We start from the raw sequence: 113523 nt of genomic DNA, 5'->3' as shown, positions 1-113523 counted from the left end.
CCCGGCCGCACTCGACGTCGACCACTATCTGATCGAACCCGCCGAAATCGAAGGCGAGATCGAACGCTTTCGCTCAGCCCAACTCGTCGTTACGGACGAACTCAAGGCATTGCGCGCCGACCTGGCCGCCGATGCGCCGACCGAGATGGGCGCGTTCATCGACGTCCATTCGATGATCCTGAACGACGCGATGCTGGTGCAGGAAACCTTCGATCTGATCCGCACGCGCCGCTACAACGTCGAATGGGCGCTGACCGAGCAGCTCGAGCGCCTGTCGCGTCACTTCGACGAAGTCGACGACGAATACCTGCGCGAGCGCAAGGCCGATATCGAGCAGGTCGTCGAACGCGTGCTGAAGGCGCTCGCGGGCGCATCGGTGAACCTTGCGCACGGTGCGCATGGTGCGTGCGACGAGATGATCGTCGTCGCGCACGACATTGCGCCCGCCGACATGATGCAGTTCAAGACGCAGACGTTCCAGGGCTTCGTGACCGACCTCGGCGGCCGCACCTCGCATACGGCGATCGTCGCGCGCAGCCTCGGCATTCCGGCGGCGGTCGGCGTGCAGCAGGCGAGCGCGCTGATTCGCCAGGACGATCTGATCATCGTCGATGGCGATCACGGCATCGTGATCGTCGATCCCGCGCCGATCGTCCTCGAAGAATATTCGTACCGTCAAAGCGAGAAGGCGCTCGAGCAGCGCAAGCTGCAGCGGCTCAAGTTCTCGCCGACGAAAACGCTGTGCGGCACGAACATCGAGCTGTGCGCCAACATCGAGTTGCCGGACGACGCGCGGGCGGCGATCGATGCGGGCGCGACCGGCGTGGGCCTGTTCCGCACCGAGTTCCTGTTCATGAACCAGAAGGACGGCCGGCTGCCCGAAGAGGAAGAGCAGTTCGATGCGTATCGCCGTGCGGTCGAACTGATGAACGGCATGCCGGTAACGATCCGCACGATCGACGTCGGCGCCGACAAGCCGCTCGAAGCGATGGGCAGCACCGGCGACGGCTACGAGACCGCGCCGAACCCCGCGCTCGGCCTGCGCGCGATTCGCTGGAGCCTGTCCGAGCCGCAGATGTTCCTCACGCAGTTGCGCGCCATTCTGCGTGCGTCGGCATTCGGCAGCGTGAAGATTCTGATTCCGATGCTCGCGCACGCGCAGGAGATCGATCAGACGCTCGACCTGATTCGTGAAGCAAAGCATCAGCTCGACGACGCGGGGCTGGCGTACGACCCGAATGTGCGCGTCGGCGCGATGATCGAGATTCCGGCGGCGGCGATCGCGCTGCCGTTGTTTCTGAAGCGGCTCGATTTCCTGTCGATCGGCACGAACGACCTGATCCAGTACACGCTCGCGATCGACCGCGCCGACAATGCGGTAGCGCATCTGTACGACCCGCTGCACCCGGCCGTGCTGCATCTGATCGCGTTCACGCTGCGCGAGGCGAGGCGGGCGGGTGTGCCGGTGTCGGTGTGCGGTGAGATGGCCGGCGACCCGGCGCTGACGCGGCTTTTCCTCGGGATGGGGCTTACCGAGTTCTCGATGCATCCGAGCCAGTTGCTGCTCGTGAAGCAGGAGATTCTGCGTTCGAGCGTGAAGGCGCTGGAGAAGCCGGTCGCCGATGTGCTGGCGGCGTTCGAGCCGGCCGAGCTCGAGGCGGCATTGAAGCGGTTGGCGCAGGCTTGATGATCGAGCTGTTCGCTTCAGCGCAGTATCGGCAAAGGTAAGTCACGCGCGGCGATCGGGACGGCAGGCCTCGCGATGCGCGGCACCTGCCGCCGCCATGCTTGTGGCTACGACGCCGCGCCGCGCGATGCCTCGTCGGCGTCGCTCACAACCCCTCCGGCCTCGTGCCGTTCGCCGCACACCGCGCAATCGGGTTGCCGCGCGATCCGCATCGTCGTCCATTCCATGCGCAGCGAGTCCAGCATCATCAGGCGGCCGACGAGCGGCGTGCCGATGCCCGCGATCACGCGCAGCGCTTCGGCCGCCTGCATCGCGCCGATAATGCCGACCGTCGGCGAGAACACGCCCATCGTCGAGCAGGCGACTTCCTCGAACGGCTGGTCTTCCGGAAACACGCATGCGTAACACGGCGATGCGTCGTCGCGCAGATCGAATGTGCTGATCTGGCCATCGAAGCGTAACGCCGCGCCCGACACAAGCGGTACGCGGTGTGCGACGCAGGCACGATTGATCGCATGGCGCGTCGCGAAGTTGTCGGTGCAGTCGAGCACGACCGTCGCCGACGGCACGGCGCGATCGAGCCACGCATCGTCGACACGCTCGGTGATCGCGTTCACTTTCACGTCCGGATTCAGGCGCGCGATGGCGTCGCGCCCCGATTCCACCTTCCTGCGTCCGACCGACGCCGTTACATGCAGAATCTGCCGCTGCAGGTTGGTCAGGTCGACCGTATCGGCATCGACGAGCGTGAGCTGCCCGACGCCCGCCGCCGCCAGATACATCGCGGCCGGCGAGCCCAGCCCACCCGCGCCGACGACGATGGCGTGCGCATCGAGAAAGCGCTGCTGCGCCTCGATGCCGAGCTCGTCGACGAGGATATGGCGGGAATAGCGGAGCAGTTGTTCGTCGTTCATGGCGGGGCGCGTCGCGTTACAAGGCCGCTGCGACGGCAGGTAGGAACGCCGGGCGGACAGCGGCAATGATCTTATTCTAGCCGCGCGTGAAATCAGGACTTCGAGTAGGGACTTGCCAATTCGGGAATCAGGGTTTCAAACGAATTCGGGTCTTCGCGGCATGCATCCAGCCGCGAAGACCCGCGATTTACCCTTACTTGCTGCTGCTTGACGTCGCACCCGACGACGCCGGCGCGGGAGCCGCCGCACCCGGGCCCGACGCGCCCGGCGTAACCGGCAGCGCCGGCTTCACCGCGACCGGCGCGGAAGCCGATTGTGCCGGCTTGTTCTGCGCGAGACGGCGCTCCATGAGCGACTTCGATTCCACGACGGTCTTGCCTTCGAGCTTGTTGAGGCCCTGCTGCAGCATGAAGTCGTCGTTCGAGCCGAATTCGACCGGCTTGCGATCACGATCCTTCTGACGCTGTTCCGGCGTCTTCTTATCGTTCTGCTCTTCGAGCAGACGCAACTGGTCCATACGCTCCTGTTCGCGCTCCTCCTGCTCCTTCTTCTCGTTCGGATCCTGCGTGTTCGCGAGGTGATTCGAATAATCGACTTCACGCGTGACGAGTGCGTCGTCCGGATCGCCGTCCGCGTACTGATCGACCGCGATATCCGGGCGGATGCCCTTGTTCTGGATCGAGCGGCCGCTCGGCGTGTAGTAGTACGCCGTGGTCAGACGCAGCGCGGTATCCGCGGTCATCGGACGCACCGTCTGCACCGAGCCCTTGCCGAACGTCGTCTTGCCGACGATCAGCGCGCGATGCTGATCCTGCAGCGCGCCGGCGACGATTTCCGACGCCGAAGCCGAGTACGCGTTGGTCAGCACGATCATCGGCACCGTCTTGAAGATCGGCGGCAGACCCTTCAGCGGATCGCCGTCGAACGACGACAGGCGGTAGTTATCGTAGGTGTCGCGATAGACCTGCTTCGAATCCGGAATCTGGCCGTTCGTCGACACGACCACCGAATCCGGCGGCAGGAACGCGCCTGCGACGCCGACCGCGCTTTGCAGCAGGCCGCCGCCGTTGTTGCGCAGATCGAGGATCAGGCCCTTCAGGTTCGGCTGCTGGCGCGCGATATCTTGCAGCGCGGCGGCGAGATCCGGCACGGTCCGTTCCTGGAAGCTCGTAATACGGACGTAGGCGTAACCGGGCGCGAGGATCTTCGACTTCACGCTCTTCACCTTGATGATCGCGCGCGTCACCGTGAGCGGGAACGTGCGGTCGTCGGTCTTGCGGAAGATCGTGAGCGTGACCTTGGTGCCCGGGTCGCCGCGCATCTGCTTGACAGCCTTGTCGAGCGTCATGCCGCGCACGGGCTTGTCGTTGATGCGCGTGATCAGGTCGCCGGGACGGATGCCGGCGCGGAACGCGGGCGTATCCTCGATCGGCGAGATCACCTTGATCAGGCCGTCTTCCTGCGAGATCTCGATGCCGAGACCCGCGAAACGGCCCTTGGTCTGTTCCTGCAGTTCTTCGTAATCGGTCTTGTCGAGATACGACGAGTGCGGATCGAGGCTTGACACCATGCCCTTGATCGCGGCGGTCAGCAGCTTTTTATCGTCGACCGGTTCCACATATTCATGCTTGATCTGACCGAAGACTTCGGCAAAGAGCCGCAACTGGTCGAGCGGCAGGGGACTGGACGCGGGAACGGGAGTTTGCTGGGCCGAGGCAGAGAGTTGCAGAGTTGCAAAAACGCCGGTAGCAAGGCCCGCGGCGATCAGGCCGATAGTTTTCAGGTTCTTTCGCATAGAGTCTGTTGCGGTCGGAAGCGCGTGGCAGCGTGAAGGGTAAGGACGGACAAGTATAACTTCTCGACGCCGGGACGGCCGTTTGGGCGGTTGACCGGTTCTTCGACAAGCTCAGGACAGCGAGGTTCTTCGGATCGTCGCGGGCGGCAGCGCATAGTGTATGTGCGGTAGCCGACGCGCGGTGGTGCGTTGATACCTCGTGCCGGCTGCCGCATCGATACGCATACGCGCCTAGAGCTTATACGCAAGCGCGCTTAAAGCCGTCTTAAAGCGGCAGCGAAGTCGCGAACCCGAAGCGCGCGCCACACAGCGGGCATTTTTGCCGCGCCCGAGCCCGCGCTTTGCGGTCGATCAGCCCGCCTTGCCCTGTTTGGCGACGGCCGCCTGCGCCTTCGCGATCGCTTCCGGGTCTCCCAGATAGTAGTGTTTGATCGGCTTCAGCGCTTCGTCGAGTTCGTAGACAAGCGGCACACCATTCGGAATGTTCAATCCGACGATGTCCTTGTCTGAGATTTCATCCAGATATTTGACGAGCGCGCGGATCGAGTTGCCGTGTGCGGCAATCAGCACGTTGCGGCCCGATTTAATTGCCGGCGCGATCGATTCGTTCCAGATCGGCATCACACGCGCCACCGTATCCTTCAGGCATTCGGTGAGCGGCAACTGTTCGCGCGGGACTTTCGCGTAGCGCGGGTCGTTGAACGACGCGCGCGAATCGCCCGGTTCGAGCGCCGGCGGCGGCGTGTCGTAGCTGCGGCGCCAGATCAGCACCTGTTCGTCGCCGTACTTCTGGGCCGTTTCGGCCTTGTTCAGACCCGCGAGCGCGCCGTAATGGCGTTCGTTCAGGCGCCACGAGTGGACCACGGGCAGGTACATCAGGTCCATCTGGTCCTGCACGTGCCACAGCGTGCGGATCGCGCGCTTCAACACCGATGTGTACGCGATGTCGAACGTGTAGCCGGCCGCCTTCAGCAGGTCGCCCGCCTGTTTTGCCTCGCGGATGCCCTGCTCGGTCAGGTCGACGTCGACCCAGCCCGTGAAGCGGTTTTCCTTGTTCCACGTCGATTCGCCGTGGCGGATGAGAACGAGTTTGTACATGGTCTGGCCGGTCGGTAGTAAGGAAGCGGTAATGCGAGGCGCGGGCCGCGGCACATTCTATGCGGTCGCCATCGGGACAGGCGGTTATTTTATAATGGCCGGATTGCCCTTTTTAATTTCTCATCCTTTCTTACTTTTTCCGGCAAATATTCCGTGACGTTTTTCACCGACTACTCGAACCTTGTCCTGATCGCGGCCGCCCTCATCTCCGGGGCGTTGCTCCTGTGGCCGATGATCGCTCGCCGTGGCCGCGGCGGCCTGTCCGCCGCGCAAGCGACGCAGCTCATCAACCGGCGCAATGCTGTGGTGGTTGACCTGCGCCCCGCAGCGGAGTTCGCCAATGGCCATCTGCCGGCGGCGCGCCACGTGGAGTTTGCGGAATTGCAGGCAAAGGTCGGGCAGCTCGTGAAGAACAAGAGCAACCCGGTGCTGCTGGTGTGCCAGACCGGTCAGCATTCGAACAAGGCCGCACGTATCGTGCGTGACGCAGGCTATGCCGAGGTGCATGTGCTCGAAGGCGGCGTGAACGCCTGGCAGCAAGCGGGCATGCCGGTCGTCAAACAAGGAGCAGCGAAGTGAACAAAGTGATCATGTACAGCACCCAGGTTTGCCCGTATTGCCAGATGGCCGAGCGCCTGCTGAAGTCGCGCGGCGTCGACCAGATCGAGAAAGTGCTGATCGACAAGGACCCGGCGCGCCGCCAGGAAATGATGACCCGCACGGGGCGCCGCACGGTGCCGCAGGTTTTCATCGGCGAAACACATGTCGGCGGTTACGATGACCTGTCCGCGCTCGATCGCGCGGGCGGTCTGACGCCATTGCTCGAAGAAGTGGTCTGAACGTTTTCAGGCGTTAATCCGCGCCGCCCGTCGCGCTTCGCGCGCGGCCGCGGCGCAGGTCGGCGAACCCGCGGGTTCCGCCGTTTCCACGCCCGTTCGAACGTCTGAGCCGGCGTCACTCCGACGTCACACGAATGTGGCCCGGACGCGAGCCGCACCCGCTCCGTCCCGAGCACACCGCGCGCACACCACGAACTTATAATCCGGCGGCCCGCCAACGGCCGCCGCAACGTACCACGAGGGAGTACCGAATCATGTCCGACGAGAATAACCAGCCGTTCTTCAACATCCAGCGCATCTATCTGAAGGACATGTCGCTCGAGCAGCCGAATTCGCCGGCCATCTTTCTCGAGCAGGAAATGCCGTCGGTCGAAGTCGAAGTGGACGTGAAGGCCGAGCGTCTCGCCGATACCGTGTTCGAGATTCTCGTCACCGGCACCGTCACCGCGAAGGTCACCGACAAGGTCGCGTTCCTGATCGAAGCGAAGCAAGCGGGCATTTTCGACATTCGGAACATCCCGGCCGAGCAGATCGATCCGCTGGTCGGCATCGCGTGTCCGACCATTCTGTTCCCGTACCTGCGCTCGAATATCGCCGACGCGATCACGCGCGCCGGCTTCCCGCCGATCCACCTCGCCGAAATCAACTTCCAGGCGCTCTATGAGCAGCGTCTCGCGCAAATCGCCTCGCAAAACGGCGGCGCGCAAAGCGGCGCCACGCACTGACGCGCCCCGCACGGAGCCGGCCATGAAGGTCGCTGTACTGGGCGCCGGCGCATGGGGAACCGCGCTCGCCGGCCATCTGGCGACGCGGCACGATACGGTGCTATGGGCGCGCGACGCCGCGCTCGTTGCCGAGCTTGCCTCGAAGCATGAAAACGCCCGCTATCTGGCGGGCGTTGCTTTGCCGGCCGCGCTGCGCTACGAAGCCGGCCTGTCCGCCACACTCGACCATGCACTCGCCGACGATGCGCTGTGCGTCGTGGCGACGCCGGTCGCGGGCTTGCGCACGCTGTTTCGCGCGATGCACGACGCCCAGCGCGTGCCCGCGAACGTCATCTGGCTGTGCAAGGGCTTCGAATCCGACACGCAACTGATGCCGCATCAGGTCGTCGCGCAGGAACTGGCCGGTCATCCGAGCAACGGCGTGTTGTCGGGACCGAGTTTTGCGCGCGAAGTCGGCCAGAACCTGCCGGTCGCATTGACGGTTGCGAGCGCGTCGGCCACGTGCCGCGAACGCACGCTTGCCGCGTTTCACCACGGTGCGATGCGCATCTATACCGGCGACGATGTCGTCGGCGTCGAAGTGGGCGGCGCGGTGAAAAACGTGCTCGCAATCGCGACCGGTATCGCCGACGGGCTGGGCCTCGGGCTCAACGCGCGCGCCGCGTTGATCACGCGTGGGCTTGCTGAAATGACGCGCCTTGGCGTGACGCTCGGCGGCCGCGCGGAGACGTTCACGGGCCTCGCGGGTCTCGGCGATCTGATTCTGACGGCGACCGGCGATTTGTCGCGCAATCGGACGGTCGGCGTGCAACTCGCGTCGGGCCGTTCGCTGGCCGATATTCTCGGCGCGCTCGGCCACGTGGCCGAGGGCGTACGCTGTGCGCAGGCGGTGCTGTCGATCGCACGCGCGCACGCGATCGAAGTGCCGATCACGCAGGCGGTATGCGCGGTGCTGTTCGACGGTGTGGCGCCGCGCGACGCGGTCAGCGCGTTGTTGCGCCGCGACGCGAAAGCGGAATAGCTGCGGCGCGAGCGGTTGCGTCGCGCAAGCACGCACGGAGGCACCCATGCTCACCATCGGTCGTTGCACACTCGAAGCAGACGTTGTCGACATCACAACACTCGACATCGATGCCATCGTCAACGCGGCGAATACGTCGTTGCTGGGCGGGGGCGGCGTCGACGGTGCGATTCATCGCGCGGCGGGACGCGAGCTGCTCCGCGAGTGCGAAACGCTCAACGGCTGTGCGACCGGCGACGCGAAAATCACGCGCGGCTACAGGCTACCGGCCAGACACGTGATTCATGCGGTCGGCCCCGTGTGGCACGGCGGCGGCCGGGGCGAGGCGGAACTGCTCGCGTCCTGCTACCGCCGCTCGCTCGAGCTCGCGCAGCACGCGCGCCTCGCAAACATTGCGTTTCCGGCAATCAGCTGCGGCGTCTATCGCTACCCTCCCGATGACGCCGTCGATATCGCGGTCTCGACGGTTATCGACACGCTGCCGCATGCGCGCGGCATCGAGCGCGTGATCTTCGCGTGCTTCGACGATGCGATGTTTCGCCGCTATGTGGCCAAACTCGAAGCCGAACTCGCGACGCGGCGCGATCAGGCGCCGCCTTCGAAGCCGGCCTGACGCCACGCCTCGAACACGACCACGGCCACCGTATTCGACAGATTCAGACTGCGATTGCCGGGCCGCATCGGCAGGCGCACGCGCTGCGCGGCGTCGAAGCGGCTCAGTACCGCATCGGGCAACCCGCGCGTTTCCGCGCCGAACACGAACCAGTCGCCGGGCACGAACGCGTGTGAGTGAAACGGGCTCGAACCGCGCGTCGTGAACGCGAACATGCGTGCCGGGTTCGGCGCTTCGGCGGCAATCAGCGCATCCCAGTCGCGATGCACGTGCATCTGCGCGTATTCGTGATAGTCGAGGCCCGCGCGACGCATCTTCGCGTCGTCGAGCGGAAAACCGAGCGGTTCGATCAGATGAAGCCGTGCGCCGGTGTTTGCGCACAGGCGGATCACATTGCCGGTATTCGGCGGGATTTCCGGTTCGACGAGTACGACGTTGAACATGGTCAGCGAATCTTCAGGGCTAGTGTTTCGGCGTACGCAGCACAACGAAATTCGTCACGCGGCGCGCGCCGGCCGCTTTCAGCATATGCGCGAGCGCCTCGAGCGTGGCGCCGGTTGTCATCACATCGTCGACGAGCGCAACGTGCAAACCGTCCACGGGCCTAGTCAGTGCAAACGCGCGCCCGACATTTTGCCGGCGCGCGTTCAGATCGAGCCGCGACTGCGGCGCCGTCTCGACGACACGGCGAATCAGCGTCGCATCGGCCGGTACGCGCAGCGCGCTCGCAAACGGCCGCGCGATTTCCCATGCCTGGTTGTAGCCGCGTTCGACAAGCCGCTTGCGCGCGAGCGGAACCGGCACGACGACGTCGGGCCGGTGCGCACCATCGGGCGCGTCATTGGCCAGCATTGCGAGGCGCGACGCGAACTCGCGCGCAAGCATCAGACGTGCGCGAAACTTGAGACCCAGCGCGAGCGCATCGAGCGGCGCACGGTAATCGGCAAGCGCGAATGTGGCATCGAATGGCGGCGGCTCGGCACGGCAAGCGGCGCACTGATAGCGCGCCGCGCCGGCGCGGCGCGATGAGCCCGTGGTCAGCGGAAACGCGCAGACTGTGCAGCGCAGACGCGCTTCGTTCCAGTACGCGGCGTCGCAACCCTCGCACAATAGCTTATGCGACATATTGCCGCACAACGCGCACAGGTTGGGCAGTGCGAACTGGATGACGCGAGCTGCGACCCGAAGTGCGGCCTCTTGCCAAACCCGTTTCAACCATCGTGCGCTAACCGGTAGCGGCGGCAAAAACGGCCGCGCACCCGTGATCGACCTTGCACAACGCAAAGTCCGACGAATCATGGCTGACAATTGCCGAAGAAGAGGGCTCAACTGCATGCGTGACTGCGCGCTTCGATGGATGCCGGAGCGCCTTGGAGTGCCTGCGTAACCGCTTGCGAGGCGCTGGCGCTGAACGGATGGAAGCGAGCGAGTATACTTCGCACTCTTCGTCAGTACGACTCCCATGCCCCCCTCTTCGAGCCAAACTGGCCGTCCGGCCTATGATTCGCGACGCCTGAGGCGCATTTTCGATCGCCGTGCCGCGACCTTCGGCGAGGTCGCGTTCCTGCCGCGCGAAATCGCGCAGCGCATGCGCGAACGGCTCGATTACATCAAGGTGACGCCCGCACACGTGCTCGATGCGGGCTGCGGCGCGGGCGACGATCTGCCGGTGCTGCGTCAGCGCTTTCCGGAAGCGCCGGTCTTCGGCACCGATCTGTCGTGGCAGATGCTGTCGCATGCGGTGCATCATGATGTCGGTGACACGAGCTGGCGGCGCTTCCTGCCTGCCGCGCTCGGCAAGGCGCTCGGCACGCGCGGTCCGCGCTTCGCGCAGGCGGACTTTGCCGCGCTGCCGTTCGCGGCGGGCGCATTTGAACTGATCTGGTCGAACCTCGCGCTGCATTGGCATTCGCGTCCCGATCTCGTCTTTCCCGAATGGCAGCGCGTGTTGAAAGTCGGCGGCCTGCTGATGTTCAGCACGCTCGGCCCAGACACGCTAAAAGAATTGCGCGGCGCATTTGCCGAAGTCGAAGCGGCGCACGGTAACGCGTCGCGCGCGCATGTGATCGACTTCGTCGACATGCACGATCTCGGCGACATGCTCGTCGAGAGCGGCTTCGAGATTCCGGTAATGGACCAGGAGACGCTGACGATTACCTATAAATCGCCGCAGTCGTTGCTGACGGACGTGCGCCGCTGGGGCGCTTACCCGTTTGAACGCGCGGCGGCGCCCGGCGCGACCGTGGCTTCGAGCATGACGGCCCGGCGCCTGCACGACGCGCTGCTGGCCGCGCTCGAAGCGCGCCGCCGAGCGGACGGCACGATTCCGCTGACATTCGAAGTGATATACGGCCATGCCTGGAAGGCGGTGCCGCGCACGACCGCGGAAGGGCACGGCATCGTGCGGATCGAGGACATTGGGCGCGGTCCGTCGAAGAACCGTTGATGAAAATGACGCTAAAGGCGGCAACGCACCGATCCGTTATGTCAGGAATCAGCCTCGCAAAAACACCTGTGCGAGGTGCGGCAAAACGGCGCAGAGGCTTGTCGCATATGGCTTGCGGGGCGATAGACGCTTGCTTGTGGATGCCATAGAACGCGCCTATAATGCGTCAGTTTGTCGCCCGGGGTCCCCACGTTTGGGCGTCAGGCGCAACGCGTTGGGCGCAGGGGTTGGCGCAATAGGGCAGGCGGTCAGCGGCGGGCGAGTGGCAGAGCGGCACCGCCACGGTCGAGCAGTCAGTCGAGCAGCTGGCGACGACCAGGCGGACGACCAGGCGGCGACCAAGCGGCGGCGGGCAGTACGCGGGAGGCAGCGATGGAAGCAACCGATCTGCTGACGGGTTCTGAACCGGTCGTAAAAGACTGGCTGATGAAGCGCAACTGCGCGGTATCGCCGCGGCAGTTCGTGTGGTTTTATATGTCGCTCGCGTCGTTCTCGCTGTTCATCGCGTTTCTGCTGGTGTTGTGCGGCGCATGGCTGGTGCTGCCGTTTACCGGTATCGAGTTGTTGGCGGTCGGCATTGCTTTCGCCGTGTATGCGCGGCATGCGGTCGATTACGAACGCGTCAGGCTTTATCCGAACCGGCTCGTCATCGAACAGGTCAGCGCCGAAGATGTCACGCAGTTCGAGTTCAATCCGCGCTGGGTGCGGGTCGAACCGGGAGCAACGCCGCGCGACCGGATCAAGCTGGTCTCGCGTGGCGAGACGATCATGATTGGGCAGCATCTTGCACAGTATCGGCGCGCCGAATTTGCGAACGAACTGCGCAGGTGGCTCAGACAGTGTTGACGTGACGGGTGTCGGCGAACGATCAGCCAGGGGCACGCGCCGCAGTATCAGTGAGCGTGTTTGCGGGCATCGGACGCAATCGGACGAACACTGACCGCGCCATCGAGGGGAGCGCGGAACACCTTCCTGTGGGGTCGAGGGTTTGAATGGAAATTTTGGGTAAGGAAGCTATGAAAACAATCAAGCGAGCCCTGATGGGCGTGCTGGCGTGTAGCGGACTGCTGTTCGCCGGTGCCGCCCTTGCAGTCGGCGACAGTCCCGGCGGTCCCCGCGTCAACGAGATCAATTTCCAGCCGCCGGTGACGAAGATCGCTGAAGAGCTCTACAGCCTCCACATGTCCATGCTGGTCCTCTGTACGGTGATCTTCGTCGGCGTGTTCGGTGTGATGTTCTACTCGGTGTTCATGCACCGCAAGTCGAGGGGCTACAAGGCCGCCAATTTCCACGAAAGCACCACCGTCGAAATCATCTGGACGGTCGTCCCGTTCATCATCGTCGTGCTGATGGCGCTGCCCGCCACGAAGACGGTGGTTGCGATGAAGGACACGAGCAACGCCGACCTGACGGTCAAGGTCACGGGCTACCAGTGGAAGTGGGGCTATGACTACGTAAAGGGCCCGGGCGAAGGCATCAGCTTCCTCTCCACGCTCTCCACCCCGCGCGCCGAGGTAGACGGGCGTGAGCCGATCACCGATACCTACCTGCAGGAAGTCGACAACCCGCTCGTCGTGCCTGTCAACAAGAAAATCCGCATCATCACCACCGCCAACGACGTCGTGCACTCGTGGTACGTGCCCGCGTTCGGCGTGAAGCAGGATGCGATTCCGGGCTTCGTGCGCGATACGTGGTTCAAGGCCGACAAGGTCGGCACGTTCCGCGGCTTCTGTACCGAGCTGTGCGGCAAGGAACACGCGTTCATGCCGGTCGTCGTGACCGTGCTGTCCGACGAAGACTACGCAAAGTGGGTCGACGCCGAGAAGAAGAAAATGGCGGCCGGCGCCGACGATCCGAACCGTACGTACACGCTCGCCGAACTGACCGAGCGCGGCGCGAAGGTCTACGCTTCGAACTGCGCGGTGTGTCACCAGCCGACCGGCAAGGGCGCGGGCGCATTCCCGGCGCTCGACGGCAGCAAGATCGTCAATGGTCCGATCGCGCAGCACGTGAGCATCGTGCTGAAGGGCAAGAACGCGATGCCGTCGTGGGCGCCGACGCTGAACGACGTCGAGATCGCATCGGTCATCACGTTCGAGCGTAACGCGTGGGGCAACCATACGGGCGACATCCTGGAGCCGAAGCAGGTTGCCGATGCGCGCAACGGCAAGCTGCCCGAAGGCGGCGATCACCTGGCCGGCGGCACGGCGGCGGGCGCGGCAGCAGGTGCGAGCGAGTCGGCCGCGAGCGGCGCGGCGGGTGCGAGCGACGCGGCCGCGGCAGGCAGCGAACCGGCTGGTGCGTCGGACGCTGCCGGCGCGTCGGCAGCGGCGCCGGCGTCGGGTGCACAATGAAGCGAAAAAACATGATGGGCGGCGCAAGCAGCACATGGAACAGGCGCAACAAGCGCAGCGACGCCCCGCGTATTGAATCAGCCCTGCGGCCTGACGTTTTGCTGTCGGCCAAGAAGTATTCGTTTTAGGAGATTGTCATGTCTAGCATCGGACACGATGTTGTCGCAGGGCACGAGCATGTGCACGGCGATCATGCGCACGGCACGCCGACCGGCTGGCGCCGCTGGCTGTTCGCGACGAACCACAAGGATATCGGCACGCTGTACCTGCTGTTCTCGTTCATCATGTTCCTGTCCGGCGGGGTGATGGCGCTCGGCATCCGCTCGGAACTGTTCGAGCCGGGCCTGCAGATCATGCGTCCCGAGTTCTTCAACCAGTTGACCACCATGCACGGCCTCATCATGGTGTTCGGCGCGATCATGCCGGCCTTCGTCGGCTTCGCGAACTGGATGATCCCGCTGCAGATCGGCGCGTCGGACATGGCCTTCGCGCGGATGAACAACTTCAGTTTCTGGCTGCTGCCGGTTGCCGCGTGTCTGCTGGTCGGTTCGTTCTTCGTGCCGGGTGGCGCGACGGCCGCGGGCTGGACGCTCTACGCGCCGCTCTCCACGCAGATGGGCCCGGGCATGGACTTCGCGATTTTCGCGGTCCACATCATGGGTGCGTCGTCGATCATGGGCGGTATCAATATCGTCGTGACGATACTGAACCTGCGCGCACCGGGCATGACGCTGATGAAAATGCCGATGTTCGTGTGGACGTGGCTCATCACCGCGTACCTGCTGATCGCCGTGATGCCGGTGCTCGCGGGCGCGATCACGATGATCCTGTTCGATCGCCACTTCGGCACGTCGTTCTTCAACGCGGCAGGCGGCGGCGATCCGGTGATGTACCAGCATATCTTCTGGTTCTTCGGTCACCCCGAGGTGTACATCATGATCTTGCCGGCGTTCGGGATCGTATCGCAGGTGATTCCGGCGTTCGCGCGCAAGCCGCTGTTCGGCTATAGCTCGATGGTGTACGCAACGGCGTCGATCGCGATCCTGTCGTTCATGGTCTGGGCGCACCACATGTTCGCCACCGGTATGCCGGTAACGGGCCAGCTGTTCTTCATGTACGCGACGATGCTGATCGCGGTGCCGACGGGCGTGAAGGTGTTCAACTGGGTCGCGACGATGTGGCGCGGTTCGCTCACGTTCGAAACGCCGATGCTGTTCGCGGTGGGCTTCCTCTTCGTGTTCACGTTCGGCGGTCTGACGGGCCTGATGCTCGCGATGGCGCCGCTCGACATCCAGTATCACGGCACCTACTTCGTCGTGGCGCACTTCCACTACGTGCTGGTGGCGGGGTCGCTGTTCGGGCTTTTCGCCGGCTGGTATTACTGGTCGCCAAAATGGACCGGCTGGATGTACAACGAGACGCGCGGCAAGATTCACTTCTGGTCGTCGCTGTTCTTCTTCAACCTCGCATTCCTGCCGATGCACTTTGTCGGTCTCGCCGGCATGCCGCGTCGTTACGCCGACTATCCGGCCCAGTTTACCGACTGGAACCAGGTGATCACGATCGGCGCGTTCGGCTTCGGTCTCGCGCAGGTGTACTTCCTGTTCGCGGTCGCGCTGCCTGCCTACCGTGGCGGCGGCGACCTGGAAAAAGCGGGCGACAAACCGTGGGAAGGCGCGACGGGTCTCGAATGGACGGTGCCGAGCCCGGCTCCGTTCCACACCTTCGAAAACCCGCCGACGGTCGAGTAATCCGCAAATGAGCGGCAAATAAGCGGCAAATAAGCAGCCAACCGGCGAACTCACTACAAGAGAAGGCGATCTTTCCGGGCTTCGGCCTGCAGGTGCTGAAAGATCGCCGCCTCGAGCAGGCAGCGATGGAAGTGACCCGAAATACCAGCATGACGCGGAAACCACCGAAGAGGCGTACTCCCGAGGAAATTCGTGCAGGCACCCGGCGACTTGGCTTGATCCTGTTTGCGGTTGCGGCCGCGTTTTTCGTGGCGGCCTTTGTCAAGCAGATCTGGTTTTCGTAGCCGCTTTTGCGTAGTCGCTTGACGCTTCATGAAGGAAGTTCGATGTCGATGCATTCGCCGAACGAGGTAACCCGCTCGTTTAACCGCTCGATGCTGTTCAAGCTCGTGGTGGTGGCGTTTCTGATGTTCGGTTTCGGTTTTGCGCTGGTGCCGATGTACCGTGCGATCTGCGAGGTGACCGGCATCAACAATCTCGTGCAGCGCGATACGAGCGCGCGCGAGGCGAAGAACACGCAGGTCGACATGACGCGCACGATTTCGATCGAGTTCGATGCGAACGCGCGCGGACCGTTGGGTTTCAAGCCGGAGCAGAACGCCATCGACGTGCATCCGGGCGAAGTGACGACGGTGATGTATCAGGTGACCAACGCGCAAGGGCGCACGATCGACGCGCAGGCGATTCCGAGCTACGCGCCGCGCGAGGCCACCGAGTATTTCAGGAAGATCGAGTGTTTCTGCTTTACGCAGCAGAAACTCGCTGCGCACGAGACGAAGCTGCTGCCGGTCGTGTTCGTGGTTGACCCGAAGTTGCCGAAGGATGTGAAGACGATCACGCTGTCGTACACGTTTTTCGAACTGAACGCGCCGGCCACGCCAGCGAAAGACAACACCGCCGGGCAGGGCTCGAACCCGGCCTGACGGAAGCAGGAAAAGCGCTTGAAAACACCAGCCAAAGAATGGCGGCTGCACGAGCTGCATCAGCGGGAACAGCGCGACGGGAGAGGCGGCGACGATGAGCGATAACGGCCATGGACGCAGCAAGAGCAGCTTCGGCCAGTCGATGAAGGCCGTGATGTGGTCGTTTTTCGGCGTGCGCAAGCGGCGCGACCTCGAAGCGGATGCGACGCAGCTGAATCCGCTGCACGTGATCGCCGCGGCGCTGATCTGCGCCGCCGTGTTCATCGGCATTCTGATTATCGTCGTGCACGCGGTCGTAGGTTGACGGTGGTGGGTTGCGCTGGTGGATTGCGCGGTGGGTTGCGCGGTGGGTTGCGCGGTGGGTTGATCAGGCAGGACGATTAAAGCGAAGCGGTGCGGTACCGACGCGCCGTCGACGATACAGCCGGGCAAGCCCGGAACAACTGGACTGAAGTGGAGAATCAAGAATGAGCGGCCAAAACGAGAGCCCGTACTATTTCATACCGCACCCGTCGCGGCACCCGATCAGCGCGGCGGTGGGGCTTTTGATCATGCTTTCGTCGTTCGCGTCATGGGTGAACGGCGAGCCGTGGGCGCCGTATACCTCGCTGGTCGGCCTGCTCTGGTTGCTCTTTACGCTGTGGCACTGGTTCGGCGACGCGATCTCCGAATCGGAAGGCGGCATGTACGGCAAGCGCGTCGACGTGTCGTACCGCTGGAGCATGAGCTGGTTCATCTTCTCCGAAGTGATGTTCTTCGGCGCGTTCTTCGGTGCGCTGTTCTACGCGCGTGAAATCGCGATGCATCAGCTGGGCAGCCTTGACTACAAGCTGATCTGGCCGGATTTCTCCGGGGTATGGCCGAACGTCGGGCCCGCGGCACTGGTATCGCATTTCAAGTCGATGACGCCGTGGCCGGTGCCGACCATCAACACCGCACTGCTGCTGTCATCGGGCGCGACGCTGACGGTCTCGCACCATGCGCTGCGCGACAATCATCGCAAGAAGGCGATTGTGTGGCTCGCCGCCACGATCCTGCTTGGCGTCACGTTCCTGTTCTTCCAGGGCTTCGAATACTTCCACGCCTATAACGAACTGAACCTGACCCTCGCATCGGGCGTGTATGGTTCGACGTTCTTCCTGCTGACGGGCTTCCACGGCTTCCACGTGTTCCTCGGCGGCACGATGCTGACCGTGGTGCTGATTCGCCTGATCCGCGGCCACTTCACGGCGGACCATCATTTCGCGTTCGAGGGCGCCGCCTGGTATTGGCACTTTGTTGACGTCGTGTGGCTGGGCTTGTACGTCGTCGTGTACTGGCTGTAACGCGGGTACAGGTGCGCGCAAATGTCGCGCCCCAGTCGGAAACAGCAGGACAGGCAAGACGGCAGTAACGAAGCTCAACAACGCCGCCCTCGACTGTGTCGGGGCGGCGTTTTGCTATCGGGCTATGGGGCTATCGGGTTGTCAGGCTGTGGGACGATGATGGGCTGCGTCGCCCCACGCCGCCGTCAGCGCGCTTTTTAGCGGCCGTACGGAATACCGGTGGACTGGATCCAGCCCATCCAGTGTGCGAACAGGATGAACAGGAACAGCGAAATCGACAGCCCCACGCGCGTCGCGAGCGACCAGACCATGCGTTTTGTGCGGCCGCGATCGTGCATCATGAAGTACAGCGCCGAGATCATGCTGGCGATGATCAGCGCAAAAGCGATGGGAACCAGAATGTGCATGAAAGCCACGGAAACTCTTCAGGAAAGCGAACGTAATAGCGCCATTATCGCACCGAGCGTGAGGGTCCGTCGGATGGCGGGGCCGGTACGATGAAGATTCGCTGGTTACCGGCGCTGCTCATTCTGATCGTCGTTGCGGTGACGGTGCGTCTCGGATTCTGGCAGCGCGACCGCGCGCATCAGAAGGAAGCACTCGAGGCGCGCATCACGCAGTTCGAGAACGCACCCGCCATGCCGGTTAGCGCGACGCCGGTTGCGCTGAAAGACATCGAGTTCCATCGCGTGCGGGCGATCGGTCAATTCGTGCCCGAGCAAGTGGTGTACCTCGACAATCGGCCGTATAACGACCAGGCAGGCTTTTACGTCGTGATGCCGCTTAAACTGCGCGACGGCGGCTATGTGCTGGTCAATCGCGGCTGGCTGCCGCGCAATGCCGACGTGCGCACGGCAATCGAACATTACGACACGCCCAAGGGCGATGTCGAAATCGAAGGCATCGCGCGCGCCGATGCGAGCAAGGCGTTCGAGCTTGGCGAAGGCGGTTCCGCGCCGCATCAGAAGATTCGGCAGAATCTCGACGTGCATGCGTATGCGGTCGAAACCGGCTTGCCGCTGCAGCCGTTCGTGATCCAGCAGTTGAGCGACGACGGCGACCGGCTCGTGCGCGATTGGCCCGCACCGACGACGGGCGTCGAGCGCAACTACGGCTACATGTTCCAGTGGTGGGGGATGGCCGTGGCGGCGCTTGGTTTCGGTTTGTATGCGGCGCGCCGCGCCGCGAAGAAGGATCAGCGGGTTCTGGACGCGCAACCTGCGCAGAACCCTGAGCACGAGCAGGAGCAGGAACGCGAAAGCACGCGCGGTGTTTGAACGCGCCGCAACCGGGCAAGGACTATGCGGCTTGTTGTCGCATGCAACGCATGGGTCAACCGCACGATCAAGCTCGCGGCCAACGCCGATTGTGCCCATGCAATCATTGAAAGAGGTCACAGCAGTGTCGATGCACAAGTCGCCTTCACCGTCGTCCGCCGGCAAACCGCAATCCGCGCGGCCCGGCACACCGCCCGCATCGGGCAAGCCGAGCGGGGGCTCGTGGCAGCGCGGCCGCTGGATGATGCTGCTGATCGCGCTGATCTGCGCGGCGCCCGTGATCGGGTCGTATCTCACGTACTACGTGATCAAGCCGTCCGGCGGCACGACGAGCTATGGCAAGCTGATCGAGCCGCAGCGGCCGATTCCCGATACGCTCGTCGTCACGGGTGAAGACGGCAAGCCGATAAAGCTCGCGTCGATGCGCGGCCGCTGGCTCATGATCTCGGTCGACGGCAGCGCGTGCGACAAGGCCTGCGCAACGAAGCTGTACTTCATGCGGCAGATACGCGCGACCCAGGCCGGCGAGCGCGAACGCATCGTCAACGTCTGGTTGCGCACCGACGCGGCGAAGGTGCCCGACGTGATCGAGACCGCCTATCCGGACACGGAAAAGCTTGTCGCATCCGCCGCCGACGTCGCTGCGTGGCTGCCGGTCGACGACGGCACGCAACTGACCGATCACATTTACATGGTCGATCCGAACGGCAACCTGATGATGCGTTTCCCGAAGGATCCGAACCCTAGCAAGATAAAGGGCGATGTGTCGAAGCTGCTGCGCAATTCGAGTATCGGCTGACGGCATTGAAGACGCTTTGAAGCCCGCGAGATAGAGATAGAGGTAGACACGGATGTTCGTACTGCAACTCGGCCTGATCGGACTGTGCATCGCACTGCTGCCGCTCTCGTACGTCTGGGTCAAGGCCGACGACGACAAATTCCGCAAGCTCGTCTGGGTCACGACGTTTCTGACGCTCGACCTCGTGATGTTCGGCGGCTTCACGCGGCTCACCGATTCCGGCCTCGGCTGCCCCGACTGGCCCGGCTGCTACGGCACGTCGTCGCCGTTTATCGCGCATGCGGCGATTTCGGCCGCCTTCCAGGCGATGCCGACCGGGCCGGTCAGCATGACCAAAGCGTGGATCGAGATGATCCATCGCTACTTCGCGATGGCAATCGGCGTGCTGATCATCGCGCAGGTGTTGATTGCGTGGACGGCGCGTATCCGCAAGCGTCCTTTGCATGTATCGCCGTGGTGGCCCACGTCGCTGCTCCTGCTGATTGTCGTGCAGGGCGTGTTCGGCGCGTGGACCGTGACGATGAAACTGCAGCCCGTGATCGTCACGACGCATCTGCTGCTCGGCCTGACGCTGCTCGGCGCGCTCGGCTGGCTCGCGGCGCGGCAAACGCCGTTGCCCGTGCTGGAGCCGGCCGCCGGCCGTTGGCGCACGGCCGCCCTGGCGGGCCTGATCCTGCTGATCGTGCAGATTGCGCTGGGCGGTTGGGTCAGCACGAACTATGCGGTGCTCGCGTGCACCGACTTCCCGACCTGCAACGGCCAGTGGCTGCCGCCGATGGACTTCGCGCACGGTTTCCACCTGTGGCGCGCGCTCGGCATGAACGGCGACGGCGACATGATCACGCAGGACGCGCTCGTCGCGATCCACTGGACACATCGCACGTTCGCCGTCGTCGTCGTTGCGTACCTCCTGTGGCTCGCGGTCAAGCTGCGCCGTTTCGAGTCGCTGCGGCGGCCCGCGAACGGCGTGCTGCTCGTGATCGTCATCCAGTTTTTTACGGGCCTGTCGAACATCGTGCTGCAATGGCCGTTGCCGATTGCGGTCGCCCATAACGGCGGCGCCGCAGTCCTGCTGCTGCTACTCGTTATGCTAAACTTTCGAATCGCTTCTAGCCGTCCCGGCCGCGCCATGTTGCCCGCGCGCGATGCCGCACCAGCGTGACCCCACATGGACAGCACAACTCTCCTCCATTCATCCGGTAACCGGATCTCCCAATACCTCGCGCTGACGAAGCCGCGCGTCACCCAGCTCGCCGTGTTCTGCGCGGTGATCGGCATGTTCCTCGCGACGCCGGGCATGGTGCCGTGGACCGTGCTGATCGGCGGCACGATCGGCATCTGGCTGCTCGCGGGCGCCGCGTTCGCGATCAACTGTCTTGTCGAGCAGAAGGTCGATGCGATGATGCGTCGCACCGCGTGGCGCCCGTCCGCGCGCGGCGAAATCACCACGACGCAGATCCTGCTGTTCTCGGCCGTGCTCGGCGGCCTCGGCATGTGGACGCTCTACACGTTCACGAATGCGCTGACGATGTGGCTCACCATCGCCACGTTCGTCGGCTATGCGGTTATCTACACGCTGCTGCTCAAGCCCTATACGCCGCAGAACATCGTGATCGGCGGCGCGTCGGGCGCGATGCCGCCGGCGCTCGGCTGGGCAGCGGTGACGGGCCACGTGCCCGGCGACGCATGGATTCTCGTGCTGATCATCTTCGTGTGGACGCCGCCGCACTTCTGGGCGCTCGCGCTGTATCGCCGCAAAGACTATGAAAACGCAGGCCTGCCGATGCTGCCGAACACGCACGGCGAGCAGTACACGCGTCTGCATATCTTCCTGTACACGGTTATTCTGTTCGCCGTGACGCTGATGCCGTTTGTCTCGGGGATGAGCGGTCTCGTGTATCTGAGCGCGGCGGTGCTGCTCGGCGCCGTGTTTCTCGGTTACGCGTGGAAGATCTACCGGGAATATTCCGACGCGCTTGCGCGTAAGACCTTTCGTTACTCGATCGTTTATCTGTCGTTGCTGTTCGCGGCCTTGCTGATCGATCACTATGCGCGCGCCTTGATCGGCGCATAAGCGACACTCAGACGACGCACAGACGACGCACAGGCGACGCACAAGCGACGCACAAGCGGGCGCGTAAGGCCGGCGCTGAACGCGGCGCTGGCCTTGGTCCTCCCACCGTAGCTGCTGCCACTCATGCCATGCTGAAAAAGAACCGGTTTGCTCTCGCGACGCGCGTCGCGCGCATCGCCGTTGCGGTTTGTGCGCTTGGCGGCGCCGCGCTCGTCGCCGGCTGCGGCCAGGATGCGCCCGCGTTCCAGAACGTCGATATCACGGGCAACAAGCAGTTCGCGACCGATTTTTCGCTGCCCGACACGAGCGGCAAGATGCGCACGCTGGCCGACTACAAGGGCAAGGTGGTCGTGCTGTTCTTCGGCTACACGCATTGCCCCGACGTGTGTCCGACGACCATGGCCGAGCTCTCACAGGCGATGCAGCAACTCGGGCCCGCGGACGCTAAACGCGTGCAGGTGCTGTTCGTCACGCTCGACCCTGAGCGCGATACGCCGGCGCTGCTCGGCGAGTACGTACCCGCGTTCAACCCGACTTTCGTCGGCCTGCGTCCCGCGGACAAGGCGCAGCTCGACAAGATCGCAAAAGACTTCCGCGTCTACTACGCGAAGGTGCCGGGCAAGACGCCCGACAGCTACACGATGGATCACACCGCGGCGAGCTATGTGTTCGACCCGGACGGCCGTCTGCGGCTTTTCGCACGCGATGGCCAGGGCTCGGGCCCGTGGGTTCACGATATCAAGCTGCTGCTCGGTTAGACGACCCATCCGCGACCCCGTCTGCTGCCCAACCCGCGGCCCAAACCCGCGGACAAACCCGCGCCACGGCGGCGCGTTCACCCGCATTTCGTCTTTAGCACGCCCGTTCAAGTCACCTTCCTTTCGTGCCGTTATCCTGTAAGCAATCGTTTGCGCTGCATCCGCGCGCACCCGCATTGCCGAAGAACCACACGAAAGAGACCAAAACAATGAGCGGGATGAGTCTGAATCGCAAGCTGTGGCTGTCGCTCGCGCTTGTCTGGCTGGGGTTGCTGGGCATCGGGCTGCTGAGCGCGGTCGAAACGCGTTCGACGATGCTGGCCGAGCGCAAGGCCGGCATGGTGAATCTCGTCGACGCGGCGCAGAACGTCGTGAACGGTTATTACGCACAATCGCAGGCCGGCAAGCTCAACGAAGCCGACGCGCAACGCGAAGCGCTGGCTCGCTTGGCGACGATGCGCTACGGCGATGCCGGCTACCTGTTCGTGATCGACTCGAAGCCGGTCGTGCTGATGCACCCGACGCTGCCGCAGATGGTCGGTAAGCCGGTCGGCGATTTCAAGGATCCGGACGGCAAGCTGCTCTATATGTCGGTGCTCGACAGCGCGAAGGCGACGGGCCGCGGCTTTACCGAATATCGCGGCCGCCTGCCGGGCACCGAAACGGCTTTGCCGAAGCTCAGCTACGTCGAGCGCTTCGCGCCGTGGGACTGGTACATCACGAGCGGCGTGTTCGTGCGCGATATCGATACGGCGTACTACCGGAATCTCGTCGAGCATCTCGTGGCCGTGCTGGTGATTGGCGCGCTGATTACGCTCGCGATGATTGTCGTGATGCGCAGCATCCGCAACGGGCTCGGCGGTGAACCGCAAGAGGCGGCGCAACTGGCCGCGCGCATTGCGACCGGCGATCTGACGCAGTTCGTCAACGTGCGCGCGAGCGACACGTCGAGCATGATGGCGGCGATGGGTGCGATGCAGGACCGCCTGCAACGCGCGATCGGCGAGATCCGGCATTCGGCCGAAGCAATCGCGTCGGCGACGCAGCAGATCGCGGCAGGCAACAACGACCTGTCGCAGCGCACCGAACAGCAGGCCGCATCGCTGCAGGAAACGGCCGCGAGCATGGAAGAACTGACCGCCACGGTGAAGCAGAACGCCGACAACGCGCGGCAGGCGAGCGGCCTCGCGAACAACGCATCCGATATCGCGACGAAGGGCAACGACGTGGTGAGCCGCGTGATCGGCACGATGGGCGAGATCAACGACAGCTCGCGGCAGATCGCGGACATCATCGGCGTGATCGAGGGCATTGCATTCCAGACAAATATCCTTGCGCTCAATGCGGCAGTCGAAGCAGCGCGCGCGGGCGAGCAGGGCCGCGGCTTCGCGGTGGTCGCGGGGGAAGTGCGCAGCCTCGCGCAGCGCAGTGCGACGGCGGCGAAAGAGATCAAGCAACTGATCGGCGCATCGGTCGAGCGTGTGAACAACGGCTCGGCGCTCGTTGAGCAGGCCGGCGCGACGATGGGCGAAATCCTGCAGGCGGTGCGGCGCGTGACCGACATCATGGGCGAGATCGCCGCGGCCTCCGAAGAGCAGAGCAGCGGCATTTCGCAGGTCGGACGCGCGGTCACGCAGATGGATGAAGTGACGCAGCAGAACGCGGCGCTCGTCGAAGAGGCGACGGCCGCTGCCGCGTCGTTGCAGGATCAGGCGGCGCGCTTGCGCGAGGCGGTCAACGCTTTTCGCGTGACCGATGCACAGGCATCGACTGCCGCGCAGCGCGTTGCGTTGCCCAGCGGCGTGAAGCCGGCTATCGAAAAACGCGGCGCAAAACCGACTGCGATGAAGGCCTTGGCCGGGTCGTCGGGGGTAGCGACTTTCGCCGCCTCTGCTGCATCTGCAGCGGCGACGCCGGCGGCCGCGCGTGCCGCGCAGAAGCAGGCCGCGACGGGAGCGTCCGCAGCGGATGCAACGGACGCACGTACTGCGGCGGCGGCGAAGGCCGACGCGCCAATAGCGCCGCCACGCGCTGCCAAGCCCGTCGACGACGGCGACTGGACGACATTCTGAGCGTGCGGTCGAGCTTCGAGCGATAACTGCAACAGCGCAAGCAAACCAGCGGCGCGCCCTCGGGCGCGCCGTTTGCGTTGATGCGCGCCCGCAGCCTATCGCAGCCTATGGCGACCCATCGCAGCCCACCGCAGCTCATCGCAGCCCATCGCAGCCCATCGCAGCCCATCGCAGCCCATCGCAACGAACGACACGCGCCGCCGCAAAGTCCGCTTACCGCGATCGCGCCGCCGCGCCGCATGCCCGCGCCATACCGTCGCATAACCCTATGCGATCACTGTATTTCCGTTTACAAAAACGCTGTGAGACCATTCACGCCCAGCGACGGGCGCCGGCACCGGATACGGGATACGGGATAGGCAGCGCACGTCGCTCGAATCAGCAATCGATAGAAAAGCCGTCAAGCGAGAATCACATGCAGCGTAGAAACATCCTCAAAGCCTTGTCCGCCGTCATCGCGGGCGCAGCGCTGACGACAGGCGCCGGCGTTCACGCCGCCGACAACGGTAGCAGCAACAGCGCCGACAAGGTCATCAAGGTCGGCACGATCAGCGGACCCGATGCGCAAATCTGGTCAGTGGTCCAGAAGGTTGCCAAACGCGAGGGCCTCAACGTGAAGGTCATCGAGTTCAACGACTACGTGCAGCCGAACGCGGCGCTCGACGCCGGCGATCTCGACGCAAACAGCTTCCAGCACCAGCCGTACCTCGACAGCCAGGTCAAGCAGCGCGGCTACAAGATCGTGAACGTCGGCCTTACCTATATCTCGCCGCTCGGCGTCTACTCGAAGAAACTGAAGTCGCTGAAGGATCTGCCGCAGGGCGCGAAGGTGGCGGTGCCGAACGATCCTTCGAACGAGAACCGCGCGTTGCTGCTGCTGCAGGCGCAAGGCGTGCTGAAGCTGAAGCCTGGCGCCGGCACGAACGGAAACAACGCGACGCCGCTCGACGTCGCCGACCTTCCGAAGAAGGTGAAGCTCGTCGAACTCGACGCCGCGCAATTGCCGCGTTCGCTTGCCGACGTGGACGCCGCCGCGATCAACACCAACTTCGCGCTGGCCGCGGGCCTGCAGCCGACCCGCGACGCGATCGCGCTCGAAGACGTGCATAGCCCGTACGCGAACCTGATCGCGGTTCGCGCACAGGACAAGGACAAGCCGTGGGTGAAGAAGCTCGTGGCCGCGTATCAGTCGGACGACGTGCGCCAGTTCATCAAGACCGAGTTCAAGGGCTCGGTCGTGCCGTCGTTCTGATGCATAGGGCTTTTTGAGGCAGCAAGCGGCCCGGCCTGACGGCCCGGCTATCTACGTTGCCATTCAAAGATTGCGTATCCAGCGCTCGAGCACGAGCCGGCGGCCGAAACGCTGCTCCGGCTCGGCGCTCATGCGCGTCAAGCCGGCGTGCTCGAACAGGCGCCGCGCGTCGAGCAAGGTGCTTTCCGTCGTCACCGACAGCTTGGCGTAGCCGGCGCGCCTCGCAAAGCTCACACACTCGTTCATCAGATGCGTGCCGATACCGAGACGCTGCACGTCCGGCTCGACATACAGCATCTGCACCGTCGCGGTATCCGCCGCTTGCCGCGTGATCAGCGCGGATCCGGCAACCGTTCCCTGCTGCTCCGCAATCATGCAGGTTTCGCGCTGCGGATCGTGATCCTCCGAAAACGCGGCCACCGTTCGCGCCAGCAAGCCTTCGAATCGCTGATCCCAGCCGTGCCCGTTCGCGAACAGCTGCGCCTGGCGTTGCACGAGAAAACCGTAGTCGCCGGCTCTCGGCCCGCGCAGCATGACGGCGCCGTGCCGCGGCCGTTCGTTGACGAGACGCTCGATCAGTTTCATCGCGGCGATCAGCTGTTCCTGCGAGTTGTCGGCGAGCTTGGCGAGCATCGCCGACACTTCACCGATCGCCGCCGCGTCGAGCGGCTGATACGCGGCGCGGCCCGCATCCGTCAGCGATAGCATCGATTGCCGCGCGTCGGCGACCGATGGACGTCGGTGGATCAGCTTGCGCCGCTCGAAGCCGGTCAGGAGCCGGCTCAGATAGCCGCTGTCGAGACCGAGACCGCGTGCAAGTCCGGCAGCGGTCTGCACGCGGCCGAGCGCGAGCTCACGCAGCACGCGGACTTCGGTGAGCGAGAACTCGCTATTGTGCAAATGCGCGTGGAGTTCGCCGATGTGCTTCGTGTAGAAGCGATTGAAATGGCGGACGGCTTCCGCGCGTCGCAATGCGGTGGAATCGGACACCGTGGTGGCTCCAGTAGTTTTTACCTGGCGGCAACTATATTCGGATCGATCGGGGCATAAAACCTACACAGGTTGGCAGTGTCCGCCTTGCGCGCATGCATGTTGCCCCGAGAATGTGCAATCGTCGGATCTGACCGGTCCGGCGTTCGCTGGTACTAGAGGAGACAGCGATTCGGGTATGTCCTGGTCCGAACTTGCATCGCAAAAATGCCCTGAATCGCATGAAATTCTTTTAAAAACAATAGTTTATACAACAATACCGATTAGATACCAGTTTATTTAATTGGTACTATCTTGGTTATATAATGGGCTCCGATTTCGATACCACGCCACGCCTTCGTTCACTCGATTCCGCTGGAGTTCCATGGAAACACGCTGGTCCGCCTTGATGCCCGACGCGCGCAATGTGACGCCGCTGTATCTGCAACTCGCGCGCAATCTTGCAACGGCGATTCATTGCGGCGTCTGGTCGGCGGGCGAGGCGTTGCCGTCCGAGCGCACGCTGTCGGATTCGATCGGTGTGTCGCGCATCACGGCACGCAAGGCGATCGCGCTGCTCGTCGAGCAGGGACTGATTCGCCGCGCGCCCGGTGCGCGCAGTTTCATTACGCCGCGCGTCGAAGATCCGCTGTCGCGGCTGATGGGCTTCACGAAGAAGATGGAGCAGCGCGGCTTCAGGCCGGACTCGATCTGGCTCGAGCGCGACGTGCGCGCGGCGAGCCGCGATGAGATCGTGCATCTCGGCCTGTCGCCGGGCGCGAGTGTGGCGAACCTGCGCCGTCTGCGCCGCGCGGACGGCATCGTGATGGCGGTCGAGCACACGGCGCTGCCGATGTCGATCGTGCCGGACCCGCTGCTGATCGACGGCTCGCTGTACACCTGGCTCGAGCAGCGCGGCATTGCCGTGGTACGCGCGCTGCAGCACTTTCGCGCGGTCAACGCGTCAAGCGAAATCGCCGCGCTGATGGACATCGAGCCGCGCACCGCGCTGCTCCTGATCACCCGCGTCGGCTATAGCGCGGACCAGCGCGCGATCGAACTCACGGATACGTACTGCCGGGACGACTACTACGACTTCGTCGCCGAGCTGCGCCTTTAAACATGCCGCCGCGGCGGAACACCGCCGCGCGGCTTCTGTCATGCATTGCATCACGCTCATCGCACCAGGCTTCCAGAGAGACCCATGCTGACCGGAAACATACTCACCACCGATGGTTGGATCCACGGCTCGCTCGAATTCGAGAACGGCCGCATCACGGCGCTGACAGGCCATGTGGCCGATCCGTCGACGAACGACGCGCCCTATATCCTGCCGGGCTTCATCGATCTGCATGTGCACGGCGGCGGCGGCGCCGACGTGATGGAGGCGGGCAACGCAATCGAGGCGATCACGCGCACGCATGCGCGTCATGGCACGACGAGCCTGCTCGCGACGACGATGACCGCGCCGCGCGAGGAACTGATGGACGTCGTCGCGGGCCTCGCCGACGCCGCGCGCAATCGCACGCCGGGCGGCTCGCGCGTGCTCGGCGTGCATCTCGAGGGTCCGTACATCAATCCGGGCAAGCTCGGCGCGCAGCCGGACGCCGCCGTGTCCGCGGTGCTCGACGAGGTGTTGAAGTACCTCTCGCTCGGGCCGATCCGCGTGGTGACGATCGCGCCGGAAATCGCCGGCCATATGGACATCATCTCGGAGATCGCCGCACGCGGCGTACGCGTGCAGCTCGGTCATTCGCTGGGCACGTACGACGATGCGGTCGCCGCGATGAAGCACGGCGCGCGCGGCTTCACGCACCTGTTCAACGCCATGTCGCCGCTGCATCACCGCAACCCGGGCATGGTCGGCGCGGCGCTTGCGCACGCCGAATACGCGGAGATCATTCCCGATCTGCTGCATGTGCATCCTGGTGCGATTCGCGCCGCGATGCGCGCGATTCCGCGCCTTTACGTCGTGACCGACAGCACGTCGGCGACCGGCATGCCCGACGGCGAATACCGCCTCGGCAGCCAGCATGTGACGAAGTGTCTTGGCGGCGTGCGTCTTGCAGACGGCACCCTCGCCGGCAGCACGCTGACGATGGATCAGGCGTTGCGCAACCTGTGTTCGCTCGGCCTGCCGATGGCCGATGTTTCAAACCGTCTGTCGCGTCATGCCGCCGACTACCTCGGCATCGAAGACCGAGGCCGTATCGCGCGTGGCGCGTGGGCCGATGTCGTCGTGTTCGATCGTGAACTGGCGCTGACCGCGACATACGTCGAAGGAGAATCGATTGTCGAATATGCTTAAAGAGGCGCTCGCGTCCGCTGAAGCGGTCGCGGCGCAACTCGCCGATACCTCGTATGTCGAGGCGCTCGCGGTGCGCCTGTCGGCGCGCCCGCGCGATGTCGCGCTGACTGTCGCGCGCGGCAGCTCGGACCACGCGGCGAGCTACTTCGCGAGCCTCGCGATGAGCCGGCTCGGCGTGCCCGTCGCGTCGCTGCCGATGTCGGTCGCGACGCTGCAGCAAGCGCCGCTGCGCGTGCGCGAACAGCTCGCGATTGCGTTCTCGCAATCGGGCAAAAGCCCCGACCTCGTCGGCACGATGGCCGCGCTGCGCGACGCGGGCGCGCTGACCGTCGCCGCGGTGAACGCGCCGCAATCGCCGCTTGCCGACGTCTGCGAATGGCAACTGCCGCTCGTCGCCGGTCCGGAAGTCAGCGTTGCCGCAACCAAAAGCTATATCGCGATGCTGTCCGTTTCCGCGCAGCTGGTCGCGCGCTGGCAACGCGATGCCGCGCTGCTCGACGCGCTGCGCACCTTGCCCGATGCGTTGCAGAAGGCCGGCGTGCTCGACTGGTCGCCCGCCGTCGACGAATTGCGCGGCGTCGAGCGCATGATCGTGATCGGCCGCGGCCTGGGTCTTGCGATTGCGCAGGAAGCGGCGCTCAAGCTCAAGGAAACCTCGGGCATCCAGGCCGAAGCGTTCTCGAGCGCCGAAGTGCGTCATGGCCCGATGGAGCTCATCGACCGCGACTATCCGCTGCTCGTGTTTGCGCTGCCCGGACCCGAACAGGCCGGCTTGCTGCAACTCGCGCGCGATATGCGCGCGCGCGGTGCGCGCGTGCTGCTCGCGGCGCCGGACGGCGTCGCGGAGCGCACGCTGCCGCTCGTATCGACAGCCAACGCGGCGCTCGATCCGATCGCCGCGATCCTTTCCTTCTATGTGATGGCGGCCGGCCTTGCGGCTGCCCGCGGACGTAACCCTGACGCGCCTCGCCATCTGAACAAGGTCACAGAAACTCACTGATCGGAAAAACAGATGCGACGTGTCGAGGAGACAGTTTTGACGAGCCATACGGCGAGCCCCACGACCAGCCAACCGGCTGGTGAAATCGCGGGCCATATCGTTCCGGGTCATATCGTTTTGATCGCGCCGTTGAGCGGGCCGGTCGTGCTGCTCGCGGATGTGCCCGACCCGGTCTTCTCGGGCGGCATGTTCGGCGACGGGATCGGCGTCGATCCGCTCGAGGGCAGACTGGTCGCGCCGTGCGACGGCGTGGTCACCCATATTGCACGCACGGGACACGCGGCGACGATCGTGACGCCGGAAGGCGCGGAGGTGTTGCTGCATATCGGCATCGACACCGTCGCGCTGAACGGCAAAGGCTTCGCGCCGATGGTCGAGCAAGGGGCGCAGGTGCGCGCCGGCGACGTGCTGATCGAGTTCGACCAGGACATCGTCGCGTGTTCCGCGCCGAGTCTCGTGTCGGTGGTCGCGATCGCCAATTCGGATGCGTTCGAGATCGTCGAGCGCAGCAGTGCCGGCGGCACGCTAAAGGCCGGCGAAACACCGCTGCTCGTGCTGCGTGCGCGCGACGGCGCCGCGGATGCCGTCGCGCGCGGTGCGAGCGCCATTACCGAAGAGGCGCGCCGGCAGGTCACGCTGACGCACGCCGGCGGCCTGCATGCGCGGCCCGCCGCGCGCGTGCGCGAAGCGGCGCGCGGTTTCGATGCGCGCGTCGAAGTGCGTTTCAACGGGCGCAAGGCGCCGGTGGAAAGCGTCGTCGGGTTGCTTGGCCTTGGGGCGGGCGAAGGGGCGACGGTGGAGATTCTCGGTATCGGCGGGCAGGCGGCCGCGGCCGTCGAAGCGGTCGCGAACGAGCTGACGCGCGAAGCGCACGGCGAGAACGAAGAGAAGCCCGCGCGGCAGGTATCGCCGGCGCCGCAAGCCGCGGGTGTCGCTGCGGCGAACGCGGCGAACGCGGCGAACGCGGCAGTCGCGAAGGGCGCTGCTTCGGCGTCTGCTTCGAATGCGCTTGCGCCGAACACGCTGGCCGGCGTGTGCGCGGCGCCGGGCGTCGCGGTCGGCAAGCTCGTGCGCTGGGACGATGCCGATATCGTGCCGCCCGAGCAGGCAGCCGGCACGCCGGCGTCGGAAAGCCGGCGTCTCGACAAAGCGATCGCCGCCGTCGACGCCGAGCTCAATTCGACGGTGCGCGATGCGTCGCAGCGCGGCGCCGTCGGCGCGGCCGGCATCTTCACCGTCCACCGTGTATTGCTCGAAGACCCGACACTCGTCGATGCGGCGCGCGATCTGATCAGCCTCGGCAAAAGCGCCGGCTTCGCATGGCGCGAAGCGATCCGCACGCAGATCGCGATACTCGCGAACGTTGACGACGCGCTGCTCGCGGAGCGCGCCGCGGATCTGCGCGATATCAGCAAACGCGTGCTGCGTGCACTGGGGCTGGCGAACACCGCGGTGCGCGTGCTGCCCGAAGAAGCGGTGCTGGCCGCCGACGAGTTCACGCCGTCCGATCTGTCGTCGCTCGATCGCACGCGCGTGACCGCGCTTGTGATGGCGCGCGGCGGCGCGACGTCGCATGCGGCGATCATCGCGCGCCAGCTCGGCCTTCCGGCGCTCGTCGCGATGGGCGACGCGCTGCACCTGATCGCGGAAGATACGCAAGTCGTTGTCGATGCAACGAACGGCCGGCTCGAATACGCCCCAAGCGCCCGCGACGTCGAGCGCGCGCGTAACGAATGCCGGCGCCTCGCCGGCGTGCGCGAAACGAACCGCCGCGCGTCGCATCAGGTCGCGGCAACGAGCGACGGCCGCGGCATCGAGGTCGCCTCGAACATCGCGACACTCGACGATGCGAAGACGGCGGTCGAAAACGGCGCCGACGCCGTCGGCCTGTTGCGCACCGAACTGCTGTTTATCCACCGTCAGGCCGCGCCCACTGTCGACGAACATCGTCAGAGCTACCAGGCGATCGTCGAGGCGCTCGCGGGACGCACCGCGATCATCCGCACGCTCGATGTCGGCGCGGACAAGGAAGTCGACTATCTGACGCTGCCGCCGGAGCCGAACCCGGCGCTCGGCTTGCGCGGTATCCGGCTCGCGCAGGTGCGTCCGGACCTGCTCGACGACCAGTTGCGCGGGCTGCTCGCCGTGCAGCCGGTCGGCGCCGTGCGCATCCTGTTGCCGATGGTGACCGATGCCGGCGAACTCGTCCGCCTGCGTCGCCGCATCGACGAGCTTGCGCGTGAAGCGGGCCGTGCCGAGCCTGTCGAAGTGGGCGTGATGATCGAAGTGCCGTCGGCGGCTCTGCTGGCCGATCAGCTAGCGCGGCACGCGGATTTCCTGTCGATCGGCACCAACGATCTCACGCAGTACACGCTCGCGATGGACCGCTGCCAGCCCGATCTCGCGGCACAGGCCGACGGCCTGCATCCGGCCGTGTTGCGCCTCGTCGATGCGACCGTGCGCGGCGCGCAGAAGCATGGCAAGTGGGTCGGCGTGTGCGGTGCGCTGGCCGGCGATCCGCTCGCGGTGCCGCTGCTGGTCGGCCTCGGCGTCACCGAGCTGTCGGTCGATCCGCCGTCGGTGCCGGCGATCAAGGCGCGCGTGCGCAAACTCGATTATCAGCAGTGCCGGCAGCGCGCGCAGGATGCGCTCGCGCTCGATTCGGCGCAAGCGGTAAGAACGGCGAGCCGGGCACACTGGCCGCTCGATTAGGCGAAAACCAGGCGAAGGCACGAAAGCGCGAACGCGCGGCTCATGGTTCATGCATGCCGCGCCGACGCGTGCCCGATGCATGTTATGGATGTCGAAACGACGTCCCAATCAAAAGAAAGGTGGAGTGGAGTAGGCCATGGATGCAAATCCTTTTCTGAAAGTGCAGCGCCTCGGTCGCGCGCTGATGCTGCCGATTGCGGTGCTGCCGGTTGCGGGCCTGCTGTTGCGGCTCGGACAGCCGGATGTGTTCAACATCAAGATGATCGCCGACGCTGGCGGTGCGATCTTCGACAATCTGCCGCTGCTGTTCGCCATCGGCGTCGCGGTCGGTTTTGCGAAAGACAATAACGGCGTGGCGGCGCTCGCTGGCGCGATCGGTTACCTCGTCGAAATCGCGGTGATGAAGGACATCAACGACAAGCTCAATATGGGCGTGTTGTCGGGGATCGTCGCGGGTATCGTGGCCGGGATGCTGTACAACCGGTACAAGGACATCAAGCTGCCCGATTACCTCGCGTTCTTCGGCGGCAAACGCTTCGTGCCGATCGTGACAGGCGTGGTGTGTCTCGTGCTGGGTATCGCGTTCGGCTATGCGTGGGCGCCTGTGCAGTCGGCCATTGACGCGGCCGGCCACTGGCTCACGACGGCCGGCGCGATCGGCGCATTCGTGTTCGGCCTGCTGAACCGGCTGCTGCTCGTGACGGGCCTCCATCACATCCTGAACTCGCTCGCGTGGTTCGTGTTCGGCTCGTTCACGCCGCCGAACGGCGCCGCGGTGACGGGCGATCTGCATCGCTTCTTCGCCGGCGACCCGAGCGCGGGCACCTTTATGACGGGCTTCTTCCCGGTCATGATGTTCGGCCTGCCGGCCGCGTGTCTCGCGATGTTCCACGAGGCGCCGAAAGAGCGCCGCGCGATGGTCGGCGGCCTGCTGTTCTCGATGGCGCTGACGTCGTTCCTGACCGGCGTCACCGAGCCGATCGAATTCAGCTTCATGTTCCTTGCGCCGGTGCTGTATGCGATTCACGCGGTGCTCACGGGCCTCGCGCTCGCGATCTGCTCGGCGCTCGGCATTCACCTCGGCTTCACGTTCTCGGCCGGCGCGATCGACTATGCGCTGAACTACGGGCTGTCGACGAAGGGCTGGGAAGCGATTCCGATCGGGCTTGCGTATGCGGTCATCTACTACGGCCTGTTCCGCTTCTTTATCCGCAAGTTCAATATGGCGACGCCGGGTCGCGAAGCCGACAACGCCGATGCCGCCCAAGCGGCTTCTTCGGCAGTCGAAGGCGGGTATGCGGCGCCAGTCGCGGGTGCGGCGCTCACGCGTGCGCAGCGTTATATCGCGGCGCTGGGCGGTGCGGGCAATCTGACCGTTGTCGATGCGTGTACGACGCGTTTGCGCCTGTCGGTGGTGGATTCGCAGAAGGTTTCCGATGCCGACCTGAAAGCGATCGGCGCGCGTGGCGTGTTGAAGCGCGGCTCGACGAACGTGCAGGTGATTATCGGGCCCGAGGCGGACATCATCGCCGACGAGATTCGCACGACGATCGGGCAAGGTGCGGGCGCGGCTGGCGCTGTGCATACCGACACGGCTGCCGGTACGGCCGGCGCGGGGGCAAAGGCGGCGGCCGCATCGTCGGCTGCTGCTCAGACGGCGGCGGTCGTTGCCGCGGCATCGGCATCGGCAGCGGTCAGCGGGCCGCTCGATCCCGACCCGCTGCGTTGGCTTGCGGTATTCGGCGGCGCGACGAATGTCGTGTCGTTGCAGGCCGTCGCGGCGACACGTCTGCGCATCGTGGTGCGCGATGCGTCGGCGGTGGATCGTCAACGGCTTGGCGTGCTGGACGTCGCGTGGGTATCGCCCGACACGTTCCATATCGTCGTCGGGCAGGCAGCGCAGCGCTATGCACAGCAGTTGTCGGTGCGTTTGCCGGCGATCGGCGGCGCGGCGGCACAGCCGGCTTGATACGGATTCGGTTGTAAACACAACAATGCGGCGCCCTCGATACGAGGGCGCCGCATTGCGTTTACCGCTTCGCTTTCACGGCCTCTGATGCACGGCGCGCTTCAAGCCACATCACGTTGATAATGCCGAACGCGAGTGCGACGCCAATGCCGAGAATCCAGCTGAAATACCACATCGACATGCTCCTTTGTTGTTAGTGCGGCGCGCGCAATCAATACATCGAGTGACTGTTTTGCTCGAGCGCTTGCGCGGTGACCTTGCCGCGCATCACGCGATAGACCCAACTCGTGTAGACGAGAATGATCGGCAGAAAAATGACGACCGCGATCAGCATGATTTGCAGCGTCATGTGGCTCGATGTTGAATCCCAGACCGTCAGGCTGCTGCGCGCGTCGAGCGAGGACGGCATGATGAACGGGAACATCGAGAAGCCCGCTGTCAGAATCACGCCGATCACCATCAGCGATGTCGCGAGAAACGTGCTCGTCTCGAAGCGCGATTTCGCGAGCAGTGCCGCGAGCAGGGCGCCGAGCACACCCGCGATCGGCGCCGCCAGCATCCACGGGTACAGCGCGTAATTCGCAAGCCACAAACCGGGCGCGCCGATCACACTCTTTAGCAGCGGGTTCGACACGGTGTCGAGCGGTGCGGCATCGACGATCTGGTAGCCGCCGATCGCCGTCGCGATCAATGCGCCCGCGAGCAGAAACAGCACGACGGCGACAAGCGCCGCGATGCGCAGCGCGCGCGCGGCCCGTTCGGCGATCACGCCGTCCGTCTTCATCCTGACGAACGCCGCGCCGTGTGCCACGAGCATCGACACGCTGACGAGTCCGCACAGCAGCGCAAACGGATTGAGCAGCGCGAAAAAACTGCCGTGGTAAGTGGAGCGCAGATCCTGATCGAACGCGAACGGCACGCCTTGCAGCAGATTGCCGAATGCCACGCCGAACACGAGCGCCGGCACGAAGCCGCCGGCGAACAAGGCCCAATCCCACGCGTTGCGCCATCCCGCGTGTTCGCGTTTGCCGCGGTAGTCAAAGCCGACCGGCCGGAAGAACAGCGCGAACAGCACGAGCAGCATGGCGAAATAAAAGCCCGAGAACGACGCCGCATAAACAAGCGGCCACGCCGCGAACATCGCGCCGCCCGCGGTGACGAGCCAGACCTGATTGCCTTCCCAGGTTGCGCCGACGGTATTCACGACGATGCGCCGTTCGTTATCGTTCTTGCCGATAAATGGCAGCAGTATCGCGGCGCCCATATCGAAGCCGTCGGTGAGCGCAAAGCCGATCAGCAGCACGCCGATCAGCACCCACCAGATCAGTTTGAGGGTTGCGTAATCCATGATGATGTTTTCCGTTTCTGTGCAGAAAGAGGCGTATCGGATGGCGCCGAATTACGCGGCCGTTTTCACGCCGACCGGCTGCTCGCCGGGCAACTCGTGGTGATAGCGCCCGGTATGCAACGACGACGGTCCGAGCCGCGCGTACTTGAACATCAGCATGATCTCGATGATGAAAAGCGCCGTGTAGAACACGATAAAGCCCGCGAGACTCAGATAGAGATCGCTCGGCGCAAGGCTCGATGCGGATAGCGAGGTCGGCAGAATGCCGGCGATCGTCCACGGCTGGCGGCCGACTTCGGCGACGATCCAGCCGAACTCCGCGGCCAGCCACGGCAGCGGGATCGCCCAGACGGCCCAGCGCAGAAACCAGCGGCGTTTCTCGAGCAGCAGCGAACGCTGCGCGCAGAACCAGAATGCGAGCACGAATGTCGCGAGAAACAGAATGCCGAGGCCGACCATCAGGCGGAACGAAAAGAAGACGGGCGCGACCGGCGGAATGGTCTTTTTCGCGGCCTGCTGGATCTGTTCGGGCGTGGCGTCGGTGACGTTCGGCGTGAACTGCTTGAGCAGCAGCCCGTAGCCGAGGTCGGCCTTGTGCGCATCGAACGCGGCGCGCGCTTCGTCGCTCGTGTCGCCTTGCTTGAGCCGCTGCAGTGCCTCGTACGCGAGCATGCCGTTGCGGATGCGCACTTCGTGGCGCGCCATCAGCTCTTTGAGGCCGACGACGGGCTCGTCGAGCGAACGCGTCGCGATAATGCCGAGCGCGTATGGAATGCGGATCGCGTAGTCGGTCCGCTCTTCCTTTTGATTCGGAATACCGATGATGGTGAAGGGCGCGGGCGCCGGCGAGGTTTCCCATTCGGATTCGATCGCCGCGAGCTTGACCTGCTGCACTTCGCCGGTGCGATAGCCGGATTCGTCGCCGAGCACGATCACGCAAAGCGTCGAGGCGAGACCGAAGCCCGCCGCGATCGCGAACGAACGCAACGCGAATTCGGTGTCGCGGCGCTTGAGCAGATACCACGACGACACGCCGAGCACGAACATCGACGCCGTCACATAACCGGCCGACACCGTATGTACGAATTTCACCTGCGCGACCGGATTGAACACGACGTCGAACAGATTCGCGAGTTCCATGCGCATCGTTTCGTAGTTGAATTCGGCGCCGACCGGATTGTTCATCCAGCCGTTGGCCACGAGAATCCACAGCGCCGACAGGTTCGAGCCGAGCGCGACGAGAAACGTGACGATCAGATGCTGGACGCGCGAAAGCCGGTTCCAGCCGAAGAAAAAGAGCCCGACGAACGTCGATTCGAGGAAGAACGCCATCAATCCTTCGACCGCAAGCGGCACGCCGAAAATATCGCCGACGTAATGCGAGTAGTACGACCAGTTCGTGCCGAACTGGAATTCGAGCGTGAGGCCGGTCGTGACGCCCATGGCAAAGTTGATGCCGAACAGCTTGCCCCAGAACTGGGTCATGTCCTTGTAGATCTGTTTGCCGGTCATCAGGTAGACCGATTCCATGATCACAAGAAGCCACGACAGCCCGAGCGTGAGCGGGACAAACAGAAAATGGTAGAGCGCCGTAACGGCGAACTGAAGACGCGAAAGATCGACGACTTCGCTAACGGGCATGGTGATCACCTTCGGACGGATTCGATGCGGGCACCGACAGCAGTGCCTGCGCGACTTGCTCGGGCGGCAGCGACATGTGCTGCGCCTGCGGATGGTTGAAAAATGCAAACTTGAGCGCGAACAGCAACACAAACTTGATTGCGAGCACGATCGCGATGTCGCGTGCGAAGGTCGGGCCGCGCGCCCAGCCTGCGATGCGCGTCCACGTCCATGATGCGGCGCGCAGTGAGTTCCTGAGATTCAGCGTTATGGTCATGATCGGTTGACAACGACGTCACCCGGCCGGCCGCGCGTCGGTGTGCGTAGCGTTTGCCGGATGCATAACGATTCTAGGAGCGCGTTTGCCGCTGCGCGTAGTGCGCCGTGCGGCATGAAGTCGCGAAGGCATCCTTACGATACAAGTATTGTGATCCGCATTGCGCCAGGTCAAGGAAACGCAACGCCGGCAATGTCGAAATCGGGGACGCGAGGCGAGCGGAAATAAAAAAGCCCTGCCGGTCTTTCGACGGCAGGGCTTTTTGAGTGTCGCGAACGAAAGTTCGGAAGAACCTTCGTCGGTGTGGGTGTTCGTGTGCCGGGACAGCGCCCGGCATTCATGCGTTATACGTGGTTATGCGTACTCAGCGAGCGCGCTGCGCATCTTCTTCATCGCACTTGCTTCGATCTGGCGAATACGTTCCGCCGACACGCCGAATTCATCCGCCAGTTCGTGCAGCGTCGAGCCGCCCGAGCCATCGTCTTCGACTTGCAGCCAGCGCGCCTCGATAATCCGGCGGCTGCGCGCGTCGAGCGACTCCAGCGCGGAGGCAATGCCGTCGCTATGCAGCTTGTCCCGCTGACGCTGCGCCAGCACCGCAGTCGGCTCGCTGTGCGAATCCGCGAGGTAGGCGATCGGCGCGAACGATTCTTCGCCGTCCTCGACCTGGCCTTCCAGCGCGATATCGCCGCCCGACAAGCGGGTTTCCATCTCGGCGACTTCCTCGCGCTTCACGTTCAGCTCTTTCGCGAGGCCTTCGATTTCGTCAGGCGTGAACGACTGCAAACCCTGCTTATGGCTGCGCAGGTTGAAGAACAGCTTGCGCTGCGCCTTTGTTGTGGCGACCTTCACCATGCGCCAGTTGCGCAGGATGTATTCGTGGATCTCGGCCTTGATCCAGTGCATGGCGTACGACACGAGACGTACGTTCTGCTCGGGATCGAAGCGTTTCACCGCCTTCATCAGACCGATGTTGCCTTCCTGAATCAGATCCGCGTGCGGCAGGCCGTAGCCGAGATAGTTGCGTGCGATCGACACCACCAGCCGCAGGTGCGACAGAACCAGCCGCCGGGCGGACTCGAGGTTGTTCTGCTCGCGGAATTCCGTCGCGAACTGCCGCTCTTCTGCCGGCGTCAGCATCGGAATCCGGTTCACGGCCTGGATGTAGGCGTCGATATTGCCCAGCTGCCCGGGCAGAAGCGAAGCGTGCGCGAGCGTCAGTGCACCTGCCGAGCCGGCCTTAGCCGACAACGGGCTGAGAGTATTCGGAAGGGTCATTGCGTTACTCACGTAGCGTACTCCTTTGGGTCAGACAAAACGCCGTTTTTAAGCGGCGCCACCATGGATGTTAGCACTCAAGTCTACCGAGTGCTAACACTTAGAGGCCCTAGGGTCATCCAAGTTCCCGCTTTTCCTATCGAAACCTAATTCTCAATAGTATTGTACCCTGCCTGCGAGAAACTCCCTAGCAGGTTAGGATTCATCCGCACTGCGGTTGTGGGCATGTAGGGCGCATGATGTTATGCAAAACGCAGAAGCCCGCGGCAGCCGTGGCGGCATTTCCACGGAACGATACGTGCTGCTGTCTCAAAAATAGTCGTTTTGCACTCAACTCAACTTAAGGTTCAACCTGCCAAATTCAGGGCGCAAGATGAACGAAAACAAAGAGTTTTGGCGTGATCTGGTACTAAAAGGTGTTTGCGCGGCAACTTTTCTCGGTCTTTCCGGGGTCGCGGCGGCTGATCAGTTCGGGTTTCAGGTAGCAGGCGGGTGGGCGGACCGCCACACCAGCAAGGTCGATCTTGGTTTCGTGTGGGACCCGAATCTCACCTGGTGGCAAATGGGCGACTGGCATTTCTCGCTGGTCGGCGAGGCGCACGCGGCGTGGTGGAACACCGGTGAAGGCAACGTGAACAGGAACCTCGGCGAATTCGGCGTCACGCCGGTCGTGCGGTTTATCAAGGGCAGCGGCTGGATTCGGCCGTACCTCGAAGCGGGTATCGGCGTTCGACTGCTTACTCATGCGCGGCAGTCGACCAACTTCACGATGAGCTCCTCGTTCCAGTTCGCGGATATGGTGGGGGTCGGCTTCGGACTCGGCGAGAAACAGCACTACCAGGTCGGATATCGCTTTCAGCACCTGTCCAACGCCAGTATCAAAGAGCCCAATCCTGGTATAAATTTCCAGCAAGTCTACGTGCAGTACAACTTCTGACGACCGCGGCCGCTTTCGGCTCCGTCGTGAAGGGGCGAATGCGATGGCCGCTAAAGTGATCGAGGCGATTCGCGGGCTCGAACGCGAACGCTTTCGCGCGATGGTTGACGGCAATGGGCCGCAGCTCGACGCGTTGTTGTCGGACAGCGTGATCTACGTCCACACGAACGGCAAACGCGAGACGAAGCAGCAGTTCATCGACGCGATCACTGCGGGCCGCCGCCGCTATCGCCAGATCGAGATCCAGTCGCAGGATGTGCTGCCGGTGGGGCGCGAGACCTGTGTCGTCACGGGGCGCGCCTTGATCGAGATGGAAGCGAACAACGGCGCGCTGCTCTTTCCGATTGCTTACACCGCGATTCAGGCGCAGGAAGAAGGGCAGTGGCGCCTGATTGCCTGGCAGGCGACGCGCTGCGCGCTCGAGTGACGACGCGCGGGTGCGCCCGTTGCGATTGCTGCGTTTCCCGGTCACGCTGTCACTGCTGTTCCGGCCGCGCCTTTTGAGCCGGCCGTTCACGCGAGGCAATCCGATCTGAACTGCCCGCGTCCTGCTTCCTCGGCGCACTGCCTGCCTGCTTCTCGCGTTTCTTTCGACTCCTTTCCCGCTCTTTCCCGCTCTTTCGCGCTCTTTCCCGCGTGGCGCCCGCAAGCGATGTCAGGCCGCGACCCTGATCGGCTCGGGCGACACCGACACCCATACGCCGGAGCGGTTGATGCCGCTGATCACCGCGTCGATGACCGCCGTCGCCTCGTCGGTGGCGATGCCGGCGCCGTGCCGCAGCGTGTCGTCTCCGACGCGGCAGCCGACGAAGACGGCGATACGGCCGTCGGTCGCGCGCACGATTTCGCAGGACGTGATGTCGATGCGCCGCCCTGCCGCCGACGCGATTTCACCCGCGATGTGTTGCGCGTAGGCGTCATGCGCGCCACTGCCGGCTCCCGGCCGGGCGGCCGCCGCTGCAGCCGCCGTGCCGACGCGGATCGCGCGGCCCTCCCAATGCACACTCTGCGCGTCGACACGCCGCGCGGGGCCCGCGACGTCAAAGTACTCGCGCGCAAACAATGCGCAGATCGCTTCCGCGCTGACTTCGGCGCCCGACTGATCCGCGACGGCCTGCACCGCGTGGCTGAATTCGATCTGCACGCGACGCGGCGGCGCGAAGCCCATGGCGCGCTCGAGCAGATAGGTGGCGCCGCCTTTGCCCGACTGGCTGTTGACGCGAATCACCGCGTCGTAGCTGCGCCCGACATCGGCCGGATCGATCGGCAGATACGGCACTTCCCACACCGCATCGGGCGCCTGCTGCGCGAGGCCCTTGCGGATCGCGTCCTGATGCGAGCCCGAGAACGCGGTGTGGACGAGGTCGCCTGCATACGGATGGCGCGGATGCACGGCAATCCGGTTGCAGCGCTCGACCACGCGTCGCACCGCGTCGATATCGGAGAAGTCGAGGCCCGGGTCGATGCCCTGCGTGTAGAGGTTCAGCGCGAGCGTGACGAGATCGACGTTGCCGGTGCGCTCGCCGTTGCCGAACAGGCAGCCTTCGATGCGATCGGCGCCCGCCATCAGCGCGAGTTCCGCGGCCGCGACCGCGGTGCCGCGATCGTTATGCGGATGCACCGAGAGCACGATGCTGTCGCGGTAGCCGAGATTGCGGTCCATCCATTCGATCTGGTCCGCGTAGACATTCGGCGTTGCCGCTTCGACGGTGGCCGGCAGATTCACGATCATCTTGTGATCGCGCGTCGGCCGCCACGTTTGCGCGACGGCGTCGCAGACTTCGCGCGCGAACGCGAGCTCGGTCATGCTGAACGTCTCCGGCGAGTACTGATAGGTCCAGTGCGTTTTCGGCCGCGCGTCGGCGTACTGGCGGATCAGTCGCGTGCCGTCGACGGCGAGCGCCTTCACCTGCTCCTTCGACTGGTTGAACACGATCTTGCGGAACGACGGGCAGATCGCGTTGTACAGATGCACGATCGCGCGCGGCGCGCCTGCGAGCGCTTCGAAGGTGCGGGCGATCAGGTCCTCGCGCGACTGCACGAGCACTTCGATCGTCACGTCGTCGGGAATGCGCGCCTCGTCGATCAGCTTGCGAATGAAATCGAAGTCGGTCTGCGATGCGGACGGAAATCCGACTTCGATTTCCTTGAAGCCGATCGCGACGAGCATCTCGAAGAATTCGAGCTTCTGCGCAATGCTCATCGGCTCGATCAGCGACTGGTTGCCGTCGCGCAGGTCGGTGCTCATCCAGATCGGCGCGTGCCCGATCGTACGGCTCGGCCATTTACGGCCGTTCAGGCGGACGGCGGGGAAGGGGCGGTATTTCTCGGCAGGGTTGCTCAACATGATGATGGCCTTGTTCGTTTAGTCGTATGCGGTGGGTTGCGGCGTCAGGCGGCTGGCCTGGCGCCACGGATGCACGATCCGCGCGTGCGCGGCTGAAGCCGGCGCTAGCGGCAGCAACGAACGGGCGCGGACGAACAAGGATGTCGGGAACGCAATGGCGATGGTGACGCCGGCCACGTTCGACAACAGAGCGCATGCGATGTGCATTTGACCCTCGCGACTCGTCCAAACGGTATTTGGGCGAGCACAGACGACTACAGGTTGTGAAGAACTACGGTTTGGGATGAAGCAGAAACAACGGGGAACGACAGGGAGGACCGCGGAAGCTTTTTAGACGGGAGTCTTAGGCAAACGCGGCGCTACGCCTTGCTTACGCTAGACGTAGCGATAGGGGCCGCGCTAGGCGACCGATGGTAATTCGGAGGGAGTTCAGGATTGAACACATTTGGGGAATGTAAGTCAGCGGGCGCCCGGATGTCAACTGACGATTCGGTGACAATGCAGCGGACCTGCAGCACGACAACTGCGGCAGGACAGCGGCGGGGCGCGCCGCGGCGGCGCCTCAAGCCGCTCGCTTTGCGATGCCTGCGATCACTTCGACCTGACGCGCGATCGCGGTGGGCACCGGCGCGGCGCCGCCCAGTACGTCGGCGATCCACGCGGCGGTGGTCGCCGCGTCGCGTCCTTCGGGCAGATCGACCGCCGGCGCGTCGGCCGACGAGCGCTCGGGCGCGACGAGCGTGTCGCATTGCCCGTCGTGCAGCCAGTCGATCTGGACCTGGCGGCGCGTATCGGCGACCGCTTCGCCTTCGGTGCCGCGCGCGAGCAGCGCACCGCCCGCGGCGACGTCGGGATGCGTGACGAAAAGCTCCGTGAGGCTCTCGCGATACGGCGGGTGCGTGTAGTTGACGAGCCGCAGCCCCGGCGGCGCGAACGGCTGAAGGATTTTCACGAGCGTATGCGTCGAGTTGCGCACGCCCATCCGGCGGCGCAGCGCGAGCAGTCGCGCGAGTTTCGGTGCGAGCGTCTCGATCGGTGCGAACGCGACGCGGCGCGCGGCGAGCGCGTCCTCGATCTCGCTGTGCGTCTGTGCAGCAGCAATCTGCAGATGAGCGAAGATCTCGGCGCTCGTGACGCGGCCCGGGTCTTCGGTCACGCCGTGCACGAGCACCGGCACGCCCTCGCGCGCAAGCAGCAGCGCGAGCAGCGGCACGAGGTTCGGCTGCTTGCGCGCGCCGTTGTAGCTCGGGATTGACACAGCGGACACGGCGGGCACGGCGGGCATGGCGCTCGACGCATCGTGGGTCACGCGGATCGGTTCGAACGACGCATGCGCGGCCGCATGCATCGCGGCCAGTTCTTCAGCAGTCTCGCCTTTCAGACGGTAAGCGAGCAGCACCGCGCCGAGTTCGAGTTCCGACACGCGGCCATCCAGCATGGCGCTGTAGAGCGCCTGCGTATCTTCGGGCGCGAGCGCGCGGGCGCCGTGCGGTCCGCGCCCGATCTCCTTGATGAAGCGGGCGCACGGGAAAGGGGGCAATGCGGTAGCGGCGGAATCGTTCATCTGAGGATGGAAGTCTTGTGCGGGACGGTGGCGGCGCCTGCGCGATATCGGCTGCTGCAATCGGCAAGTCGTGACAGGTCGAGTATCGCATGACGCGTGGTTCGCCTCACGGCGAAGCCGATGCAGGCGTGCCGTTGCCGCGCTGAGGTCGGCGCTCGCGAGCGCGCCGCAACGCGATCCGCGCAACGTATGTGCTTTCTTTCATAGAAAGCTTTCCGTCAAGCGAGAGATATATCACCGCGTTAAACTCGCTGCTTTGTCGTTTTACCGCCGCGCGCGCGGCTTCATGAATATCGGAGAACGGAATGGGTTACGTCATTACACCGGCGCCAATCGTCGGCGTGCCGGTGGCTGGATCGGGCGATCAGTTCGCGGTGCGCCGCATCTATTGCGTCGGCCGCAATTACGAGGCGCACGCGCGCGAGATGGGACACGACCCGGATCGCGAACCGCCGTTCTTCTTCTGCAAGCCGGCCGATGCGGTGCTGTACGTCGCGCCCGGCGCAACGGGTGAAATGCCTTACCCATCGCAGACGGGCAACCTGCACTTCGAAATGGAAATGGTCGCGGCGATCGGCAAGGCGGGCAAAGATATCGCCGTCGACCGCGCGCTCGATCACGTTTATGGCTACGCGCTCGGCCTCGATATGACGCGCCGCGACTTGCAGGCCGAAGCGAAAAAGCTGGGCCGCCCGTGGGATACCGCGAAGGGTTTCGACCATTCGGCGCCGATGGGGCCGATTCATCCGGTGTCGAAAGTCGGCCATATCGGCAAAGGCGCGATCTGGCTGTCCGTGAACGGTGCCGAGAAGCAGCGCTCCGACGTGTCGCAACTGATCTGGTCGGTGGCCGAGACGATCGCGTATCTGTCGACGCTCTTCGAACTGCAGCCGGGCGACCTCATTTTCACGGGCACGCCGGAAGGGGTGGGCGCGGTCGTGAAGGGCGATCTGATGAAGGGCGGCGTCGACGGGCTGGGCGAGTTCAGCGTACGCATGGTTTGATGGCCCGGCGGATGCGCAGCGCAGTGGTAGTGACCGCTGCGCTTTCGCCGCGTGCAGGGGGAGACTCATCAAATGAAGCTATACAGCTACTTTCGCAGTTCCGCCGCGTATCGCGTGCGCATTGCGCTTAATCTGAAAAAGCTGCCGTACGAATATCTGCCGGTGCATCTGCTGCGAAACGGCGGCGAGCAGTTTGCCGGCGCGTATCGCGAACTCAATCACGATGCGGTCGTGCCGACGTTGATCGACAACGGCAACGTGCTGCAGCAGTCGATCGCGATCATCGAGTACCTCGAGGAGACGCATCCGCAGCCGCCGCTGCTGCCGGCCACGCCGGTCGAGCGCGCATATGTGCGTGGCGTTGCGCTGCAGGTTGCGTGCGAGATCCATCCGGTCAACAACCTGCGCGTGCTCAAGTATCTGAAGCGCACGGTCGGCGCGAGCGACGAGGCGAAGGACGCGTGGTATCGGCACTGGATCACGTCGGGCTTTACGGCGCTCGAGGAGCATCTGGTCGCGAGCCGCCGCAGCGGTGCGTTCTGTTTCGGCGACACACCGACCATTGCCGATGCGTGCCTGATTCCGCAGGTGTTCAACGCCGATCGCTTCAGCATCGAGATGAGCGCGTTTCCGACCATTCGTCGAATCAACGATCACGCGATGCAGTTGAGCGCGTTCGCCGATGCGGCGCCGGGCGCACAGCCCGACTCGGAGTGACGGCGGATTGCGAGGGCGGCGCCATGTCGGCGCCGCCTGCGCCTAGCTGCCGAGCAGCGCGTCCGAAAATTCTTCCGCGCTGAACGGCTGCAAATCCTCGACCTTTTCGCCGACGCCGATGAAATACACGGGCACCGGCCTTTGCCGCGCAATTGCCGCGAGAATGCCGCCCTTCGCCGTGCCGTCGAGTTTCGTCACGATGAGGCCGGTGAGGCCGAGTGCGTCGTCGAATGCCTTGACCTGGGTGAGCGCGTTCTGGCCGGTATTCGCGTCGATCACGAGCAGCACTTCGTGCGGCGCGCCCTCGTGCGCCTTGCCGATCACGCGCTTGACCTTGCGCAGCTCTTCCATCAGATGCAGTTGCGTCGGCAGACGTCCGGCGGTGTCGGCCATCAGCACGTCGATCTTGCGCGCGCGCGCTGCACCCACCGCGTCGAAAATGACCGCGGCCGGATCGCCGCTCTCTTGCGAGACGACCGTCACGTTGTTGCGTTCACCCCAGATTGCGAGCTGCTCGCGCGCGGCCGCGCGGAACGTATCGCCGGCGGCGAGCAGCACCGACTGATCGAAGCGCTGCAAGTGCTTCGCGAGCTTGCCGATGCTGGTGGTTTTGCCCGCGCCGTTGACGCCGGCGATCATCATCACGAGCGGCTGGTCGCGGCCGAGCATCAGCGATTTTTCGAGCGGCTTCAGCAGGCCGACCAGCAATTCGCGCAACGCGGTTTTCACCTGCTGCGGGTCGGTGAGCCGCTCGGTGCGCACTTTTTCGCGCAGCGTCTCGAGCAGATACTCGGTTGCGTCGACGCCCGCGTCCGACATCAGCAGCGCGGTTTCGAGCTCTTCGTACAATTCTTCGTCGATTTTCGTGCCGACGAAAATGCCCGTGATGCTCGAACTCGTTTTCGACAGACCGCTCTTCAGGCGCGTCAGCCACGAGCGCTTCGCGGCCGGCTCGGGTGCGGGCGGCGGGACGATTTCGACGGTTTCGAATGCGGGTGATGCGTCAGACGCCACGGGCGCTACAGGCGCTTCGGGCACGCGTGCCGGGGGCGCCGGCTGAATGGCGGGACGCTGCGGTTCGCGTGCGAGCGGCGCTGCGGGTTGGATCGGCGGGTGAGGTTGCGGCTGGGCCTGCGACTGCTGTGGTTTCTGGAGCGCTTCGGGCTGCGATTCGGGCCGCGCTTCGACGCGCTGCGGTTCCGTGCGCTGCGGTGCGACGGGTTCCAGCGACGCAGGCGCGAACCGTTGCGTGGCGGTGACCGGTGCCGCGGCAGGCGTCGGTGCGGCTTGCGGCGCAACGGGACGCGCCGACTGCGGCGCCGGCTGCACCGGCTGCGCGGGTTGTGCGGGTGTTTGTGTAACATCCGCGCGTGCTTCGGCCGCGGGTTGAACGGGCGTTTCGGCTACCGCAGCGTCGTCGTTGGCCGGCACGGCGGGCGTTGCGACGTCGGCTGCGTTCGGCGAGTCGGCCGGCGCATTGTCGGACGCTTTGTTACCCCTGAATCGTTTGAGAAAGCTGAACATGTGCTGGCGTATGGAAGAGGCGAGCCGGCATTTCCGGCGAAGGGGGCGCATGCGCATCGGGGTGCGGAATCGACGCGGGCAAACGAGCGCAGGCAAATGAGTGCGGGCGCGGCGGATCCGGCGCAACGGTAAGGCTCTGCGGGGATGCTGCGCGCGCAAGCCTGACATTTTATCAGGCGCGGCCGTGCTCGCGTGGCAGGCGGGCGTTGCCGACCCATGTGGTAACGTGAGCGCTCCGGCCCGCGCGTATCGCGCCGCCGGCATCCGTTCAGCGACTCCATTTACATGTCCCGTCTTTCGTCATCCCGCGCGCGCAGCGCGCCGCCGCCCGGACGCGGCGCTGCCCATACGATCCGTATCATCGGTGGCGACTGGAAGCGCACGCCGCTGACAGTGCTCGATCTCGACGGTTTGCGGCCGACGCCCGATCGCGTCCGCGAAACGCTTTTCAACTGGCTCGGTCAGCGCCTCGACGGCCAACGCTGCCTCGATCTGTTCGCCGGTAGCGGCGCGCTGGGTTTCGAGGCCGCCTCGCGCGGCGCCGCGCGCGTGCTGATGGTCGAGCGCAATGCGCGCGCGGCTGGTCAGTTGCGCGCGATCCAGGCGAAACTCGCCGCGCGCGCGGTCGAAGTGGCCGAAGCGGATGCGCTGCGGCTGGCGGCGGGCCTCGCGCCCGGCTCGTTCGACGTGGTGTTCCTCGATCCGCCGTTCGGCGAGGATCTGCTCGGGCGCGCGCTGGAACTCGCGTTGCCGCTCGTCGCGGCGGGCGGGGTCGTCTATGTCGAAGCCGGCGAAGCGCTGGCAATCGAACAGACACCGGCGCTCGCCGGATGGACGATGGTCCGGCACGGCAAGGCCGGCGCGGTCCACTATCATTTGCTGCAGCGCGAAAATGAGGAATAATGCGCGTTCGATTACAAGTGCCGGATAACGGCCGTCGCGTGCTGGAGCCTGAAATCGCGTCCCTGCGGTTCTATCGCATGGCCGGGCCGTGCGATCAGGCGCAACCGCCGCGCCCTTTAGTCTGACGGAAGAGAGGAGAAGTCCATGGTAGTCGCCGTGTACCCGGGTACGTTCGATCCGCTGACGCGTGGTCACGAAGACCTCGTTCGACGTGCGTCGAGCATCTTCGATACGCTCGTGGTGGGCGTCGCCGACAGCCGCAACAAGCGGCCGTTCTTCACGCTGGATGAACGCCTCGATATCGCACATGAAGTGCTCGGCCACTATCCGAATGTGCAGGTCGCGAGCTTCAAGGGGCTGCTAAAAGACTTCGTGCGCAGCAATAACGCACGTGTGATCGTGCGCGGTTTGCGCGCCGTGTCGGACTTCGAATACGAGTTCCAGATGGCTGGCATGAACCGCTATCTGCTGCCGGACGTCGAGACGATGTTCATGACGCCGTCCGATCAATATCAGTTCATTTCGGGCACGATCGTCCGTGAGATCGCGCAACTGGGTGGCGATGTCAGCAAGTTCGTGTTTCCGTCGGTGGAAAAGCGTTTGCAGGACAAGGTGGCGGAAAATCTGGCGCAGCAGCCAAGCCAGTCCTGAACGAACGGAGCTGAAGCGCGTAAACTATCGGTTTTAACGCGGAATTGGCCGGCGGCGCGTCCCTGACACTGCGCCGGCAGGAAGTGACCGCCAGGAAGTGAGTGAAGTATGGCCCTGATGATTACCGACGAGTGCATCAACTGCGACGTCTGCGAGCCCGAGTGCCCGAACGACGCAATCTCGATGGGCCCGGACATCTATGTGATCGACCCGAACAAATGCACCGAATGCGTCGGTCATTTCGATGAACCGCAATGCCAGCAGGTGTGTCCGGTCGAGTGCATTCCGCGCGATCCCCAGCATGCGGAATCGCCGGAACAGCTGATGGTCAAATATCGCGCGCTGCAGGCGGCGAAAGGCGCCTGAGCGTACTTGAGCACCCGGTTGGTTGGCGCGGTTTGCGAATCACGCACCTTGCCTAGGCCGCGTTGCCGTCGAGCAGTACCTTCAACGCGGCAAGCAGCGTATCGCACTCGGCATCGGTCCCGATCGTGATTCGCACATGCTGGTCGATACGCGGCAGCTTGAAGTGCCGCACGAAAATTTCCTTTTCCTTCAGTTTGGCCGTCAGCGTCGCGGCGTCGTGACTTTCATGGCGCGCGAACACGAAGTTCGCGGCCGACGGCACGACGTCGAAGCCGAGCGCCGTCAGCCCCGCTGTCAGCCGTTCGCGGCCCGCCATCACTTTTGCGCGGCAATCGCGGAACCATGCGTCGTCCTTGTATGCGGCGATCACGGCTGCTTGCGCGACGCGGTCGAGCGGATACGAGTTGAAGCTGTCCTTCACGCGCACGAGCGCGTCGATGAGCTTGGCATCGCCGAACGCAAAGCCGACGCGCATGCCGGCGAGCGAGCGCGACTTCGATACTGTCTGCACGACCAGCAGATTCGGATAGCGGCCGATCAGCGAGATGGCCGATTGCGCGCCGAAGTCGACATACGCTTCGTCGATCACGACCACCGAGTCCGGATTCGCCGCAACGAGCCTTTCGATATCGGCAAGCGGTAATGCATGACCGGTCGGCGCGTTCGGATTCGGAAACACGATGCCGCCATTCGGCACGGCGTAATCGTCGACGCGGACCGCGAAGTCATCGGCGAGCGGCACGGTTCGATAGACGATGTCGTAGAGCTTCGCGTACGTCGGATAGAAGCTATATGTAATGTCCGGAAACAGCAGGGGGCGATCGTGTTTGAGCAGCGCCAGGAAGGTCATCGCGAGTACTTCGTCGGAACCGTTGCCGGCAAACACCTGCTCGACCGCGAGCCCATGATACGCGGCGACCGTCTCGCGCAGCTTGTGCGCGGTCGGATCGGGGTAGCGGCGCAATGACTCGCCGGTTTCGCCCAGCTCATGGCGAATGGCGGCGAGCACCGCGGGCGACGGCGGGTACGGGTTCTCGTTGGTGTTCAGCTTCACCGGATGGGCGAGCGCGGGCTGCTCGCCGGGAACATACGGTGAGAGTCGGTGGACGATGTCACTCCAGTAGAGGCTCAAGTGATTCTCCGTTGTGCGGCGAGTCGATGGGCGTTAGCGCTTGGCCGGGGCTGTGCGGCGAGCCGGCACTAACCGTTACGATGCAATTGCATCATCGCGCGCTCGAGCTCGCCTTTGACGACATGCGGCATCACCGCAAGCGCACGCTCGATCGACGCATCGATGACGTCCTGCTCTTCCTTGCGCGGCGGCTTCAGCACGAAGTTCGCGACGTCGGGTTTGGCGCCGGCGCGCGCGCTTTCCGGAATCAGATCGCGCGGATGCCCGATGCCGATGCGCAACCGCCAATACTGCTGCGTGGTCAGATGCGCGGAAATGTCCTTGAGCCCGTTGTGTCCGCCGCTGCCGCCGCCGAGCTTGAGCTTGACAGTGCCGGGCGGCAGATCGAGTTCGTCGTGCGCAACGAGAATCTGGTCCGGAAGAATCTTGAAGAAATGCGCGAGCGCGACGACCGACTGGCCCGAACGGTTCATATACGTCTGCGGTTCGAGCAGATGCACTTCTTCGCCGTAAAGCCGCGCCTTCGTGTAGAAGCCGTGAAAGCGCCGCTCGTCGCGCAGCGTCGCGCCGGCTTCGCGCGCGAGTTGGTCGACGAGCCAGAAGCCGGCGTTATGGCGGGTCGCGGAATATTCGGCGCCCGGATTACCGAGTCCGACGATCAGCTTGATCATGGTGTCGAGGATAGCCTTGGCTTTTGCGTTTGCCGGGTTTGGCTAATAACCAACCATTAACAGGAGCCGTCAACTTCGCGAAGGAAACTCGCGAAAAAAAACCCGCCGGGGCGAACCTCGGCGGGTCACGTCGTCCGTTTCATGGAAACGGATCGAGAGGATAGCTCGCAGATTGCGGCTCAGGTGGCCACGCAGGTGGCCACTCAGATGGCCAATCAGGCGGCCGGCGTAGCGCCTTCGCCTTCGCCAGCCGATCCGGCCGCTTCGTCTGCAATCGCACCAGCCGGGATCGTCGCGGACGCGATGACCGGGTTTTCCGCTTCGATGTGCGAGGTCAGCGCCACGCCTGCCGGCAGCACGATGTCCTTCGCGTGCAGCGTTTGACCCGCTTCGATCTTCGCGAGATCGACTTCGAGGAATTCCGGCAGCGCGGCCGGCAGACACTCGACTTCGATTTCGTTCACGACGTGCGAGATCACCGCACCCGACAGCTTCACAGCCGGGTTGGTTTCCTGGTTCATGAAGTGCAGCGGCACCTTCGTGTGCAGCTTCTTGTTCGGGTCGACACGCTGGAAATCGACGTGTAGCACGATCTGGCGGAACGGATGGTATTGCACATCGCGCAGCAGCACTTGCTGCGCCTTGCCGGCCACTTCCAGATCGAGAATCGACGAGTGGAACGATTCCTTCTTCAGTGCATGCCACAGCGCGTTGTGATCGAGTTCGATCAATTGCGGTTCGCTGCTTGCGCCATACACAATACCCGGGGTTTTGCCCGTGTTGCGCAGGCGGCGGCTCGCACCCGTACCTTGCTTGTTACGCTCAAAAGCGACGACTTTCATTTGCTTCTCCATACAACCGCCCGCGACCAGGCAGTGAAAAGGACCTCGCGTACATGACTTGAGGCCCCGGACAGGCGGCATGAACCTTCGTCCGTTCATGCCGATTGTGCGAAGACGCCGTGCCTCAAGGCATTCGGCGGCTTCGCAAATTCAGTTCAGCTTTCCGCAAACAGCGACATCACCGAATCGCCGCGGCGGATGCGCGAGAACGTTTCGGCAAGCAGCCCCGCGCTCGACAGCGAGCGAATCTTCGCGCACGAACGCGCTTCTTCGCCGAGCGGGATGGTATCGGTCACGACGAGTTCGTCGAGCGCCGATGCGGCGATCCGTTCGCCGGCGCCGCCGGATAGCACCGGGTGCGTCGCATACGCGTAGACCTGCTTCGCGCCGCGCTCCTTCAGCACTTGCGCGGCCTTGCACAGCGTGCCGGCCGTATCGACCATGTCGTCCATGATCACGCAGGTGCGGCCTTCGACTTCACCGATGATGTTCATCACTTCGGCGACGTTCGCCTTCGGACGGCGCTTGTCGATGATCGCGAGATCGCAGTTCAGCTGCTTCGCGAGTGCGCGGGCGCGCACGACACCGCCGACGTCCGGCGACACCACGAGCAGATCTTCGTGGTTCCGCTTGCGCAGATCGCCGAGCAGCACCGGTGTGGCATAGATGTTATCGACAGGGATGTCGAAGAAGCCTTGAATCTGGTCCGCGTGCAGATCCATTGTGATGATCCGCTCGACGCCGGCGATTTCCAGCATGTTCGCGACGACCTTCGCGGAGATCGCGACGCGCGCCGAACGCGGGCGCCGATCCTGACGCGCATAGCCGAAATACGGAATCGCAGCGGTGATCCGGCCGGCGGAAGCGCGCTTCAACGCATCGACCATGATCATCAGTTCCATCAGGTTGTCGTTCGCCGGCGCGCACGTGGATTGCAGGACGAACACATCCTTGCCTCGCACGTTCTCCTGAATCTCGACCTGGATTTCGCCGTCCGAAAAGCGGCTGACCATTGCTTTGCCGAGGGGAATACCGAGAATCTTGACGACTTCCTGTGCAAGCGCCGGATTTGCGTTGCCAGTAAAAACCATCAGGCCGTCATGGCTGCTCATCGTGCACCTGCTTCAGGCTGTGGGAGGCGAGGAACTGCGAGAATTTTTGGCAGGGGAGGAAGGACTCGAACCCTCGCATGCCGGAATCAAAATCCGGTGCCTTAACCAACTTGGCGACTCCCCTACACTAACTTTGAGCGCCGCCGGATGCGTAGGAACACCCGACGTTGCGAAATTCATGACGCGAAGCCAAAGAGGGGATGCGTATCCAGGCTTGCCGTTACTGCGCTGTTCCATCCGGCTGGCAATGCGGCTTGGGCCGCGTGTGCTTCACCGATGCTACGGAATGCTGCAAAAACGCTTGCACCCGATCCGGTCATCCGCGCGGGCGCGATACTGTTCGATACGCTTTCGAACCACCGCAACACCTGCGCTACCTCCGCGTATTTTCCCACGACAACTTGCTGCATGTCATTCCGGCCAAAACTGTCTGGCCATTCTGCGCTGCGGCTTTGCTGTGCAAGAAAGTCCGTAATTGTGATGGGTTCGGAATCCCTTGTCAACGATTTTTCAGAGAATATCGCCGCCGTCGGGACGTGCACTTCCGGCTTCACCACGAGGAAATAACGCGGCGGCAATTGTACCGTCTGAAGCGCTTCGCCGACACCCTCGGCAAACGCATTTTTGCCGAACACGAAGAACGGCACATCGGCGCCGAGACGCAACGCGAGCGCTTGCAGTTCGGCGCGCGGAAGATTCAGGTTCCAGAGCCGGTTCAGCGCGAGCAACGTCGTTGCCGCATCCGAGCTGCCGCCGCCGAGACCCGCGCCCATCGGCAGACGCTTGTCGATCTCGATGTCGACGCCGTGCGCGGCGCCGGAGTGTTCCTTCAACAGCTTCGCGGCGCGCACGGTCAGGTCGCTTTCCGCGGGAACGTGGGGCACTTCGGTCAGGCGTTCGATGCGGCCGTCGGCGCGCCGCGTGAAGTGCAGACGGTCGCCCCAGTCGGTCAACTGGAAGACCGTTTGAAGCAGGTGGTAACCGTCCGGCCGGCGGCCGGTGATGTGCAGGAAAAGATTGAGCTTCGCCGGAGCGAGGCAATCGCGCAGCGAATCGTTCGTGTCGGTCATGAGTCCGGAGTGTGGCGCGTGCTGTTCGGATAACGCGTGATTCTATTGCGTAATTTTATTGGTCCAGCACGAGCTTGATGTTGAGCGGCGGTTGTTCGCGGGTCAGATTCACGCGCTTGACGCCGGTGGCCGGCTTATCGGCGTACGACAGATAGTCGATCGTCCAGCCGTCCTGTTCGATCTCTTTCGGCCGCGAAGGATCTTCGGGATCGGCGACCGTTCTCGCTCGCGATGTCGGCGCAACCGACGGCTGCAGCCAGTAGCGCAACCCTTCGACCGGCAGGGCGAAGCCGAGCGCATTCTGCATCAGCGTCGATACGTTGTCGGCGGTGAGCGGCTGGCGGTTCGGCAGTTCGAGCGTGGCCGAAGAGGGCGACGACGTTACGATCGCCATGGTCTGCCCGAGGGGATTGCGCATTTGAACGCTGACGGTATCGCCGGTTTCGCGCCAGTCGAAGTTGCCATAGGCGTTCTGCTGATGGCCGTACCCGTCGTCGTATTGCACCGCGAAGCGCCCGCGATACTCACGCGCGGTCTGCGCGGTGACGGCCGTTGCCGCATTGGATGTTGATGGACCTTGCGGCTTTACGCTCGCGCAACCGGCCAGTGCGAGAACCGCGGCAGTGGCGAAAGTCGGGACAACGAGCGCCGCGCGGTGCGGCGCCCGTGTGCGACGGAAGTAACAGAAAGTCCGGGTGAGCAGTGCGTGGAGCGGCGCGAAAAAAGGCATCAGAGATCGTTCACCTGAAAGCGTTTGAGCGTCTTGAGAAGGGTGTCGTTATCGGGCTCGAGCTTGCGTGCTTCGCGCCACGCGGCCTTCGCCTGTTCCTGATCGCCGCTCTTCCACAGCACTTCGCCGAGGTGCGCGCCGATTTCCGCGTTCGGCTGCAGATCGTACGCCCTGCGCAGGATCCTGATCGCGTCCGACGTGTCGCCGAGGCGATACTTGACCCAGCCGACGCTGTCCATGATGAACGCGTCATTCGGCGCGAGCGCCGATGCCTTCTCGACGAGCTTGTCCGCTTCCTGCAGACGCTGGTTGCGATCCGCCAGCGAATAGCCGAGCGCGTTGTATGCCTGCGCGTTGTCGGGCTGCGTGCGCATCAGTTTGCGCAACTGCGCTTCCATCACCTCGTAATGGCCGGTCTTTTCGGCGGCCATTGCGTAGTCGTACGTGAGATCGGGGTCGTCGGGGAAGTCGGCCGTTGCCTGTTGCAGCCGCGCTTCGGCTTCCTGATAGCGCTTTGCGTCAAACAGGATGGCCGCGTCCGTGCGCGCGAGCAGTGCCTGTTCGCGCGGGTCCATCGCATGAATATTCGCGAGCAGCTTGCGCGCCTCGTCCGGCTTGCCCTGCTTCTCGAGCAGTTGCGCGCGCGTGATCTGCGCGGGGATGTATTGCTGGCTCGTCGGCGGGATCTTGTCGAGATAGCCGGCGGCGCCCGCCTCGTCCTTCTGCTCGAGCGCGAGTTGCGCGAGATAGATGTAAGCCTGTCCCGAATCCGCGCCCTGCGTTTTGTCAGCCTGTTGCGCGTACTGCGTGAGGTACGTCTTCGCGTCGGGGTAGCTCTTCTGCTGGATCTTGATCAGCGCGAGCGCCATCAGCGGCGTAAGGTCGTTCGCGTTGTCCTTGTGCATCAACTCGAACTGCTTTTGCGCATCGTCGAGTCGGTCGCTTGCAAGGTACATCTGCGCGAGCGCGAGACGCGCATCGTGCGACTTCGGATTCTGCTGCACGTACTTTTCGAGCGACGCGATGCCTTCGGCGCGTTCCTCGGGGCCCATTTGCGCGAGCGTCAACGCGGCGGGCAGATAGTCCGGCTTGAGCGCGAGCGCCTGTTCGAGCGACTTGCGCGCGCCCGGGAGGTCGTCGGAGATCAGCTGCTGGCGCGCGATGGCCAGTTGCGCCTCGGGCCGGTTCATGTCGTTCTTCAGCAGATCCTGCAGCACATGCAGGCCGCCGACGCGGTTCGGACCACGCGAAATCAGCAGCTGCAGCGAGAGGATGCCGGCGCCGCGATTTTCCGGCTTGATCTTCGCAAGCTCGTTCGCGAGCAGCGGCGCAGCTTCATCGGGCTTGCCCGACAGCACGAGCAGCGACGCGTCGAGCTGGGCCGCGCGCTCGGAACCCGGCGCGTACTGCTGCCACAACTGGGCGGCTGCGAGTGCGTCGGTCGGGCTTTGCGCGGCGAGCGCGATTTCGGTGGCCCGCTGCGCCATGCGCGGATCGTGCGTGTCGCGCGCAAGCGCGAGGTAGGTCTGATAAGCGGGCGCCGGCTGGTTCCGCTGCAGCGCGACTTCGGCCGCGAGCACCTGGAACACGATCTGACTCGAGAGCGGGACATCCGGAAGATTTTTTTGCTCGTCGGCGTCCGGTCCGAACGCATCCTGCACCGAAACCGAATTGTCATCTGTATCGGGAGACGGGTCCTGCGCATGCGCGGGCAACGCGGCGAGCGTCCATGCGGCCAGCGCCGCAGCGCCCATCAGCCGGCGCGCGAAGACGCCGCGCGGCACCGGGTTCGCCTCGCCGTAGGGCTCGCGGCCGGCCTTGGCCGGACGCTTCAGAAAGAGCTTTACGAAGGACAGGTTCATGGAAATCCGTTCAATGTTTCGGTCGATTGTAACGCGCTCGCTACAATACGCGCATAACCAACGACGCAAGTTGCAGACCCGTTAGACATGCCAGAGCTTCCAGAAGTTGAAGTCACCCGCCGTGGGATCGAGCCTTATGTGACCGGGCGCCGCGTCGAGCGGGTCGAGGTGCGCACGCCCGCGCTGCGCTGGCCGATTCCGGCCGACCTGCCGCGCATGCTTCGCGGCAGGCTCGTGAAGAATGTCGAGCGGCGCGGCAAGTATCTGCTGTTCGAGATGGACGACGGCTGGTTCATGGTTCACCTCGGCATGACGGGGACGCTGCGCGTGCTGCGCAACGTGCCGCATCCGCCGGCGGCCGCGAAGCACGATCATGTCGACTGGGTTTTCGACGACTTTATCCTGCGCTTTCGCGACCCGCGCCGTTTCGGCGCCGTGCTCTGGCATCCGCGTGCGGACGGCGACGTGCTCGAGCATCCGCTGCTCGCCGGCCTCGGCGTCGAGCCGTTCTCGCCGGCTTTCTCGGGCGCGCTCTTGCATCGCAAGACGCGCGGGCGGACCGTGTCGGTGAAGCAGGCGCTGCTTGCCGGCGAGATCGTCGTCGGCGTGGGCAACATTTACGCTTCCGAAAGCCTCTTTCGCGCGGGCATCCGGCCCACCACGCCAGCCGGCCGCGTGTCGCTCGTACGTTACGAACTCCTTGCGGATGCAGTGCGCGTGACGCTTGCCGCCGCGATCGAGAAAGGCGGCAGCACGTTGCGCGACTTTGTCGGCAGCGACGGTGAGAGCGGTTACTTCCAACTCGATTATTTCGTCTATGATCGCGCGGGGCTGCCGTGCCGGGTATGCGAAACGCCGATCAGACAGATCGTGCAGGGGCAGCGTTCCACTTACTATTGTCCGACCTGTCAGCGCTGAATTGTTCAGTGACCGAATGACCCGATGACCCCATGTCCGTAGCGTCCACGATACCCGTTTTGACCGATTTCTCTGTGCGCTTGATCGCATGGCAGCGCGAGCACGGCCGCCACGACCTGCCGTGGCAGAACACACGCGACGCATATCGCATCTGGCTGTCCGAGATCATGCTGCAGCAGACGCAGGTGTCGACGGTGATCCCGTACTACGCGAAGTTTCTTGCGCGCTTTCCCGACGTCGCATCGCTTGCCGCGGCGCCCACCGACGATGTGATGGCGCTATGGGCCGGGCTCGGTTACTACTCGCGTGCGCGCAATCTGCATCGTTGCGCGCAGGTGGTCGTCGAACAGCATGGCGGCGCGTTTCCCGATTCGGTCGATGCGCTTGCCGAATTGCCGGGCATCGGCCGCTCGACCGCGGCGGCGATCGCGTCGTTTGCGTTCGGCGCGCGCGCGACGATCCTCGACGGTAACGTCAAGCGCGTGCTCGCGCGCGTGTTCGGCGTGGAAGGCTTTCCGGGCGAGAAGCGTGTCGAGAACGCGATGTGGGTGCTGGCGGAATCGCTGCTGCCGTCGGACGCGACGAACGACGAAGTCAGCGCCTATACGCAAGGCCTGATGGATCTCGGCGCGACGCTGTGCGTGCGCGGCAAACCCGACTGCGGGCGCTGCCCGTTCGCGGCGGACTGCGTGGCGAACGTGACGGGCCGGCAACGCGAACTGCCGGCCGCGCGTCCGAAGAAGACGGTGCCGACGCGCCGCACGTGGATGCTCGTGCTGCGCGACGGCGATGCGGTGATGCTCGAAAAGCGTCCGCCTTCCGGCATCTGGGGCGGCCTGTGGAGTTTGCCGGAAGCCGCCGACGAAGCAGCGCTCGCGGCGCGCGCGCGTTCGTTCGGCGCAAGCGCGACGGTGTCGCCGCTTGCGTCGCTCACGCATACGTTTACGCATTTCAGGCTCGATATCGAGCCGCGCGTCGTCGAGTTGAATCGTGTCGCCGGGGCGCGCATGGCGCTTGCCGATGGCGAAACGGCGTGGGTGTCGCTCGCCGATATCGACGCCTACGGCGTGCCTGCGCCGGTGCGCAAGCTGCTCGACGGACTGCAGGGTTCGCTGCTGTAGTGGACGGTATCGCCGTCGAGCCGCTACAGCCTCTATAGCAACTGATGCTGCTGCATATAGTGATGCACGACGTCGATACGCGCTCCCGCGTCGAGCAGTTCCATCAGCTTTTGCCGCGCGCGCAGCGCAACAGGCAGCACTTCCGACAATCGGTTCGACACCCATGAGGGATCGTCGAACCGGAACGGCTCGACAAACGGCAGGCTGTCCGGATCCCGCTCGCGGATGGTCGCGATAATGCGTTCAAGCACTTCCGCGCATGCGCCGAATTTCTCGACATGCGTCGATCCTTCGAGAGGCGCATCGTCGCCGAACGGCTCGGCCATGCCGACCAGCAACCCGCTCTGTTCGACGCGATACGACAGCAGCCTGAAGCGATCCGTGCCGCGCGCGCGTATCAGCAGCATGCCGAATTCGTCGACGTCGCATTGATCGATCTCGGCGAAACACCCGACCAGTTCGGGCACCGACGGCTCGTCCGGTTTTGCCACCTCGCCGCCGCTTTTGAGCAGACACACGCCGAACGGCGCCTTGTCGCGCAGACACGCTCGCGCCATGTCGAGATAGCGCGCTTCGAAGATCTTGAGGGGCAACAGCCCACCGGGAAAAAGCACCGTGTGCAGCGGGAACAGCGGCACGTCGGCAAACACGGACGAGGTAGAGGACATGGCGCAACGCTTCGGTTAAGGCCGCGCACGCGCGGCCGGCTAAGCCACCAGCTTCGACGATTGGTCGACGTCGATCGGTGCGTCCCGATGTCGCACGATGACGTTTGCTTGACCTTTGAGACGCGCAGCAAGCGTCTCCGCAATAAACACCGAGCGGTGCTGGCCGCCCGTGCAGCCGATGGCAACGGTCAGATAGCTGCGGTTATCGTCGCGAAAGTGCGGCAGCCATTTGACGAGAAACGCCTCGATGTCGTCGATCATGTGATGCACGACCGGCAACGCGTCGAGAAAATCGATGACGGGTTGATCGAGGCCGGTCAGCGGCCGCAATAGATGATCGTAATACGGGTTGGGCAGCGTGCGTACGTCGAAAACGAAATCGGCGTCGAGCGGCACGCCGCGCTTGAAGCCGAACGATTCGAACATCAGCGCGAGGCCGCCGTGTTCCTGTTCGATGAACCGTTTGACCCACGCGCGAAGCGTGTTCGCGCGCAGGTTGCTCGTATCGATCTGATGCCCGAATTCGGCGAGACCCGCGACGAGTTCGCGTTCACGCTCGATCGCTTCGGCAAGCGACGTGAGCAGGCCGACGTCGGCATCGTGCGAGGTCGACCCCGAGAGCGGGTGGCGGCGGCGCGTTTCCGAAAAGCGCTGGATCAGCGACTGCGTGCTCGCATTGAGAAACAGCACGCGCACGTCATGCTCGCGCGACAGGTCGCGGATCATGTCCGGCATTTCGTCGAGCGACGAGCTCGAGCGGGCGTCGATGGCGACCGCGAGGCGGTCGTAGCCGTCGGCGGTGAGATAGGTGGCGAGCTCGGGCAGGAAACGCGGGGGGAGGTTGTCGACGCAGTAGTAGCCTGCGTCTTCGAGCGCGTTCAACGCAACAGACTTGCCGGAGCCGGAGATGCCGGTGATCAGGACGATGCGCATGGGGGTCGTGTGGTCGGTTCGTTTCATCATAGCATCAGGTCTTTCCGCCCGCCCCCGCCAGCCGCAGCCTGTTACTTCAAATGAGCATCAGATGAGCTTGCCCGGGAACTGGCTGTCGGGATCCTGCATCGCGAGACGCTGGCGGTCCATGAAATCGCGCAGCGTATCGATGCCGCGCAGTTGCAGGATCGTATTGCGTACCGCGGCCTCGACGAGCACCGCGAGGTTGCGGCCGGCCGCGACCTGAATGGTGACCTTGCTGATCGGCAGGCCGAGCACGTCGACGGTCTGGCTTTCGAGCGGCAGCCGCTGGAATTCGCCGTCCGGGCGGCGCACGAGCTGAACGATCAGCTTCAGCTTCATCTTGCGGCGCACCGCGGTCTCACCGAAGATCGTCTTGATGTCGAGCAGGCCGAGACCGCGCACTTCGAGCAGATTCTGCAGGAGCGGCGGACAGCGCCCTTCGACGAAGTCGGGGCCGAGGCGCACGAAATCGACGGCATCGTCGGCGACCAGACCGTGGCCGCGGCTGATCAGCTCGAGGCCGAGCTCGCTTTTGCCGAGGCCCGAGTCGCCGGTAAGCAGCACGCCCATGCCGAGGATGTCGAGGAACACGCCGTGTAGCGTCGCGCGCGGCGCGAGGATGCGCGACATGTAGAGCCGCAGGCTGTCGATCACGGCGGCCGGCGACATCGGCGTGGTGAATAGCGGCGTGGACGAGCGCGTGCACCGCAACACCAGCTCCGGCGGCGCGGCGACACCGCCCGCCACCACGAGGAACGGCGGCTCGAGCGCGATCAGCTCGGCCATATGGCGCGAGCGGTCTTCGTCGGACTGGCGCTGGTAGTAGTTCGTTTCGGCCTCGCCGAGCACCTGAATACGGTTCGGGTGAATCAGGTTCAAGTGGCCGACGAGGTCCGCACTGGACGTTGCGGTAGCAACCGTTTCCGCCGAGAAGCCGCGTTCCCAGCCTTCATGCCCGGTCAGCCAGCTCAGTTTCAGCGTGGCGGCGTTGTCGTCGAAAATGCTTTGGGCGTTGATGCTGGACGTATCCATGTGTCCATGACTCCGGTGTGCGCCGCTTGCACGCAGGTGCAGCGACGCGTGCGCCGTGGGTTTGGCCGGCGCGGGCCTTCACATTCCGGGCTGCGGTTGCGGTTCCATGACCGTCGCGGCGGCGCCGGCTGGCAACCTGCCACGCTCATTTGCCACGCTTGTGCATCGCGCGGCGCTTGTTCGACCCCTGGTCGCGCATTGTGCCGCTTTACCCGTCACTGTCAACGGTATTCGTTAAGGTTGCCACTGAGTCAACAGGCGATGCAACGCTTCGCGATTTTCTTCCGTGTGCAGACGCTCGCGCGTCTCGCGGTCGGAGAGCAACTGAGCGATTTCAGACAGAATTTCGAGGTGCTGTTGGGTGGCCTGTTCCGGGACCAGCAGGAAGATCAGAAGCGACACAGGCTGGCCATCGGGCGATTCGAACGGAATCGGATCCGCGAGGCGCACAAATGCGGCGAGCGGCTGCTTCAGGCCTTTGATCCGGCCATGCGGGATCGCGACGCCTTCGCCGAGCCCGGTCGAGCCGAGGCGCTCGCGTGCGAAAAGATTGTCGGTGACGGTACTGCGGGCAATGCCGTTCTGGTTTTCGAAGATCAGGCCCGCTTGCTCGAATACACGCTTCTTGCTGGTAACGGAAAGGCCGACGACGACGTTCTCGAGCGGAAGATATTTGGCTAAACGATTCATGTTGACAGGCGCGTTGATCGCCTGGGTTCTCCTCGCTGTGGCGTTTGAATAGCGTTCCATGCTCGGCAGATGCCTACGGCGATACGCAGTGGAGTCCCACAGTTTGGTCTTCAGTCGACCCTGTAAGGCGGGACTCGGGCTGGTTGACCCCGAAAGTAACCAAAACATTATAGAACAGCGCTGCTTAAGATGGTGCGCCGCGCCATGCCTGCCGGTTTCGCATCCGGAGCACGCGCCCCCCGCGTCTCGCCGAAAAACCGTAAGCAAGCGGGTGCAGCTTTCGCTAAACGAAAAACCGCCCTAAATAGGGCGGTTTCGCGTGGGGAAATCGACTGCTATTGCGGCGGCACCTCCGCCTGGGACGGCACCGGCTGATACTTGATCGCTTCGTGCTGATGGCCTTGCAGACGATCCTTGTGACGAATGACTTGCCTGTCCAGCTTGTCGATCATGAGGTCGATAGCCGCGTAAAGGTCGCTGTCGCAGCTCTCGACAAAAATATCCTTGCCCTTCAGATGCAGGTTGATTTCAACCTTTTGTCTCTTTTCCTTTTCCTTGTGATTGTCGACCGAGAGGACCACACTGCCGTCGATCACCTGATCGAAATGTCTTAGCACTCTATCCAGTTTGGTGATCACGTATTCTCGCAACGCTGGTGTGACTTCGAGATGGTGTCCACTGATCTTCAGATTCATAGTGCTTCTCCAAGCGAATGGCCGCCAGGATCCGCGTGAATGACGTCAGCACCGGTCGATCTGCGGGCCTGCCTGTGCCGTCCCCGGTAACAGCGTAGCAGCTCGTATCGGCCGGCCTGCTCCGCCAACAAGCGGTGCGGCCGGAAAATGCCCGCCACGGAAGGCAGCGAGCTACAGAGACTTGCGCAGATTGACTGCCGGGATCTTCAACGCTTCGCGGTATTTCGCTACGGTGCGCCGTGCGACTACGAAACCTTGCTCGGCCAGCAGTTCGGCAATGCGGCTGTCTGAAAGAGGAGATTTGGTGTCTTCTGCTCCTATCAGTTGCTTGATGAGTGCGCGAATGGCCGTGGAAGAGGCCGCGCCCCCAGTGTCGGTCGATACGTGAGATCCGAAGAAGTACTTAAATTCAAGCGTCCCGAACGGGGTGAGCATGTACTTCCCGGTTGTCACACGCGAGACCGTCGACTCGTGTAGACCCAGCGTATCAGCAATTTCCCGCAAAACCAAGGGGCGCATGGCAATTTCACCGTGGGCAAAAAAATTCTTTTGACGCTCCACAATGGCCTGCGCGACACGCAGTATCGTTTCGAATCTTTGCTGGATATTTTTGATGAGCCAGCGCGCTTCCTGTAGTTGCTGACGCAGCGATCCACTGCCCGGATCGCCGCGGTTGTTGCGCAGAATATTCGCGTACAGATGGTTGATGCGCAGCTTCGGCACCACTTCCGGATTGAGTTCGGCGAGCCACCCCTGTGCCGTTTTGCGCACCATGATGTCCGGCACGACATAGTCCGCTTCGGCCTTGCCATAGGCCGCGCCTGGGAACGGTTCGAGCGAGCGGATCAGCATATGCGCGTCGCGTAGGTCGTCGTCGCCTGCTTTCAGGTGTTTGCGCAGGCGCGTAAAGTCGCGTGCGGCAAGCAGTTCCAGATGGTGAGCGACGATTTCGAGCGCAAGCGTGCGCGTCGGCGACGGCTCGAGCCGGCACAGCTGCAGCTTCAGGCATTCGGACGCCGAGCGCGCGCCGACACCGGACGGGTCGAAGCTTTGCAGCAGCGCAAGTGCAGCATTGAGTTCGTCGAGATCGACTTCGAGTTCGTCGGGCAGATCGGCGAGCACTTCTTCGAGCGTCGAGGTCAGGTAACCGTCGTCGTCGAGCGATTCGATCAGGAATGTGACGAGCGCGCGATCGCGCGGACTTGCCTGCGTGACACGCAATTGCGCGCTCAGATAATCGCGCAGCATGGTCGCGGATTCGTGGATTTGCAACGGCGGCAAATCGTCGTCATCGGACGCGTTGCCCGAGCGGCCGTAATCGTCGAGATTCCACTGATTCGCATCGGCGTTGCTGTCCGACGCGAGGCCATTGTATTCGTCGACGCCCTGCGGCTCGCTGTTCTCCGAGCTTTCGCCTGACGTGGAAGTGCTCGTGGACGACGGCGCGCTCGCCATCGGCTCCGGCGCGCTGGTGTTCGGCGCCTGCGCGATGACCGAGCCGTCGGCCGCGACGCGCAATGGGCTCGCGATCCAGTCGTCCTCGGTTTCGAGCAGCGGATTCTGCGCGATCGCCATCGACACCTCCTGCTGCAGCTCAAGCGTAGACAGCTGCAGCAGCCGGATGGACTGCTGCAGTTGGGGTGTCAGCGCAAGATGCTGTGACAGGCGAAGTTGGAGGCTAGCTTTCATGGCGATGTGAGAATCATTTTAGAGAGTTTGCCACGACCGCGAAACCTCGGAACACCGCATAAACGCGGGTTATGGAGATTTTTCGCTGCGGATGGACACGGCAAGGCGCAATGGACCGAAACCATTGAGCCTATGTCGTCAAAATTACTGAAACCGCAGCGGTTCTGCGCGCGGACAGTGCAAGCTCGCACGTCCGCACCGCCATTCGCAGGCAGGTCCTGCTTCCACGACGCGCGCGGTGCTACATGCGGAAGTGCTCGCCCAGATAAACGCGCCGCACGCTCTCGTTTTCAATAATGTCGCCGGGCGCGCCGGCGGCGAGCACACTGCCGTCGCTGATGATGTACGCGTGATCGCAAATGCCGAGCGTTTCGCGCACGTTGTGGTCCGTGATCAGCACGCCGATATTGCGTTGCTTCAGGAACTTCACGATCTTCTGGATTTCGAGGACCGCAATCGGGTCGACGCCCGCGAACGGTTCGTCAAGCAGAATGAAGCTCGGGTTTGTCGCCAGCGCGCGCGCGATCTCGACACGCCGCCGCTCGCCGCCCGACAGCGACAGCGCCGGGTTTTCGCGCAGGTGAGCAATCTGCAATTCGTCGAGCAACGCTTCAGTGCGTTGCGCGATCGCGTCTTTCGATAACCGCTTGCCGTCTTCGCCGTATTGCAACTCGAGCACGGCGCGAATGTTCTGTTCGACGGACAGTTTGCGGAACACGGACGCTTCCTGGGGCAGATACGAAAGCCCGAGCGACGCGCGCTTGTGAATCGGCAGCAGGCTGATCGAGTTGCCGTCCAGATCGATTTCGCCGGCATCGAGCGGCACGAGGCCGACGATCATGTAGAACGAGGTGGTCTTGCCGGCGCCGTTCGGACCGAGCAGCCCGACCACTTCACCGCTCTTCACGTCGAGCGAGACGTCCTTGACGACCGTGCGCGAGCCATAGCGTTTCTTCAGGTTGCGCACGACGAGCGAACTGCTCGTGCCTGCCGGCTTGCGATTCGGGAGGGCAGGGGTGCTCACGGTTTCGTCGTTCCTTGTCCTTGACTTTCGGTGGCCGGCGCGGCGGTCGACCGGTCAGGCGCGGAAGGCGCACCCGGCGTCGGGTTCGCGTTCTGGCCTTGAAATCGGGTGGTGGGTTGCAGCGTGGTGGACGGACCGGTCGCCGGCTGCGCGCCGCCATTGCGCGGCGCGAGCATCGCGCGCACGCGGCCGCTCGGGTTGCCGGGGCCGGCGACATCGGGTCCCGCCTTCGCGGTGTAGAAGTCGTTCTGGCCGTCGTAGGTGATGACGCTGCCGTGCACCTCGTCCATCACCGTCGACAAACCTTGCAGGCGGCGCACGGTTGCGCGCGTGGTCAGCGTGGTGAGGTCCTGCTTGCCGTCGTAGTCGATGCGCTCGGCATCCCCGTCGATGTATTCGTCGACGCCGTCGCGCTTTTGCCGGAAATACGCGTGGTTCTTGCCGGTCGACGTGCCCGTCGCGTACTGATAGCCCTGCGGATCCTGCGTCACTTCGACGCGATCGGCCTTGATCACGATCGTGCCTTTGGTCGCCACCACGTGGCCGGTGAAGATATTGACCTGTTTGAGGTCGTCGTACGTCATATTGTCCGCTTCAATGTTGAGCGGCTTGTCCTTGTCGGCGCGTTCCGCATGCGCGAGCGGCGCGAAGGCCGCGAGCGGCACCGCGACGAGCAGGGCGGCCAGCATGCAGCCGATGTTGAAACGGGGGAACGATTCGCTCATGCAGTCACGTCTGGAAATGAAACGCCCGCGTCACTTGGTGTCCGATGCGGCGATCGCGCCGCGCACGTTGCCGAACAGCTTCATGACCCGGGTCACGTTGTTGTAATTCATGCCGTCTTGGGCCGTCATGACCGAAAGGCCGCGACGAAGTTTAACCGGCTTTTCCGTTTCGATGACATCGTCGTTCACCAGCACCCGAAAATGCTGCGAATCCGCTTGCATCTCCGGATCGCCGTCGCCGGCCGCGCGGATGATGTGCGCGTTGTCGTACAGATTCACGATCGACGCGTCGCTATTGACGGTGCCCCAGTCGCCGGTCGCGGTGACGATCGGCTTGCCGGGCTGGAATGCGCGGATGGCGGGCTTCGTCAGGTCGCTGTCTTCGGTGTCCTCGTAGTGAATCAGCTTTTGCGCGGTGAGACGGTACTGCGTCGTGCCGGACTGATCGAGCTCCGAAACCGAGAAACTATCGGCGAAGTAATCGGGCGTGTGCGTTTTCGGACGGACCACGTCTTCGTTTTCGCGCGGCTTGGTGGCTTGCAAAAGCCAGTACGTGACGCCCGCGAGCACCGCCATGGCGACGACCGGAAGCAGCGAAGTCCAGCGAAACTTGTTCATCCGCGTGTGTTCCGGTTACATTCCGCACGCTTCGCGCAGCAGATCGTCGTAGCGATTCTGCGCGCGCAGCAGCGTATCGCAGACTTCGCGCACCGCGCCGTGGCCGCCGCGCGCTTCGCTGACCCAATGCGCGCGCGCGATGACTTCCGGATGCGAGTTCGCCGGCGCCGCGGCGAAGCCGACCTTCAGCATTACGGCGAGGTCGGGCCAGTCGTCGCCCATGTAACCGCAATCCTCGGCTTTCATGCCGGTCGCCTTCAGCAGATCGGCGAACGCGACGCGCTTGTCCTCGACGCCCTGATACACGTGCGTGATTTTCAGATTCTTCGCGCGCTCGACGACGATGCCCGACTGGCGCCCCGTGATGATCGCCGTGTCGATGCCTGCTTCGCGCAACAGCTTCGCGCCGTGGCCGTCCATCGAATTGAACGACTTCATATAGTCGCCTTCGGCGGTGAACATCAGGCCGCCGTCGGTCAGCACGCCGTCGACGTCGAAAATCATCAGCTTGACGCGGCTCGCGCGTTCAGTAGCGGTCAGGGTAGCAGCCATCAGATCACCTTCTTGGAAAACAGGTCGTGCATGTTGAGTGCGCCGACGAGCCGACCGGCTTCATCGACGACGAGCAATTGATTGATGCGGTGGCGCTCCATCAGTTCCACGGCTTCGACCGCGAGGCGGTCCGGACCGATCGTGCGCGGATGCGGCGTCATCACCGAGCCGATCGGCAGATTGCGAAAGTCGCCGTCGCGTTCGAGCACGCGGCGCAGATCGCCATCGGTGAAAATGCCTTTGACGCGCGCTTCGTCGTCGACAATCGCGGTCATGCCCATGCGCTTTGCCGTGAGCTGGAACAGCGCGTCGCGCACGGTCTGGTCGGGCTTGACGCTCGGCAACTGGTCGCCGGTGCGCATCACGTCGTGCACGTAGGTGAGCAGGCGCCGTCCGAGCGCGCCGCCCGGATGCGAGCGCGCGAAGTCGTCGGGACCGAAGCCGCGCTCTTCGAGCACGGCGACCGCGAGCGCGTCGCCGAGCGCAAGCGCCGCTGTGGTGCTGGCCGTCGGCGCAAGATTCATCGGGCAGGCTTCTTTCGATACGCCCGAGTTCAGATGCACGTCGGCGATTTTCGCCAGGCTCGAATCGGGACGGCCCGTCATTGCGATCAGCTTCGAGCCGAGGCGCTTGATGAGCGGCAGGATCGCAAGCAGCTCTTCGGATTCGCCGGAATTCGACATCGCGATGAATACGTCGTCGGCCGTGATCATGCCGAGGTCGCCGTGGCTCGCTTCGGCGGGATGCACGAAGAACGCCGGCGTGCCGGTGCTGGCGAAGGTCGCGGCAAGTTTGCGTGCGATGTGGCCTGATTTGCCGATGCCGGAAACGACCACACGCCCACGGCAGCTGAGAATGAAGTCGATCGCTTCGACGAACCCGTCGTCGAGCTGATCGCGAAGCGCGCGCACGGCGTCCGCTTCGATGTCGAGCACGTCGCGAGCCAGTGCTAACGCCCGGTCGCCATTGATTTTCGCTATCATTCGCGGAGTATAACAAAGGCGTATGTTCGCCGCGCCGGACGGAAGTTGTCCGGATGTCGCCTTCACGGGCCTCTGAACCTTGCTGCGCGGTGCTTTGCGCGCAGCGTTCTCTGACGAACCAGGACGCTTGTTGCCGATGATTTCCCCGCTTGAAATGACGCTCTTCCTGCTGCTGGCTTCAGTGGTGGGCGTCGTCGTGTTCCGGTATCTGAATCTGCCGCCGATGCTCGGATATCTGACGGTGGGGATTCTGGTCGGGCCGCACGCGTTCGGCATCGTGCCGGACTCGAAGGGCGCACAGAATCTGGCCGAGTTCGGCGTCGTGTTCCTGATGTTTTCGATCGGCCTCGAGTTCTCGCTCGCGAAGCTGCGCGCGATGCGCAGGCTCGTGTTCGGTCTCGGCCTGCTGCAGGTGCTCGGCACGATCGCGGCCGCGCTCGCACTCGGCTTCGCGGTCGAGCATTGGGTGCACCTGTCGTGGCAGGGCTGCATCGCGCTCGGCGGCGCGCTGGCGATGTCGTCGACTGCGATCGTCAGCAAGATGCTCGCGGAGCGGCTCGAGATCGAGACCGAGCATGGCCGCAATATCTTCGGTGTGCTGCTGTTCCAGGATCTCGCGGTGGTGCCGCTTCTGATCGTGATCGCGGCGCTCGCGGGCGGCGACACGCACGACGTGATGGCGGCGCTCGGTCTGGCGTTCGTGAAGATCGTCATCGCGCTCGCACTGCTGCTCGTGATCGGGCAGCGCTTCATGACGCGCTGGTTCAACGTGGTCGCCCGGCGGCGCTCGCAGGAGCTGTTCGTGCTGAACCTGCTGCTCGTCACGCTGGGCGCCGCGTTCGTCACCGACAAGTTCGGCCTGTCGCTCGCGCTCGGTGCATTTATCGCCGGCATGCTGATCGCCGAAACGCCCTACCGGCATCAGGTCGAGGAGGACATCAAGCCGTTTCGCGACGTGCTGCTGGGCCTCTTCTTCGTGACCACCGGCATGCTGCTCGATCCGCTCGTGATCTGGCAGCACCCGCTGATCGTGCTGGGCTTTCTGCTCGGTCCTATTCTGCTGAAGGCGGTCATGGTCACGGCGCTCGCGCGGCTGTTCGGTGCGACGCCGGGCGTGGCGATGCGCACCGGCATCGGCCTCGCGCAAGCGGGCGAATTCGGCTTCGTGCTGCTGAACCTGATTCTCGACAAACACCTCGTCGATGCGACGCTGCTGCAGGCGATTCTCGCGGGCATGCTGCTGTCGATGCTCGCCGCGCCGTTCCTGATCCAGAATGCGGACCGGATCGTGCTGCGTCTGTCGTCCACTGAGTGGATGCAGCAGTCGTTGCAGATGACGCGTATCGCGACGCAAAGCCTGAAGCAGAGCGGACACGTGATTATTTGCGGCTACGGCCGCTCGGGGCAGAACCTGGCGCGGATGCTCGAACACGAAGGGCTCTCGTACGTTGCGCTCGACCTCGACCCCGACCGCGTCACGGCCGCGGCGGCGGCCGGCGAGCAGGTCGTGTTCGGCGATGCGGGGCGGCGCGAATCGCTGCTTGCCGCGGGTATCCACCGCGCGCGAACGGTGGCCATCACCTACGCGAACACGCCGTCGGCGCTGCGCGTGCTGCATAACATTCACGAACTCGAACCGACGCTGCCGGTCATCGTGCGCACCGTCGACGACAGCGATCTCGAACGGCTGCTCGCCGCCGGCGCGACCGAGGTGATCCCGGAGATCGTCGAAGGCAGCCTGATGCTCGCCTCGCATACGCTTGTCGTGATGGGCGTGCCGATGCGGCGCGTGCTGCGGCGGGTCGAGGAACTGCGCGACGAGCGCTATAGCCTGCTGCGCGGCTACTTCCACGGCGCCGACGACGTCGACGATGACGACGGCCACGAACAGGTACGGCTACAATCGGTGCCGGTCGACGAAAAGGCCGACGCGGTCGGCCGCACGCTCGCCGAGCTTGGCTTGTACGAATTGGGCCTCGAGGTGACGGCGATTCGCCGGCACGGCATTCGCGGCGTCGAGCCGGATCCGTCGACGAAGCTGCGCGCAAGCGACATCGTCGTGCTGCGCGGTTTGCCCGAGGCGCTCGCCGAAGCGGAAGAGCGGCTGTCGAAACATCGGCGGGCGAGCGCGGCGACGGCCTGAACCTCACTCCATGCGCCGGCGCGCCGAGAAGCGCCGCGGCCCCGCACAGGAACAGGCGGGCAACGTGCGGAAACTTTCTTTTCTAGTTTGATCCGGATCGGCAACGATCCTTCTGGAGACATCATGTCCAACGCGCCTGCGAACGTGCCGTTCGATGCGGCCGAGTTCGTCAAAAGCCAGATCCGCACGGTGTCCGACTGGCCGCAGCCCGGCGTGCAGTTTCGCGACATCACGCCGCTTCTGCAGCATCCGAAAACGCTGCGCGTGCTGATCGACCTGTTCGTGCAGCGCTATATCGACGCCAAGCTCGACTACGTGGCGGGGCTCGACGCGCGCGGCTTCATCATCGGGCCGATTCTCGCGTATGAGCTGAATCTCGGCTTCATTCCGATCCGCAAGAGCGGCAAGCTGCCGTACAAGCGCGTGTCGGAATCGTATGAGCTCGAGTATGGCGCGGCTACCGTCGAGATGCACGAAGACGCATGCAAGCCCGGCGACCGCGTCGTGATCGTCGACGATCTGATCGCCACCGGCGGCACGATGCTCGCCGGCAAGAAACTGCTCGAGCGCCTCGGCGCGGTCGTGGTGGAGGGCGCGGCGATTATCGATCTGCCCGATCTCGGCGGGTCGACGCTGCTGCGTTCCTCCGGGTTGCCGCTTTATACGGTCACGGGCTTTGGTGGCCACTGAGGCGACCACCGCGATGACGACCGCGGCGGCCACTGTGGCAACCACTGCGGCAACCACTGTGGCAACCACTGCGGTTGCCGCGCATGACCCATTACACGAAGTCATCATGTAAAAAGGTTCGCGCGATGCCCAACTTTTTGCTCTTTCTCGCCACGTCGGTTGCGATCACGTTCGCGCCCGGTCCCGACAATCTGCAGGTGCTCGCGCGCGGCATTTCGCAGGGCCGTGCGGCGGGCTTTGTCGCGGCGCTCGGTTTTGCCGCCGGCATCACGTTCCACACCACGCTTGCCGCGCTCGGCGTGGCGGCGGTGCTGCGCTCGTCGCCGGTTGCGTTCGAGGTGATCAAGCTCGCGGGCGCCGCCTATCTGATCTGGATCGGCATCAAGGCATTGCGCAGCAAAGGGCTCGCGACCGCGCACGAACGCCCGCCGCAACCGCTTTTGTCGATCTTCCGGCAAAGCGTGATCGGCAACATGCTGAATCCGAAGGTCACGTTGTTCTTTATCGTGTTCCTGCCGCAATTTGTCGATCCGCATGGCATGCAGAACGTGACCGTACAGATGCTCGAACTCGGCGCGCTGTTCATGCTGCAAACAGTCGCCGTGTTTTCGCTGTTCGGCGTGTGCGCGGGCATGATCGGCAACTGGTTGAAGCGCCGTCCGCGCGCGGGCGTGTGGCTGGACCGCATTGCCGGCGCGACGTTTATCGCAATCGGTTTGCGCGTCGCGCTACGCGATTGATTGGCTGATTCTGGAGCTCCGATGACCTTGCCTTCTATCGCCGCCGCGCGCCGCTTCGACGCGAGTGCGCACCGTTCGTTCTGGATCGACGCGCAGCAGGTCGGCTGGATACGCGCGACCGATGCGCAGCTGCTCGCGCGCTGGCCCGATGTGTTCGAGATCGACGCGCAGCGTGTCGTGCTGAGCGCGCGTTTCTCGACGCTCGACAATCGCAGCGCGGCGCTCGGCGCCGTGATCGGCGCGCTCGCCGCCGACGGCCGCATCCCGGGCTGGCGCGACGAAACCTATGCGATCCGCAATGCGTTCGATGCGCCGCCGCTTGCGTATATCGAGCGCGCGGCATCGCGCTTCTTCGGCACGATGACGTACGCGGTGCATCTGAACGGCGTCGTAGAATACGCGCAAGGCGCGCCGCGGCTCTGGATCGCTCGCCGCAGCGAGACCAAGGCCACCGATCCGGGCATGTTGGACAACGTCGTTGCGGGCGGTATCGGCTGGGGCTTCAGCATCGAAACGACGATTATCAAGGAGTGCTGGGAAGAAGCCGGCATTCCGGAAGACCTCGCGGATCGCGCGACGCCGGGACGCACGGCGCACGTGTTGCAGTCGTTGCCCGAAGGCACGCAGGCCGAGCAGATCTTTATCTACGACCTCGCCTTGCCCGAAGACTTCGCGCCCCGCAATCAGGATGGCGAAGTAGGCGAGCATCGGCTTGCACGCATCGAAGAAGTGGCGCGCTGGATCGAGGAAGGATCGATGACGGTCGATGCGAGCCTTGCGACGCTCGATTGCATGCTGCGCCGGCAATGGATCGACGAAGAAGTGTGCGCGGGCATCGAGGCATTGTTCGAGCCGCCGGCGCTTGCCTCGGCATCTGCAAGCGCATCCGGCCGCGCCGCTCGATAAACGAACTACAGGTTTAGCAGAAGGGAGTCACCAGGGTCATGTCGACCGATCACAGCTTTATCCTCAAACTGTCGTGCGCCGATCGGCCCGGCATCGTGCACGCGGTCTCGGGCTTCCTGTTCGAGCGCGGCAGCAATATTCTCGACTCCGCGCAATTCGGCGACAGCCACACCGGCGAGTTCTTCATGCGCGTGCACTTTCAGCAAGTGGGCGGCGACCCGGGCCTCGATGCGCTGCGTGGCGCGTTCTCGGTGCTCGCCGAACAGTTCGGTATGCGTTGGGAACTGCACGACGCGACAGTGAAGCCGCGCGTCGTGATCATGGTGTCGAAGATCGGCCACTGCCTGAACGACCTGCTGTTCCGTTATCGCACCGGGCAGTTGAACATCGAGATTCCGGCGATCATTTCGAACCACAAGGATTTTTATCAGCTTGCCGCGAGCTACGACATTCCGTTTCATCATTTCCCGCTCGCCGCGGCCAAGGGTGATGGAAAGGCCGATGCGAAAGCCGCGCAGGAAGCGCGCGTGCTCGAGGTGATCGACGATCATCAGGCCGATCTCGTCGTGCTCGCGCGCTATATGCAGATTCTGTCGCCGCAACTGTGCGACCGGCTTGCGGGACGCGCAATCAATATTCACCACTCGTTTTTGCCGAGCTTCAAAGGCGCGAAACCGTATTACCAGGCGTTCGACCGCGGCGTCAAGCTGATCGGCGCGACGGCGCATTACGTGACGACCGATCTCGACGAAGGCCCGATCATCGAGCAGGAAGTCGAGCGTGTCGATCACAGCATGGCGCCCGAGCAACTGACGGCGATCGGCCGCGACGTCGAATGCGTGACGCTGGCGCGCGCGGTGAAATGGCACGTCGAGCACCGGATCGTGCTCAACGGCAGCAAGACGGTGGTGTTCCGCTAGGCGGTAGAAGGCGCGTCGCCGGCGTGTTGTTTACTGCGGCGACGCGATCCGTTCCTCCGGTTCGGTGCGCTTTGCGCGCCCGGTCGGTTGTTCTTCGGCGCCGGTCGGTGTCGTCGCATCGCGCAACTTTGGCGCGCCGCGCGTCTGACGCCGCCGCGCTTCGAGCTTCTTCAGCCAGATCATCAAGCCGGTCACGCTCAATATCGCCACCGCGACGCCGAGCGCGCTGACTGCGATCCGTCCTGCCAGTCCCGCAATCCGGCCCGAGTGCAGCGGGAATTGCGCCTGCATGAAGATGTCGCCGGCCGAGCCTTTTCCCGGGATCGTCGCGCCGGTCGGCAGGCCGCTCCCGGCATTCAGATAGATCCATGCATTGCCGAGCGGACCGTCGCCGTGATCCTTGCCGGCCGCGAAGAAACCGACGCCGTATGTGTGCAGCGTGGCCGCGTAGAAGATTGCGCCCGCCGGCGCCCCGATGTGCTTTTCGGCGGCGATCTTGCCGGCCGCTTCGAGCACCTGTTCGCGCGACAGATCGGGCTTGCCCGGCTGCGGCGTGCCGGCGAGCGTCGGGTCCGAGAAAGGCGTCGGCGTGAGCGGCGACAGCAGCGAGACGATCGGCCGCACGACCTCGTTGCTGAGGTTCATCGACACCGACGTGACCGCCATCATCAGCAACAGTCCCCAGATCCAGACGCCGCCGGAGCGGTGCAAATCGAACGTGAGCGGATAGCCGCCGCGCGCGATACGAAACGCAAACGACTTGCGCCATGCCTTCGCACTCGGAAACGACAGCACGAGCGCAATCACGCTGTCGAAAATCCACACGATGCCGACGATGCCCATCAGCCATGTGCCGATGTCGACGCCGCCCGTGAACGGCAGATGTAGCGTGTAGTGCAGCTTGTACAGGAACGGAATCAGATTGAGCCGCGCGAGCGAGACCGCGCCCCATTCGCGGCGGCCCTGGATCTCGCCGGTCGCAGGGTCGACGGCGATCTGGTTGAAGTCGAGCTTGTAGGGCTGCTGCGTTTCAGGATCGGTGCGCGGCCACACCATCATTTGCAGCGTGTGCCCCGGTTCGACCGCAAGCGGCAGGTAGGTGACGCGCAGCCGCGGGTCCGCTGCTTCGACGCGGCGTGCGAGTTCGAGCGACGACAGCGCGGGACCGTCGGTGCGCGCGTGGAAAAACGTCGGGTTCAGGAGTCCGTCGAGTTCGTGGTCCCACGCGATCACGGCGCCCGTCGATCCGGCGACGAACAGAAATAACGCGATCGCGATGCCGAACCATCGATGCAGGCGGACGAGTACCGGTCTCATGCGCAAACCGGCGAGAGCGGCGAGATCAATACGCGCAGCAAGGCGCTCGAAAAGGCGCTCCCGATCGAAACAAAATCCATAAACCCCTGCGTCCGGCCGCGTAAATAAGAATTGTTCTCATTTTAAGGATGGCAGGCGGATGCTGCAAGGGGCGGCGGGCGCTATCGAGCAGAAAGTGAAAGTTTTTTGTAATTATTGTGTGCGCGACAAGGCGAGGCGCGGGATGAGCCGCTCGCGGCGGCGTCAAACCAGCCGCAAATAAATCAGCTCACGCTTGATATACGCGTAGAAAATCGGCGCCGCAATGACGCCGGGGATGCCGAAGCCGGCTTCCATCACGAGCATCGCGATCAGCAGCTCCCATGCGCGCGCCTCGATCTGCCCGCCGACGATGCGCGCATTGAGGAAATACTCGAGCTTGTGGATCACGATCAGAAACACGAGCGCCGTGACCGCCGCCGGAAAACTGACCGACAGCGCGACCGCGACGATCAGCGTATTCGAGATCAGATTGCCGATCACCGGCAGCAGGCCGACGATAAACGTGACGATCACGAGCGTTTTAGCGAGCGGCAGCGGCGCATGAAAGAGCGGCAGCAACAGCAGCAGGAAAATACCGGTAAACACGGTATTGATAGCCGAGATCTTCACCTGCGCGAACACGATGCGCCGGAACGCGTCGGAAAAGCGCGACATACGCTGGATAAACGCGGTGGAAAGCGGCAGCCGCTGCACATGCTTTTGCGCGCCGACCGCGATGATCGCGCCGATGATCATCCCGATCAACACATGCGTGAAGCCGCGCGCGACCATTTTGCCGCTTTGCTGCAGCATGCCCGCGTGCGTGTGCATCATCGACGCGGCGCGTTCCTTCATCTGGTCGGCGTCGACGGGCAGGTTATCCGCGATGAATTGCGGCACGCGGTCGCGCGCCTGGTCGATCAGCTGCATCGCCTGATTGAGCAGCTTCTGCACGCTCGGCACGTCGTGCTCGAAGTGCTCGATGATGCCGATCGTGAAGCCGGTCAGCACGCCGACAATAACGATGGACAGCCACACGACCGAGAGCCACCGCGCCCACTGGCTCGACATATGTCGCTCGATGCGCGGCGCGATGGTATGCACGAGCTGGAACACCAGCATGCCGGCGAGCAGCGCGCCGAGCAGCTTCAGTTCGAGTACCGCCCACATCGCCAGCAGCGCGACGATATAGCTGCCGATTTCCACCGCCGACAGCTTCGGCAGGCTCATATCGCTCGTCAGCCTGACCGGGCGAGGGCGCAGATCTTGTACCGGCTTTTCGTCGGTCGCCTCGTTACGCTTGGCCATGGCCTTGTCCAGTCTCCAACCTCGGGTTATGCGCGTTCGGGTTATGCGCTTTGCTTTGCGGCCCGCGCCGACCGGTTTGCCGCGGCGCTTGCTGTCTTACTGCTCGGACTGGCTGCTTCTGCTGCTTCCGCTGGCGCCGCGCCGCGCTTGAGCAGCGGTGCGAGATAACGGCCGGTAAAACTTGCCTTCGACTGCGCGATCTGCTCGGGCGTCCCCTGCGCGATGATTTGCCCACCGCCCGCGCCGCCTTCCGGTCCGAGGTCGATGACCCAGTCGGCGGTTTTGATCACGTCGAGATTATGCTCGATGATCACGACCGTATTCCCCTGATCGCGAAGCCGGTGGATGACTTCGAGCAACAGCGCGATGTCGTGAAAGTGTAGCCCGGTCGTGGGCTCGTCGAGAATGTATAACGTGCGACCGGTGTCGCGCTTGCTCAGTTCCAGCGATAGCTTCACGCGCTGCGCTTCGCCGCCGGAAAGCGTCGTGGCCGACTGGCCGAGCCGGATATAACCGAGGCCGACGTCGAGCAGCGTCTTCAGCTTGCGCGCGATAACGGGCACCGCCTTGAAGAACTCGTGCGCATGTTCGACGGTCATGTCGAGCACTTCGCTGATGTTCTTGCCCTTGTACTGCACTTCGAGCGTTTCGCGGTTGTAGCGCTTGCCGTGGCAGACGTCGCACGGCACGTAGACGTCCGGCAGAAAGTGCATCTCCACCTTGATCACGCCGTCGCCCTGGCACGCTTCGCAGCGGCCGCCCTTCACGTTGAACGAGAAGCGGCCCGGGTCGTAGCCGCGCTCTTTCGCGGCCGGCACGCCCGCGAACAGCTCGCGGATCGGCGTGAACACGCCCGTGTAGGTGGCCGGATTCGAGCGCGGCGTGCGGCCGATCGGCGACTGGTCGACGTTGATCACCTTGTCGAAATGCTCGAGGCCTTCGATCGCCTCGAACGGCGCCGGCTCGGTTGCCGAGCCGTACAGATGATGCGCGACCGCCTGGTATAGCGTGTCGTTGATCAGCGTCGACTTGCCCGAGCCTGAGACGCCCGTCACGCAGGTCAGCAGGCCGACCGGCAGGTCGAGTGTCACGTGCTTCAGGTTGTTGCCGTACGCCTCGATGATGCGCAGATGCCGCTCGTCGGGCTGCTTGCGATCGTCCGGATATTCGATGCGGCGCGTGCCGTTCAGGTACTGGCCGGTCAGCGACGCCGGATCGGCCTGCACTTCGTCGGGCGTGCCTTCGGAGATGATCATGCCGCCGTGCTCGCCGGCGCCCGGCCCCATATCGACGATATAGTCGGCCATCCGGATCATGTCTTCGTCGTGCTCGACGACGACGACCGAGTTGCCGAGATCGCGCAGGTGCTTCAGCGTCGAGATCAGCCGGTCGTTGTCGCGCTGATGCAGGCCGATCGACGGTTCGTCGAGCACATACATGACACCGGTCAGTCCCGAGCCGATCTGCGAAGCGAGCCGGATGCGCTGCGCTTCGCCGCCCGACAGCGTTTCGGCGCTGCGCTCGAGCGACAGATAATCGAGCCCCACGTTATTGAGGAACATCAGCCGGGCGACGATTTCCTTGATCACCTTGTCCGCAATGTCGCGCTTTGAGCCTTCGAGACGCAGCGTCTGGAAATAGCCGAGCGTGTCGCGCAGCGGCCAGCCGCTGATTTCATAGATGCCGCGCGCGTAATCGTCCGCGCCGATTCGCACGAAACGCGCTTCGCGGCGCAAGCGCGTGCCCTCGCACGCGGGGCACGCCTGGTTGTTCTGATATTTGGCGAGTTCCTCGCGCACCGCGACCGAATCGGTTTCGCGGTAACGGCGCTCGAGATTCGGAATGATCCCTTCGAATACATGCTCGCGCACCGACGTGCGGCCGCGCTCATTGATATACGAGAACGGAATGGTTTGCTTGCCCGAACCGTAGAGCAGCACTTTGCGGATTTTCTCGGGCAGTTCTTCGAACGGCGTGTCGATGTCGAACTCGTAGAACGCCGCGAGGCTTTGCAGCATCTGGAAGTAAAACTGATTGCGCCGGTCCCACCCCTTGACGGCGCCCGCCGCAAGCGACAGCGACGGATGCGCGACCACGCGCTTCGGATCGAAGAACGTGATTTGCCCCAGACCGTCGCATTCCGGGCATGCGCCCATCGGGTTGTTGAACGAAAAAAGACGCGGCTCGAGTTCCTGCAGCGAGTACGAACAGATCGGGCAGGCGAACTTCGAGCTGAACAGATGCTCGGTGTCGGTGTCCATTTCGAGCGCAATCGCACGGCCGTCGGCCAGACGCAGCGCCGTTTCGAACGATTCGGCCAGACGCTGCTTCATGTCGGGCCGAACCTTCAGACGGTCGACGACGACGTCGATCGAATGCTTGTCGTTTTTCTTGAGCGCGGGCAGCGAATCGACCTCGTAGATCTTCGCGACGCCTTCATTCGCGGTGCCGCCGCCCGAGCGCACGCGAAAGCGAATGAAGCCTTGTGCCTGCATCTCTTCGAACAGATCGGCGTGCTCGCCTTTACGGTTCGTGACGACGGGCGCGAGGATCATCAGCTTCGTGTCTTCGGGCAGCGCGAGCGCCGCGTCGACCATTTGCGACACGCTTTGCGCTTCGAGCGGAATATTGTGATCCGGGCAGTACGGCGTGCCGACGCGCGCGAATAGCAGCCGCAGATAGTCGTGAATTTCCGTGACCGTGCCGACGGTCGAGCGCGGATTGTGCGATGTCGCTTTCTGCTCGATCGAAATGGCCGGCGACAACCCTTCGATCAGGTCGACGTCGGGCTTTTCCATCAGTTGTAGAAATTGCCGCGCATACGCCGACAGGCTTTCTACGTACCGCCGTTGCCCTTCCGCGTATAGCGTGTCGAACGCCAGCGACGACTTGCCCGACCCCGACAGCCCGGTAATCACGATCAACTTGTGACGCGGCAAGTCGAGATTGACGTTTTTCAGGTTGTGGGTGCGAGCCCCACGGATACGGATTTGTTCCATGAATCCTGCGGGAAGAAGGGAAACTAAACCTGCTACTATAACGACTTTTCCAGACCGCCGTTATGGCGGCCTGATCGTGCCCGAAAGCCTGTGCAAGCTCGGGGAACAGCGGTGTAGCGCGGTCTGTGCACCAGGCTATGCATCGGTGCCGTGCACCGGGTCACGTAACCGTGCGGTGTGGCATGATGCGGCGCACTTCACTGCGCGTTACCGCGAGTACAGCAAAAAGCGGGCGCGGTGCGTCATAAAACGCTAGCCGGGGCTAAGCCCGCATCCGCACGTTCATCAGAAAATCTCCGTCGATGTCCAATCCGTCTGCCGCTTCCACTCGCATGAGCGCATCAGAATTGCGCGCGACCGTGGCGCTTGCGTCGATTTTCGCGCTTCGCATGCTTGGCCTGTTCATGATCATGCCGGTGTTCTCGATCTACGCTAAGACGATTCCCGGCGGCGACAACGTGTTCCTCGTCGGCGTCGCGCTCGGCGCATATGGCGTCACGCAGTCGCTTCTGTATATCTTTTACGGCTGGGTGTCGGACAAGGTCGGCCGTAAGCCGGTTATCGCCACGGGCTTGCTGATATTCGCGCTGGGCAGCTTCGTTGCCGCGCTCGCACACGACATGACGTGGATTATCGTCGGCCGCGTAATTCAGGGAATGGGCGCGGTGTCGTCGGCGGTGATCGCGTTTATCGCGGATCTGACCTCCGAGGAACATCGCACGAAAGCCATGGCGATGGTGGGCGGCAGCATCGGCATTTCGTTCGCGGTGGCGATTATCGGTGCGCCGATCGTATTCCAGTGGGTCGGCATGAGCGGACTCTTCGCGCTGGTCGGCGTGTTCTCGGTGCTCGCGGTCGGCGTTGTGCTGTGGGTCGTGCCCGATGCGCCGAAGCCCGTGCACGTGCGTGCGCCGTTCAGGGAAGTGCTGCACAACGTCGAACTGTTGCGGCTCAACTTCGGCGTGCTCGTGCTGCACGCCACGCAGACCGCACTCTTTCTCGTGGTGCCTCGCATTCTCGAAGGAGACGGCCTGCCGGTCCGCTCTCACTGGATGATCTATCTGCCGGTCATGGCGCTGTCGTTCGTGATGATGGTGCCCGCGATCATCGCGGCCGAGAAGCGCGGCAAGATGAAAGTGGTGCTCGTCAGTGCGATTTTCCTTATCCTGATCGGCCAGTTACTACTGGGCGCCGCTCCGCATACCATAGCGATCGTGGCGGCCATTCTGTTCGTCTATTTTCTCGGCTTCAACATTCTCGAAGCGTCGCAGCCTTCGCTGGTCTCGAAGCTTGCGCCCGGCACGCGCAAGGGGGCGGCGGTCGGCGTCTATAACACGACGCAGTCCATCGGGCTTGCGCTGGGCGGCGTGGTCGGCGGGTGGCTGCTGAAAATCGACGGATCGAGTGCCGTGTTCTATGCATGTTCGGGGCTTGTTTTGTGCTGGCTTATAATCGCCGCAAACATGAAACAGCCGCCGCGCAAGGCCTGACACTGCCGCCCGCAAGCAACGACGGAACTACTTGGAGAAATTTATGGCATCCGTGAACAAGGTCATTCTCGTCGGCAATCTCGGCGCCGATCCGGAAGTCCGTTACCTTCCGAGCGGCGACGCAGTGGCGAACATTCGCCTTGCCACGACCGACCGCTATAAGGACAAAGCGTCCGGCGAAATGAAGGAAATGACCGAGTGGCATCGCGTCTCGTTCTTCGGACGGCTTGCCGAAATCGTCAACGAATATCTGAAGAAAGGCTCGTCGGTTTATATCGAAGGGCGCATTCGCACGCGCAAGTGGCAGGCACAGGACGGCACCGATCGTTATTCGACGGAGATCGTCGCGGACCAGATGCAGATGCTCGGCGGCCGCGGTGGCGCGGGCGGTGGCGGCGACGACGGCGGTTACAGCCGCGAACCGGCTGAGCGCAGCGGCGGCGGTGGCCGCGCGGCGGGCGGTGGCGGCGGTGGGGCGCGCAGCGGCGGTGGCGGTGCAGCGAGCCGGCCGAGCGCGCCGGCCGGTGGCGGCTTCGACGAGATGGATGACGATATTCCGTTCTGAGGGTCTCGTAACTGGAAAGTGTAAAGATCAACCCCGTCTCTTGGCGGGGTTTTTCTTTTTTGTATCTGAGCGTCATGTCGCTTCAAGACCCGCAACATTTGCCGGAGGCTGGCCGCGGCTCCCGGTGAACTTTCACCCGTAATCGGCTCTGTGCGCCCGATCACCGTTCTCGTGTTGCCTCTGTCCGAAACGCCAACCGTATGTCGAGGCACGAGTATCAGGCCGTGCTGGGTGATCTGCTCGTGAGTCGCGACGACCGTCAAATGAAGTACGGTTCGCGCCGGTCGATCCAGCTGATGAGCTGACGCCGGATCAACCTTACGCTCGCCGCATTCCCCATGTTCGTTTCTGCGTTGCCCTCCTCGATATCCGTCGGCCCCGAGCTGTCCGGAGGTTAACGCTCACGTTAAGGATGAAGTTAAGTGGCGTTAACCCCCGTCGCAATTTGACTGGTAATACTCCGTCGGACCGTATGCCAATTGATTCTCGCAGGCGCAGTAACCGTGGCGAATTTCCAGGGACGGGGCGAGGCCGACCGGCGCGATTCGTCCACGAATGACCGAGGAGTCAAGCAATGAAGCAGGTAGCAGCCGTCATCAATGGCGAGTCGATTGAGACATCCAACACCGTCGCGGTGCTCGATCCTTCCAGTGGCGAGTCGATCGCCGCGACGCCGGACTGCGGCCCTGCGGAAATCGATCTTGCCGTGAGCGCGGCACGGCGTGCGTCGCATCAATGGCGCAAGGTGGCAGTCGCTGAGCGTGCGCGCATTCTGCGTCGCTTCGCACAGTTGATCGAACGAGACCGGGATGAGCTTGGTCATCTCGAAGCGCTCCAAACGGGCAAGCCTTTGCGGCAAGCGCGACGTGATGCCGAACTCACAGCACGGTATTTCGACTTCTACGCAAGCGCAGTCGAGACACACTATGGATCATCCATTCCGTTGAACGCGGATACGATGATCTTTACGCAATGGGAGCCGCATGGCGTCACGGCTCATGTGATCCCATGGAATTACCCGATGCAGATCTTCGCGCGCACCATCGCACCGGCGCTGGCAATGGGCAATTGCTGCGTGCTGAAGCCCGCTGAAGAAGCGCCCTTGACTGCCCTGCGCCTGGCGTGGCTGGCGCTCGAAGCCGGTTTGCCGGCCGGTGCCCTGAACGTCGTGACCGGCTACGGCGAAACCGCCGGCGCGGCGCTAACAGGGCACAGGGACATCGACCATATCTCGTTCACCGGCTCGGTTGAAGTGGGACGCGTCATCGCTCGTGCTGCAGCCAACCGCGTGATCCCCGTTACGCTCGAATTGGGCGGCAAATCGCCTAACGTCGTGTTCGCCGATGCGGACATGGAACGTGCCGTACCGGGGGTAGTCAACGCCATCCTGCAGATGGCGGGCCAAACATGCTCGGCCGGCTCGCGGTTGCTGGTCCATGAAAGTGTGCGCGGCATCTTCGTGGAACGTGTCAAGAAGGCATTTGCCGACGTGACGATCGGTCCGGCGCTCAGTGACCCGATCGTGGGGCCGCTCATTTCGGAACCGCAGCGCAGCCGCGTCGTGTCTTTTCTGGATCAGGCGCGCGGAAGCGGCGCAAAGATCGTCGCCGGTGGAAACACCTTGAACGGCGGCGCGTTCGGCAACGGCTTTTTCCTGCAGCCCACGTTGATCGACGACGTCGACCCCGACAGCCCGCTCGGCCAGGAAGAGGTCTTCGGGCCGGTGCTGGCGGTGACGCCGTTTCGCGACATCGACGAGGCCGTGCGGCTCGCCAATGGCACCGACTACGGTCTGGTCGCCGGCGTATGGACACGTGATCTCGGTACTGCACATCGAATGATCCGTGAGGTGCTGGCCGGGCAGGTCTTCGTCAACACTTATGGCGCTTCCGGCGGGGTCGAACTGCCGTTCGGCGGTTTCAAGCGCTCGGGGTACGGTCGTGAGAAAGGCGCTGAGGGCCTGCGCAGTTTTGCGCAGATCAAGACCGGTGTCGTCGCGCTGTAAGCGCCCCAACTCATTCCAAAGCTGAGTTTATGTCGAGCACCCTTTTGACTTCACCGGACCCGAGTGAGCGAGGCCGCGGCGCATTGCGCGTAGAAACGCAACGGACCGGTTCGATCGAGTCCTTGCCCACGCCCGCACTGTTGCTCGACGAGAGCCGCATGATGAATAACATCGCGCGCTTGCGACGACGTCTCGCCGGACTTGGCGTTGATTTGCGACCGCATCTGAAGACGCCGAAGTCGATTGACGTAGCTCGTCGCGTAATGACGAGTCCGGACGGACCGGCCACGGTATCGACCCTGCTCGAAGCGGAGCAATTCGCCGCCGCTGGTGTTCGCGACATTCTCTACGGTGTCGGTGTCGCGCCCGGCAAGCTCGACCGCGTGACTGCGTTGCGCCGGGAGGGCGTCGACCTGTCGCTGGTGGTCGACAACATTGATGCCGCGCGAGCAGTTGCGGAGCACTCACGCCGCACGAACGATCGCATCCCCACGCTGATTGAGATCGACTCGGACGGTCACCGCGCCGGTGTGCGTCTGGAGGACACGGTTGGCCTGCTGGCCATCGGCAACACGCTTCATCATGGCGGGGCGCAATTGCGAGGCGTCATGACTCACGCAGGGGAGTCGTATGCGTGCAGCAGCATCGAAGAAATCGTTGCCATCGCCGAACGCGAGCGCGCGGCGGCAGTGGGTTGCGCAACGGTGCTGCGCGGTGCGGGGCTGCCCGTTCCGGTTGTCAGCGTGGGTTCGACGCCGACGGCTCATTTCGCGGCCGACCTGAGCGGTGTCACCGAAGTGCGTGCAGGTGTGTTCGTGTTCTTCGATCTTGTGATGGCGGGTCTTGAGGTTTGCACCGTCGAGGATATCGCGGTCAGCGTGCTTGCCACCGTCATCGGTCACCAGGCAGACAAGGGTTGGATTCTCGTCGATGCAGGCTGGATGGCGATGTCGCGCGATCGTGGTACCGCATCGCAGCGCATCGATCAGGGCTATGGCGTCGTATGCAGTATCGACGGCGTGCCCTACCCCGATCTGATCATGGTCCAGACGAACCAGGAGCAGGGGATTATCGGCGTGCGAAGCGGCAGCGAGGCGCCATTGCCCGATTTGCCCATCGGTTCGCTGCTGCGCATTCTCCCGAATCACGCCTGCGCGACTGCCGCCCAACACGGCCACTACGAGTTGATTCGCACGGGCTCAAGGGACATCGCCGCGCAGTGGCCGCGGTTTCGGGGCTGGTGACCGAGAGCCGTGAATCCGTCCGCGTGCTGACAGGACAACCATCCCACCCACTGCACTTCAGGCTTACCCATGACGTGGAAAAAGGATCTGGCCTTCCCGGACTTCAAATGGCTGTGGCGCCAGGGATTCCGAATTGAATATCGATGATTGGTTGCATTTTTGCGTCGCGCCGAAGGAACCCGGAACCGGCGGGTCGACGTCATCTTTCCGGGTAGGAGAAACTGCATGAAGATCCGCTTTGACGCGGCCCGTCTCTTCGCCTGTCTGGCGGTGAGTTGCGCGGCCTTGACGCTGGGCATGCCGGCTGCGCATGCCGATGAAGATCACTTGAGCACGGTCGTCAAGCGCGGCACGCTTTTGTGCGGCACGGACAATGCAACGCCGGGCTTCGGCTACCTGAATACGAAGACCGGCAAGATGGAAGGGATGGATGTCGATCTGTGCCGGGCGGCCGCTGCCGCCGTGTTAGGCGATCCGAACAAGGTCCAGTACGTGATCGTCACGGATCGGAGCCGTTTCAACGCGCTTCGCACAGGGCAGGTCGACGTTGTGTTCGCGCACAGCACAGTGACACCGACGCGCGAGTCGGCAGCGCTCAGCATTTCTTTTCTGCCGACCAACTTTTATGACGGTACCGGCGTGCTCGTCAAAACCGCGCTGAAGGTCAAACACATCAGCGACCTTAACGGCGCGACGTTCTGCACGACTCAGGGTTCGGAAACGGAACAGATGCTCGCCGGCTATTTCAAGGCTCACACCTGGAAGGCATCGAGCAAGGTATTGACCTATCAGGATACGAACAAGCTGTTTGACGCGTTGAATTCAGGACGTTGCGATGCGATGGTGACCGACAAGTCCGCTTTGGCTGGCTGGCGCGGCAATGCGAGCAATCCGGCTGCGTTCCAGATTCTCCCCGAAGCGTTCGACAAATCACCGCTCGCCGGGTTTGTTTCGCAGGATGATCCTCGCTGGCACGCTGCATTGACGTGGGTGGTCTATGCGACCTTCGAAGCGGAAGAGCACGGCATCACTTCCGCCAATCTCTCCACTTTCGTGAAGACGACCGATCCGTATCTCCAGAAATTCCTGGGGGTGAACGGCACGCTTGGCAAGGACTTCGGGCTCCAGCCTGATTTTGTCCAGAAGGTCATCGCATCCGAAGGGAATTACGGGGAAATCTATGACCGCAACATTGGCCCCAAGACACCCTATGCAATCGAGCGTAAGGGTTCTCTGAATGCAGCGTGGAACGAAGGCGGCATGATGTATTCGCCTCCCTGGTACTAAGGAGCACGAGTGGCGCTGCTGCATTGGCGGCGAGCGCCTCGCCGCCCGCTTCAGTGAAGTCTGGATATGAAATTCGATCAACTTTCCGACCATCCTGAGAAATTCGACGCCACGGGAGAGGGAATCGTGTCGCAATTAAAGCTGTCCAGAACGGAAACCCGATCGGCTGAACATATTCCTGCGTCGGTTTCGGGAGTGCAGTCGCAGCGCCGGAAACGAGCACGCGAACGATCAGCGGCGATCCAGACATTGATTCTGGCGGCGATCGTCGCTGTCGTATTGGCCTTCCTTGGTTTGATATGGGCCGGCCTTCGGCGCCACGGTATCGGCTTCAGTCTCGACTTTCTCGCGCAGCCGGCGGGCTTTAACATCAGCGAAGGCCTGACCATCGCCAAAGGTCCGCATGGCTACACGCTGGCGCCGTTCAATTCCCAGCAGACCTACGCACAGGCGCTGCTCGCGGGTCTATACAACACGCTTGTCGTCACGCTCATATCGATCGTGTTCGCCACCGTGCTTGGCGTGATTGTCGGTGTGGCACGGATGTCCGATAACTGGGTCGTCAAAAACTGGGCATGGGCGTTTGTTGAACTCATACGCAACACACCGTTACTGATTCAGATAATTTTCTGGTACTTCGCAGTACTGCTGCAACTTCCGGGTTTATCGGATGCGTCGCTGTTGCATGGGGCACTGATCGCGAGCCGCCAAGGCGTGTTCATCGCATGGCTGACGGCGACTCCCGCGGCATCCCGCTATGCATGGTTTGCGGGACTTGCGGCGGTCGTGTTTGCCGCCGGCCTGTTCGTTCGCACAGCGAGATGGCGCCGCATCGCCTTGATGACGAGTGCCGCGATACTGGTGCTGGGGCTTGCGCTGGCCGGACGGCCGTTCAGCATCGACATGCCGCAAGCCGATGCCTTTTCGGTGTCGGGCGGGGCGGGCTTCTCTCCCGAAATGGCCAGTCTGATCATCGCACTCGGTGTCAACTTTGCAGCGTATGTCGCTGAAGTGGTCCGCGGTGCGCTGCAATCGATCGAAAAAGGGCAGTGGGAGGCCGCTGCGGCGCTCGGACTCGGGAGTCGCGAGTCCCTGTGGGTCATTGTCTTGCCGCAAGCAGTTCGCGTGATTGTGCCTTCTCTTGGCAACTTGTATGTCACGGTGGCCAAGAGCACGTCCTTCGCAATTGCAATTGGGTTTCCCGATATGTTCAGCGTCTACGGGACGGTTGCCAACCAGACTGGCCGGGCTCTCGAAGGGATACTTATCGTGATGGTGGTCTACCTGCTGATGAGCTTATCGATCAGCGCGATTGTGAATCTTTACAACCGGCGCGTGATGAGGAGGGGGGCACGATAATGGCTATGACCATCGGCCGCTGGACGCGGCAAAACCTGTTCAGGAGCCCGTCCAGTTCGCTGCTTTCCGTGGTGTCGATTCCGTTGACGCTGTACGCGGGATTTCTTTTGATGCGCTGGACCTTGTTCTCCGCGCATTGGGATGTCGTGACCGACAATCTGACGGTATTGCTGGTCGGGACATTTCCGGCAAATCAGATCTGGCGTGCGTTAGTCGCTGGCGGCGGCCTGAGCGCACTGTTCGGCATGACGATAGGTCTCCTCTTGCTGACGCCACGCTGGAAGGGCTATGCAATTGCCGCCGTGCTGCTGGCAGTGACGGCGGCCGCATCTTACGGAATTCATCTTCAATGGCTCGCCGGTGCGATCGGCTGGCTGGCCATTGCATTCGGCGCGTGCGCCGTAACAAGCCGATGGCCGCAGCTCGGTCGCGGGATGGGTTTGCTGTGGCTTCTGGGCGTCGGCAGCATCTGCGCACTACTTGCTCCAGCCGGCGTCGACCGGTGGGGCGGACTGCTCCTGAGTGTTCTCGTCACGGCGATTGCCACATTGCTTAGCCTGCCCGTTGGCATCGCGCTGGCATTCGCCCGAAATAGCCGGTTCGCGAGCCTCCGGCTCGCGTGCACCGGTTACATCGAACTACTGCGTTCGGTGCCGCTAGTCTGCACGGTCTACTGGTCCTGGATCATTATCCCGTTGGTGTTTCCGCCGCAGATTCACATCCCGGACCTGGCCCGCGGGGTCGCCGGTTTCGTGCTTTTCTATGCGGCCTATGCCGCCGAGTATGTGCGCTCGGGGATTCAGGGGGTACCACGAGGACAGTCGGAGGCGGCGCAGTCTCTGGGGTTCAGTGCACTGGACGAGAGTTTCATGATTGTCCTTCCGCAGGCATTGAGGGCGGTGATTCCCGCACTCGTCGGCAATGTTCTCGACCTGTTCAACAACGTACCAGCGCTCTTCATCATCGGACTCACGGATTTCCTGAAGGCCGGACAGACGGTTCTCGCCAATCCGCAGTACAGCAGTGCTCAATATGAAATCTATGTATTCATGTTCGCTGCCTATCTCGCGATCGGCTCGCTCATATCGTACGGAGCCCGCCGTATCGAAGTGAAGTTGAGCCAGGGGGCGCGCTAGGCGCCCGTACCCGGCAGAGTCGCCCAGTTAGCTAAACCGGGTAATTTTTGATGAAGGAGTGAATATGTCCGCGATTGTCCAGATGCACAAGCTGAACAAATCGTATGGTGCGTTTCATGTGCTGAAAGACATCGATCTGCAAATTCACAGCGGTGAGGTGGTCGTCATTATTGGGGCGAGTGGATCGGGCAAGTCGACGTTGATTCGTTGCGTCAACGGTCTGGAAAATTTCGGCGACGGCCGGCTGATTGTCGACGGCATCGAACTGGCACCATCAGAAGACGGGTTCGGCACGTCGAGGAAAGAACTGGCGGGTATTCGCAGGGAAGTCGGGATGGTTTTCCAGCACTTCAATCTGTTTCCTCACAAGACCGTTCTGGAAAATGTGATGCTCGCACCGGTCCGCGTACGCAGGTGGCCGCGCGCGCGAGCCGAGGTCGCAGCTCGCAAGCTTCTGGAGCGTGTTGGATTGAGAGACCATGTCAATAAGTATCCGTCACAGCTTTCCGGAGGACAGCAACAACGGGTAGCCATCGCCCGTTCGCTCGCGATGGAGCCGCGCCTGATGTTATTCGATGAACCGACTTCAGCGCTCGACCCGGAAATGGTCGGCGAGGTTCTTGAGGTGATGCGGGAACTCGCCCGTTCCGGGATGACGATGATTATCGTCACGCATGAAATGGGGTTCGCGCGCGAGGTTGCGGACCGCGTTATCTATATGGATAACGGCAAGGTGCTTGAGCAGGGGCAGCCCGCGGTCATTTTTGACAATCCCGTCCACGAGCGGACGCGCACCTTCCTTTCACGCGTGCTCAAACATTGATGCCGTTGCAAGCCTTGCAGAATCATTTCTCGCTTCCGCTGCACCTTTTTGAAGATGCCGCTGTGAAGCTGCTTTGTGCGGGAATCGCTCAAAACGAGGCGTGAAAAAATGTTGGCGATCAAAAAAACCGCGGACTATCATCGGGCGACCGTTGCGCTCACGCTCGAATCAATGATCTCGACCGAGGACCTGCACTTTTTCATCACACTTGCGAGTGCTGTGTCGCTGGCGGACGCCTCACGCAAGCTCGATGTGACGCCGCCCGCGGTCACTCAGCGCCTTCGTCTTCTGGAGAATCGGCTGGGTATGCGGTTAATCAACCGGTCGGGCCGCAAAATGGGGCTCACCGATGAGGGTGAACTGCTTTCGGTACACGCGCGCCGGATCTGCGCTGACATCGGCAATTTGTCGGACACGCTGGCGTCCCGGCGCGGGACGGTTGCCGGACATTTGCGTGTGATTGCGCCGCTTGGTTTCGGGCAGCGTTACGTCGCGCCGGCCATTGCACAATTTCGCGTCCTCTATCCGGAAGTGAGCGCAAGCCTGATGCTCTCCGACCGCCCCGCGCGTATTTCAGATGACATATGGGACTTGATGGTGCATATCGGCGAGTTGCGCGAGTCGTCGCTCATCAGCCGGCGTCTTGCACCCAATCGCCGCATCCTGTGCGCGGCGCCGGGCTATCTCGCGCGGCGTGGCGAACCGCAACATCCCGACGAACTGCTCACGCACGACTGCATTGTGCTGCGCGAAAACGATGAAGATGTGACGATGTGGCGTTTCACATCGAAAGACCGTGATGCAGCGGCCAACGTCAGGATCGAGCCGATGCTGACCAGCAATGATGGCGGCACGGTGCGCGATTGGGCGCTTGCCGGGCTCGGTATCATTTCGCGTTCCGAGTGGGACGTTGCCGAGCATTTGCATGCGGGCAGGCTGGTCCCGCTCCTTGAAGCATGGGTGCAGCCGGACGCGGATATCGTCGCGCTGGTTAGTTCACGAAACGGACGCTCGCTGCGGGCCCAACGTTTTCTGGAACTTCTGCATGCGTCGACGTTACAACAACCGTGGTTGCCGCGCTCAGGGAGCGAACAACCTCAGGGCGGTAAATGCGGACAGGACTCGGCGGCTGCGGGATTGATGAGTCCCGCGAGCGCTGCGTGACCGGTTGGCGACGGACTTCTTATGCTCGAAGTCAAATGCACCATGATCTCGAGGGCGCCGTGTGCGAGGACCGCGGCCCAGACCACATTACCAGGGCCACGCTAGCGAGGTCGCGGTACCCATTTCGCTGGCGCGCTCGTGAAGCAGCCGTGCCACGGTCAGGTCTTGCAGGGCTATCCCTGTCAAGTCGAATATGGTGATGTCGTCAGATTGCCGGTGAATCTGAATCCGCCCGGTGATCAGATCGCCAATCTCGATGCACGCGGTGTCAGGCGCCCACTGTGTCTCGCCGATCTCGCGCGCCTGGGTTTGGTCGTCGACAAAAAGACGGCCGCGCGCAAGCAAACCTTCAGGAAGTTCCCGTTTGCCTTTAGTGTCCGCACCAACGCAGTTGAGGTGGGTGCCGGGTTGCACCGCGTGCGCGTCGAAGAGCGCACCTTTGCCCGGCGTCGCCGTGATTACTACATCGCTGTCGGCGACCGCGGCGTTACGGTCGGTCGCATGAACGATTTCACAGCGTCCCGTGAACTGTTCTTCAAATGATGTATCGCGTTCACCGTCGGCGGTCACATAGCGAACACAGGAAAGTTGTTCGAGCACGCGCAATGCGAATTGGACCTGTACTCGCGCCTGTACACCTGTGCCGAACACACACAGACGAGTGCTGTTCGCGCGTGCGAGGAGGGTCAAACCCAAGCCGCCGGCAGCGCCCGTGCGCATGGTCGTGACTGCATTGCCGTCGATGACGCATACAGGCCGGCCGGTTTTCGGATCGATCAACAGAATCGTGGCCTGGTGCGGCTCGCCGCCCAAGTTGCGGTTGGCGGGCCAAAACCCCGCCGCCTTGAAGCCGAGCAAACCTTGCGATTGCACATCGCCCGATTTGATCCCGAATACGCCGCCCGTCGCGAGCGGCTCCCGGACGACCGGAAAGACACGGCCTTCGCCCCGGCTGTGCAGATCGAACGCCTCGCGCACTGCATCAACGAACTCGTCAGGCTTCAACAACGCGTCGACCTGGTGTTTGTCGAGAAGAATCAGTCTGGCATCACTTCGCATCGCAGCTCACTTTCGTGTCCATAGCATCCGTTGGTTGGAAAGTATCGGCTATTAAAAGCAAGCATGGGTTAACGCTGCATGATTGATGGGTTAACGGATGAATTAACCAATCTGCTTGCGCGTCTTTCTTCACGGGAGTCACGCCGCTCCCATTGTAGAAAGCTCCTATTTGAACATCAGCGGACTGTTTGCGTTAGCGTAAGCTGGTCTCACTTCTCGCGCAGTTTGCGCATCGACTGGCTGCTTAAGCGCACGCCTTTGTGTTCAAGCTTTACGTTTCTTCGCCCGAATTTCGGTGAACCTCGCATCACCGCGCCGTTTGACGCGAATCTTGACGTAATTGCAGAATAGAGCCGTTCTGATCCAAGCTGCGCCGCACGAACGGCACCTTGATTACCGCTGTCGTTCGCACACGCTGCGGCAAGAGCTAGAGAACGAAGTCCGGAATAACAAAGGCCGGAACCTTTACACCAAAGGTTCCGGCCTTTTGCTTGACTCGGTGGCTGGCGGTGCAGCCGCTGCGCGCCCGCGCCGAACCTTTTGACCCCGCGGCATCGCCCTAACGATATTCCTTCAGCACAATTCGGATTGCCAGGCGCCGCTGTGTTGCCGATGCTTGCTGAGCATACCAGCCACCCTGGCTCTACCTTGCGCGACGATTTCAGCGACCTCGTTTTTCGACATCGCGAGCACGTCTCCCGCTTCCGCATAGCTCAAGCCTTCGACGAGCACGAGCAGCATCGGTACGCGTTGCGAGTCGGGAAGCGAGGCGACCGCATGTCGCAGCAGGCAGTGGATGCATTCCGTGGCGGGGCGCTCGCTCGAGTTGCCCGGCCCGCACGCGCAGTCGCCGCCGAGCGGTCGAAGCTGCGCATGACGCTGCGCGTAGCCTTCTTCGAGCCAGAGCGTGGCCATGATCGAAAAGAACCGGTGCAGCGGACGCAGATAGCGCGACGCGCCACGGCTCAGATCCTCGGCCGAGAAACGCCGGCATGCTTGCACGACGAGCTGCTCGGCGTCCCGTTCCTGCTCGGTGAGGCGCAGCGCGAATGCCCAGATGCGTGGCAACGACTCGATACCGGCGATGCTGTCCTGGTTGACCATACGTCAGTGCCCCCTGAATGCCCCCGAACTCCATCGCAATGTCTCGCACAATGGCAAGCCTCGCGACCACAAGCTATACCCGGTCCGGGCGGATACGCGGGACCTCGTGAAGCAACGGGTGTGAGTAAGGAGTTTGTATGAGGTGGGCCGAACGGCCCACCGCGACCTTGTGACCGATGTTAAAGACTGCGAAAGCAGTTCAACACCATGATGAGCGAAAGGCAACGTTGCATGTGACGTAACGAACGTTGCCGATGCCGGTCGCCGCGCCGCCACGCTTGAATGCGCAGCCCTGAATCGCGTTATTCTCTAGCCGCAATTCAGATATGCGTGTTTCGAAAGAGGCCGAAACCTTGATCTGGATCAAACTTCGGTCGACGTCGCAATGAACCGCGAGACCATCAGTTCATCGCGTCCGAGCGCCACCGGCAACTTCTCCGCGATCAGATCGATCCACGCGCGGGTTTGCGCGGGCAGGTAGCGGCGCGACGAAATCAGCGAGTAGACGCCGATCTCCGGCGTACGCCATTGCGGCAGCACCGGCACGAGGTCGCCGGTTTTGAGGCTGTCGATGATCGACCATGGCGGCAGCAGCGCGATGCCGAGCCCGCTCAACGCCGCGCTCAACACCGCATCCGACGAATCGCCCCTGAATGGACCGGATATCGGCAGCGTAATCGTCGAATCGCCATCGGTAAGTTGCCAGTCACGCGTGATATTGACAAGCTTCAGGCAGCTATACGTCATCAAATCTTCGGGGTGCGATGGAGTGCCGTGACGCGACAGGTAGTCGGGGCGCGCACACAAAATGCCGCGCACGCCGCCGACCTTGCGCCCGACGAGTGTCGAATGCGGCAGTTCCTGCGCGAAGTAGACGCTCGAATCGATGCCTTCCGCGAGCACGTCCGGCGCATTCTGACGCGTCGAATATTCGACCTTTACGTCGGGATAACGCTGCAGATACTCCATCAGCAGCGGCAGCAGATGATGCCGGCCGAAGCTCGACATGCACGACACCTTCAGCGTGCCGGCCGGCCGCGTGGCCGCATCGCGCGCTTCGTTTTCGGCTTCGTCGACCAGATCGAGGATCGACCGGCATTTGATCAGATAGCGTTCGCCGGGGCCCGTCAGCGACACGTGGCGGGAATTGCGATGCAGCAGTTTGGTACCGAGCCTTTGCTCCAGCTCGCCGATCATCCGCGAAACCTGCGCTGCGGTCAGGTCGGACTGCAGGGCGGCAGCGGTAAAGCCGCGCGCGTCGACGACGCGCACAAACAGACGAATCGCGTGCAGGAGGCCCGAGTTCAGGCGGGGTGAACTAGTGGACATGGTGCTGGCTGAATAGGTGCCAAGGATCGCCCGGTCAACGCAACTCCCCGGTTTATTGTGTTTTGAGGTGAGCCGCGCAAGACGGCCTATTAGACGGAGAACACCTTGGCGTGTGCTTTATTCCGAAGTCGATGATGTTCTAGTAGACAATCTTTACGTGAAAGCATTGTGTAATTTTTATCGGATGTCGGGTCGGGCAAGCGAAGCGGCGAGCGTTATCGCGAACTTTGCGTGCAAAAAAACGACCCCGCGTCGCCGCGGGGTCGTTTCATCGTGCCGAATATCGATGTCGCCGCCGGCAACGCGGCGTCAGGTCAATTCCCTCCGCCGCCCTGCACGCCGAGCGTGACCTTGTTGTTCACCGATTTCACGCCGGCGACACCCTTCGCGATTTCGCCGGCCTGCGCGATCTGGTCGCCCTCCGGCACCGTGCCGGAAAGCGTTACCGCTCCGCTGCGGGCTTTCACAAACACGTTCGACACATCGAAGCCCTGTGCCTTCGCCATCGCGCGGCGCACGTCGCGAGCGAGCATGCGGTCCGCCTTTTTCATCGCTTTCGCATCGGTCGTCGTCGCGGCCGATGGATTGGCCGTCGAATCGCTCGTCTGCGACCAGGCACTCGACGTCACCGCCACACATCCTGCAACAACCATCACCTTCAACAGATCGATCGCGTTCATGACAGCTCCTTTTGTCTCAGTTATTGGGGGGGCCCGCGTGACGAATCGGAAAACAACAGAAAAGCAAAAGTAAAAATAGCCAATCGCCGCCCTATTGCAAGACGAATTTGACTCATCGCCGTTTTGCGGCAGGGACAGTATGCGCGTGTCGTTCACTAAATGCATCGTGTGCTGTGCGCAAGCGGCAGCGCGACCATTCGTCCGGTAAAGCGAAGCAGGCGAATCGCATTGAGCGTGCGATTCGATTTAACCGTTTTGTGGTTTAAGCACACGGAATAAAGCGATTTTCAACGGTGTTTTTTGGCGGCGAGGCGGTGATATTGCGCCCCGATAAAGGCGGCCACGGCATTCGCCCGCGGCGCCCTACCCACCCGTTGGAGAACAATGAGATGACGGACAACCCTTCGAAGTCTGTTTCGCTTATCGGACGCGTGTTACGCGACCCGCATGCCGCACGCCTCGCGCGCCGCGCCGTAAGCGCGCTTTACGTGCTGGCGCTGCCGCTCGCATGGGTTCCGGCGACCGGTTTCGCGAAGCCTCCCGTCGATTCGCAGGCCGCGCTGATCGCACACGGCAATTACATCGTGCATCGCGTCGGCATGTGCATCGACTGCCATACGCCGAAGGACGACCACGGGATGCCGATTGCCGCGCAGGATCTGCAGGGCGCGGAGCTTCACATCACGCCGGATGTACCCGTGCCAGGCTTTACCAATCGCTCGGTTAGACTCGCGGGTCTGCCGGCCGGCTACACGGAAGCGCAACTCACGACGTTTCTCGAAACCGGCCATACACCGAGCGGCGGAACCGCGCGTCCGCCCATGCCCAATTACCGGCTGGACGAACACGACGCGCGAGCCGTGGCGGCTTACCTTCACTCGCTCAATTGAGCGACGCGTGATGCGCGCGGGCGCCTGAAGTCGTTGCCCGAGATCCTTGCGAGATCTTCGAACTGCTGATCTTCAGGTCCAGCGCATCACGCCGTTCTTCTCACCGTTCTTCCCGCTGTCCTTCCTCACGCGGCGCCGCCGTTCGCACGGAGGACTTGCCCGTTCACCCAGGCGCCGTCGGGGCCCGCGAGGAACGACACGACCGCCGCGATTTCATCGGGCCGCCCGAGGCGTTGCAGCGGCGGGATGTTCGCGAAAGCCTGGATCTGCTCTTCGGTCTTGCCCTTATAGAAAAGTTCGGTGCCGACCGGTCCCGGTGCGACCGCGTTCACTGTGACATTACGGCCGCGCAATTCCTGCGAATACACGCGCGTCAGCGCTTCGACCGCACCCTTCGACGCGTTGTACAGCGCATAGCCCGGCTTGTTGAGCCCGATCGACGTGCTCGAGAAATTGATGATGCGGCCACCTTCGGCAATCCGCGACCATGCCTCGCGCATCGTGTTGAACGTGCCGCGCACATTGGTGTTCATGGTCCGCTCGAAGGCTTCGTCGGTGGTGTCGTTGAGCGGCACGACCGTCATCACGCCAGCATTGTTGACGAGCACGTCGACCTTGCCGAGTTCTTTTTCGACCGTGTCGAACATGCGGCGCACATCGACGGGATCCGCCACGTCGGCCTTCACGGCAATCGCCATCGTGCCTTCCTCGCGCAGTTCGGCGACGAGCGCCTCGGCTTCCTTCGAGCTCGATGCATAGTTGATTGCAACGGCGAACCCGTCCGCCGCAAGCCGCGAGGCGACCGAAGCGCCGATGCCGCGTGCCGCGCCGGTGACGAGAGCCACTTTTTCGTTCCTGATCGTGTTCATGATTCGTTCCGTTTGAAAGTTGTTGAGCGGGTGAAACGAATGATGGACGACGCGTGCGCGCAGATAATCAGCTATAAGTTGCCGTAATCATTCCGTTTGCTTTAACAAACGGGCCGAACTACGATTCGGCACAGGGCTCACCATCCCGGCGCGACGGAGCGGAACATGGATCGGTTTCAGGAAATGCAGGTCTTTGTGCGGATCGCCGAGCGGCAAAGCTTCACGCGCGCGTCGGACGATCTGCAGATTCCACGCGCAACCGTGACGAACCTCATGAAGCGGATGGAGGCGCGTCTGGGCGCGCGGCTGCTCGAGCGCACGACGCGGTCGGTGCGGCTCACGCACGACGGCGAAGCGTATTACGCACGGTGCCTGCGGCTGCTCGCCGACCTCGACGAGGCCGAAGGCTCGTTCCGCCATGTTGCGCCCAAGGGGCTGTTGCGGGCCAACCTGCAAGGCACGCTGGCGCGCCACTTCGTGATGCCGGCGCTGCCGCAGTTTTTGGGCCGCTTTCCGCAGATCGAGCTGCATCTCGCCGACGACGACCGGTTCGTCGACCTCGTGCGCGAGGGTGTCGATTGCGTGCTGCGCGCGGGAACGCTGCAGGATTCGTCGATGGTCGGGCGGCGTCTGGCGCGGCTCGAGCAGGTGACGGTCGCAAGCCCCGCGTATCTCGAGGCGTACGGCGAACCCCGAACCCTCGACGAACTACGCGCGCATCGCGCGGTGAACTTCGTGTCGAGCGCGAGCGGCAGCCCGATGCCGTTCGAATTTACCGTCGATGCTCGCGTGAGCGAGGTTGCCATCGGCGGAATCGTCGCGGTGACGTCGGCGGATCTGTACACCGGAGCGGCGCTCTCGGGCCTCGGGCTCATCCAGGTGCCGCGCTACCGGATTGCCGATGAACTCGCGCGCGGGCAGTTGAAGATCGTCCTCGCGCAATACGCGCCGCCGCCCATGCCGGTCACGGTGCTTTATCCGCAGAACCGGCAGCTGTCGTCGCGCGTGCGGGCCTTCGCGGACTGGTTGCGCGAAGTGTTCGAGGCGGCCGCGCCTGCCGCGACAGCACGCACGGCGGGCAAGGCCTAACCCGCGGCCGATGCGGCTAGCGGTTCAGATGCGCCAGCGCATCGCGCATCGGCTGGCTCGACGCGGTGAGCGGGCCGGTCAGCGGCGTGTCGAGGTCGACGATCACATACATGGCCGACGCAATCGACACCGCGCCGAGCGAGATCATCACGAGCGCGAGCGCGTTGCGCGGCGCGATCAGCCCGAAGCTCAGAAAGATCACGAATAGCCAGAACGCGAGCGTCATCAGGAAGGGCCGCGAGATCGAGCTGTGCGCCTCTTCGAGCAGCTTCCAGCGCGCGGCCACCAGCTGGTCGAACTGGCCCAGTATCTGGTCGAGCGCATGCTGTTGCGCGGCGCTTTGCACTCTCAGGCTGCGCGCCTTTATCGTCGCGGCGTTGAGCATTTCGCCGAGCTCGATGCTTTCGAGCTGGTTATAGACGGTCGATGGAAAGGCGCGCTTCGGGTAGTAATTGCCGGGCGGCGGTGCCTCATTCGGCCACGTCGATGCGATCGCTTCGGCCGTATAGACGCGCAGCATCGCGCGCACCGGTTCGGCCTCCGTACCGTATTCGCGCAACGTCTGATCGAGTTGGATCAGGTCCGCCGCATACGCGCGAAAGTCGTTGCCGACCGTATCGAAGCTGTTTTTGGCGGAAGCGGTGAGCAGACCGAGCACGAGCGCCGCGAACGTCACGAGCATGCCGATCACGAGCTGGATCAGCTGAACGGTTTCATGCGCCTTGTGTTCTTCCGGCAGGAGCGGCTTGACGAACCAGCCGATCGCGGTGCCGATGAGCAGCACAACGAACACGACGAGCGCTGAAGTGATTTCCTGCATCGGACGGGCTCCGTGACGCAAAATGCAGCGCCGGCGTACGAGGCCCCTGCGACGACCATGCGACGACCATGCGCGGTCGGTGGCGGGACACTGCAGGGACGATGCGGGCGCGATCAATCCGGCAATGTGCCCTTATCGTCCGTGAAGTGCAATGCGTGTCTTCCTGAGCGTTGCTGCCCGTGAACGGTTTACGGCCGTGCCGCGTAATACTTCGCGACGCCGTCGATTTCCTCCGGTGTCATGTTGCGGGCCACGTTGCGCATCTGCTCGTTGATGTCGTTGTGGCGCTGGCCGCTGGCGAAGAGCCGCAGTTGCCCTGCGAGATAAACCGAAGACTGGCCGCCGAGCCACGGCGCCGCACCCTTGCGATCGCGCTCGCCGTGACAGGCCGCGCACGGCGCGATATTGCGCATCGGGTCGCCTTCGTTGACGAGCTTGCGAATGGCGCGGCTTTCGGCGCCGTTTTCCGCGCCCGCCGCCGCTTCGCCCGCCTCCGCCGGACCGGGCCGCGGCAGCGACGCATAGTAGGCGGCGAGGTCGTGCAGATCGCGGTCGTTCAGATTGCGGATGATGGGCGGCATGATCGAGTTCGGACGCTGGCCGCTCTGGTAGTCGCGCAGCTCCTTGTAGATCACATCCGCATACTGGCCCGCGAGCACCGGCGACGTGACCATCACGACGCCTTGCACGCCATGGCACATCGAGCAATTTTGCGCGAGCGTCGCGCCACGGCCGATCGATACCGCATCGGCATGCGCGCGGTGCAACGGCGGCAGCACGATTACGTCGCTCGGCGGCGCGCCCGCGATATCGGGCGCACCGCTGTACCACGACTCCGGCGCGCCGGCCGCGCGGCAAATGGTTGCCCACAGGCCGCCGCGCGTGAAGTCCGGATGTTTCGACGGCAGCCAGATAAAGCCGATCAGTATCGCGACGATCGCGATGGCGAGCGTATAGCCGACGCTCGCGGTGAACCAGCGATTGCGGAAGCTGAATACGCGCTCTTCACTCATCGCGACGCTCCTACCGCCACCGCGGGCACGGAAGTTTGCGGCAGCGCCAGCAGCTGCGCGATCGGCACGCTGTAGTTGACGACGGTCAGGCCGATCATCAGCGCGACCCACAAGCCGAATCCGTTGAGCGCCGCCGGCACGCGGTCGACCGGATGCGCGGGCACGCTGAAGCCGAACGGCTTCGGCTGCTCGACGGGGCCGAACTGCCCCTTCACGAGGATATAGATAAACATCAGACCGGAGACGACAAGCACGAGGCCGCCGAATGCCGACATGGCGACCCACACGGCCTGCGGCTCGATGCCGGGCGCGCTGTAGTCGTAGTAAGCCATGCGGCGCGGCGCGCCGAGCAACCCGACGTAGTGCCAGGGAATCGTCATGACCATCATGCCGATGAACCAGAGCCACAACTGCGTGCGGATCAGCCCGACGTGACCGAGTGCGCGGCCGGTGAGCTGCGGCCACAGTTCATACGCAATCGCGAAGTACATGATCACGATCGCGCCGCCGAAAATCAGATGGAAGTGGCCGGTGACCCACTGCGTGTTGTGCACCGATTCGTTCAGCTGATAGCTCATGTTGATGAGCCCGCCGGCGCCGCCGAAACCGAGCATGATGAACGAGAAAGCGATGACGAGCATCATCGGGTTGCGCCACGGCAAGGCGGCGAGCCAGCCGAACGCACCCTTGCCGCCGCGCAGGCGCCCGGCGATTTCAACCGATGCGCAGATCGTGAACACGGTGAGCAGCGTCGGCACCGACACCATGCCGGTGAACACCGCATGCAGGAACTTGAAGCCTGAACCGACCTGAGGATCGGCGAACAGATGGTGAATGCCGATCGGCATCGCGAATACGAGGAACAGGATGAACGACACGCGCGCCATCGAATCGCTGTACAGACGCCCGCCGATCGCGCGCGGCACGATCGTGTAGTACGCGATATACGCGGGGATCAGCCAGAAGTAGACGATCGCGTGAAGCGTCCACGAAAAGAGCACGCGTGCAAGACCCGCATCGATGGTCGACTTCAGACCGAGTGCGACAGGCAGGATCTGGAACAGGATCTCGACGGCGGCGCCGACGGCCGTCCACGCCCACAGATACGCGCCGGCGACATTCGCGAACATGGCGAGCGGCACCGGCTTGCCGGGGTTCGCACGCTTCCATACGCGGAGGTTCACGTGCATCAGCGCGACCCAGATCCACGATCCGACGACGACGAGCACGACGCCGATGTAATAGAACGCGCTGCCGACCATCGGCGGATAAAACGTGTAAAGCACCGATGCGCGGCCCATTGCGACCGGAATCGTCGCGACCACGGCGCCGATCGCGAGCAGGATGAAACCGGCCCAGCCCCACTTGAGTCCGACCAGCGCCTGCTTCAGCGCGAGTTCGACGATCGCATAGCCGAAGCCCATCGCAACCAGTGTGGGCAGTACGTACGCCATTACCGTGCCGTGCTCGGTCACCGAACGGTAGTAGAGCTCGGGGTTGCCGATCCACGGATGCAGCGGGCTGCGCACGAGCATCTGCCAGGCGCCGAGAAACAGCGCGACGATGAACGCGATAAACGCGAGCCAGAAATGCGCGAGAACGAGTCGCCTAGCGTGCAACACAGCTGAGCCTCCGGTTTTGTCGTGCCTGCTCGAAGAAGGCGGCCTTGTCGATCACCTTGACGTGCGCCCACATCGTCTGATGGCCGAAGCCGCAGAACTCGTGACATGGCATCAGGTGCTCGCCGGGTTTGTCGAAGTGTGTCGTGAGCGTGGCGACGTAGCCGGGCACGACCATCGTGTTGACGTTGGTGTCGGCGATCAGCAGGCCATGCACGACGTCCGCGCTCGTCGTGCGCAGCGTGACCGGCGTATCGGTCGGCACGAGCAGGCACTGCGGCGTGAACGAGTATTGCTGCGCGATAAATCGCACGATGACCGAGCCGTCCGGTTCGACCGCGCTGCCAAGATTGCTCTCGACGAATTCGCCTGAAATTTGCAGCCGCGACGGATCGATGGTCTCGACGCGCGAGGGCGGCATGATCGCCCAATGCAGTCCCGTGAACACCACGACGACGAGCATCAGCAGAATGATCGCGCCGGCGAACCAGGCCCAGCGGCGCTCGGCGAGGGCGGCGACCCGTTCGGCGGCGCGCTTGCCGCCCGGTGGGCCGTTTCGTTGATCGGAAGATTGGCTCGACATGATTAGCGGTTACTGGATGACGCCACGCGGCAGGAACACGAGAAAGTAGAAGCCGATCCAGATCGCCAGCACGACGAGCGCGGCGACGCCGGCGAGCGCGATCGCGCCGCCCGGTCCGGCGGCGACGATGCGCTCGACGTCTTCGTCGGAAGCGCCGGCGCTGGAGGATTCGTTGACGTCCATCTGCATGATCTCCCGATGCAAGGGGTTCGAGGCGGCAGGCCTCGTGACGCGGCCGCGCCGCGCGTTTTCAGCGTAGCGGCGCGTTGCGCAAATCGTTGACTTCTTTCGGCGTCACCGGCAGCCCGTGATTGCCCCACGCGGTGCGGATATACGTAACCACGGCGGCCGCATCGGCGTCGTTCAGTTCCTGCGCGAACGGCGGCATGCCGTAGGGTTCGGGGTTGCGCCGCGTGCCGGGCGGGAAGCCGCCGTTCAGCACGATACGGATCGGGTTGACGGCCGAGTCCATTTCGATCGACTGGTTGCGCGCGAGCGGCGGGTAGTGCTGCAGCTTGCCTTCGCCGTTCGCGCCGTGGCACATCGCGCATTTGTCCGCGTAGATGTGTTCGCCTCGCGCGAATATCTTCGGATCGGCCTTTGCCGACGGGCCCGTCTTGCGGCCGGGATCGTTATCCGGCAGCGACTTCAGGTAGATAGCCATCGCCCTGGCGTCGTCGTCGGTCATGTACTGGAGGCTGTGGTACGTCACTTCAGCCATGGGGCCGTACACGGCGCCGCGATCGGAAATGCCCGCTTGCAGCAGGTCGACGATGTCCTTGATGCTCCAGTCGCCGAGGCCGCCGTCCTTGTCCGAGGTTAGCGACGGCGCGTACCAGTTCTGCACCGGAATCAGGCCGCCCGCGAACTGCTTGTCGCGCGACGAGCCGCCGAGCATGTTGATCTTCGTGTGGCACATCGTGCAGTGACCGAGCCCTTCGACGAGATACGCGCCGCGGTTCCATTCGACCGAGCGCGTCGGGTCGGGCTTGAACTCGCCTTCACGGAAGTACAGCGAGCGCCAGCCGATCAGCAGGTCGCGATGATTGAACGGGAAGCGCAGTTCGTGCGGGCGGTTCGGCTGATGCACGGGCGGCACCGACATCAGGTACGCGAAGATTGCGTCGGAGTCCTCGCGGGTGACCTTCGTGTATTGCGCGATCGGCATGGCCGGGTAGATAAGCTTGCCGTCGGGCGCTTTGCCCGTGCGCATCATGTTGAAGAACGCATCGGCGCTCCATGTGCCGATGCCGTATTGCACGTCGGGCGAGATGTTCGGCGAATACAGCGTGCCGAACGGCGTTTCCATCGCGAGGCCGCCGCCGAAGGTCTTGCCGCGCGGCGCCGTGTGGCAGGCGACGCAGTCTCCGGCGCGCGCGAGGTATTCGCCGCGGATCACGACTTCTGGGCGGGTGTCCGGGGCGCTCGCGGGGGCGCCGGTCGCGGCCGTGGTTCGGGCCGCTTCGGCCGCGTGCGCTTTTGCAGTGAACGGCGTTTGCGCGAGCGTGGCGGCGCAGGCGAGGGCGACGAGCGTGAGGGCGGTTCGGGTTGCGAATGAACGGGTCGCGAACGACCGGGTCACGAACGACCGGGTCACGAACGACAGGCTCACGCGCTTCATCAATCCAGCGGGATAGAAGATCGGCTTCATTCCGGTTGACTCCCGCATGCCATCGGCAGCCGCCCCGTTTGCTTCGGCGCGGGCGTCGGATCGTCGGGCCGCGGCTGCCGCGCGAGCCAGCTCGACACCGCCGTGATGTCGCGGTCAGTCAGCTTGACGGCGATCGTATGCATGCAGTCGGGCGCGATCGCGTGTCGCGTGCCCGAGCGCCACGTGCCCATCTGTCCGGCGATATAGCTCGCGTGCAGGCCGAGCAGGCCCGGAATGCCGGGCTGCGTGCCGGTGAGCCGCGCGCCGTGACAGGATGCGCAGGCCGGCAGCTTGCGCGACGGGTCGCCTTGCGTGACGAGCTTCTTGCCGTAGTCGAGCACGCTTGCCGGCAGCGGCTGCGTGTCCGGGTTCGGATATGGCGGTTGCAGCGCGGCGAAATATTCGGCGATCTTGTGCAGATAAGGGTCGGGCAGAAACGCGAGCAGATAGCCCATCGGCGGATAGGTGCGGCCGCCGTCGCGAAACGCGATCAGCTGGTTGAACAGATAGTCCGCTGGTTTGCCCGCGATGCGAGGAAAGTAATCGTTGTTGCGGCCCTGGCCCTGTACGCCATGACAGGTCGTGCACGCGTGCATCCGTTCATCCATGGCCGATGGCATCGATGCAGCCATGCCCGGCGTGGCCGTTGGGGTCGCGGTTCGGGTCGCCGAGGCCGGGCTGCCCGCCTCGGCGGCGGCATTGGCCGCGAAAGCTGGAATGGCCGCGTCGGCCAGTAACAGGCTCACGAAAAGCACGACCGATATGCCGACAGTTCCGCGACGCACGAGGGGCCTCGTAGGTAGTGGGGGTTGGTTTTACTTCGAATTGTTTTGCACCCTCGCGGGACCTGAACGCCCCGCGACAGTCTGCTACCTGCTACTGCGAATCCTGTCCATCATACGTGCCCTCGTTTGAGCTTTCAACGGAGGGTGCTTGATCCTTTTGATCCATGTCTATTAACGAGCAAATTCCTGTTCGCGCGGCGCGGCCGTCATGCGCATGACATGTTCGCGTTCACGGTCCGGCGGAGGCGAGCAACTGCGCGAATGCGGCGCGTGCCTGGCTGACGCGCCCGCTTTCTCCCACGCGTGCCGGCAGCCGATGGAATCCGACGGACGGCAGTGCGGGCAGACCGATGTTCGCCGCGCATGGCACGAGTCCCGCGCCAAGCGACGATCCGTTGAGACATGAAATGCCAAGGGCCGCCTTGAGCGCGAGCTTTGCTGCCGCGTTCTCGGGCATCCCGGCGACCGCGGTGTATCTGCGCGCGGACTATCACCGTGCCAACGGCGGATTGGGCCTTGTGCTCGGGATGCTCGGACTGGGCATTGCGTCGCGCTCGGTATCGGCGTGCTTTGCGTGCCGCAGCTTGCGGTCGTCACGTCTGCGGCTGTCTTTCTGCATGACTTCGCTCACGCGAATCTGATGACGATCAGCGCGACCCTCGCGACCGCGCAAGCCGGTGCAGCCGTCGCACCTATCTGGAGCGGCAGCTGGACCGATCGGCGCGGCAACCGGCGCGCGTACCTGCGCGCGTGCAGTCTCATTACCGCGCTGCTATTTGCGTTGATCGCGATCGTCGTGATGCTGATGACGGGCACCGGCCCCAGCGGCGAAGCGCAACGTTTGATGCTTGCGGGCATGCGCGCCGTGGCCAGCCTGAGCGCATCGGCGTGGCATGGCGTCGCGTTCGCGGAACTCGCCACGCTCGCCGGCACAAGTCGCGCAGGCACCGCGCTTGCGATGGGTAACACCGGTGCGTTCATGACGTTGTTCATCACGCCGCTGACCATTCCGCTTTTTTTGTCGACAGGTTCATGGCCTGCAGTGTGGGCGGCGGCGGGTGTTTGCGCGCTTGTGGCGGTGCGCGTGTTCCCGCGGCCGCCGCGTCCGCGCGCAACGGTGCGCTCGACTACCGCGCGGGTCTGACTGTGCTCCGATGTGCAGCCCCGTCATCGACCGGATTGCGCGCCGACAGATGAGTGAACGCCTTCGTATGGATGGGCGTCTGTCAGAACCGGTAGCCGATGCCTGCCTGAATCATGTCCGCGTCGAGGCTGTTGCGCGTGACCACCCGGTTCCACGTGAGCCGCGTAAGCCAATGTTTGCTGAGCCGGTAACTCGCGGATAGCGACACGAGTCCCGATATCGTGCCTTTGATACCGGCCGAGCCGGGCGAGTTGAAGACGTCGATCGCGTAGTAGGCGCCCGCGCCGGCCGCGAGCGTCAGATGCTCGTTGAAGAACGCGCGCGTGAGCCAGAGCTGCGCGGCGAGCCCGTTGCGCCGCACGGCGGCGGGCACGTTTTCGTGCAGGTAGGATGCAGTCCAGTCGAGGTACTTGAAGAGACCTCGCCGGTACTCGACGCTCGTCGAGAAGCCCGATTCGGAGTCGAGCGAGTTCTTGATCGTCTCACCCGCAAGCACCGTGAATTCGTTATGGGTCACGCGATCCTTGCGCGCAACCGGGCGGTCGCGCGGACCCGGCTCGTCGGGCGCGTCGAGCTGATAGCCGACACCGAACAGCACGCCTGTCGTATTCGGACCGCCGTTGAGCTGCACGCGGTTCAGCTGCAGCTGCATGATCCAGCGATCCGATGTGTAATACGCCGCGCGCACGCTCATCAACGCGCCCCAGCCATGGTTGTTCTCGAAGCCGTTTGGGCCATTCGACACGGTATCGGAGTATCGATAAGGCCCGACGCCTGCCGATAGCACGAAGCGCCGGTTCTCGAGCGGCAGCCGTCCCCAGATCTGAATGCTCTGGCCGTCGCGATGATGGTCGGGCAGGTGGCCCTCGTTGAGCCATGTGATGCCGAGCGCCGCGTATTTGCCGAGTCCCTCCTGATAGTCGAACGCCCACGAGTACGTGTGTGAGCCTGCGCCCGTCAGCGCTCCGCCGAAGAGCGCGAATTCCTGTGCGCTTGCACGCTGCGCGTGGCATGCGCCGGCCCCGACGAGCACCGTGGTAAGCAGACGAAGCAGCCGGGAGCGTGATGTCTGGTCAGTCAACTTAAATTTCAATACGCCAGGATCGACAGGCATCAAACGAGCCACTGGCACTTCCTCCTATACAGAGAATTAAAAGGAAAGCAAGGCATTGGCAAACTTTGTCTGATTTAACAATTGTTCAAATCAGATATACCTGATGCCGCACCGTCATTTACCGACACTTTGCCACAGTGGCCTTGGGTATGCAGCTATGTGCCCCATCTGAAATCGCAACGGCGAAGGAACTGATAAGAATTGACAAGACGATCAGTCGCTTTAGTTTGCTTTCTTAGGGTAGCCATGAGCACGCGGCGGACTGCATCGGAATATTCGGCGGGAAGTTTCAGATATTCCTTCAAAGAAAAGTGAAAGTTGAGACTCGGAAATTAAATAGGTTAACTTGGTAATCCTGATCGGTTATTTTATTGACTTCTTTCGAATCTTGACGATTCGGAACTCTCTGATTCTAATTTCTTACGCAAGATGTTTTGATTACGATTCCCGCACGCCTTTTGCCGCCTCTATTGGTCCTCAAGCACCAACGGTCTTAAGCACCCTTGGCCGGAAGTCCAGCCAGGCCGCAATGTCGAAGCCCCCTGTTCTCCATGTCATGGCGAACGGGCGCGTCAGGAACACCAACAACAAACAAATACCGAGGGAGCATCCGTGAAGCTACGAGTCATTCTGGCGGACGACCATCCATTCGTACTGCTCGGCATCCAGGCCACGCTCGCAGAACAGTGCGATGTGCGTGTGGTCGGTGAAGCAACGAATCCGTCGTCGCTGTTCGAGGTGATGCAGACCACCGCATGCGACGTGCTCGTCACCGATCTCGCCATGCCGAACGAATCAGGCGATGCCGAGGACGGGTTGCGCCTGATCCGGCGCATTCGCAGCGACTGGCCGCAGGTGCGCATCGTCGTGCTGACGAGCCTGACCAACGCAGCGATTCTTCGTTCGATCATCGCGGCCGGCGTGCTCGGCATGCTGAACAAGATCGAGTCGATGGACGAACTCGCGGCCGCGATTCGCGCGGCCGGCGCGGGGCGTTCGCACGTGAGCCGATCGGTGCGCGATGTGCTCTCGTCCAGCAACGGCGAAACGCTGAACCTGCTGCCGATGCGCGACCTGTCGCCGCGCCAGACGGAGGTGCTGCGCATGTTCGTCCGTGGTCATTCGATCTCGGAGATCGCACAGCATCTCGGCCGCGACGTGCGCACGGTCAGCCGTCAGAAGCGCGACGCGATGGCAAAGCTGGGCGTGAACAACGATCCGGGGCTGTTCGCTTTTGTGCGTGCACACGGTCTCGCGTGACGCGTTCTGACATGGCCCGGTCTTGCGCGATCGGGTTATGCGCCCCCGGTCTTACATGACCCGAAATTCTTTAGTCATCGAATGTGTTTTGTTGCGATTTCTGATTGCTAATTCGGAGCAATCTTATGTCTGTCCGGCATTAAATGCATGATTCTCGCCGGGTACAGCTAACGCTCCGTTATTTGGCCTTAGGACACGGATCAAAAGGAGCTTTTTTCAATGAATGCCAGGAACGACATCACCACGTCAGTTCGAACGATCATTGCCGACGATCATCCGCTCGTGCTGCTGGCGATCGAGAATCTGATGTCAACGTATCCCAATATGGAAGTTGTGGGACGCGCTACAGATTCTTCGCAGTTGTTCGCCGAAGCGGGGCGAGTGTCGTGCGATCTGGTTGTCATGGATCTGTACATGCCGGGTGGCGCGTATGGAGATGGACTCGACATGGTCCGCGAATTCAGGACGCGTTTCCCGGAAGTCGTGCTCGTCGTGCTGACCATGGAAACGGAAGCGGAAGCCTTGCAGAAGGTCATAGCGCTCGGCGTCGGCGCCGTCGTTAGCAAGCGTGACCGGATCGACCTGATCCACGTTGCAATCATTACCGCACTTGCACACGAGTGCTATCTCGGGCCCGCTATCCGCGCGCTGCTCGCGAATGCGACGATTGCGCGCAGACTCGACTACGTGCGTCAGATGTTGTCTCGGCGCGAACTCGAAGTTCTGACTCACTACGCTTCCGGCTTGGGAGTGACTGAGATCGCGCTGAGACTCGGCCGCAGCGTTAAGACCATCAGCGCACAGAAGTGCACGGCGATGCGCAAATTGTCGCTGCATACCGACGCGGACCTGTTCAGGTTTGCCGTTGAACACGGTGTCGTTTCCGCCGATCGTCCGTAGGCCGTCATCGGCCGCCACGCGTCGATCGGCCAGCCATCGCGCAGGTAGACCATCGCATCCTCATCCTCGCTGTTCGCCGCCGCTACGATGGCGGCGACAGCGAGGATGACGTGGTGCGGCGGGAGGCAGGCACAACTCGTGGCACAGATCCCGGGGATGCGCAACGAGCGGGGACTGTCCACATGCACACACAAGAAGAAGATGAATCAGACTATCCGGATCATCATCGCCGATGATCACAGCAGTGTTCGGCTTGGTGTCGGCAAACTGCTCGACAGCGTCGCCCATATGTCGGTGGTGGGCGTGGCGTCGGACACGCTCGAGCTTGCCGAATTGCTCGACACGTGCCCGTGCGATCTGATCGTCTCGGACATCGGCATGCCGGGCATCGACGGCGAGAGCAACGCCATTCTCTTTCTGCGGCGCACGCTGCGTTTCATGCCTCAAGTGCCGATTGTCATTCTGACGATGATCCATCAAACCAGAACGCTGGCTGGACTGCTGCACATGGGCGCCGCCGCGATCGTCGACAAGCGCGACGCTGCCGCTTCGCTGATCACGGCCATCGAGGCCGCGCATGCGGGGCGACGCTATTTATCGAAGCACGTCCGGGAAGCGATCGGCGACGCCACGAAAGCCCAGCCGGGCGCCGCGGTATTGAGCGCACGCGAGTGGGAAGTGTTCCGGCTCTACGTGGAAGGCCTGACGATCCAGCAGATCGCCGCGCGTCTCGCGCGCAGCGGCAAGACGATCAGCACGCAAAAGCGCAACGCGATGCGCAAGCTCGGGCTTGAAACCGAACTCAGTCTGATCGCCTATGCAAGGCAGATCGGTCTGACGTGATGCCGAATCCGCGCGCTTTCGTTGCTTGACGCAGCGAACGTCGAACAAAGTTCACACACTTGTTCAGCGTTTCCTTCATTTAAGAATAGTCCGATTAACCTCGCGCGGCGTCGACTCGACAATTTGCGGTCGCGCCCGGCCGCAGCCGGGCATGCCGCGCCCGGAGATGATTCGTTATGCACAACGATATGCGAGTGGCGCAACACTGAGGGGTAGCCATCGCAGGCTGGCCTTTGTCGACACGTGACGCACGGACGGGAATCGCAATGGCAAGCCTGGGTAAACGGTTGGTGGTCGAAGGCGCCGGTACGGCCTGGCTCGTCTTCGTCGGCTGCGGCAGCGCGGTCCTGAATGCGGGAGCGGTGCAGCAGGGTTGGGGCGTGCTCGAAGTGCCGTTCGCGTTCGGTCTCGCGTTGACGACGGCGATCGCGGTACTCGGACGATTCTCGGGCGCGCACTTCAATCCTGCGGTGACAGTCGGTTTCGCGACTGCGCAGCGTTTCCCGGTTCGCGATCTGTTGCCGTACATCGCGGCTCAACTGGTCGGCGCGCTGCTCGGCGCGGCACTGCTCGCCTACGTAGCCAGCGGCCGGCCGGGTTTCGATCTCACCTCGAGCGCATTCGGCGCGAACGGCTACGATGATCATTCGCCGTCGGACTACCGGCTCCGCGCGGCGCTTGCCGTCGAGTTCGCGATGTCGTTTGTGTTCGTCTTCGTCAATCTCACGATGGCTGCGCGAAACAGGTTGGCGTCGTTTGCGCCGTTCGTGATCGGCGCCTGCTTCACGCTGATCTATCTGATTGCGACGCCCGTGACCAATGCATCGGTCAACCCGGCACGCTCGACCGCCGCGGCACTGTTCGTCGGCGATTGGGCCCTCGACCAGCTGTGGCTATTCTGGGCGGCGCCGATGGCGGGCGGCCTGCTCGCGGGCCTGGCGTACCCGTTGCTGTGCGATGCGGCCACCTCGGCCAGCGCGAACAATGCGCGTGAAGACGCGGCCGCTCCCCGCGGGTTCCGCTGATGCCGGGCCATGACCGCCGCGAGCGCGCCATGAAGCAGAACCACAACGACGCGCGTTCCCGGTTTTATGGTTCTGTCGGCCGCTCACTGGGTCGCTGGATGGTGCGCGCGCTGGTTCTGGTGGCAATGTTCGCCGTGTATCGGGCGCTGTTTGCCTCGCCCGCGCCAATCGATGCCGCGTCGTCATCCGATGCGCGCAGCGAGCGCAGCTTTCCTGACAAGCTGACGATCGGCGTACTGGCGAGCGGATGGTCGCCGTTCGAAGAGTTCGACGATGGCGAATTGACCGGGCTCAGCGTCGATTACCTGCGCGCGCTCGCGGGCCCCAGTGTCGAATTCGACGTGAAAACGTTTGCCGACATGCCGCAGCTGCTGGCCGCTGCATGCGCGAGTCAGGTCGACGTGTTGATGAGCGTCGCGCGCACGCCGGAACGCGAGCGTTGCGTCGCGTTCACCGCGCCGTATTTCGAAGCGTCGACGTCCGTCGTCACGCGCGCAGACGATATCGGCGCAGGCGAGCGCGTGCGAAGCGGCGAAGTGCGCCTTGCGGTCGAACGCGGCTTCCTGCTGGACAGCGTATTGCGCGAGCGTTTTCCACGCGCGCGCATCGATGCATTCGAAGACACGGCGGCGGCCTTGCATGCCGTCGAACGCGGCGACGACGATGTCTATTTCGGCTACACGCCGGCCGTGCAGCACTACCTTGCGCACCACGAATTCGCCGCGCTCAAGGTCATATCGGAAGAACGTCCACGCAACAGCGAATTGCGCTTCGCGGTGCCGCGCGGCCGGAATGCGTGGCGCAACGATCTCAATCGCGCGTTGGCGGCGTTGCCGCCGGAAAGGGCGCTCGCGATCCGCGCGCGCTGGATTGCGAACGCGCATAGCGCGCACGCGGTTTCCAGCATGCCCGCCGGCGACACACGCAAGGACGGCAATCCGACCGTGACGGCCTTGCGCTTATTGCCGCTTCTGATCGGCATCGGCGTTACGCTGCTCGTGACCTTGCGCGCGTATTCGCTGCTGCAGCGCGAGGTGCGGCGTCGCGAACAAACGGAGCGCGAACTCGCTGCGCAGTTGAACTTCCAGCAGACGATGATGGAGATGGTGCCGTACCCGCTCGTCGCGAAAGATCTCGATGGGCGCTATATCGGCGTCAATCAGGCATTCGAGCGGTTGACGGGCTTGAGCCGTGCATCGGTGATCGGCCGCACGAGCGCCGATGTCCTCGCGTGGGGCGAAGAAAATATCGCGAGACTCGAACGTTTGACGCAGCATTCGTTCGCGACCGGCGAGCGCGCGGAAGCCGAACTGCAGTTTCGCGATCACGCGGGCGAGGAGCGCCATGGCCTGTTTTCGGTCTGTATTTGCCACGACGTCGATGGCGCGCCATCGTGCGTGCTCGGCACGCTCGTCGATATCACCGACATTCGCCGCGCCGAGATGCTTGCACGCGAAACGGAAAGGCGTCTCTTCGACGTGACGCGATCGTTGCCCGCCGTTGTCTTCCAGTTGCGGCGCGCGCCCGACGGCGCGTATTCGTTCCCGTATATCGGCGGCGACACGAAATACTGGCTCGGCCGCGACAGCGGCACGCTGATGCGCGGCGGCGCGGTGAACTTCGGCCGCGTGAGCGTGGCAGACCGCCCGCTGGTGATGGCCGCGCTCGAGCGCTCGGCGAGCGCGGCCGCGCCGGTCCATCTCGAGTTCCGGATGGCGAGCATCGACGATTCGCGCTGGGTGCGCGCGGAACTCGTGCCGCGCGCGGAAGCCGATGGCGGTACCGTCTGGAGCGGCTACTGGGTCGATGCGAGCGCGGAGCGTTTGCGCTCGGATGAACTCGCGCGCGCCCGCGATCTCGCCGAGGCCGCGTCGCGCGCAAAGGACGACTTTCTCGCGATGATGAGCCACGAAATCCGCACGCCGATGAACGGCGTGCTCGGGCTCGTGGAAGTGCTCGAACGCACACGGCTCGATGCGGACCAGGGCGAGATGCTGCGGATGATCCACGAATCGGCCGGCGCGCTGCTGCAGATCCTCGACGACCTGCTCGACTATTCGAAGATCGAAGCGGGGCGGCTCACCATCGAAACCGAGCCGCTCGACCTGCGCGACATGGTCGATACGTCGGTCGGGCTGCTCGCCGCGCGCGCACATGAAAAAGGGCTGAAAGTGCGCGTCGATGTCGAGCCGCAGGTGGCGGCGGTTGTGCGCGGCGATAGCGTGCGCCTGCGGCAGATCCTTTTCAATCTGCTCGGCAATGCGATCAAATTCACGCCGTCCGGCGAAGTGGACGTGCACGTGGCGGTCGTACAGCACACCGAGGCGGAGCAAACGGTTCAGATCACCGTCGAAGATACCGGCATCGGCATCGCGCCCGACGTGCAGGCGCGTCTTTTCGAGCCGTTCGTGCAAGCGGAGACGTCGACGACGCGCCGCTTCGGCGGCACCGGGCTTGGGCTGACGATTTGCCGCAAGCTCGTCGATCTGATGGGCGGCACGCTCGAATTGCACAGCACACCCGACGTCGGCACGCGGATGACGCTGCAACTGCTGATGCCGGTCGAATCGCCGAGCTATACGGCCGGCGGTTTGCGCGGCAAGCGCGGCCTCGTCGCGGTGGCCGATACCCGGGTCCAGCAGGCGCTGCTGCATTTCGGCGCGGCGCTCGGTATCGAACTGCGCGCTGCGTCTCACGGCGCGCCGGAGCTGCGCGACGCGCACGCGCTCGCCGCCGTCGATCTCGTGTTTATCGGCGATGGCTTTGACGTGGCGGCGCACGCGCTACCGCACTCGCGCCTGATTCGCCTCACCGAAAAGCCGAAGCCGACCGGCTATCGGATCGTCGACGATACGGTGCGCGTGAGCATCAATCCGATCTCATGGCGCGGTCTTGGCGCAGCGTGCGCGGCGGCGCTAACCGGCCTCGCGCCCAAGCCCGCACGCGAGCGGGCGCGCGGCGAGCCGCTCGCACAGGTCACGCCGCCCGATCGCGAACGCGCGATTGCAAGCGGCCGGCTCGTGCTGGTCGCCGAAGATCATCCGGTCAATCAGGAACTGATTCGCCATCAGCTTGCGTTGCTCGGCTTCGCATGCGATGTGGTGAACGACGGCGAAGAAGCGCTGCAAGCGCTGGAACGCACGCGCTACGGCTTTCTGATTACCGATTGCCATATGCCGAATCTTTCGGGATACGAACTGGCGCGCCGTATCCGCGAAAGGGAAGCCGGTGACGTGCAAGCGCCCCGCGCGGCGCATCTGCCGATCGTCGGCATTACGGCGAATACGGCGGCCGAAGATCTGAAAGCGTGCCGCGATGCGG

Annotated in this window: 104 protein-coding genes, 1 tRNA gene and 3 pseudogenes (1 of these 108 only partly in view); 57 read left to right on the top strand and 51 right to left on the bottom strand. The window is 63.4% G+C overall.

Going from position 1 to position 113523, the window contains the following annotated elements; genetic code table 11:
• Positions 1-1687, top strand: the 3' portion of a protein-coding gene (gene ptsP / locus ACYPXD_RS31855) for a phosphoenolpyruvate--protein phosphotransferase (RefSeq protein ID WP_459721544.1). The gene continues 68 nt to the left of window position 1, outside the view; 1687 of the gene's 1755 nt are visible here — the last part of the coding sequence; its start codon lies beyond the left edge, outside the window; it ends in the stop codon at positions 1685-1687.
• Positions 1688-1794: 107 nt separating this feature from the next.
• Here ptsP (ACYPXD_RS31855) and ACYPXD_RS31850 read toward each other — a convergent pair whose 3' ends face one another.
• The 3 genes from ACYPXD_RS31850 to gpmA all read right to left on the bottom strand — a co-directional run bounded on the left by ACYPXD_RS31850 (position 1795) and on the right by gpmA (position 5494).
• Positions 1795-2601, bottom strand: a complete 807-nt coding sequence (locus tag ACYPXD_RS31850) for a HesA/MoeB/ThiF family protein (RefSeq protein ID WP_459721541.1) — start codon at positions 2599-2601, stop codon at positions 1795-1797.
• A 193-nt stretch (positions 2602-2794) separates the two neighbouring features.
• The gene (locus ACYPXD_RS31845; RefSeq protein ID WP_459721538.1) at positions 2795-4396 is read right to left on the bottom strand and encodes a S41 family peptidase; all 1602 of its coding nucleotides are present in this window, start codon (positions 4394-4396) and stop codon (positions 2795-2797) included.
• Between the two features lie 351 nt (positions 4397-4747).
• Positions 4748-5494 carry a 2,3-diphosphoglycerate-dependent phosphoglycerate mutase gene (gene gpmA / locus ACYPXD_RS31840; RefSeq protein ID WP_459721535.1) on the bottom strand — a complete coding sequence of 249 codons (747 nt, stop codon included), beginning with the start codon at positions 5492-5494 and terminating at the stop codon, positions 4748-4750.
• A gap of 153 nt (positions 5495-5647) precedes the next feature.
• Here gpmA and ACYPXD_RS31835 point away from each other — a divergent pair, with 153 nt between their 5' ends.
• From ACYPXD_RS31835 to ACYPXD_RS31815, 5 genes are all read left to right on the top strand, one after another.
• Positions 5648-6073: a rhodanese-like domain-containing protein gene (locus tag ACYPXD_RS31835; RefSeq protein WP_459721532.1), complete on the top strand. Its 426-nt coding sequence runs from the start codon at positions 5648-5650 to the stop codon at positions 6071-6073.
• Positions 6070-6333 carry a glutaredoxin 3 gene (gene grxC / locus ACYPXD_RS31830; protein ID WP_075155668.1) on the top strand — a complete coding sequence of 88 codons (264 nt, stop codon included), beginning with the start codon at positions 6070-6072 and terminating at the stop codon, positions 6331-6333. Before ACYPXD_RS31835 ends, grxC begins: the two co-directional genes overlap by 4 nt.
• A gap of 254 nt (positions 6334-6587) precedes the next feature.
• Entirely contained in the window at positions 6588-7058 is a 471-nt protein-coding gene (gene secB / locus ACYPXD_RS31825) for a protein-export chaperone SecB (protein ID WP_459721527.1), read from the top strand.
• Positions 7059-7080: 22 nt separating this feature from the next.
• Positions 7081-8079: an NAD(P)H-dependent glycerol-3-phosphate dehydrogenase gene (locus ACYPXD_RS31820; RefSeq protein WP_459721524.1), complete on the top strand. Its 999-nt coding sequence runs from the start codon at positions 7081-7083 to the stop codon at positions 8077-8079.
• Between the two features lie 46 nt (positions 8080-8125).
• The gene (locus tag ACYPXD_RS31815) at positions 8126-8692 is read left to right on the top strand and encodes an O-acetyl-ADP-ribose deacetylase (protein ID WP_459721521.1); all 567 of its coding nucleotides are present in this window, start codon (positions 8126-8128) and stop codon (positions 8690-8692) included.
• Here the strand turns inward: ACYPXD_RS31815 and trmL are convergent.
• Together trmL and ACYPXD_RS31805 are read right to left on the bottom strand one after the other, a co-directional pair.
• A complete protein-coding gene (trmL, locus tag ACYPXD_RS31810; RefSeq protein WP_459721518.1) occupies positions 8665-9135 on the bottom strand; it encodes a tRNA (uridine(34)/cytosine(34)/5-carboxymethylaminomethyluridine(34)-2'-O)-methyltransferase TrmL in 471 nt (156 codons plus the stop codon). The two genes, ACYPXD_RS31815 and trmL, sit on opposite strands and share 28 nt — an antisense overlap.
• Before the next feature lie 19 nt (positions 9136-9154).
• Positions 9155-9817 (bottom strand): ComF family protein, encoded by a 663-nt coding sequence (locus ACYPXD_RS31805; protein WP_459721514.1) that lies wholly within the window; start codon positions 9815-9817, stop codon positions 9155-9157.
• A gap of 337 nt (positions 9818-10154) precedes the next feature.
• Between ACYPXD_RS31805 and ACYPXD_RS31800 the strand changes: the two genes are divergently transcribed.
• From ACYPXD_RS31800 to ACYPXD_RS31765, 8 genes and pseudogenes are all read left to right on the top strand, one after another.
• The gene (locus ACYPXD_RS31800) at positions 10155-11138 is read left to right on the top strand and encodes a methyltransferase domain-containing protein (RefSeq protein ID WP_459721511.1); all 984 of its coding nucleotides are present in this window, start codon (positions 10155-10157) and stop codon (positions 11136-11138) included.
• A 372-nt stretch (positions 11139-11510) separates the two neighbouring features.
• A complete protein-coding gene (locus tag ACYPXD_RS31795; protein ID WP_459721508.1) occupies positions 11511-11984 on the top strand; it encodes a DUF2244 domain-containing protein in 474 nt (157 codons plus the stop codon).
• A gap of 146 nt (positions 11985-12130) precedes the next feature.
• Positions 12131-13480 (top strand): annotated as a pseudogene (coxB, locus tag ACYPXD_RS31790) (cytochrome c oxidase subunit II); the annotation flags it as partial.
• Positions 13481-13629: 149 nt separating this feature from the next.
• A complete protein-coding gene (ctaD, locus tag ACYPXD_RS31785; RefSeq protein ID WP_308835077.1) occupies positions 13630-15243 on the top strand; it encodes a cytochrome c oxidase subunit I in 1614 nt (537 codons plus the stop codon).
• 149 nt (positions 15244-15392) lie between these two features.
• Positions 15393-15527 carry a cytochrome oxidase small assembly protein gene (locus ACYPXD_RS31780; RefSeq protein WP_459721814.1) on the top strand — a complete coding sequence of 45 codons (135 nt, stop codon included), beginning with the start codon at positions 15393-15395 and terminating at the stop codon, positions 15525-15527.
• A gap of 42 nt (positions 15528-15569) precedes the next feature.
• Entirely contained in the window at positions 15570-16166 is a 597-nt protein-coding gene (locus tag ACYPXD_RS31775) for a cytochrome c oxidase assembly protein (RefSeq protein ID WP_459721504.1), read from the top strand.
• 94 nt (positions 16167-16260) lie between these two features.
• Positions 16261-16470, top strand: coding sequence for a DUF2970 domain-containing protein (locus tag ACYPXD_RS31770; protein WP_459721501.1), 210 nt, complete (start codon positions 16261-16263; stop codon positions 16468-16470).
• Between the two features lie 163 nt (positions 16471-16633).
• Positions 16634-17491, top strand: a complete 858-nt coding sequence (locus tag ACYPXD_RS31765; RefSeq protein WP_459721499.1) for a cytochrome c oxidase subunit 3 — start codon at positions 16634-16636, stop codon at positions 17489-17491.
• Positions 17492-17688: 197 nt separating this feature from the next.
• Here ACYPXD_RS31765 and ACYPXD_RS31760 read toward each other — a convergent pair whose 3' ends face one another.
• Positions 17689-17898, bottom strand: a complete 210-nt coding sequence (locus ACYPXD_RS31760; RefSeq protein ID WP_075155677.1) for a twin transmembrane helix small protein — start codon at positions 17896-17898, stop codon at positions 17689-17691.
• 90 nt (positions 17899-17988) lie between these two features.
• On the opposite strand from ACYPXD_RS31760, the gene ACYPXD_RS31755 reads away from it, so the two are divergent.
• From ACYPXD_RS31755 to ACYPXD_RS31725, 7 genes are all read left to right on the top strand, one after another.
• Entirely contained in the window at positions 17989-18768 is a 780-nt protein-coding gene (locus ACYPXD_RS31755) for an SURF1 family protein (protein WP_459721494.1), read from the top strand.
• 130 nt (positions 18769-18898) lie between these two features.
• Positions 18899-19567: an SCO family protein gene (locus ACYPXD_RS31750; RefSeq protein ID WP_459721811.1), complete on the top strand. Its 669-nt coding sequence runs from the start codon at positions 18899-18901 to the stop codon at positions 19565-19567.
• A gap of 52 nt (positions 19568-19619) precedes the next feature.
• The gene (locus tag ACYPXD_RS31745) at positions 19620-20729 is read left to right on the top strand and encodes a COX15/CtaA family protein (protein WP_459721491.1); all 1110 of its coding nucleotides are present in this window, start codon (positions 19620-19622) and stop codon (positions 20727-20729) included.
• A gap of 6 nt (positions 20730-20735) precedes the next feature.
• Entirely contained in the window at positions 20736-21641 is a 906-nt protein-coding gene (cyoE, locus tag ACYPXD_RS31740) for a heme o synthase (protein ID WP_459721488.1), read from the top strand.
• Positions 21642-21769: 128 nt separating this feature from the next.
• Positions 21770-22399: an SCO family protein gene (locus tag ACYPXD_RS31735; protein ID WP_459721485.1), complete on the top strand. Its 630-nt coding sequence runs from the start codon at positions 21770-21772 to the stop codon at positions 22397-22399.
• Between the two features lie 218 nt (positions 22400-22617).
• A complete protein-coding gene (locus tag ACYPXD_RS31730) occupies positions 22618-24471 on the top strand; it encodes a methyl-accepting chemotaxis protein (protein WP_459721481.1) in 1854 nt (617 codons plus the stop codon).
• A gap of 415 nt (positions 24472-24886) precedes the next feature.
• A complete protein-coding gene (locus tag ACYPXD_RS31725) occupies positions 24887-25723 on the top strand; it encodes a MetQ/NlpA family ABC transporter substrate-binding protein (RefSeq protein ID WP_459721477.1) in 837 nt (278 codons plus the stop codon).
• Between the two features lie 63 nt (positions 25724-25786).
• Here ACYPXD_RS31725 and ACYPXD_RS31720 read toward each other — a convergent pair whose 3' ends face one another.
• The gene (locus ACYPXD_RS31720) at positions 25787-26713 is read right to left on the bottom strand and encodes a bifunctional helix-turn-helix transcriptional regulator/GNAT family N-acetyltransferase (RefSeq protein WP_459721474.1); all 927 of its coding nucleotides are present in this window, start codon (positions 26711-26713) and stop codon (positions 25787-25789) included.
• 364 nt (positions 26714-27077) lie between these two features.
• Between ACYPXD_RS31720 and ACYPXD_RS31715 the strand changes: the two genes are divergently transcribed.
• The 5 genes from ACYPXD_RS31715 to nagE all read left to right on the top strand — a co-directional run bounded on the left by ACYPXD_RS31715 (position 27078) and on the right by nagE (position 34681).
• Positions 27078-27812 (top strand): GntR family transcriptional regulator, encoded by a 735-nt coding sequence (locus ACYPXD_RS31715; RefSeq protein ID WP_459721471.1) that lies wholly within the window; start codon positions 27078-27080, stop codon positions 27810-27812.
• An 84-nt stretch (positions 27813-27896) separates the two neighbouring features.
• On the top strand, positions 27897-29000 hold the full coding sequence (gene nagA / locus ACYPXD_RS31710) for an N-acetylglucosamine-6-phosphate deacetylase (RefSeq protein ID WP_459721468.1): 1104 nt from the start codon (positions 27897-27899) through the stop codon (positions 28998-29000).
• Positions 28993-30000: an SIS domain-containing protein gene (locus ACYPXD_RS31705; RefSeq protein ID WP_459721805.1), complete on the top strand. Its 1008-nt coding sequence runs from the start codon at positions 28993-28995 to the stop codon at positions 29998-30000. Before nagA ends, ACYPXD_RS31705 begins: the two co-directional genes overlap by 8 nt.
• A 12-nt stretch (positions 30001-30012) precedes the next feature.
• Complete coding sequence (ptsP, locus tag ACYPXD_RS31700; RefSeq protein WP_459721465.1) at positions 30013-32712, top strand: phosphoenolpyruvate--protein phosphotransferase; 2700 nt, start codon at positions 30013-30015, stop codon at positions 32710-32712.
• Between the two features lie 136 nt (positions 32713-32848).
• Positions 32849-34681 carry an N-acetylglucosamine-specific PTS transporter subunit IIBC gene (gene nagE, locus ACYPXD_RS31695; protein WP_459721462.1) on the top strand — a complete coding sequence of 611 codons (1833 nt, stop codon included), beginning with the start codon at positions 32849-32851 and terminating at the stop codon, positions 34679-34681.
• Positions 34682-34742: 61 nt separating this feature from the next.
• On the opposite strand, the gene cydX is transcribed toward nagE, so the two are convergent.
• The 5 genes from cydX to rpoH all read right to left on the bottom strand — a co-directional run bounded on the left by cydX (position 34743) and on the right by rpoH (position 39216).
• A complete protein-coding gene (cydX, locus tag ACYPXD_RS31690) occupies positions 34743-34856 on the bottom strand; it encodes a cytochrome bd-I oxidase subunit CydX (RefSeq protein WP_459721459.1) in 114 nt (37 codons plus the stop codon).
• A gap of 36 nt (positions 34857-34892) precedes the next feature.
• Positions 34893-36029, bottom strand: coding sequence for a cytochrome d ubiquinol oxidase subunit II (gene cydB / locus ACYPXD_RS31685; protein ID WP_459721456.1), 1137 nt, complete (start codon positions 36027-36029; stop codon positions 34893-34895).
• Positions 36030-36080: 51 nt separating this feature from the next.
• Entirely contained in the window at positions 36081-37670 is a 1590-nt protein-coding gene (locus tag ACYPXD_RS31680) for a cytochrome ubiquinol oxidase subunit I (protein WP_459721453.1), read from the bottom strand.
• On the bottom strand, positions 37660-37926 hold the full coding sequence (gene cydP / locus ACYPXD_RS31675) for a cytochrome oxidase putative small subunit CydP (protein WP_459721450.1): 267 nt from the start codon (positions 37924-37926) through the stop codon (positions 37660-37662). The genes ACYPXD_RS31680 and cydP overlap by 11 nt, the downstream gene beginning before the upstream one ends.
• Positions 37927-38280: 354 nt before the next feature.
• Positions 38281-39216, bottom strand: a complete 936-nt coding sequence (gene rpoH, locus ACYPXD_RS31670; RefSeq protein WP_459721446.1) for an RNA polymerase sigma factor RpoH — start codon at positions 39214-39216, stop codon at positions 38281-38283.
• 361 nt (positions 39217-39577) lie between these two features.
• On the opposite strand from rpoH, the gene ACYPXD_RS31665 reads away from it, so the two are divergent.
• Together ACYPXD_RS31665 and ACYPXD_RS31660 are read left to right on the top strand one after the other, a co-directional pair.
• The gene (locus ACYPXD_RS31665; RefSeq protein ID WP_459721443.1) at positions 39578-40141 is read left to right on the top strand and encodes an acyloxyacyl hydrolase; all 564 of its coding nucleotides are present in this window, start codon (positions 39578-39580) and stop codon (positions 40139-40141) included.
• A 43-nt stretch (positions 40142-40184) separates the two neighbouring features.
• On the top strand, positions 40185-40568 hold the full coding sequence (locus ACYPXD_RS31660) for a nuclear transport factor 2 family protein (RefSeq protein WP_075155694.1): 384 nt from the start codon (positions 40185-40187) through the stop codon (positions 40566-40568).
• A gap of 228 nt (positions 40569-40796) precedes the next feature.
• Here the strand turns inward: ACYPXD_RS31660 and leuA are convergent, their stop codons facing one another.
• Positions 40797-42488: a 2-isopropylmalate synthase gene (gene leuA, locus ACYPXD_RS31655; RefSeq protein ID WP_459721439.1), complete on the bottom strand. Its 1692-nt coding sequence runs from the start codon at positions 42486-42488 to the stop codon at positions 40797-40799.
• A gap of 562 nt (positions 42489-43050) precedes the next feature.
• The gene (gene ybiB / locus ACYPXD_RS31650) at positions 43051-44052 is read right to left on the bottom strand and encodes a DNA-binding protein YbiB (RefSeq protein WP_459721436.1); all 1002 of its coding nucleotides are present in this window, start codon (positions 44050-44052) and stop codon (positions 43051-43053) included.
• Between the two features lie 305 nt (positions 44053-44357).
• Here ybiB and ACYPXD_RS31645 point away from each other — a divergent pair, with 305 nt between their 5' ends.
• Positions 44358-45056, top strand: a complete 699-nt coding sequence (locus ACYPXD_RS31645) for a fumarylacetoacetate hydrolase family protein (protein ID WP_459721433.1) — start codon at positions 44358-44360, stop codon at positions 45054-45056.
• Between the two features lie 72 nt (positions 45057-45128).
• On the top strand, positions 45129-45773 hold the full coding sequence (maiA, locus tag ACYPXD_RS31640) for a maleylacetoacetate isomerase (protein ID WP_459721430.1): 645 nt from the start codon (positions 45129-45131) through the stop codon (positions 45771-45773).
• A gap of 42 nt (positions 45774-45815) precedes the next feature.
• Here maiA and ftsY read toward each other — a convergent pair whose 3' ends face one another.
• Complete coding sequence (ftsY, locus tag ACYPXD_RS31635; protein ID WP_459721803.1) at positions 45816-47000, bottom strand: signal recognition particle-docking protein FtsY; 1185 nt, start codon at positions 46998-47000, stop codon at positions 45816-45818.
• A gap of 582 nt (positions 47001-47582) precedes the next feature.
• Between ftsY and rsmD the strand changes: the two genes are divergently transcribed.
• The 3 genes from rsmD (at position 47583) to ACYPXD_RS31620 (ending at position 49217) form a co-directional block, all read left to right on the top strand.
• Positions 47583-48200, top strand: a complete 618-nt coding sequence (rsmD, locus tag ACYPXD_RS31630; RefSeq protein WP_459721427.1) for a 16S rRNA (guanine(966)-N(2))-methyltransferase RsmD — start codon at positions 47583-47585, stop codon at positions 48198-48200.
• A 144-nt stretch (positions 48201-48344) separates the two neighbouring features.
• A complete protein-coding gene (gene coaD, locus ACYPXD_RS31625; RefSeq protein ID WP_459721424.1) occupies positions 48345-48851 on the top strand; it encodes a pantetheine-phosphate adenylyltransferase in 507 nt (168 codons plus the stop codon).
• Positions 48852-48959: 108 nt separating this feature from the next.
• The gene (locus ACYPXD_RS31620) at positions 48960-49217 is read left to right on the top strand and encodes a YfhL family 4Fe-4S dicluster ferredoxin (RefSeq protein WP_459721420.1); all 258 of its coding nucleotides are present in this window, start codon (positions 48960-48962) and stop codon (positions 49215-49217) included.
• A gap of 52 nt (positions 49218-49269) precedes the next feature.
• Here ACYPXD_RS31620 and hisC read toward each other — a convergent pair whose 3' ends face one another.
• The 8 genes from hisC to ACYPXD_RS31580 all read right to left on the bottom strand — a co-directional run bounded on the left by hisC (position 49270) and on the right by ACYPXD_RS31580 (position 56636).
• Positions 49270-50349, bottom strand: coding sequence for a histidinol-phosphate transaminase (gene hisC / locus ACYPXD_RS31615; protein ID WP_459721417.1), 1080 nt, complete (start codon positions 50347-50349; stop codon positions 49270-49272).
• A gap of 68 nt (positions 50350-50417) precedes the next feature.
• A complete protein-coding gene (gene pth, locus ACYPXD_RS31610) occupies positions 50418-51020 on the bottom strand; it encodes an aminoacyl-tRNA hydrolase (protein WP_459721414.1) in 603 nt (200 codons plus the stop codon).
• 215 nt (positions 51021-51235) lie between these two features.
• A complete protein-coding gene (locus tag ACYPXD_RS31605) occupies positions 51236-51862 on the bottom strand; it encodes a 50S ribosomal protein L25/general stress protein Ctc (RefSeq protein ID WP_459721411.1) in 627 nt (208 codons plus the stop codon).
• Between the two features lie 155 nt (positions 51863-52017).
• Positions 52018-52974: a ribose-phosphate pyrophosphokinase gene (locus ACYPXD_RS31600; protein WP_459721408.1), complete on the bottom strand. Its 957-nt coding sequence runs from the start codon at positions 52972-52974 to the stop codon at positions 52018-52020.
• A 47-nt stretch (positions 52975-53021) separates the two neighbouring features.
• Positions 53022-53098 (bottom strand) — tRNA-Gln (locus ACYPXD_RS31595).
• Positions 53099-53150: 52 nt separating this feature from the next.
• A complete protein-coding gene (gene ispE, locus ACYPXD_RS31590) occupies positions 53151-54044 on the bottom strand; it encodes a 4-(cytidine 5'-diphospho)-2-C-methyl-D-erythritol kinase (protein ID WP_459721405.1) in 894 nt (297 codons plus the stop codon).
• A gap of 55 nt (positions 54045-54099) precedes the next feature.
• The gene (gene lolB / locus ACYPXD_RS31585; RefSeq protein WP_459721402.1) at positions 54100-54774 is read right to left on the bottom strand and encodes a lipoprotein insertase outer membrane protein LolB; all 675 of its coding nucleotides are present in this window, start codon (positions 54772-54774) and stop codon (positions 54100-54102) included.
• Positions 54774-56636 (bottom strand): tetratricopeptide repeat protein, encoded by a 1863-nt coding sequence (locus tag ACYPXD_RS31580; protein ID WP_459721399.1) that lies wholly within the window; start codon positions 56634-56636, stop codon positions 54774-54776. Before ACYPXD_RS31580 ends, lolB begins: the two co-directional genes overlap by 1 nt.
• Positions 56637-56723: 87 nt before the next feature.
• Here ACYPXD_RS31580 and mutM point away from each other — a divergent pair, with 87 nt between their 5' ends.
• Both mutM and mutY read left to right on the top strand, forming a co-directional pair.
• Complete coding sequence (gene mutM, locus ACYPXD_RS31575) at positions 56724-57554, top strand: bifunctional DNA-formamidopyrimidine glycosylase/DNA-(apurinic or apyrimidinic site) lyase (protein WP_459721396.1); 831 nt, start codon at positions 56724-56726, stop codon at positions 57552-57554.
• 32 nt (positions 57555-57586) lie between these two features.
• Positions 57587-58675 (top strand): A/G-specific adenine glycosylase, encoded by a 1089-nt coding sequence (gene mutY, locus ACYPXD_RS31570; protein ID WP_459721392.1) that lies wholly within the window; start codon positions 57587-57589, stop codon positions 58673-58675.
• A gap of 32 nt (positions 58676-58707) precedes the next feature.
• Here the strand turns inward: mutY and ACYPXD_RS31565 are convergent, their stop codons facing one another.
• The 11 genes and pseudogenes from ACYPXD_RS31565 to kdsD all read right to left on the bottom strand — a co-directional run bounded on the left by ACYPXD_RS31565 (position 58708) and on the right by kdsD (position 68308).
• Entirely contained in the window at positions 58708-59343 is a 636-nt protein-coding gene (locus ACYPXD_RS31565; protein WP_459721389.1) for an LON peptidase substrate-binding domain-containing protein, read from the bottom strand.
• Positions 59344-59382: 39 nt separating this feature from the next.
• A complete protein-coding gene (gene rapZ / locus ACYPXD_RS31560) occupies positions 59383-60276 on the bottom strand; it encodes an RNase adapter RapZ (protein WP_459721798.1) in 894 nt (297 codons plus the stop codon).
• An 87-nt stretch (positions 60277-60363) separates the two neighbouring features.
• A complete protein-coding gene (gene hprK / locus ACYPXD_RS31555; RefSeq protein WP_075155712.1) occupies positions 60364-61332 on the bottom strand; it encodes an HPr(Ser) kinase/phosphatase in 969 nt (322 codons plus the stop codon).
• Positions 61333-61566: 234 nt separating this feature from the next.
• Positions 61567-62082 carry a PTS sugar transporter subunit IIA gene (locus ACYPXD_RS31550; protein WP_459721386.1) on the bottom strand — a complete coding sequence of 172 codons (516 nt, stop codon included), beginning with the start codon at positions 62080-62082 and terminating at the stop codon, positions 61567-61569.
• Between the two features lie 275 nt (positions 62083-62357).
• Entirely contained in the window at positions 62358-62717 is a 360-nt protein-coding gene (hpf, locus tag ACYPXD_RS31545; RefSeq protein ID WP_075155714.1) for a ribosome hibernation-promoting factor, HPF/YfiA family, read from the bottom strand.
• A 171-nt stretch (positions 62718-62888) separates the two neighbouring features.
• On the bottom strand, positions 62889-64406 hold the full coding sequence (locus ACYPXD_RS31540; RefSeq protein ID WP_459721382.1) for an RNA polymerase factor sigma-54: 1518 nt from the start codon (positions 64404-64406) through the stop codon (positions 62889-62891).
• A 241-nt stretch (positions 64407-64647) separates the two neighbouring features.
• Positions 64648-65430: an LPS export ABC transporter ATP-binding protein gene (gene lptB / locus ACYPXD_RS31535; protein ID WP_459721378.1), complete on the bottom strand. Its 783-nt coding sequence runs from the start codon at positions 65428-65430 to the stop codon at positions 64648-64650.
• A 95-nt stretch (positions 65431-65525) separates the two neighbouring features.
• A pseudogene (lptA, locus tag ACYPXD_RS31530) lies at positions 65526-66155 on the bottom strand (lipopolysaccharide transport periplasmic protein LptA); the annotation flags it as partial.
• Positions 66156-66185: 30 nt separating this feature from the next.
• Positions 66186-66773: an LPS export ABC transporter periplasmic protein LptC gene (gene lptC / locus ACYPXD_RS31525; RefSeq protein ID WP_459721375.1), complete on the bottom strand. Its 588-nt coding sequence runs from the start codon at positions 66771-66773 to the stop codon at positions 66186-66188.
• Between the two features lie 15 nt (positions 66774-66788).
• The gene (locus ACYPXD_RS31520) at positions 66789-67325 is read right to left on the bottom strand and encodes a KdsC family phosphatase (protein ID WP_459721372.1); all 537 of its coding nucleotides are present in this window, start codon (positions 67323-67325) and stop codon (positions 66789-66791) included.
• Positions 67325-68308: an arabinose 5-phosphate isomerase KdsD gene (gene kdsD / locus ACYPXD_RS31515; RefSeq protein ID WP_459721369.1), complete on the bottom strand. Its 984-nt coding sequence runs from the start codon at positions 68306-68308 to the stop codon at positions 67325-67327. Before kdsD ends, ACYPXD_RS31520 begins: the two co-directional genes overlap by 1 nt.
• A 136-nt stretch (positions 68309-68444) precedes the next feature.
• On the opposite strand from kdsD, the gene ACYPXD_RS31510 reads away from it, so the two are divergent.
• From ACYPXD_RS31510 to purU, 5 genes are all read left to right on the top strand, one after another.
• The gene (locus tag ACYPXD_RS31510; protein ID WP_459721365.1) at positions 68445-70451 is read left to right on the top strand and encodes a monovalent cation:proton antiporter-2 (CPA2) family protein; all 2007 of its coding nucleotides are present in this window, start codon (positions 68445-68447) and stop codon (positions 70449-70451) included.
• Between the two features lie 123 nt (positions 70452-70574).
• Positions 70575-71141, top strand: coding sequence for an adenine phosphoribosyltransferase (locus ACYPXD_RS31505; protein WP_459721360.1), 567 nt, complete (start codon positions 70575-70577; stop codon positions 71139-71141).
• 125 nt (positions 71142-71266) lie between these two features.
• Complete coding sequence (locus ACYPXD_RS31500; protein WP_459721357.1) at positions 71267-71881, top strand: LysE family translocator; 615 nt, start codon at positions 71267-71269, stop codon at positions 71879-71881.
• A 21-nt stretch (positions 71882-71902) separates the two neighbouring features.
• Positions 71903-72787 carry an NUDIX hydrolase gene (locus ACYPXD_RS31495; protein ID WP_459721354.1) on the top strand — a complete coding sequence of 295 codons (885 nt, stop codon included), beginning with the start codon at positions 71903-71905 and terminating at the stop codon, positions 72785-72787.
• A gap of 38 nt (positions 72788-72825) precedes the next feature.
• Positions 72826-73707 (top strand): formyltetrahydrofolate deformylase, encoded by an 882-nt coding sequence (purU, locus tag ACYPXD_RS31490; RefSeq protein ID WP_459721349.1) that lies wholly within the window; start codon positions 72826-72828, stop codon positions 73705-73707.
• Positions 73708-73737: 30 nt separating this feature from the next.
• Here the strand turns inward: purU and ACYPXD_RS31485 are convergent, their stop codons facing one another.
• From ACYPXD_RS31485 to uvrA, 3 genes are all read right to left on the bottom strand, one after another.
• Entirely contained in the window at positions 73738-75024 is a 1287-nt protein-coding gene (locus ACYPXD_RS31485) for a PepSY-associated TM helix domain-containing protein (RefSeq protein ID WP_459721345.1), read from the bottom strand.
• A 243-nt stretch (positions 75025-75267) separates the two neighbouring features.
• The gene (locus ACYPXD_RS31480) at positions 75268-76353 is read right to left on the bottom strand and encodes an AI-2E family transporter (RefSeq protein ID WP_459721342.1); all 1086 of its coding nucleotides are present in this window, start codon (positions 76351-76353) and stop codon (positions 75268-75270) included.
• A 41-nt stretch (positions 76354-76394) separates the two neighbouring features.
• A complete protein-coding gene (gene uvrA / locus ACYPXD_RS31475; protein ID WP_459721338.1) occupies positions 76395-79352 on the bottom strand; it encodes an excinuclease ABC subunit UvrA in 2958 nt (985 codons plus the stop codon).
• A gap of 332 nt (positions 79353-79684) precedes the next feature.
• On the opposite strand from uvrA, the gene ACYPXD_RS31470 reads away from it, so the two are divergent.
• The 9 genes from ACYPXD_RS31470 (at position 79685) to ACYPXD_RS31430 (ending at position 90425) form a co-directional block, all read left to right on the top strand.
• Positions 79685-80842, top strand: coding sequence for an MFS transporter (locus tag ACYPXD_RS31470; protein ID WP_459721335.1), 1158 nt, complete (start codon positions 79685-79687; stop codon positions 80840-80842).
• 43 nt (positions 80843-80885) lie between these two features.
• A complete protein-coding gene (locus ACYPXD_RS31465) occupies positions 80886-81407 on the top strand; it encodes a single-stranded DNA-binding protein (protein ID WP_459721331.1) in 522 nt (173 codons plus the stop codon).
• A gap of 574 nt (positions 81408-81981) precedes the next feature.
• Entirely contained in the window at positions 81982-83412 is a 1431-nt protein-coding gene (locus tag ACYPXD_RS31460; protein WP_459721328.1) for an aldehyde dehydrogenase family protein, read from the top strand.
• 158 nt (positions 83413-83570) lie between these two features.
• Complete coding sequence (locus ACYPXD_RS31455; protein ID WP_459721323.1) at positions 83571-84656, top strand: alanine racemase; 1086 nt, start codon at positions 83571-83573, stop codon at positions 84654-84656.
• 225 nt (positions 84657-84881) lie between these two features.
• Positions 84882-85943, top strand: a complete 1062-nt coding sequence (locus ACYPXD_RS31450; protein ID WP_459721320.1) for a transporter substrate-binding domain-containing protein — start codon at positions 84882-84884, stop codon at positions 85941-85943.
• Between the two features lie 66 nt (positions 85944-86009).
• Positions 86010-87302 carry an amino acid ABC transporter permease gene (locus tag ACYPXD_RS31445; protein WP_459721317.1) on the top strand — a complete coding sequence of 431 codons (1293 nt, stop codon included), beginning with the start codon at positions 86010-86012 and terminating at the stop codon, positions 87300-87302.
• 5 nt (positions 87303-87307) lie between these two features.
• On the top strand, positions 87308-88438 hold the full coding sequence (locus ACYPXD_RS31440; protein WP_459721313.1) for an amino acid ABC transporter permease: 1131 nt from the start codon (positions 87308-87310) through the stop codon (positions 88436-88438).
• 64 nt (positions 88439-88502) lie between these two features.
• Positions 88503-89261: an amino acid ABC transporter ATP-binding protein gene (locus ACYPXD_RS31435; protein WP_459721310.1), complete on the top strand. Its 759-nt coding sequence runs from the start codon at positions 88503-88505 to the stop codon at positions 89259-89261.
• Positions 89262-89369: 108 nt separating this feature from the next.
• Positions 89370-90425, top strand: a complete 1056-nt coding sequence (locus ACYPXD_RS31430) for a LysR family transcriptional regulator (RefSeq protein WP_459721307.1) — start codon at positions 89370-89372, stop codon at positions 90423-90425.
• 87 nt (positions 90426-90512) lie between these two features.
• Here the strand turns inward: ACYPXD_RS31430 and ACYPXD_RS31425 are convergent, their stop codons facing one another.
• The 4 genes from ACYPXD_RS31425 to ACYPXD_RS31410 all read right to left on the bottom strand — a co-directional run bounded on the left by ACYPXD_RS31425 (position 90513) and on the right by ACYPXD_RS31410 (position 94597).
• Complete coding sequence (locus tag ACYPXD_RS31425) at positions 90513-91484, bottom strand: ornithine cyclodeaminase family protein (protein WP_459721302.1); 972 nt, start codon at positions 91482-91484, stop codon at positions 90513-90515.
• 573 nt (positions 91485-92057) lie between these two features.
• Positions 92058-92588: an RNA polymerase sigma factor gene (locus tag ACYPXD_RS31420; RefSeq protein ID WP_459721299.1), complete on the bottom strand. Its 531-nt coding sequence runs from the start codon at positions 92586-92588 to the stop codon at positions 92058-92060.
• Positions 92589-92951: 363 nt separating this feature from the next.
• Positions 92952-93917, bottom strand: a complete 966-nt coding sequence (locus ACYPXD_RS31415; RefSeq protein WP_459721294.1) for a LysR family transcriptional regulator — start codon at positions 93915-93917, stop codon at positions 92952-92954.
• Positions 93918-94231: 314 nt separating this feature from the next.
• Positions 94232-94597 carry a BON domain-containing protein gene (locus ACYPXD_RS31410; RefSeq protein WP_459721290.1) on the bottom strand — a complete coding sequence of 122 codons (366 nt, stop codon included), beginning with the start codon at positions 94595-94597 and terminating at the stop codon, positions 94232-94234.
• 389 nt (positions 94598-94986) lie between these two features.
• Between ACYPXD_RS31410 and ACYPXD_RS31405 the strand changes: the two genes are divergently transcribed.
• On the top strand, positions 94987-95487 hold the full coding sequence (locus ACYPXD_RS31405; RefSeq protein WP_459721286.1) for a c-type cytochrome: 501 nt from the start codon (positions 94987-94989) through the stop codon (positions 95485-95487).
• Between the two features lie 125 nt (positions 95488-95612).
• On the opposite strand, the gene ACYPXD_RS31400 is transcribed toward ACYPXD_RS31405, so the two are convergent.
• Complete coding sequence (locus tag ACYPXD_RS31400) at positions 95613-96356, bottom strand: SDR family oxidoreductase (protein ID WP_459721282.1); 744 nt, start codon at positions 96354-96356, stop codon at positions 95613-95615.
• Positions 96357-96521: 165 nt separating this feature from the next.
• Between ACYPXD_RS31400 and ACYPXD_RS31395 the strand changes: the two genes are divergently transcribed.
• A complete protein-coding gene (locus tag ACYPXD_RS31395) occupies positions 96522-97445 on the top strand; it encodes a LysR family transcriptional regulator (protein WP_459721279.1) in 924 nt (307 codons plus the stop codon).
• 16 nt (positions 97446-97461) lie between these two features.
• On the opposite strand, the gene ACYPXD_RS31390 is transcribed toward ACYPXD_RS31395, so the two are convergent.
• The 8 genes from ACYPXD_RS31390 to ACYPXD_RS31355 all read right to left on the bottom strand — a co-directional run bounded on the left by ACYPXD_RS31390 (position 97462) and on the right by ACYPXD_RS31355 (position 104373).
• Positions 97462-98265 (bottom strand): bestrophin-like domain, encoded by an 804-nt coding sequence (locus tag ACYPXD_RS31390; protein WP_459721275.1) that lies wholly within the window; start codon positions 98263-98265, stop codon positions 97462-97464.
• 188 nt (positions 98266-98453) lie between these two features.
• The gene (locus ACYPXD_RS31385) at positions 98454-99278 is read right to left on the bottom strand and encodes a c-type cytochrome (protein WP_459721272.1); all 825 of its coding nucleotides are present in this window, start codon (positions 99276-99278) and stop codon (positions 98454-98456) included.
• A complete protein-coding gene (locus tag ACYPXD_RS31380) occupies positions 99275-100900 on the bottom strand; it encodes a b(o/a)3-type cytochrome-c oxidase subunit 1 (RefSeq protein ID WP_459721269.1) in 1626 nt (541 codons plus the stop codon). The genes ACYPXD_RS31385 and ACYPXD_RS31380 overlap by 4 nt, the downstream gene beginning before the upstream one ends.
• On the bottom strand, positions 100887-101480 hold the full coding sequence (locus tag ACYPXD_RS31375; RefSeq protein WP_459721264.1) for a cupredoxin domain-containing protein: 594 nt from the start codon (positions 101478-101480) through the stop codon (positions 100887-100889). The genes ACYPXD_RS31380 and ACYPXD_RS31375 overlap by 14 nt, the downstream gene beginning before the upstream one ends.
• 9 nt (positions 101481-101489) lie before the next feature.
• Positions 101490-101663, bottom strand: coding sequence for a hypothetical protein (locus tag ACYPXD_RS31370; RefSeq protein ID WP_459721261.1), 174 nt, complete (start codon positions 101661-101663; stop codon positions 101490-101492).
• A gap of 67 nt (positions 101664-101730) precedes the next feature.
• Entirely contained in the window at positions 101731-103131 is a 1401-nt protein-coding gene (locus ACYPXD_RS31365) for a c-type cytochrome (RefSeq protein ID WP_459721258.1), read from the bottom strand.
• On the bottom strand, positions 103128-103763 hold the full coding sequence (locus tag ACYPXD_RS31360; protein WP_459721795.1) for a c-type cytochrome: 636 nt from the start codon (positions 103761-103763) through the stop codon (positions 103128-103130). Before ACYPXD_RS31360 ends, ACYPXD_RS31365 begins: the two co-directional genes overlap by 4 nt.
• Before the next feature lie 382 nt (positions 103764-104145).
• Positions 104146-104373, bottom strand: coding sequence for a hypothetical protein (locus ACYPXD_RS31355; protein ID WP_459721255.1), 228 nt, complete (start codon positions 104371-104373; stop codon positions 104146-104148).
• Positions 104374-104463: 90 nt separating this feature from the next.
• Here ACYPXD_RS31355 and ACYPXD_RS31350 point away from each other — a divergent pair.
• Positions 104464-105060, top strand: a pseudogene (locus ACYPXD_RS31350) (MFS transporter); the annotation flags it as partial.
• 82 nt (positions 105061-105142) lie between these two features.
• On the opposite strand, the gene ACYPXD_RS31345 reads toward ACYPXD_RS31350, so the two are convergent.
• Positions 105143-106141: a hypothetical protein gene (locus ACYPXD_RS31345; RefSeq protein WP_459721251.1), complete on the bottom strand. Its 999-nt coding sequence runs from the start codon at positions 106139-106141 to the stop codon at positions 105143-105145.
• Between the two features lie 660 nt (positions 106142-106801).
• On the opposite strand from ACYPXD_RS31345, the gene ACYPXD_RS31340 reads away from it, so the two are divergent.
• From ACYPXD_RS31340 to ACYPXD_RS31320, 5 genes are all read left to right on the top strand, one after another.
• Positions 106802-107434 (top strand): response regulator, encoded by a 633-nt coding sequence (locus ACYPXD_RS31340; RefSeq protein ID WP_459721792.1) that lies wholly within the window; start codon positions 106802-106804, stop codon positions 107432-107434.
• Positions 107435-107653: 219 nt separating this feature from the next.
• Positions 107654-108334: a response regulator gene (locus tag ACYPXD_RS31335; protein WP_459721247.1), complete on the top strand. Its 681-nt coding sequence runs from the start codon at positions 107654-107656 to the stop codon at positions 108332-108334.
• Between the two features lie 201 nt (positions 108335-108535).
• Positions 108536-109177, top strand: a complete 642-nt coding sequence (locus tag ACYPXD_RS31330; RefSeq protein ID WP_459721244.1) for a response regulator — start codon at positions 108536-108538, stop codon at positions 109175-109177.
• Between the two features lie 266 nt (positions 109178-109443).
• A complete protein-coding gene (gene aqpZ, locus ACYPXD_RS31325) occupies positions 109444-110202 on the top strand; it encodes an aquaporin Z (RefSeq protein ID WP_459721241.1) in 759 nt (252 codons plus the stop codon).
• 29 nt (positions 110203-110231) lie between these two features.
• On the top strand, positions 110232-113523 hold a 3292-nt coding region (locus tag ACYPXD_RS31320), incomplete at its 3' end, for an ATP-binding protein (protein WP_459721238.1).

It is taken from the genome of Paraburkholderia sp. 2C (assembly GCF_054589215.1).
Note: the sequence above shows the minus strand (reverse complement) of the source record. Positions and strands in the feature narration are given on the sequence as shown.

What these genes read in the sequence shown, in the direction of transcription:
- ACYPXD_RS31850 (WP_459721541.1), bottom strand. Translation starts at nt 2,601, where the DNA reads ATGAACGACGAACAACTGCTCCGCTATTCCCGCCATATCCTCGTCGAC.
- ACYPXD_RS31845 (WP_459721538.1), bottom strand. Translation starts at nt 4,396, where the DNA reads ATGCGAAAGAACCTGAAAACTATCGGCCTGATCGCCGCGGGCCTTGCT.
- gpmA (WP_459721535.1), bottom strand. Translation starts at nt 5,494, where the DNA reads ATGTACAAACTCGTTCTCATCCGCCACGGCGAATCGACGTGGAACAAG.
- secB (WP_459721527.1), top strand. Translation starts at nt 6,588, where the DNA reads ATGTCCGACGAGAATAACCAGCCGTTCTTCAACATCCAGCGCATCTAT.
- ACYPXD_RS31820 (WP_459721524.1), top strand. Translation starts at nt 7,081, where the DNA reads ATGAAGGTCGCTGTACTGGGCGCCGGCGCATGGGGAACCGCGCTCGCC.
- ACYPXD_RS31815 (WP_459721521.1), top strand. Translation starts at nt 8,126, where the DNA reads ATGCTCACCATCGGTCGTTGCACACTCGAAGCAGACGTTGTCGACATC.
- trmL (WP_459721518.1), bottom strand. Translation starts at nt 9,135, where the DNA reads ATGTTCAACGTCGTACTCGTCGAACCGGAAATCCCGCCGAATACCGGC.
- ACYPXD_RS31805 (WP_459721514.1), bottom strand. Translation starts at nt 9,817, where the DNA reads ATGTCGCATAAGCTATTGTGCGAGGGTTGCGACGCCGCGTACTGGAAC.
- ACYPXD_RS31800 (WP_459721511.1), top strand. Translation starts at nt 10,155, where the DNA reads ATGCCCCCCTCTTCGAGCCAAACTGGCCGTCCGGCCTATGATTCGCGA.
- ACYPXD_RS31795 (WP_459721508.1), top strand. Translation starts at nt 11,511, where the DNA reads ATGGAAGCAACCGATCTGCTGACGGGTTCTGAACCGGTCGTAAAAGAC.
- ctaD (WP_308835077.1), top strand. Translation starts at nt 13,630, where the DNA reads ATGTCTAGCATCGGACACGATGTTGTCGCAGGGCACGAGCATGTGCAC.
- ACYPXD_RS31780 (WP_459721814.1), top strand. Translation starts at nt 15,393, where the DNA reads ATGACGCGGAAACCACCGAAGAGGCGTACTCCCGAGGAAATTCGTGCA.
- ACYPXD_RS31775 (WP_459721504.1), top strand. Translation starts at nt 15,570, where the DNA reads ATGTCGATGCATTCGCCGAACGAGGTAACCCGCTCGTTTAACCGCTCG.
- ACYPXD_RS31770 (WP_459721501.1), top strand. Translation starts at nt 16,261, where the DNA reads ATGAGCGATAACGGCCATGGACGCAGCAAGAGCAGCTTCGGCCAGTCG.
- ACYPXD_RS31765 (WP_459721499.1), top strand. Translation starts at nt 16,634, where the DNA reads ATGAGCGGCCAAAACGAGAGCCCGTACTATTTCATACCGCACCCGTCG.
- ACYPXD_RS31760 (WP_075155677.1), bottom strand. Translation starts at nt 17,898, where the DNA reads ATGCACATTCTGGTTCCCATCGCTTTTGCGCTGATCATCGCCAGCATG.
- ACYPXD_RS31755 (WP_459721494.1), top strand. Translation starts at nt 17,989, where the DNA reads ATGAAGATTCGCTGGTTACCGGCGCTGCTCATTCTGATCGTCGTTGCG.
- ACYPXD_RS31750 (WP_459721811.1), top strand. Translation starts at nt 18,899, where the DNA reads ATGCACAAGTCGCCTTCACCGTCGTCCGCCGGCAAACCGCAATCCGCG.
- ACYPXD_RS31745 (WP_459721491.1), top strand. Translation starts at nt 19,620, where the DNA reads ATGTTCGTACTGCAACTCGGCCTGATCGGACTGTGCATCGCACTGCTG.
- cyoE (WP_459721488.1), top strand. Translation starts at nt 20,736, where the DNA reads ATGGACAGCACAACTCTCCTCCATTCATCCGGTAACCGGATCTCCCAA.
- ACYPXD_RS31735 (WP_459721485.1), top strand. Translation starts at nt 21,770, where the DNA reads ATGCTGAAAAAGAACCGGTTTGCTCTCGCGACGCGCGTCGCGCGCATC.
- ACYPXD_RS31730 (WP_459721481.1), top strand. Translation starts at nt 22,618, where the DNA reads ATGAGTCTGAATCGCAAGCTGTGGCTGTCGCTCGCGCTTGTCTGGCTG.
- ACYPXD_RS31725 (WP_459721477.1), top strand. Translation starts at nt 24,887, where the DNA reads ATGCAGCGTAGAAACATCCTCAAAGCCTTGTCCGCCGTCATCGCGGGC.
- ACYPXD_RS31715 (WP_459721471.1), top strand. Translation starts at nt 27,078, where the DNA reads ATGGAAACACGCTGGTCCGCCTTGATGCCCGACGCGCGCAATGTGACG.
- nagA (WP_459721468.1), top strand. Translation starts at nt 27,897, where the DNA reads ATGCTGACCGGAAACATACTCACCACCGATGGTTGGATCCACGGCTCG.
- ACYPXD_RS31705 (WP_459721805.1), top strand. Translation starts at nt 28,993, where the DNA reads ATGCTTAAAGAGGCGCTCGCGTCCGCTGAAGCGGTCGCGGCGCAACTC.
- ptsP (WP_459721465.1), top strand. Translation starts at nt 30,013, where the DNA reads ATGCGACGTGTCGAGGAGACAGTTTTGACGAGCCATACGGCGAGCCCC.
- nagE (WP_459721462.1), top strand. Translation starts at nt 32,849, where the DNA reads ATGGATGCAAATCCTTTTCTGAAAGTGCAGCGCCTCGGTCGCGCGCTG.
- cydX (WP_459721459.1), bottom strand. Translation starts at nt 34,856, where the DNA reads ATGTGGTATTTCAGCTGGATTCTCGGCATTGGCGTCGCACTCGCGTTC.
- cydB (WP_459721456.1), bottom strand. Translation starts at nt 36,029, where the DNA reads ATGGATTACGCAACCCTCAAACTGATCTGGTGGGTGCTGATCGGCGTG.
- ACYPXD_RS31680 (WP_459721453.1), bottom strand. Translation starts at nt 37,670, where the DNA reads ATGCCCGTTAGCGAAGTCGTCGATCTTTCGCGTCTTCAGTTCGCCGTT.
- cydP (WP_459721450.1), bottom strand. Translation starts at nt 37,926, where the DNA reads ATGACCATAACGCTGAATCTCAGGAACTCACTGCGCGCCGCATCATGG.
- ACYPXD_RS31665 (WP_459721443.1), top strand. Translation starts at nt 39,578, where the DNA reads ATGAACGAAAACAAAGAGTTTTGGCGTGATCTGGTACTAAAAGGTGTT.
- ACYPXD_RS31660 (WP_075155694.1), top strand. Translation starts at nt 40,185, where the DNA reads ATGGCCGCTAAAGTGATCGAGGCGATTCGCGGGCTCGAACGCGAACGC.
- leuA (WP_459721439.1), bottom strand. Translation starts at nt 42,488, where the DNA reads ATGTTGAGCAACCCTGCCGAGAAATACCGCCCCTTCCCCGCCGTCCGC.
- ybiB (WP_459721436.1), bottom strand. Translation starts at nt 44,052, where the DNA reads ATGAACGATTCCGCCGCTACCGCATTGCCCCCTTTCCCGTGCGCCCGC.
- ACYPXD_RS31645 (WP_459721433.1), top strand. Translation starts at nt 44,358, where the DNA reads ATGGGTTACGTCATTACACCGGCGCCAATCGTCGGCGTGCCGGTGGCT.
- maiA (WP_459721430.1), top strand. Translation starts at nt 45,129, where the DNA reads ATGAAGCTATACAGCTACTTTCGCAGTTCCGCCGCGTATCGCGTGCGC.
- rsmD (WP_459721427.1), top strand. Translation starts at nt 47,583, where the DNA reads ATGTCCCGTCTTTCGTCATCCCGCGCGCGCAGCGCGCCGCCGCCCGGA.
- coaD (WP_459721424.1), top strand. Translation starts at nt 48,345, where the DNA reads ATGGTAGTCGCCGTGTACCCGGGTACGTTCGATCCGCTGACGCGTGGT.
- ACYPXD_RS31620 (WP_459721420.1), top strand. Translation starts at nt 48,960, where the DNA reads ATGGCCCTGATGATTACCGACGAGTGCATCAACTGCGACGTCTGCGAG.
- pth (WP_459721414.1), bottom strand. Translation starts at nt 51,020, where the DNA reads ATGATCAAGCTGATCGTCGGACTCGGTAATCCGGGCGCCGAATATTCC.
- ACYPXD_RS31605 (WP_459721411.1), bottom strand. Translation starts at nt 51,862, where the DNA reads ATGAAAGTCGTCGCTTTTGAGCGTAACAAGCAAGGTACGGGTGCGAGC.
- ACYPXD_RS31600 (WP_459721408.1), bottom strand. Translation starts at nt 52,974, where the DNA reads ATGAGCAGCCATGACGGCCTGATGGTTTTTACTGGCAACGCAAATCCG.
- ispE (WP_459721405.1), bottom strand. Translation starts at nt 54,044, where the DNA reads ATGACCGACACGAACGATTCGCTGCGCGATTGCCTCGCTCCGGCGAAG.
- lolB (WP_459721402.1), bottom strand. Translation starts at nt 54,774, where the DNA reads ATGCCTTTTTTCGCGCCGCTCCACGCACTGCTCACCCGGACTTTCTGT.
- ACYPXD_RS31580 (WP_459721399.1), bottom strand. Translation starts at nt 56,636, where the DNA reads ATGAACCTGTCCTTCGTAAAGCTCTTTCTGAAGCGTCCGGCCAAGGCC.
- mutM (WP_459721396.1), top strand. Translation starts at nt 56,724, where the DNA reads ATGCCAGAGCTTCCAGAAGTTGAAGTCACCCGCCGTGGGATCGAGCCT.
- mutY (WP_459721392.1), top strand. Translation starts at nt 57,587, where the DNA reads ATGTCCGTAGCGTCCACGATACCCGTTTTGACCGATTTCTCTGTGCGC.
- ACYPXD_RS31565 (WP_459721389.1), bottom strand. Translation starts at nt 59,343, where the DNA reads ATGTCCTCTACCTCGTCCGTGTTTGCCGACGTGCCGCTGTTCCCGCTG.
- rapZ (WP_459721798.1), bottom strand. Translation starts at nt 60,276, where the DNA reads ATGCGCATCGTCCTGATCACCGGCATCTCCGGCTCCGGCAAGTCTGTT.
- hprK (WP_075155712.1), bottom strand. Translation starts at nt 61,332, where the DNA reads ATGGATACGTCCAGCATCAACGCCCAAAGCATTTTCGACGACAACGCC.
- ACYPXD_RS31550 (WP_459721386.1), bottom strand. Translation starts at nt 62,082, where the DNA reads ATGGAACGCTATTCAAACGCCACAGCGAGGAGAACCCAGGCGATCAAC.
- hpf (WP_075155714.1), bottom strand. Translation starts at nt 62,717, where the DNA reads ATGAATCTGAAGATCAGTGGACACCATCTCGAAGTCACACCAGCGTTG.
- ACYPXD_RS31540 (WP_459721382.1), bottom strand. Translation starts at nt 64,406, where the DNA reads ATGAAAGCTAGCCTCCAACTTCGCCTGTCACAGCATCTTGCGCTGACA.
- lptC (WP_459721375.1), bottom strand. Translation starts at nt 66,773, where the DNA reads ATGAACAAGTTTCGCTGGACTTCGCTGCTTCCGGTCGTCGCCATGGCG.
- ACYPXD_RS31520 (WP_459721372.1), bottom strand. Translation starts at nt 67,325, where the DNA reads ATGGCTGCTACCCTGACCGCTACTGAACGCGCGAGCCGCGTCAAGCTG.
- kdsD (WP_459721369.1), bottom strand. Translation starts at nt 68,308, where the DNA reads ATGATAGCGAAAATCAATGGCGACCGGGCGTTAGCACTGGCTCGCGAC.
- ACYPXD_RS31510 (WP_459721365.1), top strand. Translation starts at nt 68,445, where the DNA reads ATGATTTCCCCGCTTGAAATGACGCTCTTCCTGCTGCTGGCTTCAGTG.
- ACYPXD_RS31505 (WP_459721360.1), top strand. Translation starts at nt 70,575, where the DNA reads ATGTCCAACGCGCCTGCGAACGTGCCGTTCGATGCGGCCGAGTTCGTC.
- ACYPXD_RS31500 (WP_459721357.1), top strand. Translation starts at nt 71,267, where the DNA reads ATGCCCAACTTTTTGCTCTTTCTCGCCACGTCGGTTGCGATCACGTTC.
- ACYPXD_RS31495 (WP_459721354.1), top strand. Translation starts at nt 71,903, where the DNA reads ATGACCTTGCCTTCTATCGCCGCCGCGCGCCGCTTCGACGCGAGTGCG.
- purU (WP_459721349.1), top strand. Translation starts at nt 72,826, where the DNA reads ATGTCGACCGATCACAGCTTTATCCTCAAACTGTCGTGCGCCGATCGG.
- ACYPXD_RS31485 (WP_459721345.1), bottom strand. Translation starts at nt 75,024, where the DNA reads ATGAGACCGGTACTCGTCCGCCTGCATCGATGGTTCGGCATCGCGATC.
- ACYPXD_RS31480 (WP_459721342.1), bottom strand. Translation starts at nt 76,353, where the DNA reads ATGGCCAAGCGTAACGAGGCGACCGACGAAAAGCCGGTACAAGATCTG.
- uvrA (WP_459721338.1), bottom strand. Translation starts at nt 79,352, where the DNA reads ATGGAACAAATCCGTATCCGTGGGGCTCGCACCCACAACCTGAAAAAC.
- ACYPXD_RS31470 (WP_459721335.1), top strand. Translation starts at nt 79,685, where the DNA reads ATGAGCGCATCAGAATTGCGCGCGACCGTGGCGCTTGCGTCGATTTTC.
- ACYPXD_RS31465 (WP_459721331.1), top strand. Translation starts at nt 80,886, where the DNA reads ATGGCATCCGTGAACAAGGTCATTCTCGTCGGCAATCTCGGCGCCGAT.
- ACYPXD_RS31460 (WP_459721328.1), top strand. Translation starts at nt 81,982, where the DNA reads ATGAAGCAGGTAGCAGCCGTCATCAATGGCGAGTCGATTGAGACATCC.
- ACYPXD_RS31455 (WP_459721323.1), top strand. Translation starts at nt 83,571, where the DNA reads ATGATGAATAACATCGCGCGCTTGCGACGACGTCTCGCCGGACTTGGC.
- ACYPXD_RS31450 (WP_459721320.1), top strand. Translation starts at nt 84,882, where the DNA reads ATGAAGATCCGCTTTGACGCGGCCCGTCTCTTCGCCTGTCTGGCGGTG.
- ACYPXD_RS31445 (WP_459721317.1), top strand. Translation starts at nt 86,010, where the DNA reads ATGAAATTCGATCAACTTTCCGACCATCCTGAGAAATTCGACGCCACG.
- ACYPXD_RS31440 (WP_459721313.1), top strand. Translation starts at nt 87,308, where the DNA reads ATGACCATCGGCCGCTGGACGCGGCAAAACCTGTTCAGGAGCCCGTCC.
- ACYPXD_RS31435 (WP_459721310.1), top strand. Translation starts at nt 88,503, where the DNA reads ATGTCCGCGATTGTCCAGATGCACAAGCTGAACAAATCGTATGGTGCG.
- ACYPXD_RS31430 (WP_459721307.1), top strand. Translation starts at nt 89,370, where the DNA reads ATGTTGGCGATCAAAAAAACCGCGGACTATCATCGGGCGACCGTTGCG.
- ACYPXD_RS31425 (WP_459721302.1), bottom strand. Translation starts at nt 91,484, where the DNA reads ATGCGAAGTGATGCCAGACTGATTCTTCTCGACAAACACCAGGTCGAC.
- ACYPXD_RS31420 (WP_459721299.1), bottom strand. Translation starts at nt 92,588, where the DNA reads ATGGTCAACCAGGACAGCATCGCCGGTATCGAGTCGTTGCCACGCATC.
- ACYPXD_RS31415 (WP_459721294.1), bottom strand. Translation starts at nt 93,917, where the DNA reads ATGTCCACTAGTTCACCCCGCCTGAACTCGGGCCTCCTGCACGCGATT.
- ACYPXD_RS31410 (WP_459721290.1), bottom strand. Translation starts at nt 94,597, where the DNA reads ATGAACGCGATCGATCTGTTGAAGGTGATGGTTGTTGCAGGATGTGTG.
- ACYPXD_RS31405 (WP_459721286.1), top strand. Translation starts at nt 94,987, where the DNA reads ATGACGGACAACCCTTCGAAGTCTGTTTCGCTTATCGGACGCGTGTTA.
- ACYPXD_RS31400 (WP_459721282.1), bottom strand. Translation starts at nt 96,356, where the DNA reads ATGAACACGATCAGGAACGAAAAAGTGGCTCTCGTCACCGGCGCGGCA.
- ACYPXD_RS31395 (WP_459721279.1), top strand. Translation starts at nt 96,522, where the DNA reads ATGGATCGGTTTCAGGAAATGCAGGTCTTTGTGCGGATCGCCGAGCGG.
- ACYPXD_RS31390 (WP_459721275.1), bottom strand. Translation starts at nt 98,265, where the DNA reads ATGCAGGAAATCACTTCAGCGCTCGTCGTGTTCGTTGTGCTGCTCATC.
- ACYPXD_RS31385 (WP_459721272.1), bottom strand. Translation starts at nt 99,278, where the DNA reads ATGAGTGAAGAGCGCGTATTCAGCTTCCGCAATCGCTGGTTCACCGCG.
- ACYPXD_RS31375 (WP_459721264.1), bottom strand. Translation starts at nt 101,480, where the DNA reads ATGTCGAGCCAATCTTCCGATCAACGAAACGGCCCACCGGGCGGCAAG.
- ACYPXD_RS31370 (WP_459721261.1), bottom strand. Translation starts at nt 101,663, where the DNA reads ATGGACGTCAACGAATCCTCCAGCGCCGGCGCTTCCGACGAAGACGTC.
- ACYPXD_RS31365 (WP_459721258.1), bottom strand. Translation starts at nt 103,131, where the DNA reads ATGAAGCCGATCTTCTATCCCGCTGGATTGATGAAGCGCGTGAGCCTG.
- ACYPXD_RS31360 (WP_459721795.1), bottom strand. Translation starts at nt 103,763, where the DNA reads ATGGCTGCATCGATGCCATCGGCCATGGATGAACGGATGCACGCGTGC.
- ACYPXD_RS31355 (WP_459721255.1), bottom strand. Translation starts at nt 104,373, where the DNA reads ATGCCCGAGAACGCGGCAGCAAAGCTCGCGCTCAAGGCGGCCCTTGGC.
- ACYPXD_RS31335 (WP_459721247.1), top strand. Translation starts at nt 107,654, where the DNA reads ATGAATGCCAGGAACGACATCACCACGTCAGTTCGAACGATCATTGCC.
- ACYPXD_RS31330 (WP_459721244.1), top strand. Translation starts at nt 108,536, where the DNA reads ATGAATCAGACTATCCGGATCATCATCGCCGATGATCACAGCAGTGTT.
- aqpZ (WP_459721241.1), top strand. Translation starts at nt 109,444, where the DNA reads ATGGCAAGCCTGGGTAAACGGTTGGTGGTCGAAGGCGCCGGTACGGCC.